This is a genomic window from Pseudomonas sp. AC136 (assembly GCF_979258585.1).
This window is the reverse complement of sequence record NZ_OZ409865.1, coordinates 1,370,179-1,485,521: the sequence shown is the minus strand read 5'-3', so window position 1 is coordinate 1,485,521 and position 115,343 is coordinate 1,370,179. Positions and strand designations below refer to the sequence as shown.

At 61.9% G+C, this 115,343-nt stretch carries 95 protein-coding genes (2 of these 95 only partly in view); 55 read left to right on the top strand and 40 right to left on the bottom strand.

The genetic code is table 11. The features are described from left to right. From ACZZZU_RS06620 to ACZZZU_RS06605, 4 genes are all read left to right on the top strand, one after another. Positions 1–324, top strand: the 3' end of a protein-coding gene (locus ACZZZU_RS06620; protein ID WP_463550137.1) for a TonB-dependent receptor. Its footprint begins 1,713 nt before the window's first position; 324 of the gene's 2,037 nt are visible here — the last part of the coding sequence; its start codon lies off the left edge, out of view; it ends in the stop codon at positions 322–324. Between the two features lie 237 nt (positions 325–561). Beyond that, complete coding sequence (locus tag ACZZZU_RS06615) at positions 562–1,251, top strand: B3/B4 domain-containing protein (RefSeq protein WP_463550136.1); 690 nt, start codon at positions 562–564, stop codon at positions 1,249–1,251. A 76-nt stretch (positions 1,252–1,327) separates the two neighbouring features. Continuing rightward, on the top strand, positions 1,328–1,978 hold the full coding sequence (locus ACZZZU_RS06610) for a LysE family translocator (RefSeq protein WP_463550135.1): 651 nt from the start codon (positions 1,328–1,330) through the stop codon (positions 1,976–1,978). Beyond that, the gene (locus ACZZZU_RS06605; protein WP_463550134.1) at positions 1,975–2,406 is read left to right on the top strand and encodes a GNAT family N-acetyltransferase; all 432 of its coding nucleotides are present in this window, start codon (positions 1,975–1,977) and stop codon (positions 2,404–2,406) included. The genes ACZZZU_RS06610 and ACZZZU_RS06605 overlap by 4 nt, the downstream gene beginning before the upstream one ends. A 1-nt stretch (position 2,407) precedes the next feature. Here the strand turns inward: ACZZZU_RS06605 and ACZZZU_RS06600 are convergent, their stop codons facing one another. Next, positions 2,408–2,581, bottom strand: a complete 174-nt coding sequence (locus tag ACZZZU_RS06600) for a DUF2986 domain-containing protein (protein ID WP_463383340.1) — start codon at positions 2,579–2,581, stop codon at positions 2,408–2,410. Between the two features lie 117 nt (positions 2,582–2,698). Between ACZZZU_RS06600 and ACZZZU_RS06595 the strand changes: the two genes are divergently transcribed. Then, a complete protein-coding gene (locus ACZZZU_RS06595) occupies positions 2,699–3,130 on the top strand; it encodes a hypothetical protein (RefSeq protein WP_463550133.1) in 432 nt (143 codons plus the stop codon). A gap of 29 nt (positions 3,131–3,159) precedes the next feature. Here ACZZZU_RS06595 and ACZZZU_RS06590 read toward each other — a convergent pair whose 3' ends face one another. Next, a complete protein-coding gene (locus ACZZZU_RS06590) occupies positions 3,160–4,062 on the bottom strand; it encodes a LysR family transcriptional regulator (RefSeq protein ID WP_463550132.1) in 903 nt (300 codons plus the stop codon). Positions 4,063–4,190: 128 nt separating this feature from the next. Between ACZZZU_RS06590 and ACZZZU_RS06585 the strand changes: the two genes are divergently transcribed. Both ACZZZU_RS06585 and ACZZZU_RS06580 read left to right on the top strand, forming a co-directional pair. Further along, the gene (locus ACZZZU_RS06585; RefSeq protein ID WP_463550131.1) at positions 4,191–5,075 is read left to right on the top strand and encodes a pirin family protein; all 885 of its coding nucleotides are present in this window, start codon (positions 4,191–4,193) and stop codon (positions 5,073–5,075) included. Between the two features lie 50 nt (positions 5,076–5,125). Next, positions 5,126–5,770 carry an NADPH-dependent F420 reductase gene (locus tag ACZZZU_RS06580; protein WP_463550130.1) on the top strand — a complete coding sequence of 215 codons (645 nt, stop codon included), beginning with the start codon at positions 5,126–5,128 and terminating at the stop codon, positions 5,768–5,770. A 58-nt stretch (positions 5,771–5,828) separates the two neighbouring features. On the opposite strand, the gene ACZZZU_RS06575 is transcribed toward ACZZZU_RS06580, so the two are convergent. The 3 genes from ACZZZU_RS06575 to ACZZZU_RS06565 all read right to left on the bottom strand — a co-directional run bounded on the left by ACZZZU_RS06575 (position 5,829) and on the right by ACZZZU_RS06565 (position 8,230). Further along, the gene (locus ACZZZU_RS06575) at positions 5,829–5,984 is read right to left on the bottom strand and encodes a hypothetical protein (protein WP_463550129.1); all 156 of its coding nucleotides are present in this window, start codon (positions 5,982–5,984) and stop codon (positions 5,829–5,831) included. A gap of 205 nt (positions 5,985–6,189) precedes the next feature. Continuing rightward, complete coding sequence (locus ACZZZU_RS06570; protein ID WP_463383335.1) at positions 6,190–7,191, bottom strand: TerC family protein; 1,002 nt, start codon at positions 7,189–7,191, stop codon at positions 6,190–6,192. A gap of 184 nt (positions 7,192–7,375) precedes the next feature. Beyond that, a complete protein-coding gene (locus ACZZZU_RS06565) occupies positions 7,376–8,230 on the bottom strand; it encodes an aldo/keto reductase family oxidoreductase (protein ID WP_463550128.1) in 855 nt (284 codons plus the stop codon). Positions 8,231–8,331: 101 nt separating this feature from the next. Here ACZZZU_RS06565 and ACZZZU_RS06560 point away from each other — a divergent pair, with 101 nt between their 5' ends. Beyond that, positions 8,332–9,231, top strand: coding sequence for a LysR family transcriptional regulator (locus ACZZZU_RS06560; protein ID WP_463550127.1), 900 nt, complete (start codon positions 8,332–8,334; stop codon positions 9,229–9,231). Positions 9,232–9,246: 15 nt separating this feature from the next. Here the strand turns inward: ACZZZU_RS06560 and ACZZZU_RS06555 are convergent, their stop codons facing one another. From ACZZZU_RS06555 to ACZZZU_RS06535, 5 genes are all read right to left on the bottom strand, one after another. After that, complete coding sequence (locus ACZZZU_RS06555) at positions 9,247–11,349, bottom strand: efflux RND transporter periplasmic adaptor subunit (protein ID WP_463550126.1); 2,103 nt, start codon at positions 11,347–11,349, stop codon at positions 9,247–9,249. A gap of 10 nt (positions 11,350–11,359) precedes the next feature. Then, positions 11,360–12,691: an efflux RND transporter periplasmic adaptor subunit gene (locus tag ACZZZU_RS06550; protein ID WP_463550125.1), complete on the bottom strand. Its 1,332-nt coding sequence runs from the start codon at positions 12,689–12,691 to the stop codon at positions 11,360–11,362. Then, positions 12,688–18,063, bottom strand: coding sequence for an Ig-like domain-containing protein (locus ACZZZU_RS06545; protein ID WP_463550124.1), 5,376 nt, complete (start codon positions 18,061–18,063; stop codon positions 12,688–12,690). The genes ACZZZU_RS06550 and ACZZZU_RS06545 overlap by 4 nt, the downstream gene beginning before the upstream one ends. 70 nt (positions 18,064–18,133) lie before the next feature. Further along, positions 18,134–18,880 (bottom strand): efflux RND transporter periplasmic adaptor subunit, encoded by a 747-nt coding sequence (locus ACZZZU_RS06540; RefSeq protein ID WP_463383329.1) that lies wholly within the window; start codon positions 18,878–18,880, stop codon positions 18,134–18,136. Then, entirely contained in the window at positions 18,877–20,388 is a 1,512-nt protein-coding gene (locus ACZZZU_RS06535; RefSeq protein ID WP_463383328.1) for a TolC family protein, read from the bottom strand. The genes ACZZZU_RS06540 and ACZZZU_RS06535 overlap by 4 nt, the downstream gene beginning before the upstream one ends. A gap of 282 nt (positions 20,389–20,670) precedes the next feature. Between ACZZZU_RS06535 and ACZZZU_RS06530 the strand changes: the two genes are divergently transcribed. Further along, positions 20,671–20,958, top strand: a complete 288-nt coding sequence (locus ACZZZU_RS06530) for a Rho-binding antiterminator (RefSeq protein ID WP_463383327.1) — start codon at positions 20,671–20,673, stop codon at positions 20,956–20,958. Between the two features lie 43 nt (positions 20,959–21,001). Here ACZZZU_RS06530 and ACZZZU_RS06525 read toward each other — a convergent pair whose 3' ends face one another. Beyond that, positions 21,002–21,442, bottom strand: coding sequence for a hotdog fold domain-containing protein (locus ACZZZU_RS06525; RefSeq protein WP_463383326.1), 441 nt, complete (start codon positions 21,440–21,442; stop codon positions 21,002–21,004). Between the two features lie 148 nt (positions 21,443–21,590). On the opposite strand from ACZZZU_RS06525, the gene ACZZZU_RS06520 reads away from it, so the two are divergent. The 5 genes from ACZZZU_RS06520 (at position 21,591) to ACZZZU_RS06500 (ending at position 27,030) form a co-directional block, all read left to right on the top strand. Next, positions 21,591–22,208 (top strand): TetR/AcrR family transcriptional regulator, encoded by a 618-nt coding sequence (locus ACZZZU_RS06520; protein WP_463550123.1) that lies wholly within the window; start codon positions 21,591–21,593, stop codon positions 22,206–22,208. Positions 22,209–22,379: 171 nt separating this feature from the next. Further along, positions 22,380–23,240, top strand: a complete 861-nt coding sequence (locus ACZZZU_RS06515) for an AraC family transcriptional regulator (RefSeq protein ID WP_463552113.1) — start codon at positions 22,380–22,382, stop codon at positions 23,238–23,240. Positions 23,241–23,399: 159 nt separating this feature from the next. Next, positions 23,400–23,858, top strand: coding sequence for a (2Fe-2S)-binding protein (locus ACZZZU_RS06510; RefSeq protein ID WP_463550122.1), 459 nt, complete (start codon positions 23,400–23,402; stop codon positions 23,856–23,858). A 14-nt stretch (positions 23,859–23,872) separates the two neighbouring features. Then, a complete protein-coding gene (locus ACZZZU_RS06505; protein WP_463550121.1) occupies positions 23,873–26,062 on the top strand; it encodes a xanthine dehydrogenase family protein molybdopterin-binding subunit in 2,190 nt (729 codons plus the stop codon). Positions 26,063–26,064: 2 nt separating this feature from the next. Continuing rightward, positions 26,065–27,030: an XdhC family protein gene (locus tag ACZZZU_RS06500; RefSeq protein WP_463550120.1), complete on the top strand. Its 966-nt coding sequence runs from the start codon at positions 26,065–26,067 to the stop codon at positions 27,028–27,030. Positions 27,031–27,392: 362 nt separating this feature from the next. Here ACZZZU_RS06500 and ACZZZU_RS06495 read toward each other — a convergent pair whose 3' ends face one another. Then, positions 27,393–28,298, bottom strand: a complete 906-nt coding sequence (locus ACZZZU_RS06495; RefSeq protein WP_463550119.1) for a LysR family transcriptional regulator — start codon at positions 28,296–28,298, stop codon at positions 27,393–27,395. Between the two features lie 259 nt (positions 28,299–28,557). Here ACZZZU_RS06495 and ACZZZU_RS06490 point away from each other — a divergent pair, with 259 nt between their 5' ends. From ACZZZU_RS06490 to ACZZZU_RS06480, 3 genes are all read left to right on the top strand, one after another. Next, positions 28,558–29,586 carry an alpha/beta hydrolase gene (locus ACZZZU_RS06490; protein WP_463550118.1) on the top strand — a complete coding sequence of 343 codons (1,029 nt, stop codon included), beginning with the start codon at positions 28,558–28,560 and terminating at the stop codon, positions 29,584–29,586. Then, a complete protein-coding gene (locus ACZZZU_RS06485) occupies positions 29,586–30,800 on the top strand; it encodes an MFS transporter (RefSeq protein WP_463550117.1) in 1,215 nt (404 codons plus the stop codon). Before ACZZZU_RS06490 ends, ACZZZU_RS06485 begins: the two co-directional genes overlap by 1 nt. Positions 30,801–30,911: 111 nt before the next feature. Next, positions 30,912–32,879: an alkyl/aryl-sulfatase gene (locus tag ACZZZU_RS06480; protein ID WP_463550116.1), complete on the top strand. Its 1,968-nt coding sequence runs from the start codon at positions 30,912–30,914 to the stop codon at positions 32,877–32,879. Positions 32,880–32,972: 93 nt separating this feature from the next. On the opposite strand, the gene ACZZZU_RS06475 is transcribed toward ACZZZU_RS06480, so the two are convergent. The 4 genes from ACZZZU_RS06475 to ACZZZU_RS06460 are packed head-to-tail and all read right to left on the bottom strand — an operon-like array spanning position 32,973 to position 36,944. Then, on the bottom strand, positions 32,973–33,281 hold the full coding sequence (locus ACZZZU_RS06475; protein ID WP_463550115.1) for a DUF202 domain-containing protein: 309 nt from the start codon (positions 33,279–33,281) through the stop codon (positions 32,973–32,975). After that, positions 33,274–33,657, bottom strand: coding sequence for a YidH family protein (locus ACZZZU_RS06470; RefSeq protein WP_463550114.1), 384 nt, complete (start codon positions 33,655–33,657; stop codon positions 33,274–33,276). Before ACZZZU_RS06470 ends, ACZZZU_RS06475 begins: the two co-directional genes overlap by 8 nt. Positions 33,658–33,716: 59 nt before the next feature. Beyond that, the gene (locus ACZZZU_RS06465) at positions 33,717–35,084 is read right to left on the bottom strand and encodes a DUF1329 domain-containing protein (RefSeq protein WP_463550113.1); all 1,368 of its coding nucleotides are present in this window, start codon (positions 35,082–35,084) and stop codon (positions 33,717–33,719) included. 9 nt (positions 35,085–35,093) lie between these two features. Further along, on the bottom strand, positions 35,094–36,944 hold the full coding sequence (locus ACZZZU_RS06460) for a DUF1302 domain-containing protein (protein WP_463550112.1): 1,851 nt from the start codon (positions 36,942–36,944) through the stop codon (positions 35,094–35,096). Positions 36,945–37,273: 329 nt separating this feature from the next. Here ACZZZU_RS06460 and ACZZZU_RS06455 point away from each other — a divergent pair, with 329 nt between their 5' ends. Further along, positions 37,274–38,245: a LysR family transcriptional regulator gene (locus tag ACZZZU_RS06455; RefSeq protein WP_463550111.1), complete on the top strand. Its 972-nt coding sequence runs from the start codon at positions 37,274–37,276 to the stop codon at positions 38,243–38,245. On the opposite strand, the gene ACZZZU_RS06450 is transcribed toward ACZZZU_RS06455, so the two are convergent. The 4 genes from ACZZZU_RS06450 to ACZZZU_RS06435 form a co-directional block, all read right to left on the bottom strand. Further along, positions 38,209–39,507, bottom strand: coding sequence for an MFS transporter (locus tag ACZZZU_RS06450; RefSeq protein ID WP_463550110.1), 1,299 nt, complete (start codon positions 39,505–39,507; stop codon positions 38,209–38,211). The two genes, ACZZZU_RS06455 and ACZZZU_RS06450, sit on opposite strands and share 37 nt — an antisense overlap. Positions 39,508–39,586: 79 nt before the next feature. Then, positions 39,587–40,750: an acyl-CoA dehydrogenase family protein gene (locus tag ACZZZU_RS06445; RefSeq protein WP_122493675.1), complete on the bottom strand. Its 1,164-nt coding sequence runs from the start codon at positions 40,748–40,750 to the stop codon at positions 39,587–39,589. A 10-nt stretch (positions 40,751–40,760) separates the two neighbouring features. Next, positions 40,761–42,299, bottom strand: coding sequence for an AMP-binding protein (locus tag ACZZZU_RS06440; RefSeq protein WP_463550109.1), 1,539 nt, complete (start codon positions 42,297–42,299; stop codon positions 40,761–40,763). A gap of 464 nt (positions 42,300–42,763) precedes the next feature. Beyond that, positions 42,764–45,319, bottom strand: a complete 2,556-nt coding sequence (locus tag ACZZZU_RS06435) for a bifunctional diguanylate cyclase/phosphodiesterase (protein ID WP_463550108.1) — start codon at positions 45,317–45,319, stop codon at positions 42,764–42,766. Between the two features lie 231 nt (positions 45,320–45,550). Here ACZZZU_RS06435 and ACZZZU_RS06430 point away from each other — a divergent pair, with 231 nt between their 5' ends. Both ACZZZU_RS06430 and ACZZZU_RS06425 read left to right on the top strand, forming a co-directional pair. Continuing rightward, positions 45,551–45,913, top strand: a complete 363-nt coding sequence (locus tag ACZZZU_RS06430) for a DUF5064 family protein (protein WP_463539515.1) — start codon at positions 45,551–45,553, stop codon at positions 45,911–45,913. Positions 45,914–45,920: 7 nt separating this feature from the next. Beyond that, complete coding sequence (locus tag ACZZZU_RS06425) at positions 45,921–46,886, top strand: alpha/beta hydrolase fold domain-containing protein (RefSeq protein ID WP_463550107.1); 966 nt, start codon at positions 45,921–45,923, stop codon at positions 46,884–46,886. A 53-nt stretch (positions 46,887–46,939) separates the two neighbouring features. On the opposite strand, the gene ACZZZU_RS06420 is transcribed toward ACZZZU_RS06425, so the two are convergent. Further along, the gene (locus ACZZZU_RS06420; RefSeq protein WP_463550106.1) at positions 46,940–47,389 is read right to left on the bottom strand and encodes a winged helix-turn-helix transcriptional regulator; all 450 of its coding nucleotides are present in this window, start codon (positions 47,387–47,389) and stop codon (positions 46,940–46,942) included. A 94-nt stretch (positions 47,390–47,483) separates the two neighbouring features. Here ACZZZU_RS06420 and ACZZZU_RS06415 point away from each other — a divergent pair, with 94 nt between their 5' ends. Further along, positions 47,484–48,686 carry an MFS transporter gene (locus ACZZZU_RS06415; RefSeq protein WP_463550105.1) on the top strand — a complete coding sequence of 401 codons (1,203 nt, stop codon included), beginning with the start codon at positions 47,484–47,486 and terminating at the stop codon, positions 48,684–48,686. 206 nt (positions 48,687–48,892) lie between these two features. Here the strand turns inward: ACZZZU_RS06415 and ACZZZU_RS06410 are convergent, their stop codons facing one another. The 3 genes from ACZZZU_RS06410 to ACZZZU_RS06400 form a co-directional block, all read right to left on the bottom strand. After that, positions 48,893–49,525 carry a TetR/AcrR family transcriptional regulator gene (locus ACZZZU_RS06410; RefSeq protein ID WP_463550104.1) on the bottom strand — a complete coding sequence of 211 codons (633 nt, stop codon included), beginning with the start codon at positions 49,523–49,525 and terminating at the stop codon, positions 48,893–48,895. Positions 49,526–49,621: 96 nt separating this feature from the next. Next, positions 49,622–52,720 (bottom strand): efflux RND transporter permease subunit, encoded by a 3,099-nt coding sequence (locus ACZZZU_RS06405; RefSeq protein WP_463550103.1) that lies wholly within the window; start codon positions 52,718–52,720, stop codon positions 49,622–49,624. After that, entirely contained in the window at positions 52,717–53,811 is a 1,095-nt protein-coding gene (locus ACZZZU_RS06400; protein ID WP_463550102.1) for an efflux RND transporter periplasmic adaptor subunit, read from the bottom strand. Before ACZZZU_RS06400 ends, ACZZZU_RS06405 begins: the two co-directional genes overlap by 4 nt. Before the next feature lie 192 nt (positions 53,812–54,003). On the opposite strand from ACZZZU_RS06400, the gene ACZZZU_RS06395 reads away from it, so the two are divergent. Both ACZZZU_RS06395 and fabF read left to right on the top strand, forming a co-directional pair. Further along, positions 54,004–55,488 (top strand): efflux transporter outer membrane subunit, encoded by a 1,485-nt coding sequence (locus ACZZZU_RS06395; RefSeq protein WP_463550101.1) that lies wholly within the window; start codon positions 54,004–54,006, stop codon positions 55,486–55,488. An 847-nt stretch (positions 55,489–56,335) separates the two neighbouring features. Next, entirely contained in the window at positions 56,336–57,610 is a 1,275-nt protein-coding gene (fabF, locus tag ACZZZU_RS06390) for a beta-ketoacyl-ACP synthase II (RefSeq protein ID WP_463550100.1), read from the top strand. 21 nt (positions 57,611–57,631) lie between these two features. Here the strand turns inward: fabF and ACZZZU_RS06385 are convergent, their stop codons facing one another. Beyond that, positions 57,632–58,273, bottom strand: coding sequence for an HD domain-containing protein (locus tag ACZZZU_RS06385; protein ID WP_463550099.1), 642 nt, complete (start codon positions 58,271–58,273; stop codon positions 57,632–57,634). Positions 58,274–58,388: 115 nt separating this feature from the next. On the opposite strand from ACZZZU_RS06385, the gene ACZZZU_RS06380 reads away from it, so the two are divergent. From ACZZZU_RS06380 to ACZZZU_RS06365, 4 genes are all read left to right on the top strand, one after another. Next, positions 58,389–59,357, top strand: coding sequence for a GlxA family transcriptional regulator (locus ACZZZU_RS06380; protein ID WP_463550098.1), 969 nt, complete (start codon positions 58,389–58,391; stop codon positions 59,355–59,357). 63 nt (positions 59,358–59,420) lie between these two features. Next, positions 59,421–60,614 carry a GAF domain-containing sensor histidine kinase gene (locus ACZZZU_RS06375; RefSeq protein ID WP_463550097.1) on the top strand — a complete coding sequence of 398 codons (1,194 nt, stop codon included), beginning with the start codon at positions 59,421–59,423 and terminating at the stop codon, positions 60,612–60,614. A 113-nt stretch (positions 60,615–60,727) separates the two neighbouring features. Continuing rightward, positions 60,728–61,444 (top strand): SOS response-associated peptidase, encoded by a 717-nt coding sequence (locus tag ACZZZU_RS06370; protein ID WP_463550096.1) that lies wholly within the window; start codon positions 60,728–60,730, stop codon positions 61,442–61,444. A gap of 141 nt (positions 61,445–61,585) precedes the next feature. Further along, a complete protein-coding gene (locus ACZZZU_RS06365) occupies positions 61,586–65,029 on the top strand; it encodes a PAS domain S-box protein (RefSeq protein ID WP_463550095.1) in 3,444 nt (1,147 codons plus the stop codon). A 256-nt stretch (positions 65,030–65,285) separates the two neighbouring features. Here the strand turns inward: ACZZZU_RS06365 and ACZZZU_RS06360 are convergent, their stop codons facing one another. Beyond that, the gene (locus ACZZZU_RS06360; protein WP_463550094.1) at positions 65,286–65,546 is read right to left on the bottom strand and encodes a DUF3077 domain-containing protein; all 261 of its coding nucleotides are present in this window, start codon (positions 65,544–65,546) and stop codon (positions 65,286–65,288) included. Positions 65,547–65,903: 357 nt separating this feature from the next. Then, positions 65,904–66,527, bottom strand: coding sequence for a cell wall hydrolase (locus ACZZZU_RS06355; RefSeq protein WP_463550093.1), 624 nt, complete (start codon positions 66,525–66,527; stop codon positions 65,904–65,906). Positions 66,528–66,810: 283 nt separating this feature from the next. Between ACZZZU_RS06355 and ACZZZU_RS06350 the strand changes: the two genes are divergently transcribed. Beyond that, on the top strand, positions 66,811–67,344 hold the full coding sequence (locus ACZZZU_RS06350) for an AAA family ATPase (RefSeq protein ID WP_463550092.1): 534 nt from the start codon (positions 66,811–66,813) through the stop codon (positions 67,342–67,344). A 153-nt stretch (positions 67,345–67,497) separates the two neighbouring features. Next, positions 67,498–68,007 carry a hypothetical protein gene (locus tag ACZZZU_RS06345; protein ID WP_463550091.1) on the top strand — a complete coding sequence of 170 codons (510 nt, stop codon included), beginning with the start codon at positions 67,498–67,500 and terminating at the stop codon, positions 68,005–68,007. Positions 68,008–68,047: 40 nt separating this feature from the next. Here the strand turns inward: ACZZZU_RS06345 and ACZZZU_RS06340 are convergent, their stop codons facing one another. The 5 genes from ACZZZU_RS06340 to ACZZZU_RS06320 all read right to left on the bottom strand — a co-directional run bounded on the left by ACZZZU_RS06340 (position 68,048) and on the right by ACZZZU_RS06320 (position 73,439). After that, positions 68,048–68,263 carry a hypothetical protein gene (locus ACZZZU_RS06340; RefSeq protein WP_463550090.1) on the bottom strand — a complete coding sequence of 72 codons (216 nt, stop codon included), beginning with the start codon at positions 68,261–68,263 and terminating at the stop codon, positions 68,048–68,050. Positions 68,264–69,160: 897 nt separating this feature from the next. Continuing rightward, on the bottom strand, positions 69,161–69,976 hold the full coding sequence (locus ACZZZU_RS06335) for an IS3 family transposase (protein ID WP_463552112.1): 816 nt from the start codon (positions 69,974–69,976) through the stop codon (positions 69,161–69,163). Positions 69,977–70,015: 39 nt separating this feature from the next. Further along, the gene (locus ACZZZU_RS06330) at positions 70,016–71,185 is read right to left on the bottom strand and encodes an integrase core domain-containing protein (protein WP_463549367.1); all 1,170 of its coding nucleotides are present in this window, start codon (positions 71,183–71,185) and stop codon (positions 70,016–70,018) included. 482 nt (positions 71,186–71,667) lie between these two features. Next, the gene (locus ACZZZU_RS06325; RefSeq protein WP_463550089.1) at positions 71,668–72,696 is read right to left on the bottom strand and encodes a sensor histidine kinase; all 1,029 of its coding nucleotides are present in this window, start codon (positions 72,694–72,696) and stop codon (positions 71,668–71,670) included. After that, positions 72,696–73,439 (bottom strand): response regulator, encoded by a 744-nt coding sequence (locus ACZZZU_RS06320; protein WP_463550088.1) that lies wholly within the window; start codon positions 73,437–73,439, stop codon positions 72,696–72,698. Before ACZZZU_RS06320 ends, ACZZZU_RS06325 begins: the two co-directional genes overlap by 1 nt. A gap of 365 nt (positions 73,440–73,804) precedes the next feature. Between ACZZZU_RS06320 and kdpF the strand changes: the two genes are divergently transcribed. The 15 genes from kdpF (at position 73,805) to ACZZZU_RS06245 (ending at position 95,281) form a co-directional block, all read left to right on the top strand. Continuing rightward, positions 73,805–73,894 carry a K(+)-transporting ATPase subunit F gene (gene kdpF / locus ACZZZU_RS06315; protein WP_108097287.1) on the top strand — a complete coding sequence of 30 codons (90 nt, stop codon included), beginning with the start codon at positions 73,805–73,807 and terminating at the stop codon, positions 73,892–73,894. Positions 73,895–73,904: 10 nt separating this feature from the next. After that, complete coding sequence (gene kdpA / locus ACZZZU_RS06310; RefSeq protein WP_463550087.1) at positions 73,905–75,602, top strand: potassium-transporting ATPase subunit KdpA; 1,698 nt, start codon at positions 73,905–73,907, stop codon at positions 75,600–75,602. Positions 75,603–75,614: 12 nt separating this feature from the next. Further along, the gene (gene kdpB / locus ACZZZU_RS06305; RefSeq protein ID WP_463550086.1) at positions 75,615–77,660 is read left to right on the top strand and encodes a potassium-transporting ATPase subunit KdpB; all 2,046 of its coding nucleotides are present in this window, start codon (positions 75,615–75,617) and stop codon (positions 77,658–77,660) included. A gap of 23 nt (positions 77,661–77,683) precedes the next feature. Then, positions 77,684–78,235: a potassium-transporting ATPase subunit KdpC gene (gene kdpC, locus ACZZZU_RS06300; protein WP_463550085.1), complete on the top strand. Its 552-nt coding sequence runs from the start codon at positions 77,684–77,686 to the stop codon at positions 78,233–78,235. A gap of 444 nt (positions 78,236–78,679) precedes the next feature. After that, a complete protein-coding gene (locus ACZZZU_RS06295) occupies positions 78,680–81,325 on the top strand; it encodes a DUF4118 domain-containing protein (RefSeq protein ID WP_463550084.1) in 2,646 nt (881 codons plus the stop codon). Beyond that, the gene (locus tag ACZZZU_RS06290; protein WP_463382310.1) at positions 81,322–82,017 is read left to right on the top strand and encodes a response regulator; all 696 of its coding nucleotides are present in this window, start codon (positions 81,322–81,324) and stop codon (positions 82,015–82,017) included. Before ACZZZU_RS06295 ends, ACZZZU_RS06290 begins: the two co-directional genes overlap by 4 nt. A gap of 93 nt (positions 82,018–82,110) precedes the next feature. Beyond that, on the top strand, positions 82,111–83,928 hold the full coding sequence (locus ACZZZU_RS06285; protein ID WP_463550083.1) for a monovalent cation:proton antiporter-2 (CPA2) family protein: 1,818 nt from the start codon (positions 82,111–82,113) through the stop codon (positions 83,926–83,928). A 632-nt stretch (positions 83,929–84,560) separates the two neighbouring features. Continuing rightward, entirely contained in the window at positions 84,561–85,928 is a 1,368-nt protein-coding gene (locus ACZZZU_RS06280) for a glutamine synthetase family protein (protein WP_463550082.1), read from the top strand. 130 nt (positions 85,929–86,058) lie between these two features. Continuing rightward, positions 86,059–87,348 (top strand): NAD(P)/FAD-dependent oxidoreductase, encoded by a 1,290-nt coding sequence (locus tag ACZZZU_RS06275; protein WP_463550081.1) that lies wholly within the window; start codon positions 86,059–86,061, stop codon positions 87,346–87,348. A 152-nt stretch (positions 87,349–87,500) separates the two neighbouring features. After that, a complete protein-coding gene (locus ACZZZU_RS06270; RefSeq protein WP_463550080.1) occupies positions 87,501–87,935 on the top strand; it encodes an ESPR domain-containing protein in 435 nt (144 codons plus the stop codon). Further along, on the top strand, positions 87,916–90,477 hold the full coding sequence (locus ACZZZU_RS06265) for an SET domain-containing protein (RefSeq protein WP_463550079.1): 2,562 nt from the start codon (positions 87,916–87,918) through the stop codon (positions 90,475–90,477). The genes ACZZZU_RS06270 and ACZZZU_RS06265 overlap by 20 nt, the downstream gene beginning before the upstream one ends. Before the next feature lie 159 nt (positions 90,478–90,636). Then, positions 90,637–91,554, top strand: coding sequence for an AAA family ATPase (locus ACZZZU_RS06260; protein WP_463550078.1), 918 nt, complete (start codon positions 90,637–90,639; stop codon positions 91,552–91,554). Next, entirely contained in the window at positions 91,551–92,510 is a 960-nt protein-coding gene (locus tag ACZZZU_RS06255) for a DUF58 domain-containing protein (RefSeq protein WP_463552111.1), read from the top strand. Before ACZZZU_RS06260 ends, ACZZZU_RS06255 begins: the two co-directional genes overlap by 4 nt. Next, entirely contained in the window at positions 92,507–94,501 is a 1,995-nt protein-coding gene (locus ACZZZU_RS06250; RefSeq protein ID WP_463382315.1) for a transglutaminase TgpA family protein, read from the top strand. The genes ACZZZU_RS06255 and ACZZZU_RS06250 overlap by 4 nt, the downstream gene beginning before the upstream one ends. A 12-nt stretch (positions 94,502–94,513) precedes the next feature. Beyond that, positions 94,514–95,281 carry a CHAD domain-containing protein gene (locus ACZZZU_RS06245; RefSeq protein WP_463550077.1) on the top strand — a complete coding sequence of 256 codons (768 nt, stop codon included), beginning with the start codon at positions 94,514–94,516 and terminating at the stop codon, positions 95,279–95,281. A gap of 223 nt (positions 95,282–95,504) precedes the next feature. Here the strand turns inward: ACZZZU_RS06245 and ACZZZU_RS06240 are convergent, their stop codons facing one another. Further along, positions 95,505–97,070: a methyl-accepting chemotaxis protein gene (locus ACZZZU_RS06240; RefSeq protein WP_463550076.1), complete on the bottom strand. Its 1,566-nt coding sequence runs from the start codon at positions 97,068–97,070 to the stop codon at positions 95,505–95,507. A gap of 180 nt (positions 97,071–97,250) precedes the next feature. Beyond that, positions 97,251–99,992, bottom strand: a complete 2,742-nt coding sequence (gene acnA, locus ACZZZU_RS06235) for an aconitate hydratase AcnA (RefSeq protein ID WP_463550075.1) — start codon at positions 99,990–99,992, stop codon at positions 97,251–97,253. Positions 99,993–100,193: 201 nt separating this feature from the next. Between acnA and rlmM the strand changes: the two genes are divergently transcribed. Together rlmM and tusA are read left to right on the top strand one after the other, a co-directional pair. Continuing rightward, a complete protein-coding gene (gene rlmM / locus ACZZZU_RS06230) occupies positions 100,194–101,249 on the top strand; it encodes a 23S rRNA (cytidine(2498)-2'-O)-methyltransferase RlmM (protein ID WP_463550074.1) in 1,056 nt (351 codons plus the stop codon). A 22-nt stretch (positions 101,250–101,271) separates the two neighbouring features. Beyond that, positions 101,272–101,529: a sulfurtransferase TusA gene (gene tusA / locus ACZZZU_RS06225; RefSeq protein ID WP_122451156.1), complete on the top strand. Its 258-nt coding sequence runs from the start codon at positions 101,272–101,274 to the stop codon at positions 101,527–101,529. Between the two features lie 104 nt (positions 101,530–101,633). On the opposite strand, the gene ACZZZU_RS06220 is transcribed toward tusA, so the two are convergent. Next, positions 101,634–103,031 (bottom strand): MATE family efflux transporter, encoded by a 1,398-nt coding sequence (locus tag ACZZZU_RS06220; protein ID WP_463550073.1) that lies wholly within the window; start codon positions 103,029–103,031, stop codon positions 101,634–101,636. A 226-nt stretch (positions 103,032–103,257) separates the two neighbouring features. Here ACZZZU_RS06220 and pdxB point away from each other — a divergent pair, with 226 nt between their 5' ends. After that, positions 103,258–104,388, top strand: coding sequence for a 4-phosphoerythronate dehydrogenase PdxB (gene pdxB, locus ACZZZU_RS06215; RefSeq protein WP_463550072.1), 1,131 nt, complete (start codon positions 103,258–103,260; stop codon positions 104,386–104,388). Positions 104,389–104,481: 93 nt separating this feature from the next. Here pdxB and ACZZZU_RS06210 read toward each other — a convergent pair whose 3' ends face one another. Beyond that, positions 104,482–104,661, bottom strand: coding sequence for a PA1571 family protein (locus tag ACZZZU_RS06210; RefSeq protein ID WP_463382321.1), 180 nt, complete (start codon positions 104,659–104,661; stop codon positions 104,482–104,484). A 156-nt stretch (positions 104,662–104,817) separates the two neighbouring features. Between ACZZZU_RS06210 and ACZZZU_RS06205 the strand changes: the two genes are divergently transcribed. Continuing rightward, positions 104,818–105,939 (top strand): ATP-NAD kinase family protein, encoded by a 1,122-nt coding sequence (locus ACZZZU_RS06205; RefSeq protein ID WP_463550071.1) that lies wholly within the window; start codon positions 104,818–104,820, stop codon positions 105,937–105,939. Positions 105,940–106,735: 796 nt separating this feature from the next. Beyond that, positions 106,736–108,529: an ABC transporter transmembrane domain-containing protein gene (locus ACZZZU_RS06200; protein WP_463550070.1), complete on the top strand. Its 1,794-nt coding sequence runs from the start codon at positions 106,736–106,738 to the stop codon at positions 108,527–108,529. On the opposite strand, the gene rhtA is transcribed toward ACZZZU_RS06200, so the two are convergent. The 3 genes from rhtA to ACZZZU_RS06185 form a co-directional block, all read right to left on the bottom strand. Beyond that, positions 108,513–109,412 carry a threonine/homoserine exporter RhtA gene (gene rhtA, locus ACZZZU_RS06195; protein WP_463382324.1) on the bottom strand — a complete coding sequence of 300 codons (900 nt, stop codon included), beginning with the start codon at positions 109,410–109,412 and terminating at the stop codon, positions 108,513–108,515. The two genes, ACZZZU_RS06200 and rhtA, sit on opposite strands and share 17 nt — an antisense overlap. 159 nt (positions 109,413–109,571) lie before the next feature. Further along, complete coding sequence (gene ppnP / locus ACZZZU_RS06190; RefSeq protein ID WP_122451165.1) at positions 109,572–109,853, bottom strand: pyrimidine/purine nucleoside phosphorylase; 282 nt, start codon at positions 109,851–109,853, stop codon at positions 109,572–109,574. Between the two features lie 89 nt (positions 109,854–109,942). Next, positions 109,943–110,488, bottom strand: a complete 546-nt coding sequence (locus tag ACZZZU_RS06185) for a 3'-5' exonuclease (protein ID WP_463550069.1) — start codon at positions 110,486–110,488, stop codon at positions 109,943–109,945. 165 nt (positions 110,489–110,653) lie between these two features. Between ACZZZU_RS06185 and ACZZZU_RS06180 the strand changes: the two genes are divergently transcribed. From ACZZZU_RS06180 to ACZZZU_RS06170, 3 genes are all read left to right on the top strand, one after another. Then, positions 110,654–111,517 carry an NAD(P)-dependent oxidoreductase gene (locus tag ACZZZU_RS06180; protein ID WP_463550068.1) on the top strand — a complete coding sequence of 288 codons (864 nt, stop codon included), beginning with the start codon at positions 110,654–110,656 and terminating at the stop codon, positions 111,515–111,517. Positions 111,518–111,625: 108 nt separating this feature from the next. Continuing rightward, positions 111,626–111,901 (top strand): YkgJ family cysteine cluster protein, encoded by a 276-nt coding sequence (locus ACZZZU_RS06175; protein WP_463550067.1) that lies wholly within the window; start codon positions 111,626–111,628, stop codon positions 111,899–111,901. Positions 111,902–111,949: 48 nt separating this feature from the next. Then, complete coding sequence (locus tag ACZZZU_RS06170; protein WP_463550066.1) at positions 111,950–112,558, top strand: START domain-containing protein; 609 nt, start codon at positions 111,950–111,952, stop codon at positions 112,556–112,558. A gap of 143 nt (positions 112,559–112,701) precedes the next feature. On the opposite strand, the gene gltA is transcribed toward ACZZZU_RS06170, so the two are convergent. Next, positions 112,702–113,991 carry a citrate synthase gene (gltA, locus tag ACZZZU_RS06165; protein WP_463382328.1) on the bottom strand — a complete coding sequence of 430 codons (1,290 nt, stop codon included), beginning with the start codon at positions 113,989–113,991 and terminating at the stop codon, positions 112,702–112,704. A 349-nt stretch (positions 113,992–114,340) separates the two neighbouring features. Between gltA and sdhC the strand changes: the two genes are divergently transcribed. The 3 genes in view from sdhC to sdhA are tightly spaced (at most 3 nt apart) and all read left to right on the top strand, a layout consistent with a single transcriptional unit that may run on beyond the window. Further along, positions 114,341–114,727, top strand: a complete 387-nt coding sequence (gene sdhC / locus ACZZZU_RS06160) for a succinate dehydrogenase, cytochrome b556 subunit (protein ID WP_206000775.1) — start codon at positions 114,341–114,343, stop codon at positions 114,725–114,727. Continuing rightward, positions 114,721–115,089 (top strand): succinate dehydrogenase, hydrophobic membrane anchor protein, encoded by a 369-nt coding sequence (gene sdhD, locus ACZZZU_RS06155; protein ID WP_122451172.1) that lies wholly within the window; start codon positions 114,721–114,723, stop codon positions 115,087–115,089. The genes sdhC and sdhD overlap by 7 nt, the downstream gene beginning before the upstream one ends. A gap of 3 nt (positions 115,090–115,092) precedes the next feature. Next, a protein-coding gene (gene sdhA, locus ACZZZU_RS06150) for a succinate dehydrogenase flavoprotein subunit (RefSeq protein ID WP_122497108.1) crosses the window boundary here: on the top strand, positions 115,093–115,343 show its 5' end (the start). It continues 1,522 nt past the right edge of the window; the window shows 251 of its 1,773 coding nt (coding positions 1–251); the start codon lies at positions 115,093–115,095; the stop codon falls past the right edge of the window.

Here is a 115,343-nt window from a genome sequence, read left to right as displayed (position 1 = left end):
GACCACGTGCCCCATCACCTGTATGCCTTGGGTTCCACCTACCAGGCCAGCGAAGCGTTGCAGTTGTCGGCGTGGGTCAACGGGCAAAGCGACTACTACCTGGAACGCACCAACAGCACCGGCAAGTACGGCGACTTTGCCTTGCTCAACGTCGGCGCGAGCTACCGGATAAGCGCCGACGTGAGCGTGGATCTGCAAGTGAAAAACCTCACGGATCGCTACAGCGAATACGTGTGGTACGACGCCACCGCCAGCGTGCAGCAGTCGTTACACGCGCCCGCCGATGGCCGTGCGGTGTATGCGGGGCTGACGGTAGATTTCTAACGGGCGAGCCGGTAGCTGATAAGCAAAACTAATACGCCATCAGGTCTAATCATTAGACCTGATGGCCTTCAACAGCGAGGATTCAGCGGGCTGACCGACACTGGTCTTACATTTGCTGAGGAAAACGCCGTTGAAACACCGACTCCACGCCTTGATTCGCACGCTCCGTACCCTCGACGCTGCATGGGGCTGTTACGCCATGCGCAACCTCAAACGTCGCTGAGTCGGGGAGTTCCCATGTCATTGGTTTTGCCTGTTCTCGACGCCGAAATCGCCACCCTCGCGCCGGGCTTCTGCGCCCTGAGCATCAGCGTTGAAGCCGCTCCCATCACCCAGCCGCAGGTGGCCGCCGACGCCATGCGCAACGCCTGCGCTGCTGTAGCGGCCGGCGGCCCTGCGTGGGCTGACGCGCACCTCGCGGCATGGGCTGAAACGTTTCGCTTGTTCGGCGCCAAACCGCAGCGCACGCCGTGTTCGGCCGAAGCGCTGCGCAAGCGCGTGCTGCGCGACGGTGCGTTGCCGAGCATTGATCCGGTGGTGGATCTGTACAACGCCATCAGCCTGCAATTCGCCGTGCCGGTCGGTGGCGAAAACCTGGCCGCCTATGTGGGGCCGCCGCGTTTGACCGTGGCCGATGGCACCGAGCTGTTTGACACCTTCAAAGACGGCGCACCCGCCAACGAGGCGCCGGACAAGGGCGAAGTGATCTGGCGCGACGACATTGGCGTCACGTGCCGGCGCTGGAACTGGCGCCAAGGTGTGCGTACCCGCCTGGATTGCACTGCCACGCGCATGTGGTTTGTGCTTGAAGCGCTGCCGTCGATGCCGCGCGAAGCGCTGCAAGCGGCCGGCGATGCGTTGGTCGACGGGCTCGAAAAAATGATGCCCGGCGCTCGGGTAGACACACAGATGGTCGAGTTTTACTGAGGCATCTGTGTCTGGCAGGGCCCGTGGCCAACGTGATAATTCTTCGGCCTGCTCATTCGCTTGATAGGCGCGGCCCATGGCTTTCGACTTCCACCACCTGCTGCTGGTGCTCACCGTGTACACCCTCGGCGCCGCCAGCCCCGGCCCGAGCAACATGCGCATCATGGGCGTGGCCATGCACCGAGGGCGGCGCCCGGCGCTGATGCTGGCGGCGGGCATTATCAGCGGCTCGTTTTTCTGGGGCGTGATGGCGGCGTCCGGGGTGTCGGCGTTGCTGGCCAGCTACGCGCAAGCCATCGGTGTGCTGAAGATCATCGGCGGCGCGTACTTGTTATTCCTCGCCATTAAAGCCGGGCGCTCGGCGCTCACTTCGCAAGCGCAGCATGAACAAGCGCTGGCCGCCGCTCCGCCTGTTTGCGGCGCGACCTTGTACAGGCAAGGCTTGCTGATGCACCTCACCAACCCGAAAGCGATTCTGAGCTGGATCGCCACCATGACCCTCGGCCTGGGGCCGGGCGCCACATTCTCTACGGTGGCCGTCACCTTGGGCGCGTGCGCGGTGCTGAGCGTGAGTATTTTCGGCGGGTATGCGCTGATCTTCTCGACCGAGCCCATGGTGCGTGCCTACCGCCACGCGCGGCGCTGGATTGAAGGTGCGCTGGCATTGGTATTTGCGGCGGCGGGCATAAAACTGCTGTTAACCGGCGGCGTGGAGGGCAGGCCATGAAACCGATCACACTGGAAATTTCCAACGCACCAAGCGCCGAAACACAGCAGTTGATCCTCGATGGGCTGCGAGCCTTCAACCAAGGTGAAGTCGGTGCATCCGGCCATCAGCCGTTGGCCGTTCTGCTCCGCGCTGGCGACGCGGGTGGCGAGGTGCTTGGCGGCTTGAGCGGCTACACGGCGTGGGGCTGGTTGTTTATCGAAAAGCTCTGGGTGCCGGAAATGCTTCGCGGCCAAGGGTTCGGCGGCAAGCTGCTGGAAGCGGCAGAGCGGGAGGCGCTGATACGGGATTGCCATGGCGCGTGGCTGGACACCTTTAACCCCGAGGCGTTGGCGCTGTATCAGCGGCAGGGGTACGCCGTGTTCGGCGAATTGCCGGAATTTCCTAAAGGCCGGTCACGGTTTTTCCTGAAGAAATCCCTCGGCTGACTCAGGCCTCGTTCTGCGCTTCGCTGCTTTGCTCCGGAGCGCTTTGCGCCTCGGCCGCGAGCTTGAGGCGGTCGGCTTTGCAAACGTATTTAGGCTTACTTTTCGGCGCGAGTTTAGCGCTGGCCTTTTTCGCGTGGGCTTTGAGCAGCTGATTGATTTTTTTGCGGCGGTTCATGGTTGGGGTCTGCAGGGGGTGGGTTTGCGTTTGGCATTATCGGGAGCGCGGTTGGGGAGGGCTAGTGGTGTTTGTCCGGGATTTGGCATGCGGGGGTTTCAGGTTATGGTGTTCGGCATGCAAGCCTGGATCCCGAATTGTCGGACCACCGCTTACGCGAGGATGACGGAGGTTTTTGTTCAGTCCACCGTCATTCCCGAAGGCCACGGAGATTTGACTAAGCCCACCGTCATCCTCGCGCACGCGGGGATCCAGAGTTTTTCAGGTAACGGTGTTCGTCGGGCAATTCTGGATCCCCGCGTGCGCGGGAATGACGGCGGTTTTTATCGAAACACCCGTCATTCCCGCGAAGGCGGGCATCCAAGAGTCTTTCAGGTAACGGCGCTCGTCGGGCAATTCTGGATTCCCGCGTGCGCGGGAATGACGGTGGTTTTTATCGAGACACCCGTCATTCCCGCGAAGGCGGGGATCCAGAGTCTTTCAGGTTACGGTGTTCGTCATGCAAGCCTGGATCCCGAATTGTCGGACCACCGCCCTTCGCGAGGATGACGGAAGTCTCAACCGTGACTCACCTTCATCTACCCCTGCCGCCCCATCTCCTCCAACAAATGCCCCACCGCATGCTCCACAAAAGCCGTCACCGCCGCCGGTATCTGCCGGCGACTGGGGTACACCACGTACATATCAATATCCCGCTGCCGATAGTCCGGCAGCACTTCCACCAACGTCCCCGCCGTGAGGCTGGCAAACGCAATCGGCTGCGGCAGAAAGCAAATCCCCATTCCGGCCGCCGCCGCTTTCAGTTGTGCCTGTGCCGTGTTGGCGCACACGCGGCCCGTCACTTCGCACTGCGCCTCGCCCTGCGGCCCGGTGAAACGCCAGGTGGTCGAGCCGCTGGGTGTCGCCGGGAAAATGCACTGGTGCTCGCTCAGTTTCTCGATGGCGGCGGGCGTTCCGTGGGTTTTTAGATAGTCCGGACTGGCCACCAACACCCGGCTGCTGACCAGTATTTTGCGCGCGACCAGGCTGGAATCCGGCAGGGCGCCTGCGCGGAAGGCCACGTCGATGCGTTCGGCGATTAGGTCGACATGGTTGTCGCTGAGCATGAATTCCAACTGAATTTTCGGGTGCTGCTCAAGAAAGCGCGCCACGAACTCCATTTGGAATACGTCGAAGAAATCCGCCTGGGCGGTCACCCGAACGCGGCCTGCTGGCTCGTCGCTGCCGTCGACAAAGCGGCGGCTTACGTCCAGCAATTCGCCCACCTGGCTGGCGCTCTGCTCGAACAACGCGCGGCCGGCATCGGTGAGCGCCAGCTTGCGCGTGGTGCGGTGGAGCAGGCGCACGCCCAGGGTTTCTTCCAGTTGTTTTACGCGCCGGCTCAAAGTGTTCGAGGGCACGCCCATGCGCCGGGCGGCAGCGGCAAAGCTGCCGGCTTCGACAATCTGAACAAACAGGGCCAGGTCGTTCAGATCCAGCATCGGCATTGCTCCATAAGTGGACGAGTGAAAGGCAATTGTAGCCGCTAATCAAAGTAATGCCGACGCCCTATGATCACTCCCACATTCACCGCTGCCCCGTTCAACGGCAGCTTCCATCAGGAGTCGTCATGTCTATTTCAGCGCTTCGTACGGCCATTGGTAGCCGCACCGTCAGTCATCGCACTAGCGGCCATAAACATGGCGCCATCGTGCGGTTGATGAGCCCGAGCGATTTCGGCGAGCTAATCAAGCCGTTTGTGTTTCTCGACCTGTTCGAAGGCGACCGCACGTTCCTTGGCCAAATGCCGATGCACCCGCACTCGGGCATTGCCACCGTAACGGTGATCACTGAGGGCAATTTGCACTTTGATGACCCGCAAGCCGGCAGCGGCGAAATCGCCTATGGCGGCGTGGAGTGGATGCGCGCCGGTGGCGGCGTGTGGCACGGCAAGGAAATGAGCGCCGGCACCTCGCAGCGTGTCCAGGGTTTCCAACTGTGGCTGGCCTTGCCGCCAGAGCTTGAGAATGCCGAGGTCGACAGCCAATACATTGAAGCGGCCGAAATGCCCCACGCTGGGCCGGCGCGAGTGATCGTCGGTGAGCACGGCGGCGTTCGCAGCCCGGTGCGAGCGCCCGAGGGCGTGAATTATTTGCTGGTGACGCTGGGTAAAGGCGAGACCTGGGAATACACGCCGCCGACGGGCCACACCTCGTTGTGGGTGAGCGTGAGCCGTGGCCACCTGAGCGCACCGGAATTTATCGAAGCCGGCGAGTTGGCGGTGTTCGAAAAAGGCAGCCAGGCCGTGCGCCTGACGGGTGGAAAAGACGGCGCCGTGTTCGTGCTCGGCTCGGCCAAGCCCCATCCCCACGACCTGCACCTGGGTTACTACTCGGTGCACACCAGCGCCGAAGCGTTGCAGGCAGGCGAAGCAAAAATCGCTGAAATCGGACGTCGGCTGCGCGAGCAGAACAGCGTGAAACGCGCGTCCGGCTCGGTGCCCATTTTCAAATAACACAACACTCGCAAACGGCCCCTCGGCCCTCGAATTTTCTGGAGAGCATCATGAGTATCGGCATCATCGGTTCAGGCGCCCTGGGCGCAAGCGTTGCACGTGCACTGGCGAAAAAAGGCATCGCCGCCACCATTTCTAACAGCCGTGGCCCGGCATCGTTGGCCGCCTTGGTGGCTGAGTTGGGCCCAAGCATTAAAGCCGGCACGGTGGCAGAAGCGGCCAGCGCTGACATTGTGTTCGCCGCCATTCGCTGGACCGACGCCGAGGCCGTGATGAGCGCGTTGCCGGCGTGGAACAACCGCATCGTCATCGACGGCACCAACCCGGTAGCGTTTCTGGATCCCGCCAGCGACGACGCCAACGACCCCAGCAATCCGCTGGCCGCGTATGGCATCAAAGCCATTGATCTAGGCGGCAAAGATTCCAGCGCGGTGTTCAGCACCTACGTAAACGGCGCCCGCGTGGTGAAGGCGTTCAACCATTTGGATGTGAATGTGTTGGCTGAGCCGGAAGTGGCCGGTGGTAAGCGCGTGCTGTTGTATTCCGGTGATGACGCCGCCGCGAAAACCGAGGTGCGCGCGCTGATCGAAGCCATGGGATTTCACCCGGTAGACCTGGGCTCGCTGGCCGTGGGTGGCCCGTTGGCGGCGCTGCCGTTTGGTGCCTTTGCGGCGCAGAACCTGATCAAGATTTGAAGCCGTTTGCTTGAACGAAGGCCCGCCACCATTGGCGGGCGTTTGGCGTTTTCAGCGATCAGGTTTCCACGCCGCTGTCGCGCTCGCGTTCGTTTTCCGCCGCTTCATCCTCGCGTTGCGGCTGCTCGTTTTCCGCTGATTTGTCGGTCGGTTTGCCAAGCAATTCGTTGGTGGATTTCTGCGCGCTGTCGATCTGCTCGTTCAGCGCATTCACCGTGTCGCTCACCGTTTCACGGGCAATCTCTTTTGCGGCTTCGCCGGCTTTCTGGGTGAATTTTTATGCCGAGTCTTCGGCCATTTCACAGCCGCTCAGGGTTAAGCCAAGCGCGGCGCAGAGGGCGAAAAGGGTCAGGCGTGGTGTGTTCATGTGTGTCTCCAGCGGGGGAGTGCGCCCCGGTTTTAGCGGGGCGCGCAATGGATCAGGAATGTTCGGTGTTGGTGTCGGCCGGCGGGTCGTTGCGGGTTTTCCACAACGACAACAGCACGCCGCCGAACAACAGGCCGAGGGTTACGCTCAGGGAAATAACCGGCGGGGTTTTACCGATGATGCCCACCAGGAAAATCTTGCAGCCGATAAACACCAGCACTAACGCCAGGGCGTATTTCAGGTAGGCGAAGCGGTGGATCATCGCGGCCAGGGCGAAGTACAAAGCGCGCAGGCCAAGGATCGCGAAAATGTTCGAGGTGTAGACAATGAACGGGTCCTGGGTGATGGCGAAAATGGCCGGCACGCTGTCGACGGCGAACACCAGGTCTGCACATTCGATTAGCACCAACGCCAGGAACAACGGTGTGGCCCAGAGCACGCCACGGCCTTCGGCGTTCGGCTGGCGCACGAAGAAATGGCCTTCGTGCAAACGGTCGGTGACGCGCATATGGCGGCGAAGAAATTTCACCATCGGGTTTTGCGACAGGTCCGGGTGATCGTCTACCTTGCTGAACAACATGCGCACGCCGGTCAGCAGCAGGAACGCGCCGAACACGTAGAGAATCCAGCTGAACTCGGCGATCAGCGCGGCGCCCAGGCCAATCATCAGGGCGCGCAGCACAATCACACCGAGAATGCCCCAGAACAGCACCTCATGCTGGTACTTACGGGGAATGGCCAGGAAGCTGAAGATCATCGCCATGAGAAAAACGTTGTCCATCGACAACGACTTTTCAATCAGAAAGCCGGTGTAGAAATCCATCCCGGCGTCGCCGCCTTTCATCTGCCAAACCCACAGGCCAAAGAGCAAACCGGCGGTGATGTAACCGGCAGACAACAGCAGACTTTCCTTCACGCCAATTTCGCGATGCTCACGGTGAAGCACCCCGAGGTCGAAGACCAGCAGGCTGATGACGATGGTGATGAAGACGAGCCACAACCAGGTGGCGGTGCCGAGGAACTCGGCCATGAAGAACGGTTCTAGGGTGCTCATAAGCCCCTCCTATGTCAGAGTTGTACAAACTGCAACTCCGACATGGCAGCTTGAGAAAGCTGTCAGAGGGGCCCGGCGTCGCCGCGACAATTTAACAGGCGATGCAACCGGCTCAAGTGCCTAGTCGTTGCAAAGTATCTCTGCCGGGCGGGGCTTTAGTGGCTATGAGCGGTTGCGGCGGGCGTCAGACCAACCCGTCCAGCGCGGCGATCACCTCGGCCGGCAGCACAAGTTCGGCGGCGCTGAGGTTTTCCTGCAAGTGCTTGACCGACGAGGTGCCCGGAATCAGCAACAGGTTCGGCGAGCGTTGCAGCAGCCACGCCAACGCCACCCGCATTGGCGATGCGCCCAAGCTGGCGGCCACGCTGGACAAAGTGTCGGACTGCAACGGCGTAAACCCACCCAGCGGGAAAAACGGCACATAGGCGATGCCCTGTTGCGCCAGGTCGGCAATCAACTGTTCATCGTGGCGATGGCAAAGGTTGTAGTGATTTTGCACACACACCACCGGCGCAATGGCCTGCGCCTGTCGCACCTGCACGGCCGACACATTGCTCAGGCCCAAATGGCGAATCAGCCCTTGCTGTTGCAGTTCGGCGAGCGTGCTGAAGCCTTCTTCGATAGACGCCTCGTCCGGTGCATGCATGTTGCCCCAGGCGCGGTAATTCACCACGTCCAGCACCTCAACGCCCAGGTTGCGCAGGTTGTCGTGCACCGCGCTTTTCAGCTCGGCCGGGCTGTGCGCCGGGTTCCATGAGGCGTCAGCGCCACGTACTGCGCCAACTTTGGTGACGATCACAAGCTCGTCGCCATAAGGCGCTAAGGCTTCGCGAATGAGTTCGTTGGTCACGTGCGGGCCGTAGAAGTCCGAGGTGTCGATATGGTTCACCCCGGCGGCGACGGCAGCGCGCAGCACGGCGAGGGCGGCGGCGCGGTCTTTCGGCGGGCCGAACACCTGCGGACCAGCCAATTGCATGGCGCCGTAGCCCATGCGGTTAACGCGGCGGTCGCCGAGTAGAAAAGTGCTGGCGTTGCTCATGGGTACGGCCTCGTTTCGGTGGGGGAGGCGGCCACTATAGGCATTGACCATTGTGCTGATAATGCGCTGCAATCGGCACGGGTTGTGCGGAGTGGCGAACAATGCAAACAGACATGCAAGACCTGCTGGCCTTTGTCACCGTGGTCAACGCGGGCGGCTTTCGCGAAGGCGCGCGGTTAAGCGGCAAATCGGCTTCCAACCTCAGCGAAGCCGTGCGCCGAGTGGAAGCGGACCTCGGCGTGCGCCTGCTCAACCGCACCACCCGCAGCGTGGTGCCCACCGAAGCGGGCACGCGCTTGATGGAGCGCATCGTGCCGGCGCTGAGCGAAGTGGAGTCGGCGCTGGACGTAGTCAACGACTTCCGCGACCGGCCCTCCGGCACGCTGAAACTCAACGTGCCGCTTAGCGCCGCGCGGCTGGTGCTGCCCGCGATCATCACGCCGTTTCTGCAAGCGCACCCGGACATCCGCCTGGAAATCATCGCCGAAGAAAGCTTCGTCGACGTGCTGGCTGCCGGTTGCGATGCCGGCATTCGCTACGACGATCGCCTCGAGCAAGACATGATCGCCGTGCCCATCGGCCCGCGCATTCAACGTTTCGCCACGGCCGCGTCACCCGCTTACCTGGCCGCCCACGGCACGCCCAAACATCCGCGCGACCTGCTGCAACACGCCTGCATACGCGGCAAATTCCCCAGCGGCGCCATGCCGTTGTGGGACTACGAGCGCAAGGGCGTAATCATCAGCGTGGACCCCAGCGGCCCATTGATCGTGCGCATCGGCGGCGCCGTCGACCTGGCTGTGCAAACGGCTGTCGATGGCTTGGGCGTGATTTACCTGTTCGAAGACTGGCTGCGCCCGCATTTTGAAAGCGGCGCGCTGGTGCCGGTGCTGAAACCCTGGTGGCAATCGTTCTCCGGCCCGTTTCTGTATTACCCGGGTCGGCGTTATTTGCCTTCGCCGTTGCGGGCGTTTATTGACTTTGTCAAAAGCACCGCCTGAGCCGGGCCGCCGTAGTCAGAACCCGGCTTCGCGCCAGGCCACCGCACCGGCTGTACGCAAGAAGCGCGAAATCGGCGATTCCCAATTCCCCGCAATCGCCACGCGGCCGCGTACCAGCAGGCTGGTGGCGGGAACGGCGGTATCGAGGGCGAGCACCACGCGGTACACGGCGTGCTCGGGATACAGAATGCCGGCTTTTTCGCGCACCAGAATATGCCCGCCAGAGGTGGTCGACAGCGCCGCTTCGCCGAGCGTGCGGCTGGCGTTGTGGTCGATGCTGGCGACGTGCGCTTTTACGTTTGGCCCGCCCATACCGTCGGCAATAAACAGCGCGCGATCGCCAATCTGCAAGCGGCGGATTTCGTCTTCGTCGACATAGGTCACCACCTGCCAGGGGCCGTCGCCGATCAGTTCGCCTAGCGGTTCCTGGATTTTCAGCCAGTCGCCCTGGCGCAGGTCCGGGTCAATGTCCACGAAGCGGCCAGGGTAAGGCGCGACGGGTTGATAGCGTTGCAAGTCGGCGCCCACCGTGGCCTGCTCGGCGTTGGCATGGGCCAGTTGGTCTTGCAACAGCAACCAGTCTTTGCGGGTTTTGTTGTCAAACGCCGCTGCGCCGGATTGCCAGCTCAAGGCGTCTTGCCGGGCGCCGGCTTCCTTGGCGCGCAGTTGCAGTTCAGGCGAGGCCAGGCTGAGCAGCGGTTGTTCAGCCGCCACGGCTTGGCCGTTGGCGACGGGAATTTCACTGACCACCGCGTTGGCGGGCGCGTACAAGCCCATGTGCTGTTGCGGTTGCAGCAGGCCGCTGGTGAGTACGCGATTGGGCCAGGGAATAAATACCAAGCCAATCAGCAACAGCATCAGCAATGCCGATAACCGCACCCGCCCGTGCTGTCGAATCGTCGGCCAGCGGCTGCGCCATTCCTTGATTTCACGCCACAGCGGCATGGCGATAAACCAGCTGATTTCGACGATAAACAAGAAGATGCCCACGGCCTTGATAAAGAAGTGATAGACCAGCGCGGCGATGCCGAGAAACAGCACCAGGCGGTAAATCCACACTGCCCAGGCAAAGATCACGAGTCCCTTGTGCCGACGCGGCGAAAAATATTCCGGCGGCGGTTCTTGAACGTTGAACAGGCGTTCGCGCAAATCCCAGCGCGCCAGGGCAAACGCGCGGCTGTGCAGGTTGGGGATGCCGAGGTAGTCGGACAGCAGAAAGTAACCGTCGAAGCGCATAAACGGGCTGCCGTTGATAATCAGCGTCGACACCCATGTGGTGGTCGAGAGCAGAAACGCGATCTGCTTGGGTCCACCTTCGGGCAACCAGGCCCACGCCAGCGTGGCCCAAGCGGCAATTGCCAGCTCGGTGAGAATGCCAGCGCCGGCTACGGCCAGTCGTTGCTCGCGGCGGGGCAGGCGCCACACATCATTGGTGTCGGTGTATGCCACCGGCCACATCACCAGAAACGCCAGGCCCATGGTCGGCACGCGGCAACCGTAGTGCTTGGCAGTGAACGCGTGGCCCAGCTCGTGACAGGTTTTGGCGAAGAACAGCGCCGCGCCATAGGCGGCCATGCCTTGCCAGGTGAGCGTGTCCATAAGGGTGGCGACGAAACGCTCGCTTTCGCGGTACGCCGACATGCCACCGATTACAGCGGCCAGCAGCGTTAACCACCAGAACACCGGCGTGAAGGCAAACCCCACGCAAGGCTTGGCGCGGCGAAGAAAACGGTCGGGGCGCACCAGCGGAATACGGAAGAACAGGTAGTTGTGCAGCAACCATTCACTCCAACTGCCGCGCTGTTTGGCCAGGCTGGCGGCGAAGGCGGGCGCCGCGCCGAGAGAAGGCTGCAGCAGGTGCTGATCGCGCAGGAACGTTTGCAGCTCGTCGAAGGCGGGCAGATCAAGCTCCAGCGTGGTGTCGCGATTGACCTGTTCGACGATGGCGCCAGGCTGGCCCAGGTGCCAGCGGCTGAGCATTTCAAAGTTGGGCCAGTCGATCTGGAAAAACAGGTTGCGGGCCGGGTCGTGTAGCGTCCAGCTCGGTTGCCCATCGCTCAGCCGTGGGCCGGGTTCGATGGTCAGTTCGTCGCGCAGAATGGGGAGTGTTGCGGCCATGCCCTGCGCCTCAGATCGCCAGAAACTGGCGCACGGCAGCCAGTGGCCGACGCAGCACCCAGTAGGCCAGCGGCACCTGGTCGCCGTAGAGCTTTACCGTGCCTTTCAAGCCGATGCGTTGATCCGACGGGGTCACCAGCGTGGCGCGCACGCGGTAGGCGAAACTGCCGTCTGGGCGTGCCGTGGCACGGTGGCTCATGTAGCGAATGGTGCCCTCAAGCGAGGTGAGCGGCGAGGCGGCCAGGTACAACTGTAAAGGCGCCCGGTCGGCCAACGGAATGGCGTCGCCGATGGGAATCCAGGCTTCGATTTCCACTTCATTGGCGGCGGCCACTTGCAGTATTTTCTCGCCGGTTTGCACCGGGCGGCCGATCCATTCGCTGGGGTCGTCGAGCAGTACGATGCCGGCGCTCGGGGCGAGCACGCGGGAGCGTTCGGACTGGCCCTGAAGGAACGTGGCTTGCGCTTCTTTCTCAGCGATCTTGCCCAGCAGCGTGGAAATCTGCGCGCGCGCTTGCGGGTCATTGAGCATCATCTGGCTGGCCTGCCGGTACTCGGCGCGTGCGGTGGTCAGCGCTTCGCGTGCCACTGCCAGGCGGCTATCCAGCGGCGCCTGATCGAAGGTGAACAGTACTTCGCCGGGGTTGACGCTCTGGTTCGGGCGTACGCTGAAATCGGCGATCACGCCGTCCAGCGGTGCGCGAATAGTGGCCGGGTTGGCCGGCACCAGTTCGCCTTGGGCCAGCACCGTGAGCCGCACCGGAAAACACAGCACCCCAAGCAGGATGCCCACGCCGATGGCATAACGGCGCCAACGCAAGCCGCTGCCTGTACGTTTGGCCCACGGCGTCCAGCGCGCCGGACGTTGCAAGGCCAGCCACGCGTGTTGCCAGATGTCGCGCCATTCGCTGAGTAACGGATTCAGCTCCGGCGCCAGGGGGTGCTCGGCGCCTAGCAGCACGCCACCGTCTACGGCGGGCAGCGGCAACCAGGTGGCATAAGCGGGCAGCCATTCGGCCCATTCGGCGCTGATCTCGGCGGGTAGCGCGCTGATGTCGATGGCCAGCGGCGCGTCGCTGGTGTGTGTGCTCGAAAGATGCCGGCCGAGCCGTTGTAGCCACTGTGCATACGGTACGTTGCCGTCCACCGACACCACACCCGACAGCGCGCGCACGCCGCCATCGCTCAGCCATAACGCGGCCTGGCGGTAAGCGAGCAGGGCGCGGGTGTCGTTTACCAGCACAAAGCCCAGCTCGGCGGTAGTGGCTGCCGCGCGCGCCCGTTGCCCCAGTTCGATCAATGTCAGTAGCGGGTTGGCGGGCGCGGTTACCGCTTCATTCATGTGCGCCGACCATCCGCTGCGGCGGCGAGCCCGGCGAGGCGGTTGGCGCCGTGGCTGCGAGCGTCACGCAGTTGCTGGGTAAGGCTGCTGCGGCCGGCCAACTCTGCGGCTGCCGGCACCGCGGTCTGTGCCTGATCCGGCCGCGCAATAACGATGTCGAACTCCTGTATCGCCTCATGGCCCAGGCCGTCGCGGGCGATTACGCGCACGGTGAGTTTGCCGCTGAAATCAGCCGGCGCCTTGCCTTCAAAGCGACCATCACGGGAGTTGAATTTCAGCCAGCCTGGCAACGGACGACCATCGGCCATCTCGGCGGTCAAGCGTATGGTCTGGCCCGGCTGGCTTTGCATAAACGACTCGGCGTTTACCTGCAGGCTCACGCGATCTCCGCTTTGCACCACCAGATCGGTGAGCGGCGCACGGCTGCCCACACCGTCTCGGCCGCCCATGAACACCAGGCCGGCGCCTGGGCTCATCAGCTCAGCCATACCGCCGTCGATTTCGGCGCTCCCCGACAGCGCATCGCCAAACAGGCTGGGCGACTGCCATGGGTTGCTGGCACCGGTGTCGAACGCCGGAGGCAAAGGGGCAACAGGTTCGCTGGCGCTCGGCGGCAGAAACGAGGGTGGTTGAACCATGGGCGGCAACGGCTCAGGGCGAACCGGTGGAGTTTGGAAGCCTTCGGTAGGCGCGGTCGGCACGGTCGGCGGCACCAGCGTGCCGACAATCAGCTCACCCGTGGTGGTGTCGCTGGCGCTGTTGCCGGCCAGGTCGATGACGGTGGCGGTCACGCTGTATTGTTGGTTCAACGTTAACGTCAGCGCTCCGCTTACCGGCACGGCCGTGGCTAAATCCAGGCTCCAGGCGCCTGCCACCGGCGTTACGTCGTACGTCGCGCCGCCTACAGTGATGGTCAGGGTTTCTCCGGCCGCCAAGCTGGCATTGCCGGTGAGCACCGGCGTCACGCTCGGCGTAGTCAGCGGGTCCACGGTCGGCACGGTGGCGGCGGTGTCGTAGATATACGACTGCGACAACACGGGGCCGTCGTTGCCGGCGATGTCGACCACTTTGACTTGCATGGTGTCGGAGCTGACCAGCGTTTGCCCGTTGAGCACCCAACTGCTGCTGCCGACGGTGGCGGACGCGGTGGCCCACGTCGCGCCGTTGTCCAGCGACACCAGCACGCTTTCGCCGGCCGCCAGGTTGGCCGACAACGTGCCGCTGATGTTCTGGCCTGAGTTGCGGGTAATGAAGTCACTTTGCGAGGTGCCGGAGTCGGCCGAAAAGTTCACGCTTGCGACGGAGGTGTTGGAGCCCGTGGTGTCCAGCACGTACGCTGCGGCGCTGGCGTTGCCGTTATTGCCCGCCGCATCGGTCACACGAAAACGCAGCGTGTCGCTGCCGGCTAGTGTTACGCCCGTCCAGGTCAGCGTAGTGCCCGACACCTTGCTGGAGATGTCGGCCCAGGTGGCGCCGTTATCCAGCGAGCCATAGACAATGTCACCCGCACCGGGCGCGTTGCTCAGGGTGGCGCTGATGGTTTGCGCGGCGACGTTGGTGATCAGGTCGCTGTCGCTGGCGCCGTTATCAGCCGAAAACGAGATACCGCTGAACGTAGTGGTTGGGTTGGTGGTATCGAGAACATAGGCCTGAGCGAGGGCGCCGCCGTTGTTGCCGGCGTCGTCCGAGACACGGACCATCAGGGTGCTGCTGCCCGTCAACGTCTGGCCCGCGAGCGACCAGTTTTTGCTGCCGACGCTTATAGTGGCCAGTGTCCAACTGCTGCCATTGTCGAGCGAGACATACACGTTCTCGCCAGCTGCCAGGTTGGAAGTCAACGTGCCACTGATGGTCTGCGCCGCTGTTTTGGTAATGAAGTCGGTGCCCGAAGTGCCGGTATCGGCGGAAAATTTCGCGGTATTGACGGTATTGGTCGGCGCCGTGGTGTCGATGATCAGGTCTTTATTTGCGCTCAGCGAGCCGGCCGTGCCGGGCGTATTCAGCACCACTGAGGCGTTCAGTTGGCTGCCCCCGGCATCTTTGATCGTCGCGCCATTTAGCGACAGGGCATTGGTGTTGGCGACGTCGAGGTCATCGCTGTTGTCTCCGGCGCCAACAATGTAAACGAAGGTCAATGTGCTGCTGCCCGACCCGCCGGTATACGAAGCCGTGCCGCCGCTGGTGAGCGCCAGCGTGGGTGCGCCACCGCTGGTGTCTACCGTCACCGCGCCGGAAAAATCGACCGTCAGGGTGATGCTCTGGCCAGCGCCATAGTTGCCATCTGCGGTGCTGGCGCTGACATTGGTTACGCTGGGTAGCGAGCCATCGACCAGCACCGCCGCTGTGCTGCCTACATTGTTGAGTGTGGTCGTGGCGTCGTTCCCGGCTGTATCGCGAATGCTGCCGCCGTTGCTTGAGAATGCGCCAGGTGCAATTCCGTTGGCATCGCTGTCGCCGTTGACCACGGTGTAGCGGAACACCAGCGCGCTGGTGCCGGAGCCTGAAACGTATGAGGCGTAGCGCGTGGTGCCGCCGACCACCAGCGAAATACGCGGGGTGCCGCCGGTGGTGTCGACAGTTACTGCTTCGTCAAAATTCACTGTGAAGTCCAGGGCCCCACCGGTGTAGTAGGTGCCATTGGCCGGCACTGCCACCGAGCCGACTACAGGCGCTGCGGTATCGATGGTGACGGTCAGCCCGGCCGAAGTCGTCGACCGGTTGCCAGCGCTGTCTTCAGCAACGGCGGTAAAGGTGTGGCCGCCGTTCGCCAATGCGCCTGTGGTGTAAGTCCAGTTGCCACCAGTGGCTATTGCAGTGCCAAGCAGGGTAGCGCCGTCGTAGATATCGACCCGGCTACCACTTTCGGCGGTGCCGGTAAGGGTCGGCGTATTGTCGGCCGTCACGCGGTCGCTGCCGGACGCGCCGCTATCGGATGCCGCCGCCAGAGCGGGCGCTGGTGGGGTGGCAGGGGCAGACGTATCGAGCACGTAGGCCTGAGCGCTCACCGGGCCATTGTTGCCGGCTTTATCCGTAACCCTCAGCTGCAGCGTGTTGCTGCCCGCCAGCGTTACACCGTTCCAGGTCAGCGTCGTGCCGCTCACTTTACTGGTGAGATCTACCCAGCTGTTGCCGTTATTCAGCGAACCGTACAGAACGTCGCCGGCGGCCAGTGGGTTCGACAATGTGGCAGAGATGGTCTGAGCGGAGTGAAAGGTAATGAAGTCGCTGGCGCTGGCGCCTGTATCTGCTGACAACGCCACACCGCTGAACGTGGTGGTGGGCAAGGTGGCGTCATAAACATAGACCTGAGATAGCACCGGGCCGAAGTTGCCGGCTGGGTCGCTGACCCTGATTTTTAACGTGCTGCTGGTGGTAAGCGTGCTGTTTATCGTCCATGTGCTTTGCCCGGCAACCGAAGTCGCAGCCGCCCATGTAACCCCATTGTCGATTGATACGTAGACCGTTTCACCGGCCTGCAGGTTGGCTGAAAGCGTGCCGCTGATGGTCTGCGCAGGGTCATTAGTGACGAAATCACCGCCCGACGTACCGGTGTCGTGGGAAAACGTCACGGTCGACACGCCGGTGGTCGGAGCAGTGGTGTCCAGCTTATACGCCTGAATGCTGGTGGCGCTGTCGTTACCCGCCAGATCGGTAACACGAAAACGCAGAGTCTGGTTGGTGTTATCGAGCGTGGCGCCCGTCCACGTCAGCGTAGCGCCGCTCACCTTGCTGGTGACGTCGGTCCAGGTGTTGCCGTTGTCGGTCGATGCCCACACGGTATCCGTGCCGGCTGGCGCTGCGCTGAGGGTGGCGGTAATGGTTTGGCTAGCGGTGTTGGTGATCAGGTCAGTGTTCGAGGAGCCCGTATCCGGGGAGAACGTGATGTTGCCAAACGAGGTGGTCGGCTGGGTGGTGTCGAGGGTGTAGGTGTGCGTGTAAGCCGTGCTGCTGGCGCCATTGCTGCCAGTGACCCGGGCCTGGAAAGTGTTCGAACCTGCCAACGTGGTGGAAGTGCTCCAGTTGCTGCTGCCCTGAGTGTACGAAGTGGCGTCGGCCCATGTGCTGCCGTTGTCGAACGATACTTGCACTTTCTCGCCCACTGCGAGGTTTGCCGAGAGTGTGCCGCTGATGGTCTGGCTAGCCACGCTGGTAACGAAGTCGGTATTGGTGGTGCCATTGGCAGCGGTGTCATTCGACAGCGCAGCCGTAATTACTGAAGCCACTGGCGGGGCCAGCTTCACATCATTGATGACGAAGTCCTGAAACGTCATGTAGTCCGTCGAGGTCAGTACAAGCTGTTTTATGTCGTTGAGCTGTGTCCCGAAGTTCACTGGCTCCAGCATGAAGTTGGTGTTAATGCCGGTCTTGGTGAAATTGGCGACGGTGCCGTCGTTGAATGTGGCTGTAACCTGGACCGAACCAACGCTGCCTTGGGCCAGGAACGAACTGACGTCGAACACATAGCCCGCACCGATGGTGATGGTAAGCGTGACTGAGTTGTGATCCGCAGCCAGCGGATAAATGCCCGCGCCGTCGTTGTAGTCATAGATCTCGCCACTGGCGAAGGTTATGTTCTGACCGCTGACGTTCTTGACGATGGTCGTCACCGGGGTGATGTCGTTCGCATCGGAGCCATAGGTGAACGAGACCGTTGCCAGCACACCGTCGTAATCCGTCAGCGCCAACTCCCGTGAATCGACATCACCGACATGGGCTTCCAGCGCCCAGTCGCCACCGAGTTTGGCGGCGCCGGTCAGGTCAGTCGATGCCGCCACATCCGCCCCGGTTGCTTGCGCCAGACCATTAAGCAGCGCGGCGCTGTCACCGGTGTCGCAGCCGTACAGCAGTAAATCGCCTTCACTGCCCAATGCCTGACCCAACTGCGCGAGTTCGGCTTTGGTGCTCGCATCGCTCAGCGACGCTTCGGTGATGTGCGCGGTGCCCAGGTTGAGCACACCTTCGGAGCCATGGGAAAGGATATGAATGGCGTCCAGCCCGTTCTGCGTCGAGGCCCATTGGGCAATCTGCGCCAGGCCGTCTTTGCTGCCGTCGAATTCGACAATGCCCACGCCATCGCGCACGCCCGCTTCCAGCGCTTTGTAGTTGGCGAGCGAGGTGTCGACCAGCACCACTTCCTTCTTGCCGTTGTCTTTGGCCGGCTCCGCCTCACGCACGGTGACGGCTGGCGGCGAGGCGGGTGCGGCGGTGGCGGCAGCGTCCGGGGTTTGCGCGGCGTGGGCCGCATCGGCCACGGCGGCGCCGTCGAACATAAAGCGTTGTTCCAGAGACAACAGCTGCGAGTTGCGCCGCAAGCGTGGACCGGCCGTTGCGTTCATGGCAGAACGAAGCAGGGACGCGATGGACTGGTTCATGGCTAACTCCTGAGACAGCTGTTCGGAACAACGCTGATCACGTAAAGGCGGCTCGGGCCGCTTTTGTTGTTTATTGCGACGGCGGGTTCATCACCACGTTGCCGCTCATGCCGGCCATCAACTCGTCAAAGCGGCCGTCGATCACCGCGCTGAGTTTGATCGACTGGGTTACCGCGTCCACCCTCGCGCCGATTCGCTGCACCTTGGCCGGGTAGGTTTTGCCGGTTTCATCGATGTTCACGTCAAACGTGGCGCCGGGCCGTAGCCACGCCAGCCAGCGCGAGGGCACGATGAATTCCAGTTCCAGGGTGCTGTCATCGAGAATTTCCAACAGCGCCTGGCCGGGCTGAACGAACTGTTGCTCGCGCACTTTCTGCTCGGCAATTCGACCGGGGAAGGGCGCGGTGATCTGGCATTTGCTGAGCAGCGTGCGGTTGGCTGCCACCTCGGCCTTGGCTTTCAGCGCCTCGGCTTTGGATACATTCAATTCGATGTTGCCTACCGAGTTGAGCTCCGCCAGTTTCTGGTTGCCTTTCCAGCCGGCGTCGGCGGCCATTTGCGCGGCCTCGGCCTTGTTCAACTGCGCTTGCTGGAGCAGGCAATCGAACTGCACCAGCGTTTGCCCTTGCTTGAACGACGCCCCTTCAGCCAACGGCAAACGGGTGATCTTCGCGCCGATTTCTGCCGAAAGCGTGGTGTAGCGCTGTGGCGTGAGCTGGGCGCGAATCTCGCGGTTGTCCAGAGGCGACTCAGCCGCATTCACGCTGCCGGCTGCGAGTAAGGCGACCAGCGTCAGCGCTGTGCAACCCGCTTTCATTGGGCAGCCTGCACCGGCGGCAGTTGGCCCTGGTTCCAGGTGTGCAGGGCGCTGCCGACCACATCGGTGAGCTGCGCCAGCGGCATGCTGTCGGAGCCTTCAACCACCGGCTCTAGACCCAATGTAGCTTGCAAGCGCGACGCCGCGGCCTGGCTGTTGGACAGCGCCTGGTAACGACGCAGCTGCGACAGCACCGCCGCGCTTTGCTGCGAGACGCGGTCCAGCGGGGTGAGCTTCGAGGCCTCAGCCTGGTTGCTGATTTGCGTAGACATGCGCTCGTCTACCGAGGCAATGGCGTCCGCGCGCGCCAGTTGGCGAGTGGCGTTGGCGTATTGCAGGCGGGCGATATGCAGTTTGGTCAGCACCACCATTTGTGTGGCCATGCGGCGCTGATCGGCCAGGGCGACGCCGGCATCGGCCAGACGCATTTGCGCCGGTGCGGCCAGCAGACCCATCAGGTTGTACGAGATCTGCACGCCTGCGTCGGTCCAGTGGCGGTTGATCAGGTAGTCGTCATCGCTGGTGCGGTAGCTGTAGTTGAACGACACGCCGGGGAACAGTTTGAGCAGGGTGCGGCGCGTTTCTTCCTGCGCGATGCGGCCGTTATAAATACCTTCGCGCAGGTCCGGGTTGCGCAGCAGGGCATATTGTTCCAGCTGGTCCACCGGTTGGTTGAGCCAGGCGCCGTTGTTGTCGTTAGCCGGCTCGACCACGGTGAAATCGGCGACCAGCGGCAGGTTGGTCAGCGCCGCCAGTTCGATGCGCGCGGTCGACAGTTCTTGCTGAATCATCTCCAGCAGGCGCAGGTTTTCCAGCAGCTGACGCTGGTAGCGCAGCGGTTCGAGCGGCGAACGGATTTTCTCGTTTTCGGCGGCTTGGGCGTCTTTAAGTGCTAACTCGGAATCGGCAATGGTGGTACGCAAAACCGGCAGCAGCTTCTGCGCTGCCACCACGCGCCAGTAAGCGCCGCGCACCTCTTCCATCAAGTTATGCAGCGCCTTGCGGCGACGCTCGCCAGCGATAAACGCGCGGTCGGCGTTCTGTTTGGCGGCGTAATAGCTCTGGCCGAAGTCCAGCAGGCTCCACGAGATACCGACGTCGGTGGTGATCGCTTCGCGGCTGGAGGAAATGTACGGGTTAGCCAGGGACGGTTCGCCGGTCACCGAATCTTCGCTGCGCGAGATCAATTCTTTATCACGGCCACGGTAGCCGGCGGAGGCGATGAGCTTGGGCAGCATGTCGAACTGGCCGACTTCAAACGTGCCTTGCGCCACCGCTTGTTCCATCGCGTGGTAGCGCTGCTCGGCGTTGTACTTGATGGCCCGCGCCACGGCGCCTTCGAGGGTGAGCGGGCCGATGAGCGGCTCAACGTCGCGCACCAGGGCAGCCTTGTCGGCGGCGACGGTGCTGCGCACTTCGTCTTCGGTCAACGCGGCGGTGCCGAAATTCAGCGTGGAGCACCCCGCCAACATCAGCAGCCCCCCAACAAAGACAAAGCGTGTAGACATGCGCAACGTTGTTGCTGGGAAGGACAGGGGCATTGAGGGCTCTCTTATTCGAAGTCACAAAGCGACCTGTCAACGAACTTCCGTGGTCGCACAGCGGTTCGCGAGTGTAAGCGCAGCAATATTTCGATGAATAGAGGGGAACTTTAATAATTGCGTTGGCTCTAAGCGCGCTTTTTCCGGCGGCGCGATAGATTTGGAGGCCAGCACCGGTCGGCACCGCGTGCGAACCCATCACCACAATGGGCATCAACTGTTGAACATACCCACAGACAGGAGACCAGCATGAGCCAGTACCAGCCAATGAATTGCGACCTGTATGACTACCTCGAAATCGCCTGCATGCACGCTTATCCGTTGCGGATTGAGCTGGTCGATGGCGGCGAACTTCAGGCCACTGCGCTAGATACGCGCACCGCGCCAAGCAAGGAAGAGTTCCTGCGGGTGCGTGACGAGCAGGGCGAGCGGGAGATTCGTCTGGATCAGCTACTCGCCATAACGCCACTTAACGAAGGTGCGCAGTTTGGCCGGGTGGAATTGTCCGGCCAGGCGTGCGAAGCGCCGAAGTCGTAACGCAAATAGAAAAGCCGCCCACATGAGGCGGCTTTTTTACGGGTTAACCGAGCTTCACGTTCATGGTGATGCGCGCCGTAAAAACCTTCACGCCGCCTTCGTCGAAGATCTCCACCGGCACTACTTTGTCGCCGCCGGTTTGCCAGTCAATGGCGCTGCCGTCGGCGATGGCGCGTACCGAAGTTTTGGCTTTGGCCAGGTATTCGACGGTCATGCCTTTGGGAATCCAGCGCGCACCGGCTGGAATCGACACTTCAGTCATCATGCCGCCCGCCAGTTCGGCTGCGTTGCACAGGGCGATGGCGTGAACGGAGGCGAGGTGGTTGGTGATTTCCTTGCGAAACGGCACGTTGACTTCGCCACGGCCGGGTTCAAGCACGGAAATTTCCGGGGTGATGGTGCTGAAGTACGGCGCCATTTGGCAGGCCATGGAACTGAACGCCGAGGCGCCAACGCTTTGGTACATGCTGAGTGTTTGACTCATGGACGGTGACCTTTAACGAGTGAAGAAAGCGAAAATAAACACAGAAATAGAATTCTGTTCTAGAACGATATTCTGGTAATTCGACGCTGTCAATCACTCGTCGGGTCGGTGCGTTTGTCTTACCATCGCGCTTTTTCCGGACGCGACCATGGAACCTGTTGATCTGCTAGAGCGTTGCTACCCAGGGCGTCGCGCCGAGACCAAGCGGCAAATCCTGCGCACGGCGTTGGCGCTGTTCAACTCCCAGGGTATTGAAGCCACCACCATCGACACCGTGCGCGCCGAAAGCCAAAGCAGCGTCGGTTCGATCTATCACCATTTCGGTAACAAGGAAGGGCTGGTGGCGGCGCTGTACCTCGCTGCCCTCGACGATCAGGCGCGGCTGAGAGATGCGTATCTGGCTGGTATCACCTCCACACAGGCGTGGGTGCATGCGCTGGTGCACAGTTATTTGGATTGGGTAGTGAGCGAGCCGGACTGGGCGCGCTTTCAATACCAGGCCCGCCACAGCGTGGCGCAGGGCGCTTTCAGTGAACAGCTCAAGGAGGCCAACCTGGCCAGAAGCGCGCAATTGCGCGACTGGTTCAGCGACGCCGCGCACCGCGAAGAATTGCTCGATCTGCCGCGCGAGCTGATTCCCTCGCTCATCATCGGCCCGGCCGAAAACTACTGCCGCGCCTGGCTTTCGGCGCGGGTCAAACAAAGTCCCGACGCCTATCGCCAGCCATTGGCCGAGGCGGCGTGGCGGGCAGTGGGAAGGCTGTAGCGCGGCAGTAAGGCCGGCCCAGGCGACTCTCGTCAAATTGGGCAAGAAACGAAACAAATCAGGCAAGAAGCCGCCAACCGCTGTGCGCATACTTCCGCGATCCATTCGTAGGAGTCGCCTGTGAAACATGCCGTCAAAACCCCTGCAGGTGAGAACCCCAACGTTGCCGTACTGGCGGACGCCGTGGCCCGGCTGTTGCGTGCCGATGACGATCTGGTAACGGCCTATCCCGCCCTCAGCCTGTTCCGCCGCCGCTCGGTTACCGAGCCCATGCATTGCCTGTACGGCCTGGGCATTGGCTTGGCATTGCAGGGCGCCAAGCGCGTGATGGTCGGCGACGAGGTGCTGCATTACCGGCCGGGCGAATCGATTGTCACCAGCGTCGACCTGCCGGTTCTGGCCCATGTCACCGAAGCCAGTGCGGCCAAGCCGTACCTCGGGTTGATGCTGACGTTCGACCGCGCGCTGGTGATGCAAGTGGCGGAAACCCTGAACCTGGCCCCGCGCATGAAAGACGAGCGCTTCCGGCCCATTACCGTGCAAGCTCTGGATAGCGACGTGGTAGATGCCCTGATCCGCCTGGTGGCCTTGCTCGACAACCCGGAGCTGTTGGCCCCGCTGGCGCCGCTGATTCAAAGCGAAATCATCGTGCGCTTGCTTAGCGGTGTTCACGGCCCGCAGCTGCTGCACATCGTGGCGGCAGGCTCGCCCAAACAGCACATCGCTAAAACCGTGGCCTGGCTGAAGAAAAACTTCCGCGAAACCCTGCGCGTCGACGACATGGCGCAGAGCGCGCACATGAGTCCTTCCACCTTTCGCCAGCACTTTCGCGCGGTCACCGGCATGAGCCCGCTGCAGTACCAAAAGCAGCTGCGCCTGCAGGAAGCGCGGCAATTGATGCTGAGCCAGAACGTGGACGCCAACAGCGCCGGGGCCATGGTCGGCTACGAAAGCTCGTCGCAATTCAGCCGCGAATACAGCCGCCTGTTCGGCGCGCCACCGCAGCGCGACATCCGTCGCATACGCCTATAACGCGGGGCTTGCAGCCCAACGGTTGTGTCTGGAAATTTCGTTGAATCAGGCAATTGCGCGCGTGGATCAGGCAAGTGATCCGCGTGCCCAGCCGCGCATACTGGCCGCCAGCTATTCCCTCGACCATGCCGCACCGCGTTCTTCGCGCCGGAGGATTTCATGCTCACGCTCACCGTCAATAACCAAGAAATGCGTGTCGACGTCGCCCCCGATACGCCGCTGCTGTGGGTTCTGCGCGACACCTTGCAGCTCACCGGTACCAAGTTCGGCTGCGGCATGGCGATGTGCGGCGCGTGCACCGTGCACCTCGACGGGCAGGCCATTCGTTCCTGCGTAACACCGGTGTCGGCGGCGGTGGGCAAGCCGGTGCAAACCATCGAACACATCGGCGACAACGGCACGGGCAAGGCGGTGCAACAAGCCTGGCAACAGTTGGATGTGGTGCAGTGCGGTTACTGCCAGTCGGGCCAGATCATGAGCGCCGTGGCGTTGCTGGAGAAAAACCGCGCGCCCACCGATGCCGATATCGATCAGGCCATGGCCGGCAACGTATGCCGCTGCGCCACCTACGTGCGCATCCGCGCTGCCATTCACCAAGCCGCCAAGACGCTGGCGTAAGCGAGGGATCAGCCATGAGCCATTCGATAGAAAACCAGAGCCGTCGCCGCTTCCTGCAAGGCTCTGCTGCCGGGCTGACCCTGGCGGTGTATTTTCCCTGGGCGATGAAACCGCAGATCGCCCTCGCAGAAGGCCAGGCCGCCGCGCCGGCATTCGAGCCCAATGCGTTTGTGCGAATCGGCGAGGACAACAGCGTCACCGTGTACGCCAAGCACCTGGAAATGGGGCAGGGCGCCTACACCGGTCTGGCGACCATCGTGGCTGAAGAACTGGACGCCGCGTGGTCGCAGGTGCGGGTCGAAAGTGCCGCCGCCGATGCCAGTCGCTACAGCAACTTGCAGTGGGGCTCGCAAGGCACCGGCGGCAGCAGCGCCATCGCCAACTCGTGGGAGCAACTGCGCAACGCCGGCGCCTCGGCGCGCGCCATGCTGGTGGCAGCCGCTGCCCAGCGCTGGCAGGTGCCGGCGAGTGCCATCACGGTTGCCGATGGGGTGGTCAGCCACGCCGCCAGCGGCAAAACGGCCACCTTTGGCGAGTTGGCCAACGCTGCCGCCGAACAGCCAGTGCCGGCGCAGGTGCAGCTCAAAGACCCGAAAGACTTCAAGCTGATCGGCCAAGCGATACCGCGCAAAGACTCCGCCGCCAAGGTCAACGGCACCGCGCAGTACACCCAGGACATTCACCTGCCCGACATGCTCACCGCCGTGGTTGCCCACCCGCCGCGCTTTGGCGCCACGGTGAAATCCTTCGACGCCAAACCGGCGTTGGCGGTGCCCGGCGTGGTCGACGTGGTGCAGATTCCCAGCGGCGTCGCCGTGCTCGCGCGCGATACCTGGAGCGCCAAGCGCGGGCGCGACGCGCTGGTGGTGCAGTGGGATGAGACGGCCGCGTTCAAATCCAGTTCGGCCGAGCTGGAGGCGCGCTTCAAAAAGCTCGCCGAAAAACCCGGCGCCGTGGCCCTCAAGAAAGGCGATGCCGACACCGCCATGACCCAATCCAAGCAAGTGCTGGAGGCCGCGTACGACTTCCCGTACCTGGCCCACGCCGCCATGGAACCGATGAACTGCGTGATTCGCGTAGGCAAGGACGTGTGCGAAGCCTGGTTTGGCGCGCAGATGCAAACCTATAACCAGCAAGTGCTGGCTGAGCTGTTCGGGCTAAAGGTCGAGCAAGTCAAAATCAACACCCTGTACGCCGGCGGCAGCTTTGGCCGACGCGCCAGCAAGAATGCCGATTACATTCTGGAAACCGCCCATATCGTCAAAGCCATCAACGCCCGCGCCCCGGTGAAAATGGTGTGGCTGCGCGAAGACGACATGCAGGCTGGCCTCTATCGCCCCATGTTTCACCACACCCTGCGTGCCGGTCTGGACGACAAGGGCAAATTGCTGGCGTGGCAGCATCGTCTGGTCGGCCAATCGGTGCTCGCCGGTTCTCCCTTCGGCGCCGGCATGAAAGACGGCATCGACCCCACCTCCGTCGAGGGCGCGTCCAATCTGCCGTACAGCATCGACGCCATGCTGGTTGATCTGCACACCCCCGACGACATCCCCGTACCGGTGCAGTGGTGGCGCGCAGTGGGCTCCACGCACACGGCGTTTTCCACCGAAACCTTCCTCGACGAATTGGCCCAGGCCTCGGCGCAAGACCCCGTCGCCTGGCGCCTGGGCATGCTCGACAAACACCCGCGCCATGCCGGCGTGCTGAAACTGGCCGCCGAGAAAGCCGGTTGGGACAAACCGCTGCCGCCCGGCAAAGACGGCGAGCGCCGTGGTCGTGGCGTCGCGGTGCACGAAGCCTTTGGCTCGTTTGTCGCCGAGGTGGCGGAAGTGACCGTGCAAAGCAACGGCCGCTTCAAAGTCGACCGCGTGGTGTGCGCCGTGGACTGCGGCATTGTCGTCAACCCGGACGTGGTCCGCGCCCAAGTGGACGGCTGCGTGGGCTACGGCTTGTCGGCGGCACTGAGCGAAGCCGTGACCTTTACCGACGGCAAAGCCGAGCAGAGCAACTTCCACAACTACACGCCGCTGCGCATCAACGACATGCCCGTCGTTGAAGTGCACATCGTGCCTTCGGCCGCCGCGCCCACCGGCATTGGCGAGCCTCCGTTGCCGCCACTGGCACCGGCCGTGGCCAACGCGCTGGCGGCGGCGACCGGCAAGCGCATCCGGCGTCTGCCGATTGGCAACCAGTTGGTCGGTTGACCATGCAGCACCTCGACGTGCATGTCGCCGAGCAGGCGCTGGCCTGGGCTAGCGCTGGCGAAACGGTGTGGCTGTGCACCGTGCTCAGCACCTTCGGCTCATCGCCCCGGGAACCCGGCTCCATGCTGGCCGCGCGTGCCGATGGCCAGCACGTGGGCTCGCTGTCGGGCGGCTGTGTAGAGGAAGATTTTCTCGAACGTCTGCAAGCCGGCGCGTTCGAGCGTGACGTCAGCACCGTGCGCTACGGCGACCCGGATGGCCCACAAGGCGCGCGAATCGCCTTGCCCTGCGGCGGCATTCTCAACGTGCTGGTGGAACGTCTGGCGCCAACCATTGCTACCCGCGAGCAACTGGAAACGCTGCTGGACACGCTGCTCGGCCAGCGCCACGTGATCCGCCAGATCGACGTGCGCAGCGGCGCGGCAACGGTGCTCGCTGATGACGGATTGGGCAAGCGGGTGACCGAGCTGCCCGACCAGCATCAAGTCCACATTCGCATTGGCCCGGCTGCCCGGCTGATCATTGCCGGCATCTCACCGGTCTCGGTGGCCTGCGCCGAATTTGCCCGCACGCTGGGCTTTGAAGTGATCGTCTGCGACCCGCGCGAAGAGGCGCAGGCCGGCTTCACGGTGCCGGGCATTGAGGTGCGTAAGGAACTGCCGTCATCGTTCATCGCCGCCGGCGGTTGCCACGGCGCCACCGCCATCGTCGCACTCACCCACGACCCACGCATCGACGACCTGGCCATGATCGAAGCGGTGCGTACCTCAGCGTTTTACATCGGCGTGATGGGCTCGCTGCAAACCTCACAAAAACGCGCTGAGCGCTTGCGTCGTTCTGGTGGTTTGAGCGACGCCGACATCGCCCGGCTACACATGCCGATTGGCTTGGACCTGGGCAGCAAAACACCAGCCGAAATCGCCCTGGCCGTGATGGCCGATATTGTTCGAGTACGGCGCGGTAGATGAATTGATTTTGTAGGAGCGACTTCAGCCGCGAGTTTTTGCTCTATCGCTCGTGATCTACCCTGCACCCGTTCACAAAACGTTCAGCCGACGCGGTAATGAATGAGAATTCAAAAACTGAGCCAGACGAGAAACTCTGGATCCCGAGTCGTCGGACCGCCGCCTGCGCGGGGATGACGGAGGACTTTTCAACCACCACCGTCATCCTCGCGAACGCGGCGGTCCGACGTCTCGGGATCCAGTATTTCAAGCCGTACACGGTAGATCGGCGAACGTATTCATTACGCGGGGTAGGTCAAAAGCGGACGATCAAAATCTCGCGGCTGAAGCCGCTCCCACAGGGGGGAGGCGGCTGCCCGCGCGGGCTATTTCCGTTTCGGCCGCTCAACCCGCAATGCATCCAGAATCAACGAAAACGCCGGCGAAGGCTGGCGGCGTGACGGGTAGTACAAGTGATACCCCGAGAACGGCGGACACCAGTCTTCCAACACACGGCGCAGTAAGCCCTGGCTCAGGTAAGGCTCGAATTCTTCCTCTGGCAAATACGCAATGCCCATGCCGCCAAGCACCGCGTCGGCCACGTGGGTGGTGGTGTTGAACACCAGTTGGCCGTCGACCCGCACTTTTACCGGCTGCCCACGGCGCTCGAATTCCCAGGCATCGACGCCGCCATAGGTGGGAAAGCGAATGTTGATGCAGCGGTGATTGGCCAGGTCGCGCGGGGTTTTTGGGATCGGGTTGTCGGCGAAGTATTCAGGCGACGCCACCGCCGCCATGCGTACGTCCGGGCCGATGGCGACGGCGATCATGTCTTGCGCCACCGTTTCGCTGAAGCGCACGCCGGCGTCGAAGCGGTCGGCGACGATGTCGCGAAAGCCGTAGTTCACGTCCAGCTCCAGTTTGATATCCGGGTACTCACGCAGCACGGGCATCAGCTTGGGCAGCAGGGTGGTTTTGATGATGTGGTCGCCGCAGGAGATACGCACGGTGCCTGCCGGTTTGTCGCGCAGTTCGGTGAGGGCATCCAGCTCGGCTTCGATTTCGTCGAAACGATGGCCGATGGCTTCCAGCAACCGTTCGCCCGCCGCCGTGAGCGAAACGCTGCGGGTGGTGCGGGTCAGCAAGCGGATTTGCAACCGCGCCTCCAACGCCGACACCACCTGACTGATCGCCGGCTGCGTGACGCCTAAATGCGCCGCCGCCCGGGTAAAACTGCCCTCACGCGCCACCGTCACGAAGGCCAGCAGATCGTTGAAATTGTGTTTAGTCATCGCCGTACGCGCCCTGTGTTCCGCAACGAGATCGCGGGTGTTGCCCAATCTGTAGGAGCGACTTCAGTCGCGATCCCTGGCAACGAAATTCTCGCCCATTAGTGGCTCCGTTATTCATCAGCTCAGCTTATAGCCCAAGTAAGCATTCATCAGCTAATCATTAGCTGCCTGCGCCGTCACAATGGCCACCTCGTAGAACCGACGCCTACAGCCGGCGCCGCAATGCGTGCTTGCCCATTCCTTTCAACAGGTGCGTCCGATGAATCGATTCAGCGTTCTGCTCTGCCTTTTGCTCAGCTCGTTTACCGCCATGGGAGCCGACATGTCCAACGGTGCCAATAACTTCTACACCAGCGAAAACGTCACGGTGCAGAAGGTGCAGTTCAACAACCAATACCAGATGCGCGTTGCCGGCAATCTGTTTATGCCCAAGGGCATCAAGCCTGGCAGCAAGAATCCGGCGATCATCGTCGGCCACCCGATGGGCGCGGTGAAGGAGCAGAGCGCCAACCTCTACGCCACGAAAATGGCCGAGCAGGGTTTCGTCACCTTGTCGTTGGATTTGTCCTTCTGGGGCGAAAGCGAAGGGCAGCCACGTAATGCGGTGTCGCCCGATATTTACGCCGAAGACTTCAGCGCTGCCGTGGATTTTCTCGGCACCCACGCCCTGGTGGATAAAGAGCGCATCGGCGTGATCGGCATTTGTGGCAGCGGCAGCTTTGTGATCAGCGCGGCGAAAATCGACCCGCGTATGAAAGCCATCGCCACGGTCAGCATGTACGACATGGGCGCCGCCAACCGGAACGGCCTCAACCACGGCTTCAGCCTGGAACAGCGCAAACGCGCCATCGCCCAGGCGGCCGAGCATCGCTATGTGGAATTCACCGGCGGCGACAAGGCCTACACCAGCGGCACCGTGCACAAGCTCGACGCCAATTCCACCGCGATCGAACGCGAGTTCTACGACTTCTACCGCACCCCGCGCGGCGCATTCACGCCGGCGGGCCAGCCGGCCGAATTGACCACGCATCCGACGCTGACCAGCAACGTCAAGTTCATGAACTTCTACCCGTTCAACGACATCGAGACCATTTCGCCACGCCCCATGTTGTTTATCACTGGCGCCAACGCGCACTCCCGCGAGTTCAGCGAAGCGGCGTACAAGCTGGCCGGCGAACCCAAGCAATTGGTGGTCATTCCTAACGCCGGGCATGTGGATCTGTACGACCGCGTCGAGCTGATTCCTTTCGCCACCCTCACTGACTTTTTCCGAGCGAACCTCAAGTAATGACTGTTGCCGACAACCCCGCCACCCATCCCCCTGCGCACGGCTGGAGTGCCGTGCTGGCAATGTCGGTGGCCGCCTTCGCCTTGGTGGCCTCCGAGTTTTTGCCGGTGAGCTTGCTCACGCCCATCGCCACGGATTTGCACATCAGCGAAGGCCAGGCGGGGCAGGCGATCGCGGTGTCCGGCGCGTTTGCGGTGATCACCAGCTTGAGCATCGCCAAGCTGGCGCGGCAGATGGACCGCCGCGTGTTGCTGCTGTGGCTGACGCTGCTGATGGTGGTCTCCGGCACCTTGGTGGCGGTGGCGCCGAGTTACCCGATATTTATGCTCGGGCGCGCATTGATTGGCGTCGCCATTGGCGGCTTCTGGTCGATGTCGGCCGCCACCGTGATTCGCCTGGTAGCGCCGGCCAACGTGCCGCGCGCCCTGGCGATTCTTAACGGCGGCAACGCGCTGGCTTCAGTGGTGGCAGCGCCGGTGGGCAGTTACCTCGGCGCGATCATCGGCTGGCGCGGCGCGTTCTTCGCCGTGGTGCCACTCGCTGCCATTACATTCGTGTGGCAGTGGCTGACGCTGCCGCGTTTGCTGCCCCTGGCAGGCGCCAATGCGCGTGGGCTGCTGACGGTGCTGAAACGGCGGGAAGTGCTGTCTGGGCTGTTGGCGGTGAGCCTGTTTTTTATGGGCCAGTTCACCTTGTTCACCTACCTGCGGCCGTTTCTGGAAAGCGTCACCCACGTCGGCCCGTCGGGGTTGTCGCTGATGCTGCTGGTGCTAGGTGTGTGCGGGTTTATCGGCACGGCGCTGATAGGGTTGCTGCTCAACCGCACGCTGTTCCCGACGCTGGTGATCATTCCGCTGCTGATGGCGGTGATTGCCCTGGTGCTCACCGGGTATGGCGACTTGCAACTGCTCACCGCCGGCTTGCTGGCGCTGTGGGGGTTGGTCGCCACCTCGGCGCCGGTGGCCTGGTGGACCTGGTTGGCCAGAACCCTGCCCGACGACGCCGAAGCGGGCGGCGGCCTGATGGTCGCCATCGTGCAGTTGGCCATTACCTTTGGCGCCACGGTCGGTGGTGTGGTGTTTGACGCTCAAGGCTATCAAGCCACCTTCGGCCTGAGCGCCGGCATGTTGGTGGTGGCGGCGGTGCTGGCCGTCTGGGCCGCGGCCTGCACGCGCAACAGCCGTTTACGGGCGATGGATCAGCCGGCGGTCTAGGCCCATTGCAAGCTGTTATAGCGGCCATGCGCCTCTGATATTGGCGTGGGCGCCGTGGGCTCCCTAGAGTCGGGCGGCGACCCATTCCAACAAGATCAGAAGAGTCTAGCCATGCCTCGTTTCCGCCTGAGCGCCCTTGCTGTGGCGCTGGTGTTTTCGTCTGCCACGTTTGCCGATACACCGCTCGAATCGAAACCCGCTTCGCCCGCCACCCGCGCCCTCAATCAGGCGTGGCTACAGCGTTTACCGTTCGCCGATACGGCCGACTTCGACGACGCCCGTCGCGGCCTGGTCGCACCGTTCACCGGCGTAATCAACAACGAAGCCGGGCAGCCGGTGTGGAACCGCGCCGCCTATAACTTTATCGACAACGCCGCCGCGCCAGACAGCGTGAACCCGAGCCTGTGGCGTATCGCGCAGTTGAATAACCTCGCCGGTCTGTTTCAGGTGAGCGAACGCATCTACCAGGTTCGAGGCTTGGATTTGTCCAACATGACGCTGATCGAAGGCGACAGCGGCGTGATTGTCATCGACCCGTTGATCAGCGCCGAAACCGCCCGCGCCGGGCTGGATCTGTATTTCCAGCACCGCCCGCGCAAACCCGTGGTCGCAGTGATTTACAGCCATGCCCATGTCGACCATTTCGGCGGCGTGCGTGGAGTGATCGACGAGGCCGACGTGAAGGCAGGCAAGGTGCGCGTGATAGCGCCGGACGGCTTCTACGAACATGCCATCAGCGAGAACGTACTGGCCGGTCCGGCCATGATGCGTCGCGCGCAATATATGTACGGCGCGCTGCTGCCGCGCAGCGCCCGGGGGCAGGTGGACGCAGGCCTTGGCAAAGGCACGCCGAGCAACGCGCGGGTGACCTTGATCGCGCCCAGCGAAGTGGTCAGCAAGCCGTTGGAAACCCGCACGGTCGACGGCGTGGAAATCGAATTCCAGCTCACCCCCGGCACCGAAGCGCCGGCGGAAATGAACCTGTACTTCCCGCAATTCAAAGCGCTGTGCATGGCCGAAAACGCCACCCACACCCAACACAACATCCTCACGCTGCGCGGTGCCCAGGTGCGCGATGCGAAAGTGTGGGCGCAGTACCTCGACGACGCGCTGGTGCGCTACGGCAATAAAACCGACGTGCTGTTCGCTCAACACCACTGGCCGACCTGGGGCGCGCAAGGCATCGGCAGTTACCTGGCCGATCAGCGCGACATGTACGCGTTCCTCGACAGCCAGACCCTGCGGCTGATCAACCAGGGCTTGGGCCCGGTTGAAATCGCCGCGCAGCTCACCTCGCTGCCGCCGCGTCTGGCCAACAAATGGTACAGCCGCGATTACTACGGTTCCCTCAGCCACAACGTGCGCGCCGTGTACCAGCGCTACATGGGCTTTTACGACGGCAACCCGGCCACCCTCGATCCCTTGCCGCCGCAAGCGGCTGGCGTGCTCTATGTGCAAGCCATGGGTGGCGCCCAAGCGGTGCTGAATCTCGCCCGTCAATCGGTCGAAAGCGGCGACTACCGCTGGGCCGCGCAAGTGCTCAACCACTTGGTATTCGCCGAGCCGGACAACCAACAGGCCCGTGCCCTGCAAGCCGACGTACTGGAACAACTCGGCTACCAGAGCGAGAACGCCACCTGGCGCAACGTGTACCTCAGCGGCGCTTACGAACTGCGCAACGGCGTGGCCACCAGCAAACCGCGCAGCACCGCGCCGGACATGGTTCGCGCACTCACCCCGAGTTTGTTCTTCGACTACCTGGCCGTGCGCATCGACGCCCTGAAAGCCGCCGACGAAGACCTCACTATTAACTGGCACTTCACCGACCTCAACGAGGATTACGCCCTGACCCTGCGCAACGGCGTGCTCACCCACCGCAACGGCAGCCGCCACGAACACGCCGACATCAACGTCAGCATGAGCAAGGAACTGCTTGATCGCATCGCCTTAAAGGAAACCGGGTTTCTAAAAGAATCGATGATTGGCGGCATCGACATTGAGGGTGGGAAACTCAAATTACTGAAACTGCTCGGCGGCCTGGATGAGGCGAATTCACAGTTTAATTTGGTGACACCGTAAGCAAAAAGCATCGCGGCTGAAGCGGAGTGCCGCCCAGCCGCTCCTACAAGGGTTCACATACCCCCTGTAGGAGCGGCTTTAGCCGCGATGCTTTTAATCAGTAGACGCCGGACTAAACGCAGCAAAGCCCAAAAAAACCGCCATTACCGCCACCGCCAACCCCGTCCCCAACACCATCCAAACCCGCGCTTCACCCAGCTCACGTTGCATCATCGCCACGCTATGCCGGTACCGCCGGCCTTCGCTAACGGCCAACCACGCCGCCGTGCCCAGCGCGAGCCCCAGCACCCAGACCTGATGCCCACGCAGCGCCAGACACGCCACCACCAGCAGCGACAATTGCGTCCGCCGCCACGCCAGCGCGGTGCGTTCGGCTTGCAGGCCGAGGTCGGTTTCAGTCATGGCCGCGCAGCCAGAACAAAGCCAACAACAGCAGCGCCGCCAGCCCGCAGCTCAGGGCCAGTAGCGGCACCAGCCCGGCCAATGGCAACGGGCGGCCGTGGCGTAATGCGCGTTCCACGGCCAGCCAACGTAAGCACGCGCCGCCGCATACCAGCATGCTCAGGGCCAGCAGGCTCAGGGTCATGGCCAAGCGCAGCAGCGGTTCGAAGGCGTGGGTGGCAAAGGTTTCGACGGCGATGCCGCCGCCCAGCAGGGCCAACGCCGTGCGGATCCAGGCGAGAAAGGTGCGTTCGTTGGCGAGGGTAAAACGCGGGTCGGGCTCGGTGCCGCCGAGTAGGGTATGCGCCAAGGGTTTGCGTGGGGCAGGTGGGTTCATGGCAGACCTGAATAAAAAAACGCCGCCGGGCTCTCACACCCGACGACGTGGGGAAGGGATCAGCGCAGGCCTTTGCTACGCAGTGCGCCCGGCGAGTAATCCGAGGCGCTGGCTTTGTAGGTGAAGTCGAACGGCTGGCGCTGTTCGTTGGTCAGGCCCGAGGCCAGGTAGCGGCCGTTGTTGAGGTCGTAGGTGATTTCCATGGCGTTCACCGCCGCCTGGCCGACGCCGTGGTAGTAGCTGTGCGCTTCGCCCACGCGCCAGAGTTCGCCACGGTTGTCGTAGTGGTCGGCTTCGAGAATCGCCCAGGTGTCTTCGTCGATGAAGTAGTGACGCTTGCTGTAGATGTGGCGCATGCCGGGTTTCAGCGTGCCGATCACTTCCCACACGCGGTGCAGCTCGTAGCGGGTGGCGTCGGGGTTGATGTGGCCGGGCGTCAGCAGGTTTTCGTACTTCAGGTCTGGAGAGGCCAGGCGGTAGCTGTTGTAGGGCACATAGAGGTTTTTCTTGCCCACCAGTTTCCAGTCGTAGCGATCCGGTGCGCCGTTGAACATGTCGCGGCTGTCGGCGGTGCGCATGCCGGCAGTGGTGGGGCCGGCGGTGTCGTATGCCACGCTCGGGGCGCGACGAACTCGGCGCTGGCCGGCGTTATAGACCCACGACAAGCGCGGCTCAGTCACTTGGTCGAGGGTCTCGTGCACCAACACCACCTCGCCGACCATGCGCGAGGGCGCGGTTATCTTGTGGCTGTAGTAGTAAAGAATATTGCCCGCTTCGTCCGGCTTGAGGCCGCTGACGGCCTCGCGACGGCTGAAGTATTGCAGCGTGGTCATGAGGGTGTAGGCGCCGTCTTTTTGCGGGGCGGCGCTGTCGGTGGTCAGGCTAAAGCTGGGGTTGCGGTTGCGCGTCAGGTGGTTCCACAACACCTCCAGGCCGGTTTTGGGCATGGGGAAAGCGACCACGCCGGCAAAGCCTTGCACGCCGTTGCCGTCGTTGATCAGCTTGGCTTCGGTGGCGTTGCGCGCAGCGGCGGCGCTGGCTTGATCGTCCACGGCCACGGAGCGGTGGCTGGGGTAAACCGGCAGGCGAAAGGTGTCGGGGAAGTGTTGCAACAGGGCGATTTGCCCCGGGCTGAGTTGGTCTTTGTATTGGCTGTAGTTGCGCGCATCGATGGTGAACAGCGGCTTCTCGTTGGCATACGGATCGGCCGGCGTGCCGTTGCTGGTCAGCGCCGGCTTGGTGCTTTTCAGGCCGCCGTCCCAGGCCGGAATCTTGCCGTCCGCACTGGCGGCGCGCTCAGCGCCGATGGGGGTCAAGTCGCTTTTCAGGTGCGCCGCTTCGTCCGCCGTGACGGCAGCATGGGCCGCGCTCGCCAATAGGCTGGTGAGTAACAGGCCGCGTTGAATCAGGCAGTAAACAGGTTTCATGGGAACTCCTTAGAAATTCACGCCGACGCTGATGGACACATAGTCGCGGTCGCCGCGGGTGCCGTAGTCGCCGTCGATAAAGTCGGTGTAAGCCAGGCTCGCGTTGTAGGTGTTGTTCAGCGAGGCATCGAGGCCGACGCTGATGGCCTTGGAGCCTTCGCTAAAGGCCGAGCCTTCGCCGGGGCCGTTGCCGTCTACGTCGTGTTGCCAGGACAGGTTCGGGCGCAGGTCCACGCCGGCAATCGCGTTCGGGTAGCTGAGGTTGGTGCGCAGGCGGTAGCCCCACGAGAACGGCGTCAGGAAGCCTTTGTCGTTGCAATGTTCCGGCGTGCGCGAGTTGTTCAGGCATACGCTGTTGTTCGCCAATACGCCGCTGCCAAAGGTGCCGCTGCGGCCGTAACGCGGCCCGTATTTGCCTTCCAACCCACCGACATAGGTGGCGCCCACTTCGCCAACGACCACCATCTGATCAGCCCCCAGCACTTGGCTGAACGAGTGCGTGGCGGTGACTTGCGCCTGGCTGACTTCCTTGCGGCGGTAGCCGTTGAACAGCGCGCTGTTGGCCGGCGGGCGTGTGCCGTCTGCTACCAGCGGCGAGCGCGAGGCGTTGTTGAGCAGCGACTGGATGATGTCGGTACCGTTGAGCTGAATCGGCATGTTTGGCCGGTAGCTGATCTCGCCTTGCAGCGCGGTGCCGGTGTCCAGATTGGTGGAGAAGCTCAGGCCGTACAGGCGAATGTCTTCCGGGTATTGCGCCAGGTATTGCGAGGTGCCCATGCGCAACGCGCCTGCCAGGGTTTGCCCGGCGCCGGCCAGAAACGCATTGCAGTTGCCCAGCGGTATGCCGGCGTTGCTGCACAGGCGGCCGGCAAACGCGGTGTTGGTGGCGTATGGGCTGCTGATGGTGCCCATGTACGGCAGGCGGCTGTGGTAGTTGGCGATGTACGCGCCGAACTCGGTGTCCAGCTCGGCAGCAAACCAGCGCAGCGACATGCCCCACTGGCCGCTGTTGCGCGCGTCGTCGTCTTTGGCGCGGGGAATGCGGATGCCTTCATCTGTCAGGTTGACGCCAAACGGAGTCAGCCCGCGCACCGCCGTGGCGTTACCGGTCAGCACGTTGCCTACGTCCAGGCCGTCGCAGCCGTCGGCGAGAAAGTCGTTGCTGGAAAAGAAGGTGCCGCAGTTGTCGAGCTGGGTCTGTTCCCAGTCCAACTGGTAGAAGAAATCGCTCGACAGCGACTCGGTGAGGTTCTGCGACACGTAGAACATATTCACCGGCACCAGGCCTTCTTTCACTTCCGAGCCAGGGCGGCGCAGGGCCGACAGGTTGAACGGGTTGACCACGTTGAGCCCGCCCTGAATAAACGTGCTCTCACCCCAGTTCACCACCTGCTTGCCGAGGCGTGCCGAGCCCGGTTGATCGGCGAGGGTGTAGTTGTAATAGGCGAAGGCATCGAGCAGTTCGGCGCCGGCCGATTTCGCTGACTGTTTGCGGTTGTTGTCTTCCACGTTTTTGAAGCGCTGGTCTTCGTCGCGCAGCACGTAGTCGTACCAATAGCTGCCGCGCAAAAACACGCCCATGTCGCCATGGCGCAGTTCCAGATCGTGGTTGCCTTTGAACAAGCCGGAGAAGGCATCGCCAGAGGCAAAGTTGCGGCGGCCATCGTCGCCGGTGGCGCTTTGCAGTTGTTTGGGGTCGGGGTTAGCGGTGGAAATGCTGGTGCCAATGGACAACGAAGAGTCCAACTGGCCTTCAACTTCGCCGAGTTGGAAATCCACCGCCATGGCATTGCCGAATAGGCAACTTAGTGGCAATAACAAACAGGCTGGCGTGATAACGCCGTATCGCTTGAATTTCATCACTCTCTATCCTCTTGTTGTTGTCGAGTGAGTTAAAAGTTCAGGCGCAAAGGCAATAAGAGTTGAATCAGCAGGCACTGCCAGGCCTCGCCGTAGGCGGCGGGGTACGGGGGTTCGGCGCGGTTGAAAGGCGGACGAAAGTTATGCCTTGTTTTCAGGCTTATTGTTCTGCGCGGTGAGGTTTGCGTTATAAAGCGGTGTTTTAAAACTCCAGGTTTAACGTGTGCTCGTTGGTGTTTCATCGATACTATGGGCGCACGAAAAGCCCCACAAATAGTGTCTTCGCATACTTGCCATACCGCTTTGGCATAGCTTGAGAGAAGGGTGTTATGACCTTAAAACAGCTTCGCTACCTGATCGCCATCGCCGAGGCTGGCAGCTTTTCCTCGGCCGCTCGCCGGGCCTATATCGCCCAGCCAGCGTTGAGCCGGCAGATCGGCTTGCTGGAGAGCGAACTGGAGCTGCAATTGCTTGAACGCCAGCACGACGGCGTGGTGCTCACCGACGCCGGGCGCCGGCTTTATGAAGTGGCGCGCTCGGTGGTGCAGAAGCTCGATTCGGTAAAGGACGAACTCAGCTCCACGCGAGGCGATCCGAAAGGCCAGGTGGCCATCTCCATTCCCGCCACGGCCTCGACCTTGCTGCTGCCGGAAATCATTTCCCGCGCGGCGGAGAAATTCCCCAACATCATTCTCACCGTATGGGACGGCCTGACTCGCGAAGGCGGCCAGGCGATTGAGTTGGGCAAAGTGGATTTCGGCGTGGTGCCCAATGCGGAAGAGCTGGAGCACGTCACCGCCGAGCCGATTTTCACTGAAGACTTGTATTGGGTCGGGCGGGGTCCAGGGCTGGAAAGTGACGAGCCCATTACCCTCGCCGAAGCGGGCGCCACCCGCTTGGTAATGGCGCCACGGGCCTTGCATTTGCGCCGCCGAATCGAGCAGGCAGCGATGGAGGCGGGGGTGAACTTGAATGTGGCCTATGAGCAGCAGTCGGCGCCGGGTATTGGCAGTCTGGTGCGCACTGGCCTGGCGGCGACCATCAGCAATTGGCCGCCGCTGGAAGAGCTGTTCAAGCCGACGTCGGCGCGGCTGATTGTCGAGCCGCGCATCACCCGCACGGTGTCGATTGCCCACTCCATTCACAAGCCGCTGTCGTTTGCCGCCTCGTGCATGCACGACCTAGTGCGCACCATTTTGCTCGACGCAGTGCGCGACGGCCGGTGGCGCGGCAGCTTGATCGAGCGCAGCGTGGACGACTTCACTCAGGCGATGGAGCCGGCGGGCAGCCCGTCGTCCTGAGCCAGGCGCTGCTGCGAGCGCTGCGGGTTCATGGTCAGCAAACCGATCACCCCGGCCACCAGCGCCACGGCGCCGCACACCAGAAAGCCCAGCGCGTAACCTTCCGGGTGATTGGCGCCTGCGCCGTGCACCAACAAACCGGTGACTACCGGCGCCGACAACCCGGCCAGCGAGGCCACGCCATTGCCGATGGCCAGGATGCCGCCGCGTTGGCTGCTGGGGGTGAACTCGGCGAGCATTGCCGGGCCGACCGAGTACATCACCAAGGCGAAACCGCCGCTCAAGGTCAGGGTGATGATGCGCGTGGTTACGGACAGTTCATGCATCATCAAACTGGCCGAAAACAGCCCGCTGACAATCAGGCACAGCGACACAAACGTGCCGCGCGCCACCCGCGATTGCACGCCACGGCGCATCAGGCGCTGCGACAACCACGCCATAAACAGGCTCAGCGGCGTGGTGACCACCACGAACAGCACAAACATTTTGCCGGTCTTCAGCGGGTCGATACCCAGGCCTATTTGCAGGTAGCTCGGCACCCAGGTGAGCGTCAGCGCCAGCGACCAGTTGGCGGCGAAATGGCAGGCGTAGTTGCCCAGAACGGTGGGGTCGGTGAGCAAGCGGCGATAGGGCACGCGATGGCTGTCGGGCTTGAGCTGGGTGGCGCGCAGGGTGTCGAGCGTGCCTTCGCGGCCGAGCAGCAACCACAGTGCGCACCACACCAGGCCGATGGCCGCCAACACCGCGAAGTTGGCGCGCCAGCCGTAATTCAGGCTGATCCAGGGAATCATCGCGCCAGCCACCAACAGCCCCAGCGCTCCGCCCGAATGCAGCAACGCCACCGGCAGATTGCGGCGGTTATCGGGAAACCATTTGTACAGCGCGTGGGTGGCGACCGGCGAGGCCGGGCCTTCGCCGATGCCGAGCAACACGCGGCAGGCGACGATCATCCACAGCGAACTGACCAGCAGCATCGGCAGCTGAATCAGCGCCCAGAACAAACCCATGCCCAGCAGCAGGGTGCGGGTGGGCCGACGGTTGGCAAGAAAGCCGCCGACCACCGCCGATACGGCAAACAGCCAATGCAGCGCGCCGCCAATCAGGCCGAACTCGGTGGGGGTCAGTTGCAGTTCTTCGGTCATCGGCACGGCGACCAGGCCGATCACCACTTTGTCGAGGAAGTTGACCAGCATCATCAGCGCCAGCAGCACGGCGATGGTCCAGGCCGTGGCGGGGCGGTAGGCGGGAGTAGGGAGCGTCATGGCGCGATCTCATTGTTGTTATTCGGAAGGTGAAACGGCCCCGTCGTTCCTCCCTGGTGCGACGGGGCGAGGCGGGCGTTTAGCCCGGCAACAAGATGCCTTTGGCGATGGTGTTGCGCTGGATTTCGCTGGTGCCGGTGAGCACGCGCATCATGCGCGTGGCGCGGAATAACCACTCCACCGGATGCCCTTGAATCAGCCCGGCACCGCCATGAATTTGCACCGCCTTGTCGGCAATGCGAAACGCGGTTTCCGAGGCGAACAATTTGCACATCGGCGCCTGCACCTTGATGTCGCCGCCGGCATCGTTATTGGCGGCCGTGGCGTACATCATGCTGCGGGCGGCATAGAGCTCGGTGGCCATGTCGGCGAGCATATGGTTGATGCTCTGGAACATGGCAATCGGCTGGCCAAACTGCTTGCGGGTGCGGGCGTAATCCAGCGACAGGTTCAGCGCCAGGCCGGCCATGCCGAGCATGGTCGGGCAGTGCAGCAGTCGGTTCAGGGTAATGCGCCCCATCGCCAGTTTGAAGCCTTCGCCTTCCTCGCCAATGCGGTTGGCCGCCGGCACGCGCACCTTGTTCAGGCTGATATTGCCGTGGGCACCGCCGCCCGACATCACCGAATAATCACTGTCCACTTGCACGCCTTCAGCATGCAAATCGACGAAGAATGCCGAGATGCCTTTCGGCCCACGGCCCGGCTCGGTTACGGCCAACAGCACCGCCAAATCGGCGTAGGTGGCGCCGGAGATATAACGCTTGGCGCCGCTCAATACGTAGTCATCACCGTCACGCACGGCCGAGGTGGTAATAGCGGTGGCATCGGAACCGGCTTCGGCTTCGGTGAGGGCAAAGCACACGGCTTTTTCGGCGCGGCAGATCGGGCGCAAGAACGCCTCGACCTGATGTTCATTCGCCACCTTGAACAAATGCCCCACGCGCGGTGGGCCGGACAGCTCGCCAAGAATATGCGGCGCCAGCGGGCAGCCGGTGAGCACAGCTGCTTCCTTCACCGCGCACAGCTCGGCAACGGTCAGCCCGGCGCCGCCGAGTTCCTGCGGCAGCATGGCGTTGTAGAAGCCCAACTCGCAGGAGCGCTGCCACACCTGGCGCAGCAGCGGCTTAGCCACCGGCTCGCCCCAAACGATGCCTTCGCGCTTTACCAAGGCATCCAGTTCATCGCGCACAAAGGCCTGAATGCCGGCAATCAGGTCGCTGGCTTTTTCGCTTACGTTAATCATGGTCGTCCCCTTAAATGCGGCGTTCGCTGTTCTGCCAATACGCTTCGCGAATCAGGCGGCGCACGACTTTCCCGTTGGGGTTCTTGGGCAACTCCTGAACGAAGTCCACCGCGCGCGGCTTCTTGAAACCGGCCAGCGATTGCCCGCAGTGTTCGATGATGGCTTCGGCGCTGAGGCTCTGGCCTGGCTTGAGCACCACCACCGCACGAACCGCCTCGCCCCATTGTTCGTCCGGCACGCCGACCACGGCGGCTTCGAACACTTCGGGCAGGCTGTAGAGCACTTGTTCGACTTCGGTGGGGTAGATATTGAAGCCGCCGGAAATGATCATTTCCTTTTTGCGGTCGACGATAAACACGTAGCCGCGCTCATCCACCGTGGCCAGGTCGCCGGTCAGGTAGTAGCCATCGCGCATGACTTCGGCAGTTAGCTCGGGCGACTGCCAGTAGCCCTGCATGATGTCGGGGCCCTTGACCACTATTTCGCCGATGTCACCGGGGCGCACGTCTTCAAAGGCGTCGTTGACTATCCGCAGATCGGTCTCGAAATAGCAGCGCCCGCAGGAGGCAAGCAGGCGTGGATCATCGAGGTGGTCCTGCTCGGTCAGCACGGTGACCAGCGAGCAGGTTTCCCCGGCGCCGTAGCCTTGCACCAGAATCGGCCCGAACACCTCGATGGCCCGTTGCACCAACGCCGGTGCCATGGGCGCCGCGCCGTACATGACCACGCGCAGGCTGGACAAATCGTACTGCTCCACACCCGACACATTGACCAAGCGGTTGATCATCGCCGGCACCAAAAACAGCCGGGTCACGCGCTCGCGCTGGATGGTCTCGAGCAACAAACGGTCGTCGTATTTTTCCAGCAGCAAATTGCAGGCGCCGACTGCCAGCAGCGGCATGACCTGCATGCCGCTGGCGTGGGTGATGGGGCCGACGTGGGCCATGACGTCGGTCGGTGCCGCGCGCCGCGATGGGCTGGCGATGCTCTTGCGGATCAGCGCCTTGCGGTTGCCAAACGACAACATCGCCGCCTTCAGCACACCGGAGCTGCCCGAGGTGTAATGCAGCACGGCCAGCGCGTCGTCCGCCGGGTCGGCGTGCACGGGCGCTTCGCTGCCGCCGGCGAGCACGGCGCTGTAGCTGATATCGCCGCTTTCGTCGTTCAGCGAAATGATCCACTGCAACCGCGCCACCTCGCCACGACGCGCCTTGAGCGCAGCGGCGAAACGGCTATCGGCGACTACCGCCTGGCTGTGGGAGTCGTTGAGCACCTGGATGATTTCATCCAGCGAAAGGCGCGCGTTGATCGGCACCTTGACCATGGCGCGCTTGTAGAGCGCGATTTCCGCCTCCACCAGCTCCACCCGATTGGGCGCCAGGATGGCGACATGCGCGCCTTCGGCCAGGCCGAGCGCCGACAGGCCGGAAGCCAGGCGATTGGTGCGACGCTCGAGTTCGACGAAGGTCAGGCGTTGCTGGCTGTCGATCAGCGCCATGTGATCAGGCCAATACAACGCGCTGCGGCTGACGATTTTTCCTAAGTTCACTGTTGTTGTTCTCACCGGCAGGAAATGTGCGCCGATGCTACTGAGGCGCGGCGGATCTCAACCAATACAACAGTACGATGCAGGCCATAACGTTTCGGAATGGCCGTGTTTTTCTCAACCTGTGGGAGCGACTTCAGTCGCGATTCCTGGAAACGACGGTCGCGAATTCCGTCTGCAGGGATCGCGACTAAAGTCGCTCCTACAAAGGCAGTACGCTGCGCGGTCCGGTGTGATTTCGTCTCGCCTGGCTCTAGCCCAGAAGCCCGCTATACCGCGTGTTTCTGTGGGAGCGACTTTAGTCGCGATTCCTGGAAACATCTGGGCCCGAGTAACGGCTGGCCCTCACCCCTAGCCCCTCTCCCGTAAACGGGAGAGGGGAACGGATCGGCGTACACGGTCAGCTCCCTCTCCCGTTTACGGGAGAGGGTTGGGGTGAGGGGCTGTTGAATTTGAAGGGGCGAGGTTTAGTGGAACAACAGCGCAGTAATGGCATCCGCTTCCAACGGCCGGCTGAGGAAATACCCCTGACCTTCGTCGCAGCCCACGGCGTTGAGCATGGCCAAATGCTCGGCCGTTTCGATGCCCTCGGCGGTGACGGTCAGCGACAGCGCGTGCCCCAGGCCAACGATGGCGAGGATGATGGCTCTGTCTTCTTCGCTGCCTTCGATGCAGTTGAGAAAGCTGCGGTCGATTTTCAGGCCGTCCAAGGGGAAGGTGCGCAGGTAGCTGAGGGACGAATAGCCGGTGCCGAAGTCGTCCATGGCCAGGCGCACGCCCAGCTGTTTGAGGGTGTCCATCATTTCCAGGGCGCCGGCAGCATCTTCGATCATCACGCTTTCGGTGATTTCCAATTCGACGCGCCCCGGGCTGATGGCCGATTCACGCAGGGCGCTTTCGATGCGCTCGACCAGGTCGCCGCTTTTGAATTCGATGGGCGACAAGTTGATGGAGATAAACACGCTTTCCGGCCAGGTGGCGGCCTGGCGGCACGCGGTGCTGATGACCCAGTTGCTCAGCGCGATGATCAAACCGGTTTGCTCGGCAATCGGAATAAAAATGTCGGGCGGTATCAGCCTGCGCTCTGGGTGCTGCCAGCGCACCAAGGCTTCGACGCCGACCAGGCGGCCATCGGCGATGCAGTAGCGCGGTTGGTAGTGCAGGCGCAATTCGTTGTGCTGGATGGCGAAGCGCAGGTCGGTTTCCAGACGGCGCCGTTCGATGATCTTCGCGTTCATTTCCCCGGAATAAAACCGCCAGGTACTGCGGCCACCGGCTTTGGCTTCATACAACGCGATGTCGGCATAGCGCAGCAGTTCGCTGGCTTCCATCGCGTCGTTGGGCGCCATGGCAATGCCGATGCTGGCGCTGACGAAGGTTTGCTGACCTTCAACGTCGATGGGCTGTTCGATGGAGTCGAGCAAGCGTTGGCACAGGGTTTCGACATGGCTTTGGGTGGTCAGGTCGGTGAGGATCAGCACGAACTCATCGCCGCCAAAGCGGGCCACCAGATCGTCCTGGCGCACGCATTCGGTGAGCCGCGCCGACACCACGTTGAGCACCACATCGCCGGCCGCATGGCCGAGCAGGTCATTCACCGGCTTGAAGCGGTCGAGGTCGAGGCTGAGCATGACCAAGGGTTTTTCACGGGTTGGCACGGCCTTGAGTTTGCCGTCGAGAAACTTCTGCAAGCGGGTGCGGTTGGGCAGGCCGGTGAGGGCGTCGTGCTGGGATAAAAATTCGATCTGTCGCCGCGCTTCCACTTCGCCTGTGACGTCGGTGGCGGTGCCGCGAAAGCCAGCGCTGGTCATGGCGCGGGCCGACACGCGGGTGATGCGTTGCTGGCCTTGGGTGCCGACATAGCGACAGTGGATGCTGGTGTCGGTGCGCCGGTGGCCGCTGCTCAGCCACTGCGACAGGGTGCCGTGTTCGGTGGTCAACAGGGCGTCGATGTGGCTGCCCAGCCACGTGCCGCGCGACAGCCCCGTGACCGCTTCAAAGCGTTCGGACAGGTAGGTGAAGTGGCCGCTTTGGTCGATTTCCCAGATCCAGTCAGAGCTGATTTCAACGATGTCGCGAAACCGCGCTTCGCTTACGGCCAGGGCGCTCTCGCTGCTTAGCAACGAGTGATAGCTTGCGTCCAGCGCCTTGGCCCCCGCCGTGGTGCGGCGCAGCAGAACCCAGGCCATCAGGCACACCAGCAGCGCCACGCCGCCGAGCAGCGGCAGGCCCAGGCCGAGCAGGCGCTTGCCTGGCTGCTCGGGTTGCCAGTGCAGGTACCCGGCGACGCCGTTTTCACCCAGCGGCAAAATCGAGCGTTCGTTCAGATCGTTCGGGGTCGCCAGGCGCAAGGCGTCTACACCGAATTCGCGGCCGATGGTGGCTAGGCGGGCGTTGTCGAGAATGTCGACGAAGATCAGCACCGAGTTCTGTCGTTCGTCTGGTTTTACCGTCGGGTCGGTGCCGGGCGTAATGGCGGCAGCGGCCACCAAGGCCGGTGCGCCATCAAGGTTGATAAACCGGGTGGTCGGCGATTCGTCTTCGGCGCCGGCACGGGCCTCGGCGACGATGGGCGCCAGCGACTCCTTGAGCCAGTCGTCGGCCGGCACCTGTTGCAGTTGACCCCGGACGACCGCGTACACCGTGCGGTCGGTGTCATCGACCACGAACAGCGCCTGAAAGCCGAAGTCGTCGTACAGCGAGGGACCGATGTTCTGCCGCACGTAGGCCCAATCGGTGTCTACCGTAACGTGCAGGTGTTTGTAGGCATCGCCCCAGAAGGCATAGTCCTTGACCACCGAACGCAGGGATTTTTCAAACGAATGCACGGCCTTCTCGGTGTAGAAAGCGCCTTCGGTTTCCTCCGTGCGGTCCATGTCGCGGGCCAGGTAGACCAGCAGATAACCGGCAAGCAGGAACACGCTGACCAGCAAGCCGATAAATTTGAACAGTGAAATACGCGTGAGGGCCACGCTGGTGCGGTTAAGGGGAGCGACAGGCTGCGGCGGTCTGGCTTGGGTCATAGGCTAGGTACAACTCTTGATTCGATTTTTCTAATGCACCTTCAGTTTATGCAACCGTCATAAGAGCGCTAGGGGCTGAATGTTGAAACATCACCCGGGCTTGCGCTGAGGGGCTTGACGTGGCGCTTTGCGCTTTACAAATCAGGGAAAAAAACTAGCGTACACACCCTGTGGGCCCACCCATATTCCGCCGTTGCCGGCGCTGGCTACCGTTATTCAGGAGAGAAAAACATGGCTACGTTTACCCCCGGTCACCTGCACATCGAGCGCCACGCGCTGACGCCCAACGATGTGAGTTACAACATATGTATCGACTACGAAGTTTCTTCCGATGAGCAAAAAGGCAAGGGCATGCTCTTCACCTTGCACGGCACCATTCAGGGCAAAGACGTGCGCGAGAGCTTCTTTCTGCCACGGGAAGAGGCGTACAACTTCGCCAGCAACGTGACGAAAATTGCCGAGAAATACGGCATTCCGAAAAGCCAGAGCAGCATTGGCTCCATTCACAAACACTACGACGCCATGTTCGAAGACGTACGCGCGCAACTGGCGATGAAACCAGGCGAGCCGATAAACCCCGAGCATTTTGAGTGAGTAACCGATGGCGTTAACCGAACAGCGCTGGCCAGCGGATGCACACGAGCTGGCAGACATTCAGCGCTTCAACTCCAAATTGAAATGGATGCCGCGCTTTCGCATCCGCAACCGCATTGCCCCCACGCTGCTGCAAGCGCTGTTGCGGGTCGGCCAGGTCGGCGGCGGGGCGAAATTGGCGCGTCATGGGCTGAGCGTGCATACGCGTTACGTCACCACGCCGGAAGGTCGGGTGCCGTTGCGTATTGTGCAGCCCAGAGGGCCGGTCAAAGGCGTGGTGCTGGATTTTCACGGCGGCGGTTGGGTGATCGGCAACGCGCAAATGAATGATCACTTGAACAGCGCCATGGTGCGCGACTGCGGTGTCGCCGTGGTGTCGGTGGATTACCGGCTGGCCACCAACACGCCCATTCAGGGTTTGCTGGCCGACTGTTTGGCAGCCGCGCGCTGGCTGCTGAGCGACCAGACGGCGCTGTTCAAAGGTTTGCCGGTGATTGTGGTGGGCGAGTCGGCCGGCGGGCATCTGGCGGCGGCCACGTTGCTGGCGCTTAAAACCTCGCCAGAGTTACTCCAGCGGGTGAAGGGCGCGGTGCTCTATTACGGCGTCTACGACCTGACCGGAACCTCCAGCGTTCGCAACGCCGGCCCCGACACCCTGGTGCTCGACGGCCCCGGCATGGTCGATGCGCTGCGCCTGCTGACGCCTGGACTTACCGACGAACAACGGCAGAAACCGCCGCTGTCGCCGCTGTACGGCGACCTGAACGGCCTGCCGCCAGCGCTGATGTTTGCCGGCGAGCTCGACCCGCTGCGCGACGACACCTTTGAAATGGCCAGACGCTGGGGCGAGGTGGCCGACGTGGAAGCCAATCTGCTGCCAGAAGGGCCCCACGGCGTGGTTCAGTTTCCGACGGTGATGGGCAAGCGCGTCACGGCCTATGCCAGAAACTGGATCAATCAAAGGGTGGCCTAGCGCGCATCGCTTTGTAGGAGCCAGCAAGCTGGCCCCTACGAAAAGCGTCGGCCTTAATCGGTCACTTTGACCACTTCGGTATCGCTCGGCGCAACGGGCGCGCCGTTCAATGTCGTCGGTATCAGCGGTGCCAGCGTCTGGCCGCTGGCTTTGTCGATCAACTGCGAATGCACTTCGCCCGCGCCAAACAAATGCGCTTCCCCCCATTGGCGTAACGCCACCACCACGGCGAACAACTGTTCGCCCCGTTCCGTCAGCACGTATTCCTGATACGCACTGCCCTCGGCGACTGGGCGGGTGGTCAGCACCTCGGCCTGTACCAGCAGGCGCAAACGGTCGGCCAGAATATTTTTCGCCACGCCCAGGCTGCGCTGGAAATCGCTGAAGCGGTGCTTACCGTCGAAGGCATCGCGCACGATGAGCAGGCACCAGCGATCACCCATTACCTCGACCGCGCGGGCAACGGGGCAGTGTTCGAGGGGTTGGCTTGCGTCTGTCGGCATGGGAGTTAGTCGTCGTAGAGGGGCATGTGGTTGCACTTTAAAACCAGAACGCCTAGCCTTCAAATGGTTTTAATTTGAAACCAGGTGAGGCGTTATGACGTCAGCAGGATCTCAGGCGTTGCCGTTGGCCGACGCCAGCGCGAGCCGCACGCCCCGCGCGATGGTGGCGTTGTTCGCCACGGCAAGCGGGCTTAGCGTGGCCAATGTGTATTTCGCCCAGCCGTTACTGGACGCGCTCGCTGCAGATTTCGCTATCAGCCACGCCAGCGTCGGCGGGGTGATTACCGCCACGCAAATCGGCTGTGCGTTAGCGCTGTTGTTGCTGGTGCCGCTGGGTGATCACGTAGACCGGCGCCGACTAATGCTCGTGCAGCTAGTCGCCTTGGTGCTGGCCTTGGTTGCGGTCGCCGTGGTCGAAAGCACGGCGCTGTTGCTCGGCGCCATGTTGGTCATTGGCCTGTTGGGCACGGCCATGACCCAAGGGTTGATAGCGCTGGCAGCCAGCACTGCCAGCGACCATGAGCAGGGTCGGGTGGTGGGGGCGGCGCAGGGTGGCGTGTTTGTCGGCCTGTTGCTGGCGCGGGTGTATGCCGGGGCGGTCAGTGACCTGGCCGGGTGGCGTTGGGTGTACGGGCTGGCGGCGATTTTTATGCTCACGCTCGCCGTCTCACTCTGGCGCTGTCTACCGCAGCCGACACGGGTACCGGTGACGCTGGGTTATCGGCAATTGCTCGGCTCGATGTTCACCCTGCTGCGCCATGACCGCGTGCTGCAAACGCGCGGCATGTTGGCGTTTTTCATGTTCGCGGCGTTGAACGTTTTCTGGAGTGCCTTGGTGCTGCCGCTGAGCGCGCCGCCCTATGGGTTTTCCCACACGGCCGTTGGCGCGTTCGGCCTGGTGGGCGTGATCGGCGCGCTGGCGGCGTTTCGCGCCGGCGCCTGGGCGGACAGAGGGTTCGCCGAGCGCAGCACCTTTGCCGCCTTGCTGGCGCTGCTGCTGGCGTGGTGGCCGTTGTCGATGCTGGATACGTCGCTCTGGGCGTTGATGCTCGGCATCGTGCTGCTCGACCTCGGCGGCCAGATTCTGCACGTAACCAATCAAAGCCTGATCTTGCGTAACCATCCGCAGGCGCCCGGCCGGCTGATCGGTGTGTACATGCTGTTTTATGCCGTGGGCAGTGGCGCGGGGGCCTTGGCTACCACATGGGTGTATGCGAGCGCTGGGTGGCAGGGTGTGTGCGGGTTGGGGGCGGGGATCAGTGCGGTGGCGATGGGGTTTTGGGTCGTGACGCGTTGATGAGGTGGGATCTTCGTTGCGGCCGGCCCTCACCCCCAGCCCCTCTCCCGCAAGCGGGCGAGGGGAGACCAGCGGCGCTCGGCTTACTTGGGTCGAAATGCGATCGGCTCCTTCTCCCGCTTGCGGGCGAGGGGAGACCTGCCGCGATCGGCTCCCTCTCCCGCTTGCGGGAGAGGGCTGGGGTGAGGGCCGCAGTTAACCGGCGCTTAGGGCGCCAGGCTGCGCAACATCAGATTGGTCGCCGCGTTGACGCCTTTCTCCAGGTCTTCCCAAGAACGTTGGTTAAGGCAATGGGCGTTGGTGTACGGCAAAATCATTTCGGCCAGGCCGTCGGTGACTTCATCCAGCGGCGTTTTCTTTTCGAATTCGCCGGCTTTGCGGCCATCGTCAGCCAGGCGTTCGAGAATCGCGTAGAGCTGCGCCTGGTGGCCGGCGGCGGTGCACCAGTCGCCATTAATGGCTTCGACCACCACTTCATTCACGCGGCGCTCGACCACCAGCAAGTCGTAGCTGAATTTCAGTGCGCTTTTCATAAACAGACGCAGGCGCCGGGTGGCGGATAAATCCTGATCGGCAATGGCGCGTAATTTGTCGCCCATTTTCTCCAGCGTGTGCGCGCAGATGGCTTCGCCGATGGCTTGTTTGGACTCGAAGAAACGGTAGATGTACGCCGTGGAAATGCCCATGGCTTTACCAATGTCGGCCACCGAGGTTTTGCGGTAGCCGAACTCGCGAAACAAGCCTTCCGCCACGGCGATGATCTGCGCGCGGCGATCATGCTCCGCCGGGCCGCGTTGGCCGGAGGTGGGAAGGGCGCTGGAGTCGAGTTCGCTGTGCATAGGCCTGGTAACTGAATAAGGGAGCCGGTGGCAGGTGGGCGATTCTAGCGCAAACCGGCCAGCGGGCGCCGCGTCGGCAACGCCCGCTTAATGCGCTCAGCTGGCGGCGGGTTGCGCTGCCGACGCTGCTGGTGCGTGGGCCGGCGGCGGTTTGATCTTGAACCAGATCGCATACAGCGCCGGCAGGAACAGCAGCGTCAGCACCGTGCCGATGGCCGTGCCGCCAATCAACGTGTAGGCCATCGAGCCCCAAAACACCGAGAACGTCAGCGGAATAAACGCCAGCACCGCAGCCAGCGCCGTCAGCACTACCGGTCGCGCGCGTTGCACCGTGGCCTCGACGGCGGCGTGGTACGGGTCGAGCCCTTCTGCCTGATTGGTGTGAATCTGACCAATCAGAATCAGCGTGTTGCGCATCAGAATGCCCGACAGGCCAATCAACCCAAGAATCGCGTTAAAGCCAAACGGCTGGTTGAACAGCAGCAGCACCGGCACCGTGCCCACCAGGCCCAGGGGCGCGGTGAGCACCACCATGGTCATGGCGGCAAAACTGCGCACCTGAATCATGATCACCACCAGGGTGAACAGCAGCATGATTGGGAAAATCGGTGCCAGCGCCTTGTTGGCCTTGAGTGATTCTTCGACGTTGCCGCCCATTTGAATCTGATAGCCCAGGGGCAGGGTGTCGATCACCGGCTTCAGTTCGGCCAGCACCTGCATCGACACCTGCGGCGGCTGCATCTGCTCGTTGATGTCGCCGCGCACGGTGATGGTCGGCATGCGGTTGCGGCGTTTCAGAACCGGGTCTTCGGCGCACACTTCAACATGGCCGATCTGGCGGATCGGCACGCGCTGGCCGGTGCGGCTGGTCAGCGTCATGTCTTCCATACGCGAGGGGTCCAGGCGTTCTTCATCGCCGGTGCGCGCCATCACGTCCACGGTGCGAATGTCTTCACGCACTTGCGTCACGGTGGTGCCGGTCAGCAGAAACTGGAGCTGTTGCGAAGCCTCGGCGGAGGTCAGGCCCATGACCTGCAAACGGTCTTGGTCGAGCACGAAATGCAGGGTCGGTTGTTTCTCCGACCAGTCGGTATTCACCTGGCGCATGTTCGGGTTGTGGCGCATCACCTCGGCCACCTGCTGGGCGATGCCGCGCAGCTTCTCGGCGTCTGGGCCCATGACGCGAAACTCCACCGGGAAGCGTGTGTACGGACCGAACACCAGTTGCGTGACGCGCACCCGCGCTTCGGGCGCCAGCTGGTTTTCCACCGCCACGCGCATGCGCTGTTTCAGGGTGTCGCGGGCCGTCTGGTCGTCGGTCAGCACAATGATTTTGGCGAACGAGGGGTCGGGCAGCTCTGGGTTGTACGAGAGGAAAAACCGCGGCGCGCCCTGACCGATATAACTGGTGACGATCTTCGCCTCCGGCTGGGCCTTGAGCCACGCTTCGACCTTTTTCGTCGCCTCGCTGGTGGTGTTGATCGAGGTGCCTTCGGGCAGTTGCACTTCAATCAATAACTCGGGGCGGTCGGAGCTTGGAAAAAACTGTTGCTTCACCGCGCCCATGCCCACCACCGCGAGCACGAACAGCCCGAGCACGCTGCCTGCCACCAGGAATTTGTGCTTGATGGCGCCGCTCACCAGCCGGCGCAGGCGCTGGAAGTTCGGCGTGGAATAAATGGCCGCGTGGCCGCCCTCGATTTTCTTGATGTCCGGCAAAAGCTTGACGCCCAGGTAGGGGGTGAAAAACACCGCCACCACCCACGAGATGATCAGTGCAAAACCAACAATCCAGAAAATATTGCCGGCATATTCGCCCGCCGTGGAGCGGGCAAAACCTACCGGCATCAGGCCGATCACGGTCACCAGCGTGCCTGCCAGCATCGGCGCTGCCGTGTGGCTCCAGGCGTAAGACGCCGCCGCCACCCGCGAATAGCCTTCCTCCAGTTTCACCACCATGATTTCGATGGCGATGATGGCGTCGTCCACTAAAAGGCCGAGGCCTAGAATCAATGCGCCCAGGGTGATGCGGTCGAACACCCGGTCGGTGGCCAGCATCACGATCAACACGGCGGCGAGCGTCAGCGGCACAGCGGCCGCCACCACAATGCCGACCCGCCAGCCGAGGCTGAGCAGGCTGACGATCATCACCACCGCCAGCGCGACGACGAACTTGATCATGAATTCATCGACCGACTCGGTGATGTTCACCGCCTGGTCCGTCACCTTGGTAAAGCTGATGCCCTGCGCCAGGTTGGCCGAAATTTTCTGCTCCTCGGCTTGCAGCGATTTGCCCAGGTCGAGGCCGTTCCAGCCTTCTTTCATCACCACACTCAGCACCAGGGCGTCTTCGTCGTTGTGGCGGATTAAAAACGTGGCCGGGTCTTCGTAACCGCGCTTCACCTCGGCCACGTCGCTGAGCTTGAGCGTGCGGCCTTGGGAGGCGGCGATAGGCGTGTTGCGGATTTTCTCCAGGTCATCGAAGGCGCCGTCCAGGCGCACAAATACTTGCGGGCCTTTGGTTTCGATGGAGCCGGCCGGCGTGATCGCGTTCTGGTTGTGCAACTGATCGAAAATCGCCTGGGGGTTCACGCCCAGGGTGGTCAGGCGGGCATAGGAGAACTCGACGAAAATTCGCTCTGGCCGCTCGCCGAGAATGTCGACTTTCTTCACCCCCGGCACTTGCAGCACCTGCTGGCGAATGTCCTCGGCCTGGCGCGCCAAAAAGCGCTGCGGCAGGCCATGGGCTTTCAGCGCATACAGGGCAAACGACACGTCGGAATACTCGTCGTTCACAAACGGCCCGAGCACGCCTTGCGGCAGCTTGCGCGTTTCATCGAAGAGCTTTTTGCGCGCCTGATAAAACTGAGCGGGCACCGCAGCGGGCGGCGTGGTGTCGAGCAAGGTCAGGGTCATCAGCGCCAGGCCGGGGCGGGTGATGGTTTCCACGCGGTCGTACCATTTGAGTTCTTGCAGGCGCTTTTCCAGCGGCTCGGCCACCAGGTTTTGCATGTCTTGCGCGGTGGCGCCGGGCCACACTGCGGTGACGGTCATCACCTTGACGGTGAAGGCCGGGTCTTCGGCGCGGCCCAGTTTCATAAAGGCAATCAGGCCGGCGAGGGTGACGGCAATAATCAGGAACAGCGTGACCGAGCGCTCGCGTACCGCCAGCGCGGAAAGGTTGAAACCACTCATGGCGTCACCGCCAGCGCGTTACCCAGGCGCACTTTCTGGTTGGCATGCAGCAAGTGCGTGCCCAGTGCCACCACAGTTTCGCCGGCTTTCAGTTCGCCGCTGATGCGCGCGGTTTCAAGCCCCAGCCCGATCACGCTAACGGTGCGTGCCTGCAACGTCAGCGCCACAGGGTCGACCACCCACACGCTGTACGCGCCGCCGTCATTGCGCAGGGCGCTGAGGGGCACAGTCAGTGCCGCTGAAGTGTTCGCCGGGTCGCCGCGCAAGGTGATTTTGATGGTGGCGCCCAGCGGTGCGTTGTTCAGCGTGTCGTCCAATACGTAACGGGCAGCGAAGGTGCGGGTGACGGGGTTGGCCGCTTCCGACAGCTCGCGCAGCGTGGCGCTGGCCGGCTGGCCCTGGCTGCCATACAGCTGCGCATCGGCGCGAGATTGCAGGGCAGGGCGCAGGGTTTCCGGCAACTCGATGGCGGCCTCGCGGGCGCCGTCTTTGGCCAGTTGCACCACGGTTTGTCCGGCGATCACGACTTGCCCGGGCTCAGCTGCGGTATCGACCACCAAGCCGTCGACGTCAGCTTTTAGCTCGGCATAGAGGCTGGCATTGGCGGCGACATCGGCCTGCGCTTGCGCGGCGTCGACCTGCGCCTTGGCACTGTTCAGCGCGGCCACCGACTGGTCGTAACTCATCGCCGAAATCGCCCCCGCCGTCACCAGCGTGCGCAACCGCGCTTCATCCGCTTGCGCCTGCACAAAGCGCGCTTTGGCGGCGGCCACCGCGCCTTTCTGGTTGGTGATGGCAAGGTTGAGATCAACCGGGTCGATCTTCATCAGCGTCTGCCCCTTGCGCACCCGCTGGCCCACATCCACCAGGCGCTGAACCACCTTGCCCGACACGCGAAACCCCAAATCGCTTTGCACCCGCGCAGCCACCACACCGGTAAAGGTTTGGCTGCGCGAGGTGTCGGGCCGCACCAGCGCCGTGCTCACCAACGGGTCGGCCACACGCGGGTCGCTTTGTAGCGGCTGGCCGCAGCCAGATAACACCAGCGCGCTGGCAGCGAGGGAGAGGAGGGCAGCGGGACGTATCGACATGACGAGCTCCGGAAAATTCAGGCTCGCATTATTCGTGGTTGTTTACGGTATTGTAAATGCGTAACTCGATTGCTTTTCGTTGATGTCAAAGATCAGCTATTTTGATGGGGTATGCATTGGCATAACCATTTTTGCAGGTTACTGTTTTGCAAGTTAGTAAACAAAAAGCCGAACGTGACCACAGGAATCACCATGCCGCCCTTTGCCTTGCGCCCCCTCTGGATGGCGCGTCTGTTGCCCGTTTTTTTGCTAGCCGGTTGTGCCGTGGGGCCCGATTACCAGGCGCCGTCAGCGCCGGCGCCGGCGCCGTTTCGCAACCAGGCCCTGCTCGACCAACGCTCCGCGGCCGGCCAGGCGGCGGATATGACGCAGTGGTGGACTGGCTTCGCCGACGACGGGCTGGTGACCTTGGTCAATCAGGTGCTGGCGCAAAACCTCGACCTCGCGCAAGCCGTGGCTCGCGTCTCGCAAGCCAGCGCCCTGAACCTGTCGGCCCGTTCCGCCCTGTTGCCCTCCGGTGACCTCAACGCACAAGCCAGCCGCGCCCATCAATCCCTCGAAGACCCCATGGGCCGGCTCGCCAGCTCGGCGCCCGGCTATGACCGCAACGCCAGCCTGTATCAAGTGGGCATTGGCGCCAGCTGGGAAGTCGACGTGTTTGGCGGCCTGCGCCGACAGCTGGAAGCTGCCGATGCCGAACAGCAAGCCAGCGTGGCGCAAGCGGCGGCGGTGCGTTTGATGGTCACCTCGTCGGCCGCACGCGGCTACATCCAACTGCGCGCCCTGCAAGCGCGGCAGGCCGTCGTGGAAAACCGCGTTCGCACGCAAAGCGAGCTGGTCAAACTCATGCAACTGCAATACGCCAAAGGCGTAATCGCCAACCTGCAACTCAAACAGGCCGAAGGCGTGCTGGCCACGGTATCGGCGCAAGTGCCGCCGCTGCGCAGCGCCATTGAAAGCACCCTTAACTCGCTGGAAGTATTGAGCGGCGTCGCGCCCGGCAGTTTGCACAGCACGCTTGCCGTCGCTACTGCCATTCCGACCGCACCCGGCATCGACACGGCGGGCGGGCAAACCCAGATGCTGCGCCGTCGCCCCGACGTGATCGCCGCCGAACGCACCCTGGCCGCCTCCAGCGCCCGCATTGGCGCCGCCATTGCCGACTACTACCCCTCGTTCTCCCTGGGCGCCTTGCTTGGCTCGGCCACCACCGTCAGCGGCAACCTGCTCTCCAGCGACGCCAACCTGGCCCAAGGCGTGCTCGGCTTGCGCTGGCGCCTATTCGACTTTGGCCGCGTGCGCGCGGAAGTCGACTACGCCAAAGGCCGCGACGCCGAGGCGCTGGCCGCCTACCAACAGACCCTGCTGCAAGCCACCGCCGACGTCGAAACCGCCATGACCCAACTGGTGCAAAGCGAACAACAAACCGCACTGCTCGAAGGCGGCGTACGCGCCCTGGCCGACGCCCGCAGCGCCGCGTATACCGCCTACCAACAAGGCAGCGTCAGCTTCCTCGAAGCCCTCGACGCCGACGACCGCCTGCAACAAGCCCAGGAACAGCACCTGCTCGCGCGAGCGGCGGCAGCCAGTGCGGCGGTGGACTGCTTCAAGGCTTTGGGGGGTGGATGGAATGCACCGGGGGAAGTGGCAGTTAGTGATCAAAAGCATCGCGGCTAAAGCCGCTCCCACAGTATCTATATCGTCTCTGTAGGAGCGGCTTCAGCCGCGATGCTTGTGACCCTGATCTGGCTTTTGATTTACCGCTTGTGATCTACCCGCCCCATTCATCGCAGGCCGAATGGAGTCGACGTGTAGGGGGTTGAGCGGCCGGGAGCCGAGAAAGGCGTGTCGGGCCAAGGATGGCCTTTATCGCGGGGACGCATAGTCCGGCCCCCGGAGCGGCGATGGAATGAGAAAAGTCGGAGCGCAGCGGAGACCCAAGGTAGGGGCGAGCGTTTTTGCTTACTTTTTCATGGTCCGGCATACCGGCGACTGGAAAAAGTGAGTCGCGCGTAAGGCGCGAAACAAAACGTTCAGCGCACGCGGTAATGAATACCTGCGCGCTTCATATCGGTGTACGGCTGGAGATTCTGGATCCCGAATCGTCGGACCGCCGCCTGCGCGGGGATGACGGAGGGGGTGGTTGAAATGCGCGTAAGGCGCGAAACAAAACGTTCAGCGCACGCGGTAATGAATACGTTAGGCCAGCTCGGGCGTACGACTGGAAATTCTGAATCCCGAATCGTCGGACCGCCGCGTTCGCGAGGATGACGGGGGGTTTGGTTGAAATGCACGTAAGGCGGAAACAGATCGTTCAGCACGCGCGGTAATGAATACCTGCGCACTTCAGTCGGTGTACGACTGGAAATTCTGGATCCCGAATCGTCGGACCGCCGCCTGCGCGGGAATGACGGTGGAGAGGTTAGTAGCTGCGTACAACCGAACATCCCGCTAGCCGACGTGCAGCGACCACTGCGTACACGTCGGCGGTTGCCCAAAAACGAAGAAAAAAAGGAACCCCGTTATGCCCCACACCCGCATCGTCATCACCGGCATGGGCCTCGTCTCGCCACTGGGCGTCGGCATTGAGCCCGTCTGGCAGCGCCTGCTAGCCGGCCGCTCCGGCATTCGCGCATTGCCGGCCGAAACGGTCGACGACATCACCTGCAAAATCGCCGGCACCGTGCCCACGCTCGAAGAAGACCCAGAAGCCGGCTTCGACCCCAACGTCTTTATCCCGGCCAAAGAACAGAAAAAGATGGACCGCTTCATCATGTTCGCCCTGGCCGCCGCCCAGCAGGCGTTGGCGCAAGCCGGCTGGCAGCCGAGCACTGACGCCCAGCGCGAGCGCACTGCGACCATCATTGCCACCGGCGTTGGTGGCTTCGGCGCCATTGCCGATGCGGTGCGCACCACCGACAGCAAAGGCCCACGGCGTTTGTCGCCGTTCACCATTCCCTCATTTCTCGCCAACCTAGCGGCCGGCCATGTGTCCATTCAGCACGGCCTGCGCGGCCCCATCGGTGCGCCAGTCACGGCCTGCGCTGCCAGCGTTCAGGCGATTGGTGATGCCGCGCGGTTGATCCGCAGCGGCGAGGCCGATATCGCGATCTGCGGCGGCGCCGAAGCGTCCATCGACCGCGTCAGCCTGGCCGGCTTTGCGGCGGCGCGGGCGATGTCCAGCGCGTACAACGACACGCCAGCCAAAGCCTCGCGCCCCTTCGATAAAGCCCGCGATGGTTTTGTCATGGGCGAGGGCGCAGGGCTGTTGGTGATTGAGTCGCTGGAACATGCCCAAGCGCGCGGCGCCACGGTGATTGCCGAGCTGGTGGGCTACGGCACCAGTGCCGATGCTTATCACCTGACCGCCGGCCCGGAAGACGGCAACGGCGCGCGCCGGGCGATGCAGCAGGCCATCGCCCAAGCGGGCATTACGCCAAGCCAGATTCAGCATTTGAATGCCCACGCCACATCGACACAGGTGGGCGACAAAGGGGAGTTGGCCGCCATCAAAGCGGTATTCGGGGAGGATTCGGGCGTGGCGGTGACGTCGACCAAGTCGGCCACCGGGCACTTGTTGGGTGCGGCCGGTGGCCTTGAAGCGATCTTCACCATCCTCGCCATCCGCGATCAGTTGGTGCCCGCCACGCTCAATTTCAGCGACCCGGACGACGCCGTCGGCGGGCTGCACATCGTGCATGGCGGCGCGCGGGAAATGCCCATTGAGTACGCGCTGTCGAACGGCTTCGGTTTTGGCGGCGTGAACGCCAGCGTGTTGTTCAAACGCTGGGTTGCGTGATGCCGACGATGCAGCCGACCCTCAGCTCGCCCACTGCGAGGTGCGGATTACCTCGCAGAAGTTGCCGGCGGTAAAGCGCGGGTCTTTGTCGGCCAGCACGTCGGCTTTGACGTTGCCGAACGTGCTGTCGGGCTTGTGTTTAATGCCGTCGTAGAACGCTTGAATGATGTCCTCCTTAAACTGCGCGCCGCGCGGGTGTAGGCGGGTGATCGCCTCGCGTTCTTCGGCACTGTAGTTGGGGTACGTCAGACCCAGCACATCCATTTCCACGCCAGCGGTTACCAGCGCAACCACTGGGTGCATGTGTTGGGGAATGCCCGGCGTGGTGTGCAGCGCGATGGATGTCCACACCGTGTCGATGTCGGGTTGGGCGATGCCGCGTTGCTGCAAAAAGTCGCGCGCCGCGTTGGCACCGTCCACTTCGAAGCGCTCGCAGGCGCTGCTGTGCTGATGGGTCAGGCCCATGTCGTGAAACATGCACCCGCAGTAGAGCAACTCGGGGTCGAATTTCAGGCCCGTGCGCTGACCGGCCAGCGCGGCGAAATAGAACACGCGGCTGGAATGGTGAAACAGCAAAGGTGAGGCGGTGTCGCGCACGCATTCGGTGATTTCCCGCGCCAGTTGGCTGTCGGGGAGGGTGATGCCGGCAATGTTCGGGTTCATGACACGCTCCAGAGAAGAGTAGGGGGGCGTTGTCAGTTTCATGATCGGCGGCTATGGCATCAAACGGCGTGTAGCGTCATATACTGCCATTTCGCGTGATACCGAGACGTGCACCATGCCTGCTTCGAAAAACACTAAAACCATCGCCATTCTTGCCTTGCCGGGTATGCAGTTGCTCGACGTTTCCGGCCCGCTGGATGTGTTCGCCCAGGCCAATCTGGAAGCCGGGCGCGAGGTGTATGCGCTTCGCGTAGTGGCGTGCGAGGCGGGGCCCATTAGCAGTTCATCCGGCGCGCGGCTCTTGCCCGACGCCGTGGTGGGCGAGCCGCTGGGTGAGCTCGATACCTTCATCGTGGCAGGCGCGCCGCATGCCGCGAGCCTGCATTACAAGCCCGAACTGCTCGCCTGGATTCAGCACAGCGCGCGGCAGGCACGGCGGTTCGGTTCGGTGTGCACGGGGGCGTTTGCGCTGGCCGCCGCCGGCTTGCTCGATGGCCGGCGCATTACCACGCACTGGGCGTCTGTCGACGTTATGCGCGCCCAGTACCCGCGCGTGACCGTTGAGGCGGATGCGCTGCATGTGCGTCACGGCAAGTTGCGCACTTCAGCCGGCGTGACAGCGGGCCTGGACCTGGCCTTGAGCCTGGTGGAGGAAGACCTGGGGCGTGACGTGGCCATGGGCGTGGCCGCGCAATTGGTGATGTTTTTCAAGCGGCCGGGCGGCCAGTTGCAGTTCAGCCGCCGAGGCGAGGCGGGGCCATCCGGGCGCTCGGCGTTGCAGGAAGTGCAGCGCTGGGTCGCCGCTCATCCGCAACTGGCGCACTCGGTCGAAAGCCTGGCGGCCCATGCCGGGCTCAGCCCGCGCCATTTTGCCCGGCTGTTTCACGCCGAAGTCGGCATTACGCCGGCCGCCTGGGTGGAAGCCACGCGCATAGCTGCAGCCCGCGCCCTGCTTGAAACTGCTGGCGATGCGCCAAAGCAGGTGGCGGCCAAATGTGGCTTCGCCAATGTGGATACCTTGCGCCGCGCCTTCGTCAAACACGTGGGTGTCACGCCAGCCGATTACCGTCGGCGCTACGGCTGAGCGGTGCTTCGAGCGCTCCGGTTGGCGTGATAATCTCGCGCCTCGCATCCCGAGGCTCAGCCAGTGATCAACCCCGAATACGCCGCCTCCGTCGAGGCCATCGCCCATATCGAAGCGGTGCCGCTGATCCTCAAAATGGTCAAAAACCTCACCGGTATGCGCTTCGCCGCCGTGGCGCGGGTGACGGAGAAATACTGGGTAGCCTGCGCCGTCGACGACTCGATTGAGTTCGGCTTGCAGCCTGGCGGCGAGCTGGTGCTGGACTCGACGATTTGCCACGAGATTCGCGGCCACCGCAACCCGGTGGTGTTTGGTCACGCCAGCGTCCACCCCGAATACGCCACCCATCACACCCCGCTGCTGTATGGCCTGGAAAGCTACATTTCCATTCCCATCATCACCGCCAATGGCGAGTTCTTCGGCACCTTGTGCGCGATTGATTCCGTGCCCGCCGATCTCGATGATCCCACCATCGTGCAAACGCTGACCCTATTCGCCCAGCTCATCGCCATGAACCTCGACACCCAGGGCCAGCTCAGCACCTCGCGCGCCGACCTGGCCGAAGCGCACAACACCAGCCGCCTGCGCGAACAATTTATTGCCGTGCTCGGCCATGACTTGCGCACGCCTTTGAGCGCCATTCGTATGAGCGCCGACCTGATGGACAGCAAGCCCACCGACGCGCGCTCATCGCGACTGATCGCCGCCATCCGCAACAGCTCGGTGCGCATGGGCCATCTGATTGAAAACGTGCTGGACTTCGCCAGAGGCCGGCTGGGCGATGGCATACCGGTGCACCGGACCGTCGTCGATGATCTTGACCACACCCTGCAACTCACCCTCGACGAAATTTGCGCCTCGTACCCCGACGCCACCCTTGTTCGCCACATGACCCTGCCGGCCGGCGTGTATTGCGACCCGCTGCGCCTGAGCCAACTGTTGTCGAACCTGGTCGGCAACGCCGTCACCCACGGCGACATCGAGGCGCCAATCACCATCAACGCTTATGCCGAGGGGCCGGAAGTTGTCCTGTGCGTCACCAATCAGGGCACACCGATTCCGCCCGAACTGATGCCGCTGCTGTTCAAACCCTTCACCCGCTCCGAAGGCGGCGCCCGCGGCGAAGGCTTGGGATTGGGCTTGTACATCGCCTCGGAAATTGCGAGCGGGCATAACGGCAGCTTGAGCGTGGTGTCGACGGCCGAGGAAGGCACGTGCTTTGTGGCGCGGTTCCCCGCGCAAGTTCGCTGGGCCTAAGGGTTCGCGGAACTCCGTTTTCTACACTCATGTGACGGTCGCTCCTGTCGCTTTTACGCACCCTTGGCGGGCTGGCCGGTCTGACCTTTATGGCAACCAGCAGGACCACTGACATGTGCGGCCGATACGCAAAAGAGCAAGACCTCAACCGCTGGCGTGACGTGCTGGCCATCATGCAGCCCATCGACGATCGCACTGACCCCGCAGCCAGTGCGCGTTACAACATCGCGCCCACACAGCGTGCGCCGATCATCTACAACACCGGTGATGGCCTGGCGCTGGAGAATGTTCGTTGGGGCTACGCGCCGCAGTGGGCGAAGGGGAAAATGCCGCGGGCGATCAATGCCCGGGTCGAAACAGTGGCCACCGGTAAATTCTTCCGTGGCATCTGGAAGCAGCGCGCATTGGCGCTGGCTGACGGCTGGTATGAATGGGTCAAACACCCGGACGACCCCAAGCTCAAGCAGCCGTACTTCATCAAGGCCCGGGACGCTTCACCGCTGTTCTTTGCCTCGCTGTGCCACGTGACGCAAGGCCTGGAGCAGGGCGAAGACGACGGCTTCACCATCGTCACCGGCGCCGCCGACGCAGGGCTGCTCGACATCCACGACCGCCGCCCCGTGGTGCTGCCGCCAGCCCTCGCTGCTGAATGGCTCAACGCCGAAACCGATCCGGTTCGAGCACTGATCATCGCGGCTGAGCACGGGCTGGGTGCCGAGGCTTTTACTTGGTATCCCGTGCCTAAGGCGGTCGGCAATCCGCTTAACGACGGGGCCGAGTTGATACAGCGCATCAATGACCCGGTGGTTACCGTGGCTGGACCGATTTAGCCGCGATGTTCAACGTGTGAAGACGCCCTGAACGCTTTTCTGCGAAACTGATTCCGGGTCCTGCCCGGCAGGGGAAGGGCGTGTTCTGCAGACGTTTGCAGTCTGTGGAAAGAATTCTATGGCGTTCCTTGGGAGATCGGTTTGCCTTCTGTTCCGGTAGATATAGACAGCGATGAGCGCTTGTCTCATGTGCTGCACGCCAGTGAGCGGCTGGTAATGGCCGGCACGGTAGACGAGGTGGTGCAGGTGCTGCGCGACACGGCGCGGGCCACGGTCGGCGCGCAAGGCATTACCGTGGTTATCGCCGACGATGGCTACTGTTCCTATGTGGCCGAAGATGCCATGTCTGAGCTGTGGCAAGGCCAGAGCTTTCCCGCTGACCACTGCATTTCAGGGTGGGCGATGCGTCACGGTGAGACGGTGATCATCCCTGACATCCGGCTGGACGCTCGCATCCCCCAAGAAGCCTACGCGCCCACCTTCGTTCGCAGTCTGGTGATGGTGCCGATCGGTAGGCCGGCGGCGGTCGCGGCGCTCGGTGCGTACTGGTCCGAGGTTCACACCCCGGACAACGCCACGATCCAGCGCCTGGAGAGTCTGGCGCGGCTGGCCACCATTGCCATTGAAAACGCGCGGCTCACCCAAGCACGCAACCGTGCAGCTGAACAAAGAGCTGCACAAAACCGCATTCTGGAAGTGGCGGTAGAAGAACACGCGCTCAACGTGGCGCTGGACGCCATGGTTCGCGAGGTTGAGGTGTTGTCGCCGTCCGGCTTTGTCGGCGCCATTGTGCTGTTCGACGAGGAGGGCGCGCGCGTGCAACATTGCGCCGCGCCTAGCTTGCCACCGGCGTGCACCGATCCCGCCGCCATGCTCGTGCGCCCTCACGCCGAATCTGCGAACACTCCGTTATGGTCTGGATTCCAGGCGTTGGCCGGCGAACACGGGCTGCACCTGTGTTGGTCGACCACCATTTGTTCGGCGCAGGGCGGTGTGCTCGGCACCTTCGTGCTGCTTCACCCGGAACCCCGCAAGCCGCTGCCGGCAGACACTGAAATCGTTGACTTCGTTGTGCAGACAATCGGCTTGGTCGTACACCGCGCCCGAGCCGAGGCCGCCATTCGGATCAGCGAGGCGCGCTACCGCCAAATTGTCGAAGGGGCTGAGGATTTCGCCATCATCACCTTCGACGCCCAGGGCACGGTCACCAGCTGGAACATCGGCGCGCAGCGGATCGTTGGATATGAGGGTCAGGAGGTGTTGGGCCGCGCGGGGGATCTGTTCTACACGGACACCGACCGGGCCGCCGGTGTGTTTTACGGCGAGCTTGAGCTTGCTCAGCATCAGGGGCGGGCGGTCAACGAACGCTGGCATGTGCGCAAAAATGGCACACGCTTCTGGGGTTCCGGGCTGATGATGCCGCTTGCGATGGATCATGGCGGTTTCGTGAAAATTTTCCGCGACCGCACCGTCGAGCACGAAGCGGACGCGGCCCTGCAAGAGAGCGCGGCGCGCTTGCGGTTTCTGGATGAACTCGACAACCAACTGTTCAACATTCGCCAAGCCGAAGACGCGATGCTCGCCGCGACCAGTTTGCTGGGGCGCAGGCTTAACGTCTCGCGATGTGCCTATGCCGATGTGGATGCCGACCAGGACCGCTTCTGGATTCGCAGCGACTACACAGCGCCAAACATCGACAGCTCGGTCGGTGCGTATAGCCTCGACCTCTTCGGCTCACGGGCGGCGGCGGATATGCGCACCGGCCGCACGCTGGTGGTTCATGACGTTACTGCCGAGTTGGCAGCCGAAGATGGGCGCGAGACGTTTCAAGCCATCGGCATCAACGCCATCATCTGCTGCCCACTGGTGAAAGACGGACGCCTGACGGCGATGATGGCGGTGCATCACAACCAGCCACGAGACTGGACACCGGCTGAAATTTCACTGATTCGTGAAGTGGTCGAGCGCTGCTGGGCGCATGTCGAACGGGTTGGTGCCGAGATGCGCCTGCGCGAGAGTGAAGAGCGCTTGCGCCTGGCCGTCGACCATGCCGAGGTGGGCTTCTGGGACGTGGATAACGTTCAGAACGCGCTCATCTGGCCGGCGCGCACCAAGGCGATATTTGGTATTTCACCGGACGTGCCCGTAACGATTGACGACTTTTACGACGGCCTGCACCCCGACGATCGACAAGCCACCATCGAGGCCTTCGCCGCCGCCGCGGACCCTGAGCTGCGCGCGCTGTATGACGTCGACTACCGCACCGTCGGCAGAGAGGATGGCGTTATTCGCTGGGTAGCGGCCAAGGGCCGGGGCGTGTTCGATGCCGCCGGGCGCTGCTTGCGAGTGACCGGAACGGCAGTCGACATCACCGCGCGCAAAGCGGCGGAAGAGCAACTGCGCGAGCTCAATGCCAACCTCGAAAGCAGAATCGCCCGGGCCGTTGCCGAGCGCGAAGAAGTGCAAGCGGCACTGCGTCAGAGCCAAAAAATGGAAGCCATGGGGCAGCTAACCGGTGGCGTTGCCCACGACTTCAATAACCTGCTCACCCCAATCGTTGGCACCCTCGACTTGCTGCAACGGAGGGGCGTAGGCGGCGAGCGCGAACAGCGGCTGATCAGTGGCGCCATGCAATCGGCCGACCGTGCCAAAACCCTGGTGCACCGGCTGCTGGCATTCGCCCGGCGTCAGCCACTGCAAGCGGTTCCGGTCGACGTGGTGAAATTGGTCAGCGGCATGGGCGAGCTGGTCGCCAGCACCAGCGGGCCGCAGATAAAAGTGGTGGTCGATGCGGCGGACAATCTTCCTGCCGCGATGGCCGACCCCAATCAACTCGAAATGGCGCTGCTAAACCTCTCCGTCAACGCGCGTGACGCCATGCCCGAGGGCGGCATTCTGCGCATATCCGCTCGCGTGGAGTGGGTGAGCGCAGGTCACAGCTCCGGTCTGGAACCGGGTGACTACCTTTGCCTGTGCGTGACAGACACGGGTGTAGGCATGGATGCGGCCACGCTGGCGCGTGCGGTTGAACCGTTCTTTTCCACCAAGGGCATCGGCAAAGGCACCGGCCTCGGGCTTTCGATGGTTCATGGCTTGGCATCGCAGCTGGACGGCGCGCTGACCATCCAGAGCTTGCCCGGATCAGGCACGACCGTAGAGCTTTGGCTGCCCCGCAGCTCCGCAGCGCCGGCCACCGTAGCCCCCGTTTACCTGGCACCAGAGCCGCTATCCACACGCGGTGTGGCGCTGCTGGTCGACGATGAGGAACTGGTTCGCACCAGTACCGCTTACATGCTCACCGAACTCGGCTACTGCGTGATTGAAGCCGCCTCAGGCGAGGAAGCGTTACGCCTGTTGGACACCGGGCAGCAATTCGATTTACTCGTCACCGACCACTTGATGCCCGGCATCAGCGGGACTGATCTAGCCCGACGCGTGAGCAACTCCAGACCCGGCACTGCAATCCTGCTTGTTTCTGGCTATGCCGAACTCGACCAACTAGACCCGAGCCTCGCGCGGCTGGCCAAGCCGTTCCGTAAGGCAGAGCTTGAAATCGCTTTGTCCGCGCTTGCTAGTGAGGCTTGAAATCGGTGGCCGGGGAGGGTGCACACGCGGCAACTTTCTATTGGCGTCGCGAGGTTTGGGACGGGAACAGAGTGGACGGGAGCTAATGGGGAATGGGAGTAGAGCCCGTGTTTGGGATGGCGGGCCGGTAGATGGGTAATACACAGCTCAAATGGAAATGAAGATGGGCGTTAGGGAAGATCTGGTGTTGTCAGGCAGATGGCTCGCACAAAAAAGGGGATCAACGATCCCCTTCGTGGCGACACGGTCTAAGCGCCTACGGCTTCACAACGCCCTCGCCGTGCGTGGCCGCGTTGACCAACGCTTTAGCCATTTCGCTAAGCGTCTGGATGATGCCCGACTCCAAATTTTTATAAACAAACGCATCCGCCGCGGCGACGGTTTGCACGTACAGCATCAAGTCGCCGGCGCGCTCCAGCGCATCTGAAACGGGCACGCCTGGGTTAACGGAAAACAGCGCGGCGCCGTCCATGTGGTCGAAGGGTTGGTAGGTGGTGACAGCGATTGGGTTGTTCATCCAGATAGAACTCCTATGCAGTTGAGGCGTAACTCCTTTCGCGACCAAGCAGAAGGGAGGCAGCTGTACGCAGGTTGGTCGACCGGGCATAGGAACCGGCACACCCGAAGGTGTCCCACGCACAGCTGCCATAAAGCAGGCAGAAAAAAACGCCTGACTCTTATAGCAGACGCTTGTGCGCCTAATGCAGCCCGGCGACCAAACCGGCTTCGCTGATTGTTCAGCGATGACGAACTGTAGCGGGCGGGGGTGGGGAAAATATGTCGGCTGCGGCGGGCAGGGGCGAAGGATGCAGGGCGCGAAATCGAGAAGATGCAAACAAAAGGGACAGTCCCCTTTGTTGCTCTACCCGCGCCGCTAACGTGCCGCCACGCTCTTGGGTTTGTAGAACTTGAAACTGCCAATCTCCTTGGTCTTGATATAGGTCTTGGACCAGTCCACCGAAGCGCTGCGGTCGTGGAAGAACAGCGCTCCATTGGTGCGGTCGGGCAGTTGCTGGTTGAGGGCTTTGCGGGCGATCTCCTTGGCGACGGCGTAGCGGCTTTCTTCCTCGACTTGATCGGGTCGACCGTCACACCACCAGGAAAACTGACAAGGGCTTTTTTCCGAGCCCTGCTTGACCACCGCGCAGACCGTATCGGGAAACTCCTTGCGACCGAGGCGGTTGAGCACCACATTCGCCACGGCCTCCATGTCCTCACTGGCACCGCCCTTGGCTTCCCAGTAAATCGTGCGCGACAGGCAGGTGATGGCGTCGTCCATGGGCGCCTTGCCAGCGGGGTCGACGGCCTGGACTTCGGCTTTGCTCAGGGGCGACGTCTGCGGGGCAGCGTTGAGGCTGTCCTTGTCGGCGGCTTTCTGCTCCAGTACTTCGGCTTTGTCTTCGGCGGCGGCTTTTACCGCTGGCTGGACTTCGGCGGCTTGGAGTTGGGCCACCCACAACACCAGGCTGATACCAATGATTTTTGAGAGGAGGTGCATGATCGGTTCTTCCTGTTAAACCGCATGGCAGTGAGAGCGCCGAGCACAGTCTGCGCACAAAGCAGACAGCCTAGTTCCGTTTTATTTCCCATACGATGTGCTGTACGCACCGCAGCGATCACCGTTCGGAAAAGGGGACAGATTTATTCAGTAGCTCTAATTACAGTCGTTTAATAAATCTGTCCCCTTTTGCCCTTTTGCCCTTTTGCCGTCCCCTTTTGCCGCTTTAACACGCTGCAGAACCCGTCATAATCGTTGGCCAATTTTGCGGCAGGAAAGCCCCATGCAACGGATTGTGATTGTGGGAAACGCCGGTAGCGGAAAATCCACGCTAGCCCGCGAGCTGGGCCGACGCCTTAGTCTGCCGGTGGTGCACCTCGATAAACTGTTCTGGCAACCCAACTGGGTCGAGCCCGATGCTGAACAATTTCGCCAGCGCGTTCGCGAGGCGGTGGCTCGTGATGCCTGGATATGTGAAGGCAACTACCCGCGGCGGACCTTCGACCTGCGCCTGCCGCGTGCCGATCTGGTGATCTGGCTCGACACGCCGCGCATCACCTGTCTGCGCCGCGTACTGATCCGCAGCGCGCTAAACCGCCCCCGCCCCGATATGCCGGCCGGCTGCCGGGAGAAAATCGACCGCGAATTTCTAACGTTTTTGCGCTACGTCTGGCATTTCGACGCAAGCTATCGGGCCGGAATCGAGGCGGCTCGGCTGGCGGTAAACCCGCAGGTGCCGGTTGTTCATTTGCGCGGCGTGCGGCAGGTGGCGGCATTTGTCCAGGCGGTGTCGTTGGGTAAGGCTTGGCGTGGTTAGTTCATTCGGCAGCAGGGCCGCAGTTAGTCCCCTGCCGAAAAAAAGAGGATGGCTTTGTAAATAACTCCAAATTAGAGCTGTTTAATAAATTGTCCGCTCTGTTCTAGTTTAATTAATGGCTGCGATATTATTTCAAATAAAAAAGGTGCTCGTTTGATAAGTAAATTTTTAGATTTTGATTCATCCTACTTCAAGGTTTTTGTGCTGGTTTGGGGGGGGATGATGACGGCTTTCTACGCCCAGCATTTTGTTTTTTTAGAATGGGAACAGCTAGCTGTGCCTTTGATGTTTTTTTGTCGCGGTAACCTCGGTGTCGATAGGTCGTACGCGCCATCAATGATTTGGGCTTTTTTAGTGCCAGTTATATTGGTTTTTATTTTTATCCGGTGGGGGAGATTTGAAACCAAGATTGAGAAGAGACATCCTAGTGGAGCCAATATGACTGCAGTGTTTTTTTTATGGGGGCTGCTTTGTTTGTTTTTTTGCTTTTTCCTTATCCCATGCGGTGTTTTTTCCAGCGACGGAATGGGAGGGGCGAAATTTGGTTATGTTGTTCTTGTTTTAAGCAGGAAGAGCTTTATATTTTTCTCCTTGCTTTATTCGATGTTGATGAGTCATTTTTATTATTGCAGTGTAAGTTTTATGAAGTCACAAGGGAGGTGAGAAGAAGAATAAGGGGGCGGATTTATTAAACAGCTCTAATTTAGAGTCGTTTAATAAATCTGTCCCCTTTTGTTGGCTCAGACGTAAAGTATCGGCCGGCAGGCAGGCGAGCGTCGCGCAGGCTCTCGAAGAACTGCGCATCACAACGAGAGAGTTCGGTGAGCAGTTGTTCGGGAGTAGTGATGGTCTGAGCCTGGACGACACCGGCAGCGGCGACGGCGAGTAAAGCAACGCCGGAAAAAACAGAGCGGAACATTTGAGATCATCCGTGAAATAGGAACGAAGGTTTTCGGCTTAGGAAGCGCGAACTTTAGGAGCACAAGTCTGCGGGGCATAACCCTTTTTTTGGCTGGAAGCACACATTATACCGAACGTCCGCTTCTGGCCCTAAGTGTGTAAAAACGTCCGAGCAGAATGGATACGCGCGCATCCGCTTAAAATCTGACATTTATCGACACCCTGGCAGATGCGTCAACAAAGGCGACAGATTTATTAAATAGCTCCAATTTAGAGTCGTTAATAAATCTGTCCCCTTTGCTTGGTACTTGGACGACTTGTTATAAGAATTCACTTCGCACGAAAATACCGTATAAGCTCACTTACTTTTGTGGATGCATAAAAAATTAAGACTGAACAAGCTATAGCAGCTGCAGTCGGGCCGATGGCGTTTATACCTACTACGATTTGTATATATATAGATATGAACAAGAAAAGGATTGTGTAGCTTATGGTGGTCTTATTGAATGCGGCGAGCAATAGCGGAACTATTGAAATGAGAGTTGAGTGAGCTGCAATGGTTAAAAGTATCTCCATAATCAGTCGAAGAGGAATTTCGAGAAATTTTGCTTGCGCAATAGCAATCAAGGGACCGTACAAAAGTATCTGCAACGTCCCAACGACAGCTGCACTGATTCCAATAAAGGGTAAGGTTGTTTTTTTCGTAATATTCATTGTACTTCTACTGGCTCCTATAATCCTTATTAAAAGCATCGTTATTGTATAGCATTCCTTGCTACCCGCTAAAACGGTACTGTCTTGGATCCTATCATGGCAAATGCGGAACCGAGCAGAAAACAAAGGGGACAGATTTATTAAACGACTCTAAATTAGAGCTATTAAATAAATCTGAACCACCCCCGATTTCTCGGACATTTTAATTAGGCACTTCATTCATCGCACTGAACTCCAGCGGTGTGCAGTATCCCAGGGCGCTGTGTATCCGCTGGCGGTTGTAAAAGACTTCGATGTAATCAAACACCTGAACGCGTGCCTGGTCACGGCTTGCGAAGTCTTCGTGGTGCGTCAGTTCTTGTTTCAACGAGCCGAAAAAGCTCTCCATAACGGCGTTGTCATACGGCATACCCTTGCGGCTGGTACTAACCACTAGCTGTTCGGTTTCAAGTTGCTGCCGGTATGCGTTGCTGGTGTATTGCACGCCTTGATCGCTGTGGTGAATCGTTTCTTGCGCTTGCCTGCGCCCTTGCAAGGCCATGTTTAAGGCTGCGCTGGCTAATTGTTGGTCCGCTCGCTCGCCCATTGCCCAGCCCGCGATTCGGCGGGTGTACAAATCCAGTATTGCCGCCAAATACAACCAGCCCTGACGAGTCGGTATGAAGGTTATGTCCGCTACCCAAACTCGATCACGACCGGGGCTGACAAATGGCCATTTCAATTTGTTTGGTGCAACTGCCTGACGTTGATAAGGCGCTCTTGCGTGCACATAACGCCGCCGACGGCGGCTCTGGATCTGGTTGATCTGACGTAACCGTTGCACGCGATTTCGCCCACACGTCTCTCCCTTTCTACGCAGCGCATGCCATATCCGCTCTGTTCCATAAGCCTCTCGACTTTGCGTATGCAGCAGCCGTATTTGGCTCAACAGTCGAACGTTTTCTAGGTTGCGGGCGCTTGGTTTACGTCCGGCCCAAGCGTAGTAACCACTGGTGGAAACCGAGAGCACTTGGCACATCTTGTACGAGACAACCACATGGGTAACAAAAGTGTTCAATCACATGGGTGACACTTTCAAGGATAGATACCCATCCTTCTGCTCCCTTTCGTCCAGCCTACCTATCACAACCGGGCCGAAATGAACGGCCCAAAGATCATCGCCAATTTGCTCCAGCCCAATTAGTTCGTGCCTTAAAAGATACCCCACATAAATGCGCATACCGTGGCGATTGATGATCCCGCTGCAGTCGGCCCGGTGCGGTTCGACATAGCCAGGATATGTCGGCTCCGGCAAGCGTTCCGGGTATGGCCGTGGCGAATTCTGGTAATGGGTTTTGGGCGTGCTCTGGTTTAGCGCTTCGTGCGGCCGCTGCTCATTGTAATTATGACGAAACAGGTCGAACTGCCTTTGCTGCTCCGCCATATGCGCAGAACAGGGGTGAGTGACGGCCCGTTTCAGCGTCCGATGCATACGTTCGTGGCGCCCATTCTGTTCGGGGCGGCCAGGTGCTATTCGTTCAGGAATGATGCCCAGCCGTAGCCACCAAATGGAGAGTTGGCTTAGACCTGTTTTGCCAGCGCTAGCGAAGGGGGTGCCGTTGTCTGTTCGCAGGCGCGAAGGTAATCCGTAGCAGCGAAACAAATCTTCGAAAGCCGACTTGGTCTCCTTTAGCCGTGTGCCGGACATGCCTTCGCAAGCCAGCAGAAAACGACTGGCGTGATCCATCACCGTCAACGGATAACACCACTTCCCGTCCTGAGTCAGGAACTGACCTTTGTAGTCGGCGCTCCAGAGTTCATTAGGTTCGTTGGTCGATTTAAGCGGCTTTGGATAGCTAGGTACCCGCTTACGAAGCCGGCGGGGCGTGACCAATCCCGCCTGTTTGAGGATGCTGTAGATCGTGGTCCGGGAAGGACTTTGCCCAGGATATCGCTGCTCCACGAGTGCCTGGATCTTCTTCGGCCCCAGTTCAACCGCAGATCGGCGCCTTAGATCAAGGATGTACTCGCGGATAACAAATGGCGTGCACACCTGTTCGCGACGCCGCCGACTTTGCTCAGCCAACCCCTCCATGCCGGCTAAGTTGTAGCGTTCCACCCACTTGTAGCCGGTCTTTCGACTGATGCCGAAGTGCTCGCACAACGCAGTGAAGCTGCTGACCTGCCTGAGGTAATCAGCAATGAACAACACTTTCTCGTCCATAGGTTTCAGTTCTCGCCACGGCATGAGGGCACCCTCCTGAGGGAGACCCCATTAGGTTAAAAACTGTTACCCATGTGGTTGAACTGATTTGTTACCTATGTGGGTGAGTCGTACCAGCTAGACCTTTTGGTTACTTTTGTGGCAATGACAAAAGTGACTCGCGCGTAAGGCGCGAAACAAAACGTTCAGCGCACGCGGTAATGAAAACCGCCGCACTTCACAGCGGTGTACGGCTGGAAACTCTGGATCCCCGCGTGCGCGAGGATGACGGGTGTTTGGTTGAGATGCGCGTAAGGCGCGAAACAAAACGTTCAGCGCACGCGGTAATGAATACCCCCGCCCGTGCCATATGCATACGGCTCAAGATTCTGGATTCCCGCGTGCGCGGGAATGACGGGGGGTTGGTTGAGATGCGTGTAAGGCTCCAAATTCTGGATCCCGAATTGTCGGACCACCGCCTGCGCGAGGATGACGGTGGGTTGGTTGAGATGCACGTAGGGCTTGAACTACGAGATTCCCCGCGGCAACCTCAACACACAGGTCAACCCGCCGCCCGGCGTCTCTTGCAACTCAATATCCCCCCCTTGCCGCTGCGCCGCCTCGCGCGCAATCGTCAACCCCAACCCCACGCCACCCGAATCCCGATTGCGCGACCCCTCCACCCGAAAAAACGGCTCAAACACACATTCCCGCTGCTCCGGCGCAATACCCGGCCCGTGGTCACACACATGCACTTCTACCGCCGTAGGCGAGTCGACCAACACCACCCGCGCGTGCCCCGCATAGCGCAGTGCGTTGTTGAGCAAATTGCTGATCGCCGAGCGCAACGCCAACGGCTGCACCCGCAACGGCGCGCAATGCCCGTCAAGGGTGACGTCGTCGCCTTGGTCCTGGGCGTTTTCGGCCAGCGACTCCACCAGCGCCTGCACGTCGAACCACTGCAACGCCTCGGTCGCGCGCTGTTCGTGCAGGTAGCGCAAGGTGGCGTCGAGCATGTCGATCATTTCTGAAAGGTCTTGCCCCATGCGTTCGCGCAGGTGGGCGTTGGGTACTTGTTCCAGGCGCAGTTTCAGGCGCGAGAGCGGGGTGCGCAGGTCGTGGGAGACCGCTGCCAACATGCGCCCGCGCTGTTTAACCTGCTCGCGGATACGCTCTTGCATGGTGTTGAACGTGCGCGCGGCGTTGCGTGCTTCCAGTGGGCCTTCTTCGGGCAGCGGCGGGGCGTCGAGGTTTTCGCTCAGGCGTTCGGCCGCTTCAGACAAGCGCTGAATCGGCCGGCTCAGCAGCCGCGCGCCAAACCAGGCGGCGACTACCAGCGTCAGCATTTGCGTAATCAAGGGCACCAACGGCCCATTCAACGGCCCTAAACCGGGGCGCTGCGGTGGGCCCTGGCCGGCGCGGTGTTCGGGCGGCGGGCCGGGTGGTTGCGGGCCGCCGTAGTAGCTGAACCAGGCGAATGCGAGCAAATGGGCGAGCACGATAGACAGCAGCAACATGCCAAACAGGCGCGCAAACAGGGTGTTGGCCGAGCGCATCAGCCAATCTCGCGGGCGTCGAACAGGTAACCCTCACCGCGCACGGTTTTGATCAGCCGCGGGCATTTCGGGTCGTCGCCCAGCTTCTGCCGCAGGCGCGAGACGAGCAGGTCGATGCTGCGGTCGAACGCTTCAATCGAGCGACCGCGCGCGGCGTCCAGCAGTTGCTCGCGGTTGAGCACCCGGCGCGGCCGTTCGAGAAATACCCAGAGCAGGCGGAATTCGGCGTTGGACAGCGGCACCACCAGCCCGTCGGGCGCGTGCAGTTGGCGCAACACGCCGTTGAGTTGCCAGTTGTCGAAACGGATGCTGTTGCGCTCATCGGTGCGCGGCGGCTCACGGTCGTCGCGCACACGGCGCAGGATGCTCTGGATGCGCGCCACCAGCTCGCGCGGTTCGAAGGGCTTGGCCATGTAATCGTCGGCGCCCAGTTCCAGGCCGATGATGCGGTCGGTGGGTTCGCAGCGGGCAGTGAGCATGAGGATGGGAATGTCGGAAGCACTGCGCAGTTCGCGGCACAGTTCCAGGCCGTCTTCGCCGGGCAGCATCAGGTCGAGAATCACCACGTCAAAGCGGCTCGCGGCCAGCGCTTTGCGCATGCCGGAACCATCGCCGACGGCCTCGCTGCTGATGTTGAAACGGGTCAGGTAACCGCTGAGCAGCTCGCGCAGCTCGACGTTGTCATCGACGATCAGCGCGCGCGTGGTACGTGAGCGGACGTCCCGTTCATTCAAGGCTTCCATCGGGCGTGAGCTCCGTAATTCGTGGGACGGGTGGCAAGCGGGCGCCATGCTGAGGGTGAGGCGTATCGACAACATGTCGGTACTGTATCCGGGCTGATACAAAGCGTAGCCGGGCAATACACAATCCGAAAACGTCTCCGATCAAGCTCCCTCGCCCCTCGGGGAGAGGGTTGGGGTGAGGGGGGCGGTTGCGTTTGCCTTGCGCTCACCCCCAGCCCCTCTCCCGCGGGCGGGAGAGGGGAGCAGAGCCGTTGCGTTTTTTACGGGTTCTTTACGCCCAAGCCCGCCTTCGCATCTCGTCCCTTTACGCCCCCCTGCGGACAATCCTCCCTAAGCGGCAGTCGCCGTATGACGGAGAAATATCCATGCATCTTCTGGACGGGTTGTCCCTGCTGTTGGCCAGCGGACTGTTCATTTACCTGCTGGTTGCGCTGTTGCGCGCCGGGCGTAGTTGAGGAGCCGGCAATGGACAGTCATGTCGTTTTACTACTGGTGGCGTTTTTCACCCTGGTGCTGTTGCCGGCGCCCTGGCTGGGGCGCTTTTTCTATCGGGTGATGGAGGGCGAACGGACCTGGCTTGCCCCGGCGTTGCAGCCGGTGGAGCGCTTCAGCTATCGCGTTGCGGGCGTTGATGCCCGGCAGGAGCAGGACTGGAAGGCTTACGCCTTGTCGCTGCTGGCCTTCAATCTGGCCGGCTTGCTGCTGTTGTTCGCCATCTTGCTGCTGCAAGGCGTGCTGCCCCTGAACCCGCAGCATATGCCGGGTCTGGAGTGGACGCTGGCGTTCAACACGGCGGTGAGCTTTGTCACCAACACCAACTGGCAGGCCTACAGCGGCGAAGCCAGCTTGAGTTATTTCAGTCAGATGGTCGGCCTTGGCGTGCAGAACTTTGTCAGCGCTGCCACCGGTCTGGCTGTGCTGGTGGCGCTATGCCGTGGCATCTCTCGTGGTTCCAGTCAGACGCTGGGCAACTTCTGGGTCGACCTTACCCGCGGCACGCTCTACGTCTTGCTGCCGCTGTGCATTGCGCTGGCCGTGTTTCTGGTCTGGCAGGGTGTGCCGCAAACCTTCAGCCATTACCTGGACGCCACCACCCTGCAAGGCGGCGAACAAAGCCTGCCGTTCGGCCCGGCTGCCAGCCAGATTGCGATCAAGCAACTGGGCACCAACGGCGGCGGCTTCTTTGGCGTGAACTCGGCGCACCCGTTCGAGAATCCGACGGTGTGGAGCAACTTGTTCGAGATGGCCTCCATTCTGCTGATTCCAGCCGCGCTGGTATTCACCTTCGGCCACTACGTCAAAGACCTGCGCCAGAGCCGCGCGATTCTCGCCTGCATGCTGATTCTGCTGGTGCTCGGCGTGGGCGTGACGCTGTACAGCGAGCTGCAACCGAACCCGGCACTGGCCGGCCTGAACATCGAGCACAGCGGCTCGCTGGAAGGCAAGGAAAGCCGCTTCGGCATCGGTGCGTCGGCGCTCTGGGCAGTGGCGACCACGGCGGCGTCCAGCGGCTCGGTGAATTCCATGCACGACAGCTTCAGCGCCTTGGGCGGCATGGTGCCGATGTTCAACATGATGGTCGGCGAGGTGATTTTCGGCGGCGTCGGTGCCGGCCTGTACGGCATGTTGCTGTTCGTGCTGATCGCCGTGTTCCTCTGCGGCCTGATGGTCGGCCGCACGCCGGAATACCTCGGCAAGAAACTCGAAGCCCGTGAAGTGCGCCTGCTGGTGCTGACCTTGCTGGTCATGCCGCTGGGCGTGCTGGTGCTGGGCGCGCTGACTGCCGTGCTGCCGTTTGCCAACGCCTCGGTGAGCAACCCCGGCGCCCATGGCCTGAGCCAGATTCTTTACAACTACACCTCGGGCACCGCCAACAACGGCTCGGCCTTTGGCGGCTTCAGCGCGAACACGCAATTCCACAACCTGATGCTCAGCCTGGCCATGTTGCTTGGCCGCTTCGGCTACATCCTGCCGGTGTTGGCGATTGCCGGCAGCCTGGCGGCCAAGCGCCGGGTGCCGGTGGGGCAGAACAGCTTCCCGACCCACGGCCCGCTGTTTGTCAGCCTGTTGATCATCACCATTTTGCTGGTGGGTGGTTTGACCTTCCTGCCGGTATTGGCCCTGGGGCCGGTGGCCGAACACCTCAGCCTGCTCGGTCATTAATTAGGAATCGCCATGAACGCCAAGACTCAACCCTTGCAAGTACCGAGCGCGCCGGCCACGCCGCGCAAGCAGTGGCAGGCGGCGATGGTGCAAGCCTTCGTCAAACTCGACCCGCGCCAACTGGTGCGCTCGCCGGTGATGCTGGTCGTGGAACTGACCGCCATTTTCACCACCGTGTTGTGCGCCTTGCCGGGCCAGCCGGTGCCGACTTTTATTGCCGTGCAAATCGCCGTATGGCTGTGGTTCACGGTGCTCTTCGCCAACTTCGCTGAAGCCCTCGCCGAGGGTCGCGGCAAGGCCCGCGCCGACAGTTTGCGTGCCGGCACCCAAGGTCTTTCCGCACGCCGCCGCTTGCAAAACGGCAGCTTCGAAACCGTGCCCGCTGCCTCGCTGCGCAAAGGCGAAGTAGTGCGGGTGGAAGCCGGCGAGCTGATTCCCGGCGATGGCGAGGTCATCGAAGGCATTGCGGCCGTGAACGAGGCGGCGATTACCGGCGAATCGGCGCCGGTGATCCGTGAATCCGGCGGCGACCGCTCGGCCGTCACCGGCAACACCCGCGTGGTCTCCGACTGGCTGCTGGTGCGCATCAGCGTCAACCCTGGCGAGTCCACGCTGGACCGCATGATCGCCCTGGTGGAAGGCGCCAAACGGCAGAAAACCCCTAACGAAGTGGCGCTGGATATCTTGCTGATCGGCCTCACGCTGATCTTCCTGCTGGTGGTCGTCACCTTGCAGCCGTTCGCCATTTACTCCGGTGGCGCCTTGCCGCTGGTGTTTCTGGTGGCGCTGCTGGTGACGCTGATTCCCACCACCATCGGCGGACTGTTGTCGGCCATCGGCATTGCCGGTATGGATCGTCTGGTGCGTTTGAACGTGATCGCTAAATCGGGTCGTGCCGTGGAAGCAGCGGGCGACGTGCATGTGCTGCTGCTGGATAAAACCGGCACCATTACTTTCGGCAACCGCCGTTGTAGCGCGCTGTACGCCGCGCCCGGCATTACCGGAAAAGCCCTGGCTGAAGGCGCACTGTTGGCCTCGCTGGCCGACGACACGCCGGAAGGCAAATCCATTGTCGAATACCTGCGCGGTCTGCACCCGATGAACGAGCCGGTGCGCGAGGCGGTGCATGCCGTGCCGTTCAGCGCCGAAACACGCTTGTCGGGGGTCGACTTCGAAGGGCATATCTACCGCAAAGGCGCAGTCGATGCGTTGCTGGCCTTTATCGGCATGCCACGCAGCGAGATGCCAGCGGTGCTTTCCCGAGAAATCGACAAAATCGCCCAGAGCGGCGGCACGCCCTTGCTGGTGTGTGCCGACGGCAAATTGCTCGGCGCCATCCATTTGAAGGACGTGGTGAAACCCGGCATTCGCGAGCGCTTTGCCGAGCTGCGTCAGCTGGGCATTCGCACCGTGATGGTGACCGGCGACAACCCACTGACCGCCGCCGCCATCGCCGCCGAAGCGGGCGTGGACGACGTGATTGCCGAAGCCACCCCCGAGAAAAAGCTGGCGCGCATTCGTGCCGAGCAGGCCGACGGCAAGATGGTCGCCATGTGCGGCGACGGCGCCAACGACGCCCCGGCGCTGGCCCAGGCCGACGTCGGTATGGCCATGAACGACGGCACCCAAGCCGCCCGCGAAGCCGCCAACCTGGTGGACCTCGACTCCGACCCGACCAAGCTGCTCGACGTGGTGCAGGTGGGCAAGGAACTGCTGGTGACCCGTGGCGCGCTGACCACCTTTTCCATCGCCAACGACGTGGCCAAGTACTTCGCCATTTTGCCGGCACTGTTCACCAGCATTTACCCGCAACTGGGCGTGCTTAACGTGATGCACCTGCAGAGCCCGCAGAGCGCGATTTTGTCGGCCATCGTCTTCAACGCCTTGATCATCATCGCCCTGGTGCCGCTGGCTCTGCGCGGAGTGCGGGTGGAAGCCGTGGACGCTGCCAGCCTGCTGCGCCGCAACCTGCTGATTTACGGGGTTGGCGGGCTGGTGGCGCCATTTGTGGGCATCAAGTTGATCGACCTGTTACTGACCAGTATTGGCCTGGCGTGAAGCCAGGTTTTTGGAGAAACGAAATGAACAGCTATGTGCGTCCTGCGGTAAGTCTGATTGCCTTGATGACCGTACTCACCGGCGTGGCTTATCCGCTGGCAGTCACCGGCGTGGCCCAACTGGCCTTCGCCGACCAGGCCAACGGCAGCCTGATTCACGACAGCCAAGGCCGCCTGCGCGGCTCCAGCCTGATCGCCCAGCCATTTGACGGCGCCCAGTGGTTCCAATCGCGCCCTTCGGCCGGTAGCTTTGCCACCGTTTCCAGCGGCGCCAGCAACCTGGCCCCGAGCAACCCGGCGTTGCGTGAACGGATAGCCGGCGACAGCGAAAAACTCGCCGTGGCCGGGCAGGGCGCGGTGCCCATGGCGCTGGTCACCACCTCCGCCAGCGGCCTGGACCCGGACCTGCCGGTGGCGGCGGCGCAGTACCAGATCGCGCGGATTGCGGCGGCGAGGAATATCGATGGCAAGGCGCTGGAGCGGTTGATTGAACAGAACGTTAGCCGGCCGCTGATTGGGCCGGCGGTGGTGAATGTGTTGGCGTTGAATAGGGCGCTGGCTGGGGAGGGGGAATAGACGTAGGGTGCGCGGGGGTGAGGGAGGTTTTTCTTCCTTTCACCGTCATCCCCGCGCAGGCGGTGGTCCGACAATTCGGGATCCAGGCTTTCGGATGGAACGGTGTCAGTCGCAACATTCTGGATTCCCGCCTTCGCGGGAATGACGAAGGTTTCTCTACTTTCACCGTCATCCTCGCGAAGGCGGCGGTCCGACGATTCGGGATCCGGAATTTTGGATAGATCGGTGTCAGTCGCAACATTCTGGATCCCCGCGCAGGCGGGGATCCAGAGTTTTGGAAGGATCGGTGTAAGTCGCAACACTCTGGATTCCGAATCGTCGGACCGCCGTCTGCGCGGGGAATGACGGAGGTCTTTCATACATACACCGTCATCCCCGCACGCGCAAAAGAGTGAAAAAAGATTGTTCTTCAAATAACCGCAACATCCCACCCAACGGAGCCCCATGAGCAACAGCGAACGCGCCGACGCCCTCCTGGCAGCGGTCAACAGCGCCAACGGCCGAGGCCGCCTGAAGGTATTTCTCGGTGCCGCCCCCGGCGTCGGCAAAACCTACGCCATGCTCCAGGCCGCCCAGGCCCAGTTGCGTCAGGGCGTGGACCTGCGTGCCGGCGTGGTGGAAACCCATTCCCGCGCAGAAACCGAAGCCCTGCTGGTGGGCCTGCCGCAACAGCCGTTAAAACGCCTCGATTACCGCGGCATGCAGCTCACCGAACTGGACCTCGACGGCCTGCTGGCGAAACCGCCAAAACTGGTGCTGGTCGACGAACTCGCCCACACCAATGCCCCCGGCAGCCGCCACGCCAAGCGCTGGCAGGATGTGCAAGACCTGCTCGCCGCCGGCATCGACGTGTACACCACCGTCAACGTGCAGCACATCGAGAGCCTGAACGATCAGGTGCAGTCCATTACCGGCGTGCACGTACGCGAAACCGTGCCCGACTGGGTGCTGCAAGAAGCCTACGAATTGCTGTTGATCGACCTGCCGCCGCGCGAGCTGTTGGAGCGTCTGCGCGATGGCAAGGTGTATGTGCCTGAACAGGCGCGTGCCGCCATTGATGCGTTTTTCAGCCAGACCAACCTCACCGCACTGCGTGAGTTGGCGATGCAAACCGCCGCCGCGCGGGTGGATGCCGACCTTAATCAGGGCTATCGCCAACTGGGCCAGGAAGCGCCAACCGTGCGTGGTCGGTTGCTGGTGGGCATTGATGCCGACGCCCAGGCCGAGCGCCTGGTGCGCCATGCCTGCCGGGTGGCCGAGCGTCGGCATTTGCCCTGGAGCCTGGTGCATGTCGACACCGGCGCCGCCCGTGACGAACAGGCCCGTGCGCGGTTGCAAGCCGCGCAGCAATTGGCCGAGCGCCTGGGCGGCGAAGTGGTGAGTCTGCGTGCCGGCGAGGTGGCCAAAACCTTGATTCAACATGCCGCCGAGCGCCGCGCCAGTCTGATTCTGGTGGGCCGCAGCCGTCAGCGCTGGCTCGGTGCCGGCGTCGCGCAGCGCTTGTTGCGCCATGGCGACGGCCTGGAAATCAGCGTGCTCGATAGCGACGCCGTGCCACGCACGCGTACGCAGCGGGCGCGTCATCCGTTGCAACGTGGCGATTACGTATTGGCCGTGGTTGCCACCGCCGTGGCTACGTTGGTGGCCTGGGCGGTGGCGCAGGTGTTGCCGCTGCCGAATATTTCTTTGGTGCTGCTGGCCGCCGTGCTGCTGGTGGCCGTGCGCACCAGTTCCGGCCCGGCCTTGCTGAGCGCGGTGCTGTCATTCCTGGCTTACGACTTCCTGTTTATTCCGCCGCATTTCTCGTTGGCCATTCACCGCCACGAAGATGTGCTGACGCTGCTGTTCTTCCTGCTCATGGCGGCACTCACCGGCAACCTCGCCGCGCGTCAGCGTCGGCAATTGCGGGCGCTGCGTGAAACCCAGAGTGAAACGGCGGCGCTGCTCGACCTGTCGCGCAAGCTCACCGCCGCCACCGACCGCCAGGCCGTAGTGCTGGCGGCGAGTCAGCAGTTGGCGAGTTGGACCGATGTGGATGTGTGCCTGCTCGGGCGCAGCGACGAGGGCATGTGGAAAGTGGAGGGCGGTGTGTCGCGCCTGCTCAGCGATGCCGAGCGCATGGCCGCCGAATGGGCCTGGCAGCATGATCAGGCCGCCGGCCTGGGCACCGACACCTTGCCGAGCGGGCGATGGTGGTGGTGGCCGTTGTCGGGCGAAGACGGGCCGCTGCTGTTGCTCGGCGTCAGCCCCAAAGACCAGCAGCCGCTGGCCATGGAGCGTCGGCGTTTGCTCAGCGCGCTTGGCCAGCCGCTGGGCCAGGCCTTGGCCCGCGCGCAACTGGCGCAAGACCTGGAGGCCGCGCGCCTGCACGGCGAAACCGAACAGCTGCGCAGCGCCTTGCTGGCCTCGGTGTCTCACGACCTGCGCACGCCGCTCACGGCCATGCGCGGGGCCATCGACAGTTTGCTGACCCTGGACGGCCAGTTGCCCCACAGCGATCGCATCGAGCTGCTGGAAAGCACCCGCGATGAAGCCGAACGCCTGGACCGCTACATTCAAAACCTGCTGGACATGACGCGCCTCGGCCACGGCAGCCTTAAGCTGGCGCGTGACTGGGTAGCGCCGGTGGATATCGTCGCCAGCGCCCTGCAACGCCTGCGCCCGCTGCTGGCGCCGTTGCAAGTGGAAACGGAAGTGCCGGCCGAACTGCCACTGCTGTGGGTGCACGCGGCGCTGATTGAACAGGCGCTGATCAACGTGCTGGAAAACGCCGCACGCTTTTCGCCGGCCCACGGTCGCTTGCGCGTGGCGGTGAGCAGCGATGCCAGCGAGCTGCGCATCAGCGTCAGCGATCAGGGGCCGGGTATTCCCGAGGCCGAGCGGGCGAAGATTTTCGACATGTTCTACACCGCCGCCCGAGGCGACCGGGGCGGGCAGGGCACCGGTTTGGGCCTGGCCATTTGCCAAGGCATGCTCGGCGCCCATGGCGGCCGCGTGACGGTCGGCGACGGTCTGGATGGGCGCGGCGCCAGCTTGACCCTACACTTGCCGCTGCACCCGCAACCGTCTGCCGATAACGACCTCCTATGACCAGCAACCCCAGCACCATTCTGCTTATCGACGACGAGCCGCAGATTCGCAAATTCCTGCGCATCAGCCTCGCCGCGCAGGGCTACAAAGTGATCGAAGCCGCCACCGGCACCGAAGGCCTGGCACAGGCGGCATTGGCCAAGCCGGATTTGTTGGTGCTCGACCTCGGCCTGCCGGACATGGACGGCCAGCAGGTGCTCAGCGAGGTGCGCGAGTGGTCGCAGGTGCCGGTGCTGGTGCTGTCGGTGCGCGCCGGCGAGGGCGAAAAGGTCAAGGCGCTGGATAGTGGCGCCAACGACTACGTGACCAAACCGTTCGGCATTCAGGAATTTCTTGCCCGTGTGCGCGCCTTGTTGCGCCACGCTCAAGCCGGCGACGCCCCGCAAGCCTCGGTCAGCGTCGGCCCGTTGACCGTCGACTTCGCCTACCGTCGCGTCACCCTGGACGGCCAGGACATCAACCTGACGCGCAAGGAATATGCGGTGCTGGCGCAACTGGCGCAGCACATCGGTCGCGTGGTCACCCAGCAGCAACTGCTCAAAGACATCTGGGGTCCGACCCACACTGAAGACACTCACTACCTGCGCGTGGTCGTTGGCCATTTGCGCCAAAAACTCGCCGACGACCCGGCCAACCCGCGCTTTATCAGCACCGAAGCGGGCGTTGGCTATCGCCTCAACACCTCGTCCTGACGCAAGCGGCCATTAGTCGCCGTGCACCTGCGGTGTTTTTTGCCGATAATCCCTGCCCCGGCCAATGGCCGATCAGCAAATGGGAGCAAAGGCGTGGAGCACGGCGATAGTTTTCTGCAGTCAGGGGTGGTGTTCCTCCTGGCCGCAGTGTTGGTGGTGCCATTGGCCAAGCGCCTGCAATTGGGCTCGGTGTTGGGCTACCTGCTTGCCGGTGTGCTGATCGGCCCGTCGGTATTGGGGCTGATTGGCCAGCCGCAAAGCGTTGCGCAAATTTCCGAACTCGGGGTGGTGTTGCTGCTGTTTATCATCGGCCTCGAACTGTCGCCACGTCGGCTGTGGGTGATGCGCAAATCGGTGTTTGGTGTCGGCATGGCGCAAGTGGTGTGCAGCGCTTTGTTAATCGGCGGCATCGCCTATGCATTTTTCGATCAAGCCTGGAACAGCGCGGTAATTCTCGGCTTGGGCCTGGCCTTGTCCTCCACCGCGTTCGGGCTGCAAATCCTTGCCGAGCGCAAGGAACTGAACAAACCCCACGGTCGCCTGGCATTCGCCATTCTGCTGTTTCAAGACATCGCCGCCATTCCACTGATTGCCCTGATTCCAATGCTTGGCAATGCCCATGGCACGTCGTCTGGCGATGAAATCAGCCAGCTCGCGAAAATCATCATCAGCATCGCCATCGTCGTGGTCGGCGGCCGCTACCTGCTGCGCCCAGTGTTCCGCGTAGTGGCAAAAACCGGCCTGCGCGAAGTGTCCACCGCCACGGCGCTGCTGGTGGTTCTGGGCACCGCCTGGCTGATGGAGCTGGCGGGTATTTCCATGGCGCTCGGCGCCTTTCTCGCCGGCCTGCTGCTGGCTGACTCCGAATACCGCCACGAACTGGAAGCGCAGATCGAACCGTTCAAAGGCTTGCTGCTCGGCCTGTTCTTTATGAGCGTGGGCATGACCGCCGACTTCGCCCTGATGATGCGCGAACCCTGGGTGGTGCTGGGCTTCACCGCGATTCTGATTTGCGCCAAGTTGCCGCTGCTGTTCGCCCTTGGCCGCTGGCTGGGCGAGCTGGACCGGCGCGCCGCGCTGTCGTTGGCCGTGGTGTTGGCGGCGGGCGGCGAGTTCGCCTTTGTGGTGTTCAACATGGCGCACCAGAACGGCCTGTTCAGCGACCGCTTGCTGGGGCTAGTGGTGCTGTCGATCACGCTGTCGATGGCTATAACGCCGCTGTTGCTGCTGGCCATCGCCGCGCTGTGCAAACCGCAGCCGGTACCCGAACGCGAAGCGCCGGAGGAATACAGCCAGTTCGACGCCGACGCCCCGCGCGTGGTCATCGCCGGCATGGGCCGCATGGGCCAGATCATCGCCCGCGTACTGCGCGCCCAGCGCGTTAGATTCGTGGCGCTGGACACCTCGGTGGAAAGCGTCGAATACCAGCGCAGCCTCGGCAGTATGTCGATCTTCTATGGCGACCCGCTGCGCCCGGAAATTCTGCATGCCGCCCATGTCGACAAGGCTGAGCTGTTTATCGTCGCCACCGACGACCCGGAAACCAACATCGAAACCGCGCGCCTGGTGCGCAAGTTGTACCCACACCTGAAAGTCATCGCCCGCGCCCGCAACCGCCAGCATGTGCACCATTTGGTCGACCTGGAAGCCACCGCCGTGCGCGAAACCTTTCACTCCAGCCTGGAAATGGGCCGCTTGATTTTGCTGCAACTGGGGCTGACCAACGAACAAGCCGAAGCCCGCATCCGCCGCTTCCAACGCCACGACGAAGAGGTGCTGCGCCAACAGCACTTGGTTTACAACGACGCGGCGAAAGTGAACCAGACAGCGCGCGAGGCGCGGGCGGAACTGGAGAATCTGTTTGAGGCGGATTTGGTGGAAGAGCGGGCGGTGCGGGGGGATTTGTCGTAAGGGCCGGTGCAGTTCGGAATGCAGAACTTCGGAAGAATTGCATTTCCCTGACAGATACTGGATCCCCGCGTTCGCGAGGATGACGGAGGTTTTGAGGGCTGGCTCAGTTGGCCTGACGAATCGCAGCAGTACGAACCCCCCCAACAAAACACCCGTCATTCCCGCGAAGGTGGTGGTCCGACAATTCGGAATCCAGAATTTAGGATTAGTCGCATTTCCTTGGCTCACTCGAGATCCCGAATTGTCGGACCACCGCCTACGCGGGAGTGACGGAGGCCTTGGTAGGAGACTCGACAACGGCCCCAATGTTTACCCCACCCAAAACTAAACATACTCAGATTTGAATTTAACCCCCCATCCCCCTTATGTGACTCTCCAAGCATCTGTTTACAGAGCCTTTCTTTTGAGCACTTCGCTTCCCATCGAACTGGCATTCTGGGCCTTGTGGCACTGCCGCCATGCCCGTCCGCCAGACGCCGCTTCTCTCTGATCGGGCCTTAGCCCGCTACGTGCCCCGCGCACGTTTCCTGTATCGCCAGCGCCCAGCCGAACGCCAACAGAAGTGGCGGTTTGCCCGCGCCTGGCTGATTGCCCAACGCCGTGGCGCTGGGTGCTAATCAAGAGAATGCCCCATGAGTTTTGCCGATCCGCAAGAAGCCCAAACGTTTCTGCAACAGAACCCCGATATCGAGATGTTCGAGCTGTTCATCATCGACAACAACGGCGTGCCGCGCGGCAAGTTGTTGCACCGCGACGAGTTGATGGCCGTGTACGAAACCGGCCGGCCGCTGCCCAGCACCATTCTGGGCCTGAGTATTAATGGCGATGACGTGGAAAACTCCGGGCTGGTCTGGGACGTGGGCGATATCGATTGCCGCGCCTACCCGGTGGCCGGCAGCCTGACGCGCTTGCCATGGCGCCTGATGCCGACCGCCGCCGTGCAGGTGAGCATGCACAGCGAGCAGGGCATGCCGGCAGCAGTGGCCGACCCGCGCCGCTTGCTGGAGAAAGTGATCAACGAGCTGCAAGCCGACGGCTATTACCCGGTCATGGCGGCCGAGTTGGAGTTCTACCTGCTCGACCAGAAACGCGACGCCCAGGGCCGTCCGCAGCCCGCGCTGGATGCCGATGGTGGTCGGCCTTACAGCACGCAGGTGTACGGCTTGCGTGAGCTGGAGCAGATCGAACCGTTCCTCGCCGACCTGTACGCCGCCTGCAAAGCGCAAGGCATTCCGGCGCGAACGGCGATATCCGAATACGCCCCAGGCCAGGTGGAAATCACCCTGGAACACCGCACCGACGCCCTGCAAGCCATGGACGAAGCGGTGCGCTACAAACGGCTGGTCAAAGGCGTGGCGCACAAACACGGCATGACCGCCTGCTTTATGGCCAAACCCTTCGACCATATCGCCGGCACTGGCATGCATATGCACGTCAGCATTGCTGATAAGCACGGCAACAACCTGTTCGCCAGCGAAGCCCCGGATGGCACGCCGCTGCTGAAACAGGCGGTGGCCGGCATGCTGTCGACGTTGCTCGACTCGCTGCTGTTTTTCTGCCCGAACGCCAACTCCTATCGCCGTTTCCAGGCCAACAGCTACGCGCCGCTGGCGCCGACCTGGGGCGTGGATAACCGCACCGTCAGCCTGCGTGTGCCAGGCGGTCCAGCCAATAGCCGACACATCGAACACCGTATTTGCGGCGCCGACGCCAACCCGTATCTGGCAGCGGCGGCGATTCTGGCCGGCATCCATCGAGGCATTCGCGAACAGCTCGACCCTGGCGCGCCCGTTGAAGGCAACGGCTACGCCCAAGCCACCGACGTGCTGCCCACCGACTGGCTGACCACCCTGCGCGCCCTGGAGAAATCCGCTTGGGCGCGAGACGCGCTGGGCGAAGACTTCTTGCGCGTTTACCTGGCCGTAAAGAACGCCGAATACCGCCAATTCATGGGCGAAGTGGGCGAGCAAGACAGGCGCTGGTACCTGCAACAGGCCTGACTTATTTTTACCATCGAGCCGACGCCGAACCCGTAGCAGCCAGCTCTCTGGCGAAGCACTTCAATCCACTGCTTCGTCAGCGAGCTGGCCCTACAGGAACGCGCAACGGCCGAGCGATCTGGATGACGTTATGACTTCGCAACGCAGCAATTCCTACTACACCGCCACGCTCAACGAAGAAACCAATTACCCGCGCCTGGAAGGCGAAGTGCGCGTGGACGTGGCCATTATCGGCGGCGGTTTCACCGGCGTTTCCACAGCGCTGGAGCTGGCCGAGCGCGGCCTGAAAGTGGCGATTATCGAAGCGAAAAAAATCGGCTGGGGCGCCACCGGGCGCAACGGCGGGCAAGTGACCGGCAGCCTGTCGGGCGATGAAGCGATGCGCAAACAGATGCGCGCCAAGCTCGGCGATGACGTCGATGACTTCATCTGGAACCTGCGCTGGCGCGGCCACGAAATCATCAAAAAGCGCGTCGAGAAGTACAACATCCAGTGCGACCTCAAACACGGCCACTTGCACGCCGCCTACAAACCCAGCCACATGGACGGCTTGCGCGCTAACTACGACGAAGCCGTGCGCCGGGGCATGGGCGATGATGTGCGGATGGTCAGCGCCGCCGAGATGCCCAGCCTGCTGGAAACCAACATCTACCACGGCGCGTTGCACAACCGCCGCAACATGCACGTGCACTCGCTGAACCTGTGCCTGGGAGAGGTGCGAGCGGCTGAAAGTCTTGGCGCCGTGGTGTTCGAAAACTCCCCTGTGGTCGACATCATTCACGGCGAGGTGCCCGTGGTGGTCACCGAGCACGGCCGCGTCGTCGCCAACTCGGTAATCCTCGCTGGCAACGCCTACCACAAGCTGGAAAAACGCAAGCTGGCCGGCATGATCTTCCCGGCCTCCGGCGGCATCGTCGTCACCGAACCGCTGGGCGAAGAGGTGGCCGCCAAGCTCAACCCGCAAGACCTGGCGGTTTACGACTGCCGCTTCGTGCTCGACTACTACCGAATGACCGCCGACAAACGCCTGCTCTTCGGCGGCGGCGCCAACTACTCGGGCCGAGACTCGCGCGACATCGCCGGTGAATTGCGCCCGGCCATCGAGCACACTTTCCCGCGTTTGAAAGGGGTGAAAATCGACTTCCAGTGGAGCGGCATGATGGGCATCGTCATCAACCGCATTCCGCAGCTCGGCAAGCTGTCGAAAAACGTCTGGTATGCGCAGGGTTACTCGGGGCACGGCGTGGCGACGACGCACATCGTCGGCGAAATCATGGCCAACGCGGTGACCGGTTCCCTGGAAAAATTCGACACCTTTGCCGGCGTCAGTCATATCCGCCTGCCGTTTGGCGATTGGGTGGGCAATCAAATGCTGGCGGTCGGCATGTGGTACTACCAGATGCTTGAACGGTTACGGTAATACCGCTCGGGCGCAGCGGCTTCCTACACGCAATTGATGATGTGGTTGCCACTTAAGGGCGTTCGGGCTGCGCTTCTTCCGAGTGGTCCTGCTGGAGCGTGGTGGAGTGGTTCTTAGGATGGGCCGGTACCTACTAAAAAAAGGGATCGGCCATGAACAAGCACTGCTTTCGCCTTATCTTCAGCAAGACGCTGGGCTTTTTAATTCCTGTCGCCGAAATCGCCACCGCCCAGCGCAAAGCTGGGCGGCAACCAGCCAAACTCCGACGTCCAACCTTGATGCTGTCCTTGCTCCTCGCCGGCGCTCCCGGCTGGGTCGCCGCCGAGATTGTGCTGGATCGAAATGTTGCCGGAACCAGCATGACGAGCGCTGTCAATGGGGTGCCGGTGATCGAGATCGCGAAACGAAACAGCAATCGCAGCCTCGCTTTCAAAACTTCGCAAGATTGCACCTCGGCCATCTGCGGAGTCTGTGCATCAGGGCGATACCGCACAGGCAACCACGACCTTCGCGACTGTATCGTCAGAGAGAATTGTCGGGCCGAGAGGAACAACAGATGCACTGCCCGTGGCGGAGCAATCATATAAAACATTACCGGTCGATAAGCACTTCAAACAAAAAACATGGAGCGAAGAAATTAGAAACTATGGCCAGGCGGTACAGGCAACCACGACCTTCGCAACTGTATCGTCAGAGAGAACTGTCGGGCCGAGAGGAACGACAGATGCACTGCCCATGGCGGAGCAATCATATAGAACATTACCGGTCGATCCGCACTTTAAACAAAAAACATGGAGCGAAGAAATTAGAAACTATGGCCAGGCGGTTGGCCCGATATTGCACTTAAGCACGTTTATGGATCTGTTGAAGAGTTCGCCGGATTCAAATTTTAAATCAGTGGCTGGCACGCAAGGTAATAACACTGCACTGATAAACGACCATATGAAACAACGAAAGAGCCTGCCTGAAAAATCCTCGTTTGTATCAGGCATGGAAACGTCAACGCGCATTGTGGAAGTCGGTAACTCAGAAAACCAGGCGCTCGGCCCAACTTCCCTTCAATTACGTGAGGCGAAGGTCAAGGAAAACCGTAAGGCTTTCGATAAGTGGGTGTTGCAAGCGCCAGATGTATTTGACACTGGCAGTTTGGCTAAAGAGTTGGCTGCAAGTAATCTGGCTAATGGACCGGCATTGGCAATGATCTATCAAGGGACCTTGACGACTGCACTAGCGGGCAAAGGCGCCTATTTAGCGGCGCAGCAATTTTTTTACTTGGCGGATGATGATCCTCTGTTAAAGAATATTACTGAATATGCGAAGTTGAAGGGTCAGCCAACGTCGTCCGTGACTAGGTGGATTAGCGCGGCGAAAAAATGGAAAATTGGTACGCTCGAAGCGCATCAAAAAATAGCGCAACAAATCGTTGATAGGCGGCCCGAGTTACTGCCGGGTTTTGCCGTTGCCACACATATTCCCCAGGTTGATTCATCCCATGACGGCAACTGGCCAATCAGAACAAAACTGCGTGCGGTTTTTGATAAAGCGCTGGAGCAGTCGCCTGACGTTTTTAATTATGAAGCGGTGCTGCAACGCGCCATGCAGGGCGATCTTAGTTTGAAAACTCACTTCGCTAACTTTTATAGACCCGTCAAAAACGCGTTGGATGGAACCGGAATGTATTTCGAGGCGATGCGATATCGCAGCTTATCGTTTGAAGAGAATGCAGCGCAGTCCCTGGTCAGTTACTGTCGCGAAAAATGCCTGCCCCGACCTTCTTTGAGCAGATGGATCACCTCTTCAGGTGAGTGGAAGCAAGGCTCCCTCGCGGCTCACGATAAAGTGATGACGCAGCTAGCAGCACGGCGGCCGGACCTATTACCGTTATCTGACGGTTACCTTCGAACGCTTGAGGGTGCGAGGGATGGCGCTGCTCACGTCAACGCGCAGGCAAATAGTAGTAGTGACAATGCGCAAGCTGCAGCACACCAAGGTGTTGGGTCGCTTGCGGCTGAGACGGCGCCTCTTCCTTCGCCAACACGTTCTCCAGGGCCGCTCTTGGATGCGAACCCGGTGCGAGCTGAAAAGCCAATACCTATTAACGATTCAACTGCTGATGGATTTGTTGACGTCCACGCGCCTCCGGTAATTAGCCTTGACCCTGCTAGTGATGACAGTAACAGCAACCTGATTATTGATAGTGCTGCGCCGTCAATTGCTGCTTCTCCTGTACAAAGCCCCGAAATAATCGGGATGGACGCGTCGGAAGACTTTTTCAAACAGTGGGTAAAGCCCGAACCAGCAACTTCGCCGGGTCCAACCCTGGAGGATACTTCCACGCCGCTGGTCACGGATGCGCCGGTCAAAGAGGAAGTACCCGTCCTGCGCCACCAAATCGACAATGCTGTGCCCATATTGCAGAGCGAAAAGGGCGACGATATTTTGCTGGCTGCCTTGCAGCCTTCACAAAAAAGCAAGCAGAGCAGCAGCCTGCAGGAATTGCTTGATCGCATGAAGTTAACATTTGGCGGCTACACAAAAAGCGTAATAGAGGAACAAGCTAAGCTGGCCGGCGAAGGCAATGTTCGTGTAAGTAAAAAGCGCATAAAAGATGACCTGGGGGAAAAAGCCCGTTGGTTGGCGACCATTTCTGGTGAAGAGCGGGCACGCTATATGGAAAGTTGGATGGGAGTTGAAGAGGTTCCAGGAATTGGACGAGGCGTAAAAGCAGCTCGCGATATTCCGCGCTTTACTGTATTGGCCCCCTACGCCGGTAAGTTGCTGACCGGTGATGCCATTAAGGCAGAGTGGGCGAAGTTAGGCATGAACTTCACCAGCTATACGTTCGGTACAAAGAGCGGAAATAGCCTAATCAGCGCGTTTGGTGATGGCGTTGGCAATGTGTCTAGCTTAGTGAATAAAGGTGACGATCCTACGCGGAACAATTTGACGGTCATGTTGCTGGGAAGCAAGTTGGTTTATCTGTTGGCTGAACGCCCGATTTCGGCGGGTGAGCCCTTGTTGTATGACTATGGCGAAGCCTATGACTACAGGGGCTGGCCGCAACATCCGATCCTTGTGGAAGAGTCCGAACCCTCGGATGAAAGCGGCACCGAGTCGGGAGTGGAATAGCGCGTATGCCGGCCCGCGGGGCAAACCCGCGGATCGGCACGTAGCCGAATGGGCATGAGCGCACAGTGCGCGAGCAAATACGTCAGGAAAGTTTGCAGCACCTTTGCCATCGCGCCACACCCCGGTAGCATCCGGGGTTCGTGGATAACGGGGTGACGCATGCATACCAAACTCGACGCCTGCCTGGATGCAGTCAATCAAATCCTCCTCGGCAAGGAGTCTCAGGTTCGCCTGGCCCTGACCTGCTTATTGGCGCGGGGCCATTTGCTCATCGAAGATTTGCCCGGCATGGGCAAAACCACCCTCAGTCACGCCCTGGCCAATGTGCTGGGCTTGAACTTTCAGCGCATTCAGTTCACTTCCGACTTGCTCCCCGGCGACATTCTCGGCACCTCTGTCTTTGATAAAGACAGCGGCCTTTTTGTGTTCCATCCGGGGCCGATTTTTGCCGAGTTGGTGCTGGCCGATGAGATCAACCGCGCCACGCCGAAAAGTCAGAGCGCGCTGTTGGAGGCGATGGAGGAAGGGCAGGTGACCATCGAAGGTGCGACCCGGCCACTGCCGGAGCCGTTCTTTGTGATTGCCACGCAAAACCCGGTCAGCCAGGGCGGCACGTTTGCGTTGCCCGAGTCGCAACTGGACCGGTTTCTGATGCGCTTGTCGTTGGGCTATCCGGCCAAGGCGGCGGAAAAGGCCCTGCTGCTCGGCGAAGCGCGGCGCGAGATGTTGCCGCGTTTGGATGCGGTGCTCAGTCATCAACAACTCGCCGAGCTGCAAGCCGAAGTGCCCAAGGTGCGCGCCAGCGATGCGCTGGTGGACTACGTGCTGCGCTTGGTTGAAGCCACGCGCACTCAGCCGCAATTTGCCTGGGGGTTGTCGCCACGGGCGAGCCTGGCGCTGTTGGCGGCGGCGCGCGCCTGGGCGTTCTTGGCGCAGCGCGATTATGTGATTCCCGAGGATGTGCAAGCAGTGTTGCCCTCCGTGGTGGGCCACCGTTTGCGTGAGCGTGCCGACCCGGCCGGGCACGGCGGCGGCGCGTTGGTGCAGTGGTTGCTGCGCGAAGTGCCCGCGCTCTGATGGCGATGCTCAAGCAGCGTTGGCAGCGCTGGTTACACCGGCGTATTCCACCGGCCAACAGCGTGCTGCTGACGCAACGGCGGATTTTTATCATCCCCACGCGCATCGGCGCCGCGTTTGGCTTGGCGCTGTTTTTGATGTTGATGGCCGGGGTCAATTATCAGAACAGCCCGGCGTATGGCCTGACCTTTCTGCTCGCGGCGGTGTTCGTGATCGCCATTCTTCATACCTACCGAAACCTCGCTGGCCTGACCCTGCACGCGGCTGGGGGCCGTCCGGTGTTCGTCGGCGAGCAAGCCACGTTCCGGGTGCGCCTGAGCAGCAACGGCCGCCTGCACCAGTCCATCGCCCTGGGGTGGCCACCGCAGGAGCTGCAGCGTTTCGACGTGGCGGCCAATGGCATCGCGGAAAGTGAGATCACCGTGCCGGCCATCCGCCGGGGCTGGCTACGACCTGGCCGGTTACGGGTGGAAAGTCGCTTTCCGCTGGGCATATTGGTGGCGTGGAGCCAAGTGGACCTGGACCAGGCGCTGTTGGTGTATCCGCGTCCGTTACCCGGCGAATTGCCGCTGGTGGCGGGTATCAAAGACGACGATGACGACGACGGCGGCCGCGCCGTTGGCCAGGGTGCGGATGATTTCCAAGGCCTGAAGGCCTATCAGCCGGGCGACTCGAAACGGCGTCTGCACTGGAAGGCCTATTCCCGTGGCCAAGGCTTGCTGGTGAAGGATTTTGCCGGCCTGACCGGGCGCGACCTATGGCTGGATTTCGACGAATTACAAGGCGACAGTGAAATGCGCCTGTCGCTGCTGTGCCACTGGGTGCTGGCGTTGTCAGAGCGTCAGCAGCCCTTTGCCTTGCGCTTGCCCGGTTCGGTGCATGGCCCGGACATCGGCGAAACCCACCGCGAAGCGTGCCTGCGCGCCCTGGCGCTATACGGGGAGGGCGGGCGATGAGCGCCACGCAAGCGATTCCGCGCATTAGCCTGTTGTGGCTGCTGGTGGCGCAGGTGCTGGTCATCGTTCCGCACCTGGAACACTTGCCGTCGTGGATCATTGCCCTGTGGCTGGTGTGCGCCGGTTGGCGCGTGCAGATTTACCGCATGCGTGCGCAGTTTCCGGCGACGTGGCTGAAGTCTGGACTCACGGTTGGAATTGTCGGCGGCGTGTTTTTATCGCGGGGCAGCCTGATTGGCCTGGACGCTGGCGTGGTGTTGCTGATCGCCGCGTTTATTTTGAAGCTGGTGGAAATGCGCACCCGACGCGATGCGTTGGTGCTGATCCTGTTGGGCTTCTTTGCTGTGGTCACGGTGTACCTGTTTGACGACCGGATGACCACCGTGGCCTTCACCTTGCTGCCGGTGGCAGGCTTGCTGGCCGCGCTGATTGCCTTGCAACAGAGTCCGCTACAACTAAGCCCGTGGCCGCCGCTGCGCCTGGCCGGCGGCTTGCTGCTGCAGGCCGTGCCGCTGATGCTGCTGCTGTTTCTGTTTTTCCCTCGCTTCGGGCCGCTGTGGTCGCTGCCCATGCCCGATCAGCGCGCCATTACCGGGCTGTCGGACAGCATGGCGCCGAACGATATCGCTGAGCTGAGCCGTTCTGATGCGTTGGCCTTTCGCGCCAGTTTCGAAGGCGCACCACCGCCGCGTAGTCAGCAGTATTGGCGGGCACTCACGCTGGATAAATTCGAGGGCCGGCGTTGGTCGCAGTCTTCGGAAGTACGTTGGGCTCCCGCACCGCCGTGGACGCGAGTAGGCGAACCGCTGCGTTATCGCATCGTCATGGAAGCGAGTGGCAAGCCCTGGCTGTTCGGGCTCGACCTGGCCACCACTGAGCTTGAGCGCACGCGGCTAATGAGTGACTACCGCTTGGAGCGCGGCCGGCCGGTCGACAAAACCCTGGTCTACACCGTGACCTCCTGGCCACAAGCGCTGCGTGAACCGCAGGCCAGCAAACCGGCGTTACGCCGTGCCTTGCAACTGCCGGCCGACGGCAACCCGCGCACCCGCGAATGGGCGCAGCAGCTCAAGGCGCAGTTCCCGGACGAGCAGGCGCGGGTGCAAGCGGTACTGAGCCATTTCAACCGCGAGCCGTACTTCTACACGCTGCGGCCGCCGGAAGTGGGTGAAAACAGCATCGATGATTTCCTCTTCACCACGCGGCGCGGCTTTTGCGAGCACTACGCCGGCGCCACGGCATTTGTGTTGCGTGCGGCGGGTATTGCGGCGCGGGTGGTGACGGGGTATCAGGGCGGCGAGTTGAACCCGTCGGGCAACTACATTCAGGTGCGTCAGTTCGATGCCCATGCCTGGGTTGAGTATTGGCGCGAGGGCGTGGGCTGGACCGTGATCGATCCGACCTTTCAGGTGGCGCCGGAGCGTATCGAGCAAGGCCTGGAGCAGGCGCTGGCAAATGAACAAAGCTTTTTGGAGCGCACACCGTTGTCGCTGTTGCGCTACCGCCATATCAACTGGCTCAACCAACTGCGCCTGAATTGGGAAAACCTCAACTACGGCTGGGAACGCTGGGTGTTGGATTACCAGCAGGGCACGCAATTGGAAGTGTTGCAGCGCTGGTTTGGTCGCCTTGATTCGCGCGATTTCCTCTTGGGTTTGGTCGGCGGCGGCGCGTTGGTGTTGACGCTGATTGCCCTGTGGCTGTTCAAACCCTGGCGCCGTGAGCGCGATGTGCAGCAGCGCCTATATCAACGCTTCGAACGCCTGCTGGCCCGCCACGGTGTTCGGCGTTTGCCGGCCGAAGGTGCGCGCGCATTTGCCGAGCGCGCCGCGTTGGCATTGCCCGAACAGGGGCAGCCCATTCGCGCTTTTGCCGATGCTTTTGAGGCGCAGCGCTATGGCGGTAAGCCCGTCGCGCCCGAACAGTTGCAGCAGCACTTGCGAACTTTGCGCCGCGCATTGCCGATGCGCTGGTTGCAGCGTGATGACTAGATAAGGTTGCCCATGTCCGAATTTATCGATGCCCTGATCGCCCGGGTTGTGCAGTTGGAAGTCAATTTGCTCGCCAGCCGGGAGCGCCTGGCGGCCGCCACCGATGACGAAGCCCTGCACGACGTGCGCATCGCCGTACGCAAGCTGCGCAGCCTGTTGCGGCCGTTTCGCAAGATCATTGAACACGACCCGTTGGTGACGGCCGCGGCGGCGGCGGGGCGCAGCAGCAGCCCGGTGCGCGACAGCGAAGTGCTGCTGGCCGAGTTGCGCCGTCATCCGGGCATGGCGGCGGTTGTCGCCCGCCGCGAGCGCGAATTGCCGGCGCAGTACCAGCAACTGCTGCGCAGCTCCGAGGCGATGCGCTTGCAGCACGCGCTGGACCTATGGCCCTCATTCTTTCGCCGCACCTTGCATGACGCGGCGCCGGAGAATTTGAAAGGTTACATCACGCGCCAGCTACGCAAGGAAAGCGAGCGGCTGAGCGCGGCGATGGCGGACCCGGCTCACGATAGGCATCGCCTGCGCATCTTGATCAAACGGGTTCGCTACTGCGCCGACACGTACCCCGACTTGGTCGAGGTTTCCGCCAAACAGGTGAAAGCCTTGAAGCGTGCGCAGAATGCCCTAGGCGCGTGGCATGACCGACTGCAATGGCTGGCGCGGGCGGAGCAGGAGGCGGAGTTGGCGCCGTTGGTGGGGGTTTGGCGGGCGGAGCTGGCTGAGGCTGAAGGGCGTTCGGATGGGGCGTTGGATGGGTTGGGGAAGGTGTTTGGGGGGTAGGTTTCACGACGGCGCGGGGTTTTCGTTTGTTCGCCTTGCTTCGTACCGCGCCTGGCTTCAGATACTGGATTCCCGCGTGCGCGGGAATGACGGGTGTATGGTTTTCGTGAGGGTGAACAGGTACCGCTCAACCACCACCGTCATTCCCGCGAAAGCGGGAATCCAGTATTTGAAGCCTAACGCGCTATGAAGCAAGGCGAGAGTCCCAAAAAAGACCCCAACCCTACCGATTAAACCGCTCCACCAACGCCGACTGCCGCTGCGCCGTCACCGTCAATTCCCGGCTCAACTGCGCCGTGTTCTGCGCTTCCCCGGACGTCTGGTCCGCCAACTGGGCAATGGTGGTGATGTTTTGGTTGATCTCATCCGCCACCGCGCTTTGCTCTTCAGCCGCCGCGGCAATCTGGTCCGCCATGTCGGCAATGTTGGCCACCGCTTCGCTGATGCCGACCAATGCCTGGTCGGCTTTAAGCACACGTTCCACGCCTTCGTCGGCCTGCTTGCGGCCAATTTCCATGGTCAGCACGGCTTCTTCAGCGGTGCGTTGCAGCTTGGCGATCAGTTGGTGAATTTGTCCGGTTGATTCGGCGGTGCGTTGCGCCAGCGAGCGGACTTCGTCGGCGACCACGGCGAAACCACGGCCCATTTCGCCAGCACGCGCGGCCTCGATAGCGGCGTTGAGGGCGAGCAGGTTGGTTTGGTCGGCGATGCCTTTGATCACATCAACCACGCCGCCGATTTCGTTGCTGTCCTGCGCAAGGCGGGTGACGGTTTCGCCGGTTTCGCCTACAGAAACGGACAAACGCTGAATGGCTTCGCGGGTTTCGCCGGCGATGCTGCGGCCTTCGCCGGTCAGGCGGTTGGCTTCCTGGGTGGCGATGGCGGTGCGTGCCACGTTGCTGGCCACTTCCAGGGTGGTGGCGGCCATTTCGTTGACGGCGGTGGCCACCTGTTCGGTTTCCACGCGCTGGCGTTCCAGCCCTTTGGAGCTGTTTTGCGCCAAGGTGTCGGCCTGGCGCGCTTGTTCGGTCAGGTGCTCGGCGCTGTCTTGCAGGCGGGTGAGGCAGGTTTTCAGGCGCGCTTCCTGGCTGAGCATGGCCAGTTCCAACTGCGCCTGCGGGCCGCGGCTGTCGGTGTACATGGTGGCGATCAGCGGGTCGGAGTTGCTTTGTTCGGCGAGTTTGAGCAGGCGGCGCAGGCCGCGTTGCTGCCAGTTCAGGCCCAGCAAGCCCAGCGGTACGGAAAGCGCCGCTGCGGCGAGGAAGCCCCAGTGGAAATCAAGCCAGGCGCCCATCACGAAGCCGATCTGGCTGATCAGAATGAACGGCACCCAGTTCTGCAGAACGGGCAGCCACACGTTGCTCGCCGGCACCGCGGCGCTGCCACTGTTGATGCGCTTGTACAGCGCCTCGGCGCGACGGATTTGTTCGGCGGTGGGCTTGACGCGTACCGACTCAAAACCGATGACCTGGCTGTTTTCCAGCACCGGCGTGACGTAGGCGTTCACCCAATAATGGTCGCCGCTGGCACAACGGTTTTTGACAATGCCCATCCACGGACGACCGGATTTCAGCGTGGTCCACATATGCGCAAACACCGCCGGCGGCACGTCGGGATGACGGACCATGTTGTGCGGTGAACCCACCAATTGCTCACGGGAATAGCCGCTGATTTCCACGAACGCGTCGTTGGCGTAAGTGATTTCGCCTTTAAGGTCGGTGGTGGAGATCAGACGCTGCTGAGCGGGGAAAGTACGTTCACGTTGAGTGACGGGCTGATTGTTGCGCATGGGGCGAATATCCGTAATGTCCGTGCCGTTCTGATCGGCCGCTGTCGGGCAAAGTTGAGAAGAATTTTCCTACAACCCTTTCCGATGCAGTTTAACCAGATTTGAACTGGCGCACAGTTTTCACGGGGCCCAACGGCGCTGCGCCCCCTGCGCAACGCCGCCGGCTAGAGCCTGCCGGGGTCAGGCAGCGATCAATTGCCGCAGCACGTAATGGAGAATGCCGCCGGCGCGGAAGTACTCCACTTCGTTCAGCGTATCGATGCGGCACAGCACCTCGAATTGCTCCTGTTTGCCGTCCGCGCGGGTGAGGGTGATGGGCAGGCGCATCGAGGTTTTCAGCTCGACGTTATCGAGCCCGCCGATGCTCAGGGTTTCCTTGCCGGTGAGGCCAAGGGCCTTGCGGTCCTGCCCTTCGAGGAACTGCAACGGCAGCACGCCCATGCCCACCAAATTGGAGCGGTGGATACGCTCGAAGCTTTCCGCCAGCACCGCTTTTACGCCCAGCAGGTTGGTGCCTTTGGCGGCCCAGTCGCGGGACGAACCGGTGCCGTATTCCTTACCGGCCACCACCACCAACGGCGTGCCTTCTTCCTGGTAACGCATGGCCGCGTCGTAGATCGCCAGCTTCTCGCCGCTGGGCACGTGGAGGGTGTTGCCGCCTTCTTCGCCGCCGAGCATTTCGTTGCGGATGCGGATGTTGGCAAAGGTGCCGCGCATCATCACTTCGTGGTTGCCGCGCCGCGAGCCGTAGGAGTTGAAGTCTTGCGGCTCTACGCCTTTGTCGCGCAGGTAACGGCCGGCCGGGCTGCTGGCTTTGATATTGCCGGCGGGGGAGATGTGGTCGGTGGTTACCGAGTCGCCAAGCAGGGCGAGGATGCGCGCGTTGTCGACGTTGCCGATTTTCGGTGGCGCCTGGTCGATGGCTTCGAAGAACGGCGGATGCTGGATGTAGGTGGAGTCGTTCTGCCAGGCGTAGGTGTCCGCGTCTGGCACCTGAATGGCCTGCCACTTTTCATCGCCGGCAAACACTTCGGCGTATTCCTTGTGAAACATGGCGGTGTCGACTTTCTGAATGGCCTCGGCGATTTCCGCCTGGCTTGGCCAGATGTCGCGCAGGTAAACGGGCTGGCCATCTTTGCCGGTGCCGAGTGGGTCTTCGCTGAGGTTGGTGCGCACCGTGCCGGCCAGGGCATAGGCGACCACCAACGGCGGCGAGGCCAGCCAGTTGGTTTTCACCAGCGGGTGCACGCGGCCTTCGAAGTTGCGGTTGCCGGACAGCACTGAAGCAACGGTGAGGTCCGCTTGTTGAATCGCTTTTTCGATGGGCTCGGGCAGCGGGCCGGAGTTGCCGATGCAGGTGGTGCAGCCGTAGCCGACCAGGTCGAAGCCAAGGGCGTCGAGGTACTCGGTCAGCCCCGCCGCCGCGTAGTAATCGGTGACCACTTTCGAGCCGGGCGCCAATGAACTCTTCACCCACGGCTTGCGTTGCAGGCCTTTCTCCACGGCTTTTTTCGCCAGCAGACCGGCCGCCATCATCACGCTGGGGTTGGAGGTGTTGGTGCACGAGGTGATCGCCGCAATCACCACGGCGCCGTGTTTCAAGCGGTGGGTTTCGCCGTTGAATTCATAGGCCACATCGCCAGCGTTAGCGCCGTCGTTGATTGCGGTGCCGCCACCGCCTTCGCTGAGCAAGCGGCCTTCTTCGGTGCTGGCTGGTTTCATTTGCAGGCCGAGGAAGTCGTCGAAGGCTTTGCTCACAGCGGGCAGGGCGACGCGGTCTTGCGGGCGTTTGGGGCCGGCGAGGCTGGCTTCGACGGTGCCCATGTCCAGCGCCAGGGTGTCGGTGAATACCGGCTCGTGGCCCGGCTCACGCCACAGGCCCTGGGCTTTGCTGTAGGCCTCGACCAGCGCCACGGTGGCGTCCGGCCTGCCGGACAACCGCAGGTAGCCAAGGGTGATGTCGTCCACCGGGAAGAAGCCGCAGGTGGCGCCGTATTCGGGCGCCATGTTGGCGATGGTGGCGCGGTCGGCCAGGGGCAGGGTGGCGAGACCGTCGCCATAGAACTCGACGAATTTCCCCACCACGCCTTTTTTACGCAGCATTTGCGTGACGGTGAGCACCAGGTCGGTGGCGGTGATGCCTTCTTTCAACTGACCGCTGAGCTTGAAGCCGATCACTTCGGGAATCAGCATCGACACCGGCTGGCCGAGCATCGCCGCTTCCGCCTCGATGCCGCCCACGCCCCAGCCCAAGACGCCGAGGCCGTTGATCATGGTGGTGTGTGAGTCAGTGCCGACCAGAGTGTCGGGGAAGGCGAAGGTGTGGCCGTCTTCTTCTTTGGTCCACACCGTGCGGCCGAGGTATTCCAGGTTCACTTGGTGGCAGATGCCGGTGCCCGGCGGCACTACGCTGAAGTTATCGAAGGCGTTCTGGCCCCAGCGCAGGAAAGCGTAGCGCTCGCCGTTACGCTGCATTTCGATTTCCACGTTTTGCTCGAAGGCGCTGGGGTCGGCGAATTTGTCGACCATGACCGAGTGGTCGATCACCAGGTCGACCGGGGACAGCGGATTGATTTTCTGCGGGTCGCCACCGGCCTTGGCCATGGCCGCGCGCATGGCGGCGAGGTCGACCACGGCGGGCACGCCGGTGAAGTCTTGCATCAACACGCGGGCGGGGCGGTATTGAATTTCGCGGTCGGAGCTGCGGCTTTTCAGCCAGTCGGCCAGGGCTTGCACATCGCTGCGGGTGACGGTTTTGTCGTCTTCCCAACGCAGCAGGTTTTCTAGCAGCACTTTCAGCGACATGGGCAGTTTGTCGATATTGCCCAAGGCTTTCGCGGCTTCCGGGAGGCTGAAGTAGTCATAGGTTTTGTCGCCAACCTGCAAACGCTGGCGGCTATTGAAACTGTTCAGGGACGGCATGCTCATCTCCAAAATAGGGCTACACGGTAGGGGCCCGGTGCGCAGTTGACCTGCGTCGTAGTCGGTTGCGGCGCACACATACAGCTCTAGCCTAGCTGGCGCAGCGGCTTTCGCTTGGTGCCCAGGGACCTTTCAACTGACTGCCCTTGAGCGCTTGCGGTTCCAACTCGGCTATCATGCGCGCCCTGAGGAGAACGCCTGATGACCACTTTGTTGCTGCACTGCCGCCCCGGTTTCGAAAGCGAGGTGTGCTCGGAAATAAGCGACCACGCCGCGCGTCTAGAGGTGGCCGGGTACGCCAAGGCCAAGGCCAGCAGCGCGTACGCCGAGTTCATTTGCACCGAAGCGGACGGCCCCGAGCGGCTGATGCGCGGCCAGCGCTTTGCCCAGCTGATTTTCCCTCGGCAATGGGCGCGCGGCGACTTTATCGACCTGCCCGAAACCGACCGCATCAGCGTGCTGCTCGCCCATCTGCAAGCCTTGCCCGTGTGCGGCAGCCTGTGGCTGGAAGTGCTCGACACCAATGACGGCAAAGAACTGTCGAACTTCTGCAAAAAATTCGAAGGGCCGCTGCGCAACGCGCTCAGCAAAGCCGGCCGGCTGGTGGAAGACCCGCGCAAACCGCGCTTGCTGCTGACCTTCAAGAGTGGCCGCGAAGTGTTTGTCGGCCTGGCCGAAACAAACAACTCGGCATTCTGGCCCGGCGGCGTGCCGCGCTTGAAGTTCCCCCGCGAGGCGCCAAGCCGTTCGACCCTCAAGCTGGAAGAAGCCTGGCACCAGTTCATTCCCCGTGAAGAATGGGACGAGCGCCTGAACGGCGACATGACCGGCGTTGACCTGGGCGCCTCGCCTGGCGGCTGGACCTATCAGTTGGTGCGCCGTGGCATGTTGGTCACCGCCATCGACAACGGCCCGATGGCCGAAAGCCTGATGGACACCGGTCTGGTGCAGCACCTGATGGTCGATGGCTTCACCTGGACGCCCAAGCAGCCGGTGGACTGGATGGTCTGCGACATCGTTGAAAAGCCCGCGCGCAATGCCGCCTTGCTGGAAACCTGGATTGGCGAAGGCCATTGCCGTGAAGCGGTGGTCAACCTGAAGTTGCCGATGAAACAGCGCTACGCCGAAGTGAAGCGTTTGCTCGAACGTATTGAAGAGGGCTTCAAAGCCCGTGGCGTAAAAGCCAGCATCAGCTGCAAACAGCTTTACCACGACCGCGAAGAAGTGACCTGCCACCTGCGCCGGCTAAGCAAATAGCCGCCCGTTTCTGGAGTTGTTTATGCCTGAATTCGATCCCGCCGCGCCCCTGGACGGCACCCTCGACGCCACCGGCCTGTTCTGCCCGGAGCCAGTGATGATGCTGCACAACAAAGTGCGCGACCTGCCGGCTGGCGGTCTGCTGAAAGTGATCGCCACCGACCCCTCCACCCGCCGCGACATTCCCAAGTTTTGCGTGTTTCTTGGGCATGAGCTGGTTCAGCAGGAAGAAGAGGCGGGCACTTACCTGTATTGGATTCGTAAGAAGGTTGAAGGCTGACGTAGGTTGGGTTGAGCCACCTGTGGGAGCGGCTTTAGCCGCGATGCTTTTGATCTTTAAAAGCATCGCGGCTAAAGCCGCTCCTACAGGTTCGCACCAGACCTTCAGGCCTTGGCGTTATGAATCCGTATCCGCTTCCTGGCGCTGCGCACCAGCCGAATGCTGAGCATCACGGCGGCGCAGGTCAGGCCCACGATCAATCCCTGCCATAACCCTTTCGGCCCGCTGGGTTCGCCGAACCAGTCGGTCAGGCCCAGCGCGTAGCCCACGGGCAAGCCGATGCCCCAGTAGGCGAACAAGGTCATGATCATGGTCGCGCGGGTGTCTTGGTAGCCGCGCAGGGCGCCCGCTGCGGTCACTTGCACCGCGTCGGAGAATTGGTACAGCGCGGCAAACACGATCAGCGCCGAGGCCACGCGGATCACGGCTGTGTCGCGGCTGTAGATGCCGGCGATTTCGGTGCGCAGTTGCAGCATCAACACGGCGGCCACGCAGGCAAACGCCAACGCCGTGAGAATTCCGACACCGGCCACAAAGCGCGCCTGGCGCGGATCGCCGGCCCCCAGGGAATGGCCGACGCGCACGGTCACGGCCATGCCCAGGGCATAAGGAATCATGAAGGTCAGCGAGCTGAAGTTGAGCGCCACTTGGTGGCCGGCGACTACATCGGCGCCCAGGCTGCCGATAAGCAAGGCGATAACGGCAAAGATGCTCGACTCGGCAAACACGGCGATGCCAATCGGCAGGCCGACGCTGAGCAGGCGCTGAATCACGTCCCAGCGCGGCCATTCGAAATGACTGAACAGCCCTGCCGTCTTGTACACCGGCGCCCAGCGCACCCAGCCGAGCATGGCGAAGAACATGCACCACATCGCCACCGCCGTGGCCCAGCCGCAGCCGGCACCGCCGAGCGCGGGCAGGCCGAAGTGACCGTATATGAAGATGTAATTGAGCGGCACGTTCAGCAGCAGGCCGAACAGCCCGATCATCATGCTCGGCCGCGTGCGCCCCAGGCCATCGCTGAAGCAGCGCAGCACGTAATACAGCGCCACCGAGGGAATGCCGCAGCCGATGCCGTACAGGTAAACCATGCTCGGGCCGATCAGTTCGGGGTCGACATTCATAAAGCGCAGCACCGGCTCGGCATTCCACAGCACGATGCCGGCCGCAATGCCGACCGCCGCGGCCAGCCACAAGGCCTGGCGCACCAGCGCGCCGATGTCGCGCTCCTGGCCGGCGCCAAAGCGTTGCGCCACCTTCGGCGTGGTGGCCAGCAAGATGCCGGTCATCAGCAAATAAACCGGCACCCAAATCGAATTGCCCAGGGCCACGGCGGCCAGGTCGCGGGGGCCGACGCGGCCGGCCATCACGGCGTCGACAAAGCCCATCGCCGAATGCGAAAGCTGGGCAATCATGATGGGCAGGGCGAGAACGAGCAGGGCGCGCAATTCGCGCAGGCAGCGGTTGAAACGGGATTCGCGGGCGATCACGAGGCAGTCCATTTTTATCACGTGCGCACTGTATCGGCAGTGGTGGCCGGGCACTCGCTCTGTCCGAGACATACGACTTGAAGCGCGAGCTGCGCCAGGTCAGAGCTTGCAAAGGAGCGGCGAGTTTACGCCTTGACGCGTCAGTCAGGAAAGAGCCCCACGCGAGCGCCATGCCATCTGAAGATCGCCCCTGAGCGCCTGACGGCCTAGAATGTCGGCCTGACTTTTGGAGCCTGTCATGCGAATTCTTGCCGACGAAAATATTCCCCTGCTGGACGAGTTTTTTGCCGAGTTCGGCGAGATCGAACGCATGCCCGGACGCGCCTTCGACCGCGACAGCGTGGCGCGCGCCGATGTGCTGTTGGTGCGCTCGGTCACCCAGGTGAACCGCGCGTTACTGGAAGGCAGCAAGGTGCGTTTTGTGGGCACCTGCACCATCGGCACCGACCACCTGGACCTCGACTACTTCGCTGAGCAGCACATCGGCTGGGCCAGCGCGCCGGGTTGCAACGCGCGCGGCGTGGTGGATTACGTGCTCGGCAGTTTGCTCAGCCTGGCCGAGGTGCGTGGCGTCGATCTGGCCCAGCGCACCTACGGCGTTGTTGGCGCCGGGCAGGTGGGCGGGCGGTTGGTCGGCGTGCTGCGCGGGCTCGGTTGGCAGGTGCTGGTGTGTGACCCGCCGCGTCAGGCGGCGGAGGGCGGCGATTATGTAAGCCTGGAAGAAATCATGCAGCGCTGCGATGTGATCAGCCTGCATACGCCGCTGATTGCCAGCACGCGTCACTTGCTCAACGCCGAGCGCCTGGCGCAGTTGCAACCTGGCGCCTGGCTCATCAACGCCAGCCGGGGCGCCGTGGTCGACAACGCCGCCCTGCGCGAGCTGCTGCAACAAAGGCACGACCTTGAAGCGGTGCTGGATGTATGGGAAGGCGAACCGCAGGTGGACCCGGATTTGGCCGAACTGTGCCTGATCGCCACACCGCACATCGCCGGCTACAGCCTGGACGGCAAATTGCGCGGCACGGCGCAGATTTACCAAGCGTTCTGCCAGCACTTCAACCTGCCGCCACGGGTGCAACTGGACGACCTGTTGCCGCCTTATTGGCTGACAGAGTTCGGCCTGGATGCGACGGCCTCTGTGCCAGTGGCGCTGGCCGCGTTATGCCGCGCCATTTACGACCCGCGTCGCGACGACGCCGACTTTCGCCGCAGCCTGACGGGCAACGCCGCCGAACGAAAAAGCGCCTTCGACGCCTTGCGCAAACACTACCCAGCGCGGCGTGAAATTGATGGCTTGCACGTGAAATTAAGCGGCGAAGCGCCAGAGCTGGCGCAGGTGGTGCGGGCGTTGGGTGGGACGTTGGTGTAAACGGAAATTGCGTTGGGGTAATCGAGGCTAAAGCCTCTCCCACAGGTCACGGTGGTCTGTAGGAGAGGCTTTAGCCTCGATGGCTTTCCCTGATTACTCTGGCTTAGGCTCGCCCAAGGCAATTTCTTCCATCTTCTCGCAGGCCTGTTGAACCATGCCTTCGGTAATAGGAATCTCCCGGCCTTGGGCGTCAATCACGGCGCCGCCGACAGGGTGTTGGGGTGGCACCGGGTGTACGCGGCGTTCGGCGGTATGCAGGGTGTGCAAGCTCATGGCTCGTCTCCTCATCTGGGTTGTGCCGACAATAGCGGGCCTTGATGAAAGCCCAATGACAAAGGCGCGCCACAGCAGCGCGCGGCCATTCCCGTTAAGCGGGGCGTAGTTTTGTGAAACGATGCGGGCCGAGTAGTTCCCGCGCATGGGGTGCGTATGTCGGTTTTTCACCTGGGTTTAATCATTAATCCCCTGGCCGGGCTGGGCGGTCCGGCGGCGCTGAAGGGCAGCGACGGTATGGCGGCGGAGGCGATTGCCCGTGGCGCTCAACCCCGCGCTGCTGAGCGCACGCGGGTGGCGCTGGAGCTGTTGTTGCCGTTGCAAGAACGCCTGGAGTTTCTAACGTTTCCCGGCGCCATGGGCGGCGATTTGCTCGCGCAGATGGGCTTCAAACATCGCTTGCTCGGCCAGCTTGGTGCGCCTGACACGAGCGCCGCCGATACCCGCGCAGCCGTTCAGGTATTACAAGCAGAAGGTGTGGGGCTGCTGCTATTTGCCGGCGGCGACGGCACCGCGCGTGATGTCTGCGAGGTGGCGGACGAAGGCCAGGCGGTGTTGGGTATTCCGGCGGGGGTGAAGATTCAGTCCGGCGTTTACGCCGTCAGCCCGCGCGCGGCTGGCGAGCTTACGCGGCGTTTGGTCGAAGGTGGGCTGGTTCGCTTGAGCAGTGCCGAGGTACGCGATATCGATGAAAGCGCTTTGCGCGAAGGGCGCGTCACGGCCCGTTGGTATGGCGAATTGAGCGTGCCGCAAGAAGGCGGCTTCGTGCAGCAGGTGAAGCAGGGCGGGGTGGAATCGGAAGAACTGGTGCTCAGCGAAATCGCCGCCTGGCTGGAAGACACCTGGGAACCTGACGTGCGCTACGTCTTCGGCCCCGGCTCGACGCTGCACGGCCTGGCTCAGAATCTTCGGCTGGACACCACGTTGCTGGGCGTGGACGTGATCGAAAACGGCCAGGTGCTGGCCCGTGACGTGACCGAGGCGCAGCTGTTCGAGTTGGTCGATGGTCAGCCGGCGCGGGTGTTGGTGACGGCGATTGGCGGCCAGGGCCATATTCTTGGGCGCGGCAACCAGCAGATCAGCCCACGGGTGCTGCGCGCGGTTGGGTTGGACAACCTGCGGGTAGTGGCGACCAAGCGCAAGCTGGCCACGCTTGAAGGCCGCCCGTTGCTAGTGGACAGCGGCGATGCGGCGTTGGATGACAGCTTTCCCGACGTGGCTAAGGTGTGGGCGGGGTACAAAGAGGAACTGGTGTATCCGCTTTCGGTGGGTGGATGAAAATTAGCTCCCCTCGCCCGCTCGCGGGAGAGGGGCTGGGAGTAAGGGTCGGGCGACGTCCGTGTTCGGCTTGAGATTCCCCCTCACCCCAACCCTCTCCCCGAGGAGAGGGGGCCGAACGGCGTGATGCCGGAAGCGGAGCTGCGATTTAACTCCCCTCGCCCGCTTGCGGGAGAGGGGCTGGGGGTAAGGGTCGGGCGACGTCCGTGTTCGGCTTGAGATTCCCCCTCACCCCAACCCTCTCCCCGAGGAGAGGGGGCCGAACGGCGTGATGCGGGAAGCGGAGCTGCGATTTAACTCCGCTCGCCCGCTTGCGGGAGAGGGGCTGGGGGTAAGGGTCGGGCGACGTCCGTGTTCGGCTTGAGATTCCCCCTCACCCCAACCCTCTCCCCGAGGAGAGGGGGCCGAACGGCGTGATGCCGGAAGCGGAGCTGCGATTTAACTCCCCTCGCCCGCTTGCGGGAGAGGGGCTGGGGGTGAGGGTCGGGTGCGACGTCGGTGTTCGGCCGGAGATTTCCCCTCACCCCAACCCTCTCCCCGAGGAGAGGGGGCCGAACGGCGTGATGCCGGAAGCGGAGCTGCGATTTAACTCCCCTCGCCCGCTTGCGGGAGCGGGGCTGGGGGTGAGGGTCGGGTGCGACGTCGGTGTTCGGCCGGAGATTTCCCCTCACCCCAACCCTCTCCCTCAGGGAGAGGGGGCAAAAAGCGGGCACTGCCGATTTTTTCGCTCCCCGCTTGAGTCCCACCGCCACCGTCCCCATCTACCGCTAGCCCCTTCCTCTCTGCGAGCCGCCGCATGATCTCCATTTTGTCTTCCCGCCAGCGCAAGGCGCTGCGCATGACGCGTGAGTTTGTTGCGCCGTACCGCTGGCACGTAATCGGCGCGCTGGTGGCGCTGATGTTCACGGCCGGTATCACGCTGTTTATGGGCCAGGGCGTGAAGCTGTTGGTGGACCAGGGTTTCGCCACCCAGTCGCCGCATATGCTTAACCAGTCCATCGCGCTGTTTATGGTGCTCGTCGTTGCACTGGCGGTGGGTACGTTTTCGCGGTTTTACCTGGTGTCGTGGATTGGCGAGCGCTTTGTCGCGGATATCCGCAAGAAGGTGTTCAACCATCTGATCACGCTGCATCCCGGCTTTTATGAGACCAACCGCAGTTCGGAAATCCAGTCGCGGCTGACGGCCGATACCACGTTGTTGCAGTCGGTGATCGGCTCGTCGCTGTCGTTGGCGTTGCGCAATGCGTTGATGCTGGTGGGCGGCGTGGTGCTGCTGTTTGTCACCAACCCCAAGTTGTCGCTGATCGTGATCGCCGCCTTGCCGCTGGTGATCGCGCCGATTCTGATTTTCGGCCGCCGCGTGCGCAGCCTTTCGCGCCAAAGCCAGGACCGCATTGCCGATGTCGGCAGCTACGTCGGCGAAAGTCTGGGCCAAATCAAAACCGTGCAGGCTTACAACCATCAGGAGCAGGACAAACGTCGCTTCGGCGGCACGGTGGAGGACGCCTTTGAAACCGCGCGCAAGCGAATTTCCCAACGCGCTTGGCTGATCAGTGTGGTGATTCTGCTGGTGCTGGGCGCCGTGGGCGTGATGCTCTGGGTTGGCGGCATGGATGTGATCGCCGGGCGCATCAGCGGCGGTGAGCTGGCGGCGTTTGTGTTTTATAGCCTGATCGTTGGCACCGCGTTTGGCACCTTGAGCGAGGTGCTGGGGGAGTTGCAACGGGCGGCGGGGGCGGCGGAGCGAATTGCCGAACTGCTGCAGGCGCGCAGTGAGATCAAGGCGCCGACGAGCGATTTGTTGGTATTGCCTGAGCGCGTCAGTGGTCGCATCGAGCTGGATGCCGTTCGCTTCGCCTATCCCACGCGCCGTGATCGCTTTGCGGTGGATGGCATCAGTTTGCAGGTGGAACCGGGCGAGACGCTGGCGTTGGTGGGGCCGTCCGGCGCTGGCAAGTCGACGCTGTTCGATCTGCTGCTGCGCTTTTTCGACCCGCAGGAAGGGCAGATTCGGGTGGAGGGGCTGCCCATCGCGCAGCTCGACCCTGTCGACCTGCGGCGCTGCTTCGCGTTGGTATCGCAAAACCCGGCGCTGTTTTTTGGCAGCGTGGAAGACAACATCCGTTATGGCCGCGCTTCGGCGACTCAGGCTGAGGTGGAGGCGGCGGCCCGTGCCGCGCATGCTCACGAATTCATTATGGCGATGCCTGAGGGTTATAAAACCCATTTGGGTGATGGTGGACTCGGCCTATCGGGCGGCCAACGCCAACGTCTGGCGATTGCCCGGGCGTTGTTGGTGGATGCGCCGATTCTGTTGCTGGATGAAGCCACCAGCGCCCTGGACGCCGAGAGCGAGCACCTGATTCAACAGGCCTTGCCGACCTTGATGGCCGGACGTACCACGCTGGTCATTGCCCACCGGTTAGCCACCGTGAAAAGCGCTGACCGTATTGCCGTGATCGACAAGGGGCAGTTGGTGGCGCTGGGCAGTCATGCGCAATTGGTGGCGAGTAATCCGCTGTATCGCCGCCTGGCTGAGTTGCAGTTCAACACCAGCAGCGACGAGACGCCGTTTACTCAGCCAGCTTGATGTCGCGCGGCGGACTCTTCGCCGGCTGCGGTTTCACGGTCAGCGCCACGCCGATAGCGGCGACGATGATCGAGCCAATGGCCACCCATTGGCTGCTGCTGAGTTTCTCTTGCAGGAAAATCAGCCCGGACATCGCGGCAATCGCCGGTTCCATGCTCATCAGCGTGCTGAAGGTGCGCGCCGGCAGGCGGGTCAGGGCGAACATTTCCAGGCTGTAGGGCAGGGCGGTCGACAGAATGGCCACGCCAATCGCCACCGGCAGCAGGGTGAAATGAAACATCGCGCTGCCGGCGGCAAATACTCCGATCGGAAACACGATGACGGCCGCGACCACCGTGCCCAGCGCTACGGTTTGGCTGCCGTGTTCGGCACCGGCGCGTTGGCCGAACAAAATGTACAGCGCCCAGCATACGCCAGCGCCCAAGGCCAACGCGGCGCCCAGCGGGTCGAGTTCGGCGTTGGCCGGGTTCACTGGCAGCAGCAAGGCCAGGCCGATTACGGCCAGGGCGATCCAGACAAAGTCGATAAAACGCCGCGACGACAGCATGGCCAGCACCAACGGCCCGGTGAACTCCAGCGCCACGGCAATGCCCAGCGGCACGGTTTTCAGCGACATATAAAACAGCAGGTTCATCACCCCGAGCGAAGCGCCGTAGCCGAGCAGCGACAACACGCCAGCGCGGTTGAACGGCGCACGCCATGGGCGCATTACCAGGCACAGAATGATTGCTCCCAGGCTTAGGCGCAGTGCTGAAACGCCTTCGGCGCCAACGACTGGGAAAATGCCCTTGGCCAACGCCGCGCCGCCCTGAATGGAACTCATGGCGATGATCAGCAAAAGAATGGGGATGGCAATCGAGACGGCGGGTTTGGACCCAGGCATGGGGAATTCCGGTTGGAGCGTGGCAGTGAGCAAAATGAGCGCTGGAGCTGATCGCGGCTGAAGCCGCTCCTACACAAAAGCGTGGGAGCGGCTTCAGCCGCGATGCTGTTGGGCGGTTTTTACCGCTCCGGAGTTTTTATCCGCGGGACGGGGTAGAGCTTAGCGGTACTCGCACAAGTACGCGGTGTCGACGGCCACTTTCAGCTGGAATTTGCTGTTGGCTGGAACGGTGAAGTTGCTGCCGGCTTCGAAGGTTTCCCAGGCGTCGGTGCCGGGCAGTTTCACGGTCAGGGCGCCGGCGACAACGTGCATGACTTCCAGTTGGCTGGTGCCGAATTCGTATTCGCCAGCGGCCATGACGCCGATGGTGGCCGGGCCTTGTTCCATGCCGAAGGCGATGGATTTAACGGTACCGTCGAAGTATTCGTTGACCTTGAACATGACATTTCCTTTAAAGGACGAAAAAAGGTCGGCCAGTATGCCCAAGGCGCTGGGCCCCGTCACCTGCGCGGGCCGCGCTACGGCGGCGTTTACGAGGCGGGCAGGACCAAGGGCAAAAGCCGCGCGGTGTTGCGCGCATCTTCCAGCGCGCGGTGCTGCTGGCCTTGAAAACTCAGGCCGGCCAATTGCAGCGCAGTGTTCAAACTCACCGGTTTTTGCAGTTGGCGGGCTTTGGCGAAGCGCTGTTTGAGGTTCAGGTGCGGCACGCTGGCGAGCAGGCTGGTGAGCTGGTGCTGCTGCCAATCCTGTTCCAGCTGTTTACGGTCGTAGTCGCCCCAACTGGCCCAACCCACCAGGCGCGGTTGATGGGCACCGAGCCAGCGCTCGAACAGCGGCCACACCGTTACAAGCGGCGCCGCAGCGTCGACATTCGCCTGCGTGATGTGGGTGAGTTGCTTGCAGAAACTGGTGAGGTGAGGGCGCCGCAGCGGGCGGACGAAGCGCTGAAAATGGTCAACCTCCCGGCCTTCGGCGTTCACCAAACTGGCGCCTATTTCGATGATTTCCATGTCTGTAACCGGCCAGCCACCCTCTTCAGTCGTGGCTTCCAGGTCGATCACCAACCAATATCCCATCGTTCTCTCCATCCGTTGGGCAAGCAGTATGGAAGGCCTTTCGACGCCTCGCAAACCCCATTCCAGGCGCCTGCGTGGCGTATGACCGACGAAGTCGGGGATTTTCTCCCGACCAAATCGTCAGGGCGCTCTACGCTTGTGGTAACCCTAGAAAGGAGAGATGTGATGGCGACTGTGGCGTTTATCGGGCTCGGCACCATGGGCTTTCATATGGCTGGGCACCTGGCCTGCGAAGGGCATCAGGTGACCGTGTACAACCGCACCCAGGCCAAAGCGGATGTGTGGTGCGAAGAATTTGCAGGCGAAAGCGCCGGCTCCCCGCGCGAAGCGGCCGAGGGCGCGGAATTCGTGATGACCTGTGTGGGCAACGACGAGCAATTGCGCGCCGTGTTGCTGGGCGAAAGCGGGGCGTTTGCCGGCATGGCGGCCGGTAGCGTGCTGGTGGATCACACCACGGCCTCGGCCGATATCGCGAAAGAAATGGCGACGCTGGCGGCCGAGCGCGAGGTGGGGTTTCTGGATGCGCCGGTGTCGGGCGGCCAGTCGGGCGCGGAGGGCGGCATGTTGACCGTGATGGTCGGCGGCGACACCGCGTTGTTTGAGCGCGCGGCGCCGGTGATCGAGAGTTATGCCAAACGGGTCAAGCGCATGGGGCCGGTCGGCAGCGGCCAGCTGACCAAGATGGTCAACCAGATTTGTGTGGGCGGCTTGCTGCAAGCCTTGGCCGAGGCGCTGCAATTTGCCCGTCGCGCCGGGTTGGACGTGCCCAGCGCCATGGACATCATCAGCCATGGCGCGGCGCAGTCGTGGCAGTTGGAGCATCGCTATCAAACGATGCTGGAGGGCAAGTTCGACAACGGTTTTGCCGTGGATTGGATGCGCAAAGACTTCGCCATGGTCTTTGCGGAAGCCAAGCGTAACGGTGCACAGCTGCCGGTGACGGAGCTGGTGGACCGGTTTTACGCCGAGGTGCAAGGGCAGGGCGGGGGACGCTGGGACACCTCCAGTTTGATTACACGTCTGAAGTAGCTCGCGGTGGCTTTGCGGTGGCCGGGCGCGCGAGTAGAATCGCCGCCCGTCGCCGGCGCGCCTGGTTACAGCGCGCACGGTTGGTTTGTTCACGAGGTATGAGTCGTCATGAATTGCCGCCCCGGTTGCGGTGCCTGCTGCATCGCCCCCTCCATCAGCTCGCCGATACCTGGTTTGCCTAACGGCAAGCGGGCCGGCGAACGTTGTTTGCATCTGTCGGTCGATAATTTGTGCGCGCTGTTCGGTTCGCCGCAGCGCCCGCCCGTGTGCTCGGCGTTCAGCGCCGATGTTGAGGTATGTGGCAGCAGCCGCGAAGAGGCGATCCGTTTGCTGGGTTGGCTGGAACAGGCCACCAGCCTCGGCGCCGAAGCGGCTATCCAATAAAGCCCGGGGGCCTCTGGCACCTCGCGCATCATCAGTAAGGAGTTCGTGATGGGTTTGCTAAGTCGAGTGGCTGGCGTGTGTGCCGTGAGTCTGCTGGCGTCTACAGCGGCGCATGCCGAGGATTGGAAGCTGGCCAAGGATGAAGACGGCATCAAAGTCTTTCTGAGCGAAGTACCCGGCTCGCAATACAAAGCCTACCGGGGCGTGACCACCATCAAGAGCGACATCGCTACCCTGCACGCGCTGCAGGAAGACGTCAGCGGTTCGTGCAAGTGGATTTTCCAATGCAGCGAGCAAAAGCTGATCAAAACCGAAGGGGCGCAAAGCTGGACCTACAGCCGCTTCAGCCCACCGTGGCCGGTAACCCCACGGGATTCGATCATCCACGTGACCACCACCGAAGAACCCGACGGCACCGTGCTGCGCAAGCTCGAAGGCTTGCCCACTTATCAGCCGGAAGAGAAGGGCTATGTGCGGGTGACCAAGGTGGACGGCTTTTGGAAGATGACGCCCAAGGGCACAGGCGATGTGGAAGTGACGTATCAGGTGACCACCGAACCGGGCGGCAGCGTGCCGTCGTGGTTGGCTAACAGCTTTGTGGTCGATGCGCCGTTCAAAACCCTTCAAGGCATGAAGGAACGGGCGGAGAAGAAGTAAGCCGCGCGCTTTCCTATTGTGGGAGCGGCTTTAGCCGCGATGCTCTTGGTGCATAAAAGCATCGCGGCTAAAGCCGCTCCTACAGGTTCGACGAAGCAATAAAAAACCCCGCATTGCGGGGTTTTTTATTGCTCGCGTAACGCTTATTTGCGGTCTTTCAGCGCAGTAATGTCGCGCTGCTCATAGCCGGTATAAAGCTGGCGCGGACGGCCAATTTTGTACGGGCTGGAGAGCATTTCTTTCCAGTGCGAGATCCAGCCGACAGTCCGCGCCAGGGCGAAGATTACGGTGAACATGCTGGTCGGAATGCCGATCGCTTTGAGGATGATGCCCGAGTAGAAGTCGACGTTCGGGTACAGGTTGCGTTCCTTGAAGTACGGATCGGTGAGTGCGATCTCTTCCAGGCGCATAGCCAGTTCCAGCTGCGGGTCGTTTTTGATGCCGAGTTCTTTCAGCACTTCGTCGCAGGTCTGCTTCATTACGGTGGCGCGTGGGTCACGGTTTTTGTAAACGCGGTGACCGAAGCCCATCAACTTGAACGGATCGTTCTTGTCTTTGGCCTTGGCAATGAAGGTGTCGATATTATCGACGCTGCCAATCTCGTCCAGCATGGTCAGCACGGCTTCGTTGGCGCCACCGTGGGCAGGGCCCCAGAGCGCAGCGATACCGGCAGCGATACAGGCGAACGGGTTAGCACCCGAAGAGCCGGCCAGGCGTACGGTGGAGGTGGAAGCGTTTTGTTCGTGGTCGGCGTGGAGGATGAAGATCCGGTCCATTGCCTTGGCCAACACCGGGCTGATCGGTTTGATCTCGCAGGGGGTGTTGAACATCATGTGCAGGAAGTTTTCCGCGTAGGTCAGGTCGTTGCGCGGATACATCATCGGCTGACCCATGGAATACTTGTAAACCATGGCCGCCAGGGTCGGCATTTTCGCCACGAGGCGAATGGCCGAAATCTCGCGGTGCTGCGGATTATTGATGTCCAGCGAGTCGTGGTAGAAGGCCGAGAGGGCCCCTACTACACCGCACATGATGGCCATCGGGTGAGCGTCGCGACGGAAGCCGTTGAAGAAGCTTTTCAGCTGCTCGTGAACCATGGTGTGGTTCTTTACGGTGCTGACGAACTTGGCTTTCTGCTCTTCGGTTGGCAGTTCGCCATTGAGCAGCAGGTAGCAGGTTTCGAGGTAGTCGGACTGCTCGGCCAATTGTTCGATCGGGTAGCCGCGGTGCAACAGGATGCCTTTGTCACCGTCGATATAGGTGATCTTCGACTCGCACGAGGCGGTCGACATAAAGCCAGGATCAAAAGTGAAATGGCCCGTGGCGGTCAGGCCCCTTACATCTACAACATCGGGACCAACGGTGCCGGATAAAACGGGCAGCTCGACGGGGGCTGCGCCCTCGATGATCAACTGCGCTTTTTTGTCAGCCATGTGTGGCCTCCTATTTATGCTTGAAATCACCAGACTGCCCCCCACGCAGGGCCCGCCACACTATAGAGAGATAAATCCTAAAGTCAATTTACCGCAAGCCATGCGCCAGAAGGCTTGCAGCGGTGTTTGGCGTTGTTTTTCGCGCTATTTACGCCTTTTGCCAAGTAAGCGCAATGAGCGGTTTGGGGTAGGCCTTTTCGTTGTCATTAGTAACCTAACTGTCTATACTCCCCCACCGACCGCCAGGGGCCTTGGAGCCTTTATTCTGGAGGTTGTCACTCCCTGGGTAGTGGGTTCTGACCAGTGCACTTCCCGACAACTTTGCCCTGATTGTTAGGGGCCCTTCAGTGTGAAAAAAGCCGTGAATAGCCAAAGACCTGTAAACCTAGACTTAAGGACGATCAAACTCCCAGTCACTGCTTACACGTCCATCTTGCACCGGATCTCCGGTGTCATCCTTTTCGTGGGCCTCGCTGTGCTGCTGTACGCACTCGACAAGTCCCTCGAGTCCGAGGATGGCTTCAAGCAGGTGGCCGCGTTTCTGGCCAGCCCTCTGGCCAAGTTTGTGATTTGGGGCCTGCTCTCCGCTCTGCTGTATCACTTGGTGGCAGGTATTCGCCATCTGATTATGGATGTGGGCGTTGGTGAGACGCTGGAAGGCGGCAAACTGGGCTCGCAAATCGTACTCGTCGTTTCGGCGGTAGTGATTGTGCTGGCGGGAGTATGGATATGGTAACTAACGTCACGAACTTCTCACGCTCCGGGCTATATGACTGGATGGCCCAGCGCGTGTCTGCGGTTGTACTCGCGGCTTATTTCCTTTTCCTGATCGGATACCTCGTGGTTCACCCAGGCCTGGACTACACCGTCTGGCATGGTCTGTTCTCACAGAACTGGATGCGCATTTTCAGCCTGTTGGCGCTCGTTGCTCTGGGCGTTCACGCCTGGGTCGGCATGTGGACGATTTCCACCGACTACCTGACGCAAATGGCGTTGGGCAAGTGGGCGACCGGTGTGCGTTTTCTGTTCCAGGCAGCGTGTGGCATCGCCATGTTCGCTTACTTCGTCTGGGGCGTGCAGATTCTTTGGGGTATCTGATTCATGGCTAACATTAATACGCTTTCCTTCGATGCCATCATTATTGGTGGTGGCGGTGCCGGGATGCGCGCCGCACTGCAGCTGGCCCAAGGTGGCCACAAGACTGCAGTAGTCACCAAGGTGTTCCCGACCCGTTCGCACACGGTGTCGGCACAAGGCGGTATCACCTGCGCCATCGCGTCGGCCGACCCGAACGATGATTGGCGCTGGCACATGTACGATACCGTCAAAGGCTCCGACTACATCGGTGACCA

Excerpts from the sequence above, each read along its gene's own strand:
- ACZZZU_RS06615 (WP_463550136.1), top strand. The coding sequence starts at position 562 with ATGTCATTGGTTTTGCCTGTTCTCGACGCCGAAATCGCCACCCTCGCG.
- ACZZZU_RS06610 (WP_463550135.1), top strand. The coding sequence starts at position 1,328 with ATGGCTTTCGACTTCCACCACCTGCTGCTGGTGCTCACCGTGTACACC.
- ACZZZU_RS06605 (WP_463550134.1), top strand. The coding sequence starts at position 1,975 with ATGAAACCGATCACACTGGAAATTTCCAACGCACCAAGCGCCGAAACA.
- ACZZZU_RS06600 (WP_463383340.1), bottom strand. The coding sequence starts at position 2,581 with ATGAACCGCCGCAAAAAAATCAATCAGCTGCTCAAAGCCCACGCGAAA.
- ACZZZU_RS06595 (WP_463550133.1), top strand. The coding sequence starts at position 2,699 with ATGCAAGCCTGGATCCCGAATTGTCGGACCACCGCTTACGCGAGGATG.
- ACZZZU_RS06590 (WP_463550132.1), bottom strand. The coding sequence starts at position 4,062 with ATGCTGGATCTGAACGACCTGGCCCTGTTTGTTCAGATTGTCGAAGCC.
- ACZZZU_RS06585 (WP_463550131.1), top strand. The coding sequence starts at position 4,191 with ATGTCTATTTCAGCGCTTCGTACGGCCATTGGTAGCCGCACCGTCAGT.
- ACZZZU_RS06580 (WP_463550130.1), top strand. The coding sequence starts at position 5,126 with ATGAGTATCGGCATCATCGGTTCAGGCGCCCTGGGCGCAAGCGTTGCA.
- ACZZZU_RS06570 (WP_463383335.1), bottom strand. The coding sequence starts at position 7,191 with ATGAGCACCCTAGAACCGTTCTTCATGGCCGAGTTCCTCGGCACCGCC.
- ACZZZU_RS06565 (WP_463550128.1), bottom strand. The coding sequence starts at position 8,230 with ATGAGCAACGCCAGCACTTTTCTACTCGGCGACCGCCGCGTTAACCGC.
- ACZZZU_RS06560 (WP_463550127.1), top strand. The coding sequence starts at position 8,332 with ATGCAAACAGACATGCAAGACCTGCTGGCCTTTGTCACCGTGGTCAAC.
- ACZZZU_RS06555 (WP_463550126.1), bottom strand. The coding sequence starts at position 11,349 with ATGGCCGCAACACTCCCCATTCTGCGCGACGAACTGACCATCGAACCC.
- ACZZZU_RS06550 (WP_463550125.1), bottom strand. The coding sequence starts at position 12,691 with ATGAATGAAGCGGTAACCGCGCCCGCCAACCCGCTACTGACATTGATC.
- ACZZZU_RS06545 (WP_463550124.1), bottom strand. The coding sequence starts at position 18,063 with ATGAACCAGTCCATCGCGTCCCTGCTTCGTTCTGCCATGAACGCAACG.
- ACZZZU_RS06540 (WP_463383329.1), bottom strand. The coding sequence starts at position 18,880 with ATGAAAGCGGGTTGCACAGCGCTGACGCTGGTCGCCTTACTCGCAGCC.
- ACZZZU_RS06535 (WP_463383328.1), bottom strand. The coding sequence starts at position 20,388 with ATGTCTACACGCTTTGTCTTTGTTGGGGGGCTGCTGATGTTGGCGGGG.
- ACZZZU_RS06530 (WP_463383327.1), top strand. The coding sequence starts at position 20,671 with ATGAGCCAGTACCAGCCAATGAATTGCGACCTGTATGACTACCTCGAA.
- ACZZZU_RS06525 (WP_463383326.1), bottom strand. The coding sequence starts at position 21,442 with ATGAGTCAAACACTCAGCATGTACCAAAGCGTTGGCGCCTCGGCGTTC.
- ACZZZU_RS06520 (WP_463550123.1), top strand. The coding sequence starts at position 21,591 with ATGGAACCTGTTGATCTGCTAGAGCGTTGCTACCCAGGGCGTCGCGCC.
- ACZZZU_RS06510 (WP_463550122.1), top strand. The coding sequence starts at position 23,400 with ATGCTCACGCTCACCGTCAATAACCAAGAAATGCGTGTCGACGTCGCC.
- ACZZZU_RS06505 (WP_463550121.1), top strand. The coding sequence starts at position 23,873 with ATGAGCCATTCGATAGAAAACCAGAGCCGTCGCCGCTTCCTGCAAGGC.
- ACZZZU_RS06500 (WP_463550120.1), top strand. The coding sequence starts at position 26,065 with ATGCAGCACCTCGACGTGCATGTCGCCGAGCAGGCGCTGGCCTGGGCT.
- ACZZZU_RS06495 (WP_463550119.1), bottom strand. The coding sequence starts at position 28,298 with ATGACTAAACACAATTTCAACGATCTGCTGGCCTTCGTGACGGTGGCG.
- ACZZZU_RS06490 (WP_463550118.1), top strand. The coding sequence starts at position 28,558 with ATGAATCGATTCAGCGTTCTGCTCTGCCTTTTGCTCAGCTCGTTTACC.
- ACZZZU_RS06485 (WP_463550117.1), top strand. The coding sequence starts at position 29,586 with ATGACTGTTGCCGACAACCCCGCCACCCATCCCCCTGCGCACGGCTGG.
- ACZZZU_RS06480 (WP_463550116.1), top strand. The coding sequence starts at position 30,912 with ATGCCTCGTTTCCGCCTGAGCGCCCTTGCTGTGGCGCTGGTGTTTTCG.
- ACZZZU_RS06475 (WP_463550115.1), bottom strand. The coding sequence starts at position 33,281 with ATGACTGAAACCGACCTCGGCCTGCAAGCCGAACGCACCGCGCTGGCG.
- ACZZZU_RS06470 (WP_463550114.1), bottom strand. The coding sequence starts at position 33,657 with ATGAACCCACCTGCCCCACGCAAACCCTTGGCGCATACCCTACTCGGC.
- ACZZZU_RS06465 (WP_463550113.1), bottom strand. The coding sequence starts at position 35,084 with ATGAAACCTGTTTACTGCCTGATTCAACGCGGCCTGTTACTCACCAGC.
- ACZZZU_RS06460 (WP_463550112.1), bottom strand. The coding sequence starts at position 36,944 with ATGAAATTCAAGCGATACGGCGTTATCACGCCAGCCTGTTTGTTATTG.
- ACZZZU_RS06455 (WP_463550111.1), top strand. The coding sequence starts at position 37,274 with ATGACCTTAAAACAGCTTCGCTACCTGATCGCCATCGCCGAGGCTGGC.
- ACZZZU_RS06450 (WP_463550110.1), bottom strand. The coding sequence starts at position 39,507 with ATGACGCTCCCTACTCCCGCCTACCGCCCCGCCACGGCCTGGACCATC.
- ACZZZU_RS06445 (WP_122493675.1), bottom strand. The coding sequence starts at position 40,750 with ATGATTAACGTAAGCGAAAAAGCCAGCGACCTGATTGCCGGCATTCAG.
- ACZZZU_RS06435 (WP_463550108.1), bottom strand. The coding sequence starts at position 45,319 with ATGACCCAAGCCAGACCGCCGCAGCCTGTCGCTCCCCTTAACCGCACC.
- ACZZZU_RS06430 (WP_463539515.1), top strand. The coding sequence starts at position 45,551 with ATGGCTACGTTTACCCCCGGTCACCTGCACATCGAGCGCCACGCGCTG.
- ACZZZU_RS06425 (WP_463550107.1), top strand. The coding sequence starts at position 45,921 with ATGGCGTTAACCGAACAGCGCTGGCCAGCGGATGCACACGAGCTGGCA.
- ACZZZU_RS06420 (WP_463550106.1), bottom strand. The coding sequence starts at position 47,389 with ATGCCGACAGACGCAAGCCAACCCCTCGAACACTGCCCCGTTGCCCGC.
- ACZZZU_RS06415 (WP_463550105.1), top strand. The coding sequence starts at position 47,484 with ATGACGTCAGCAGGATCTCAGGCGTTGCCGTTGGCCGACGCCAGCGCG.
- ACZZZU_RS06410 (WP_463550104.1), bottom strand. The coding sequence starts at position 49,525 with ATGCACAGCGAACTCGACTCCAGCGCCCTTCCCACCTCCGGCCAACGC.
- ACZZZU_RS06405 (WP_463550103.1), bottom strand. The coding sequence starts at position 52,720 with ATGAGTGGTTTCAACCTTTCCGCGCTGGCGGTACGCGAGCGCTCGGTC.
- ACZZZU_RS06400 (WP_463550102.1), bottom strand. The coding sequence starts at position 53,811 with ATGTCGATACGTCCCGCTGCCCTCCTCTCCCTCGCTGCCAGCGCGCTG.
- ACZZZU_RS06395 (WP_463550101.1), top strand. The coding sequence starts at position 54,004 with ATGCCGCCCTTTGCCTTGCGCCCCCTCTGGATGGCGCGTCTGTTGCCC.
- fabF (WP_463550100.1), top strand. The coding sequence starts at position 56,336 with ATGCCCCACACCCGCATCGTCATCACCGGCATGGGCCTCGTCTCGCCA.
- ACZZZU_RS06385 (WP_463550099.1), bottom strand. The coding sequence starts at position 58,273 with ATGAACCCGAACATTGCCGGCATCACCCTCCCCGACAGCCAACTGGCG.
- ACZZZU_RS06380 (WP_463550098.1), top strand. The coding sequence starts at position 58,389 with ATGCCTGCTTCGAAAAACACTAAAACCATCGCCATTCTTGCCTTGCCG.
- ACZZZU_RS06370 (WP_463550096.1), top strand. The coding sequence starts at position 60,728 with ATGTGCGGCCGATACGCAAAAGAGCAAGACCTCAACCGCTGGCGTGAC.
- ACZZZU_RS06360 (WP_463550094.1), bottom strand. The coding sequence starts at position 65,546 with ATGAACAACCCAATCGCTGTCACCACCTACCAACCCTTCGACCACATG.
- ACZZZU_RS06355 (WP_463550093.1), bottom strand. The coding sequence starts at position 66,527 with ATGCACCTCCTCTCAAAAATCATTGGTATCAGCCTGGTGTTGTGGGTG.
- ACZZZU_RS06350 (WP_463550092.1), top strand. The coding sequence starts at position 66,811 with ATGCAACGGATTGTGATTGTGGGAAACGCCGGTAGCGGAAAATCCACG.
- ACZZZU_RS06340 (WP_463550090.1), bottom strand. The coding sequence starts at position 68,263 with ATGTTCCGCTCTGTTTTTTCCGGCGTTGCTTTACTCGCCGTCGCCGCT.
- ACZZZU_RS06335 (WP_463552112.1), bottom strand. The coding sequence starts at position 69,976 with ATGTGCCAAGTGCTCTCGGTTTCCACCAGTGGTTACTACGCTTGGGCC.
- ACZZZU_RS06330 (WP_463549367.1), bottom strand. The coding sequence starts at position 71,185 with ATGCCGTGGCGAGAACTGAAACCTATGGACGAGAAAGTGTTGTTCATT.
- ACZZZU_RS06325 (WP_463550089.1), bottom strand. The coding sequence starts at position 72,696 with ATGCGCTCGGCCAACACCCTGTTTGCGCGCCTGTTTGGCATGTTGCTG.
- ACZZZU_RS06320 (WP_463550088.1), bottom strand. The coding sequence starts at position 73,439 with ATGGAAGCCTTGAATGAACGGGACGTCCGCTCACGTACCACGCGCGCG.
- kdpF (WP_108097287.1), top strand. The coding sequence starts at position 73,805 with ATGCATCTTCTGGACGGGTTGTCCCTGCTGTTGGCCAGCGGACTGTTC.
- kdpA (WP_463550087.1), top strand. The coding sequence starts at position 73,905 with ATGGACAGTCATGTCGTTTTACTACTGGTGGCGTTTTTCACCCTGGTG.
- kdpB (WP_463550086.1), top strand. The coding sequence starts at position 75,615 with ATGAACGCCAAGACTCAACCCTTGCAAGTACCGAGCGCGCCGGCCACG.
- kdpC (WP_463550085.1), top strand. The coding sequence starts at position 77,684 with ATGAACAGCTATGTGCGTCCTGCGGTAAGTCTGATTGCCTTGATGACC.
- ACZZZU_RS06295 (WP_463550084.1), top strand. The coding sequence starts at position 78,680 with ATGAGCAACAGCGAACGCGCCGACGCCCTCCTGGCAGCGGTCAACAGC.
- ACZZZU_RS06290 (WP_463382310.1), top strand. The coding sequence starts at position 81,322 with ATGACCAGCAACCCCAGCACCATTCTGCTTATCGACGACGAGCCGCAG.
- ACZZZU_RS06280 (WP_463550082.1), top strand. The coding sequence starts at position 84,561 with ATGAGTTTTGCCGATCCGCAAGAAGCCCAAACGTTTCTGCAACAGAAC.
- ACZZZU_RS06275 (WP_463550081.1), top strand. The coding sequence starts at position 86,059 with ATGACTTCGCAACGCAGCAATTCCTACTACACCGCCACGCTCAACGAA.
- ACZZZU_RS06270 (WP_463550080.1), top strand. The coding sequence starts at position 87,501 with ATGAACAAGCACTGCTTTCGCCTTATCTTCAGCAAGACGCTGGGCTTT.
- ACZZZU_RS06260 (WP_463550078.1), top strand. The coding sequence starts at position 90,637 with ATGCATACCAAACTCGACGCCTGCCTGGATGCAGTCAATCAAATCCTC.
- ACZZZU_RS06250 (WP_463382315.1), top strand. The coding sequence starts at position 92,507 with ATGAGCGCCACGCAAGCGATTCCGCGCATTAGCCTGTTGTGGCTGCTG.
- ACZZZU_RS06245 (WP_463550077.1), top strand. The coding sequence starts at position 94,514 with ATGTCCGAATTTATCGATGCCCTGATCGCCCGGGTTGTGCAGTTGGAA.
- ACZZZU_RS06240 (WP_463550076.1), bottom strand. The coding sequence starts at position 97,070 with ATGCGCAACAATCAGCCCGTCACTCAACGTGAACGTACTTTCCCCGCT.
- acnA (WP_463550075.1), bottom strand. The coding sequence starts at position 99,992 with ATGCCGTCCCTGAACAGTTTCAATAGCCGCCAGCGTTTGCAGGTTGGC.
- rlmM (WP_463550074.1), top strand. The coding sequence starts at position 100,194 with ATGACCACTTTGTTGCTGCACTGCCGCCCCGGTTTCGAAAGCGAGGTG.
- tusA (WP_122451156.1), top strand. The coding sequence starts at position 101,272 with ATGCCTGAATTCGATCCCGCCGCGCCCCTGGACGGCACCCTCGACGCC.
- ACZZZU_RS06220 (WP_463550073.1), bottom strand. The coding sequence starts at position 103,031 with ATGGACTGCCTCGTGATCGCCCGCGAATCCCGTTTCAACCGCTGCCTG.
- pdxB (WP_463550072.1), top strand. The coding sequence starts at position 103,258 with ATGCGAATTCTTGCCGACGAAAATATTCCCCTGCTGGACGAGTTTTTT.
- ACZZZU_RS06210 (WP_463382321.1), bottom strand. The coding sequence starts at position 104,661 with ATGAGCTTGCACACCCTGCATACCGCCGAACGCCGCGTACACCCGGTG.
- ACZZZU_RS06205 (WP_463550071.1), top strand. The coding sequence starts at position 104,818 with ATGTCGGTTTTTCACCTGGGTTTAATCATTAATCCCCTGGCCGGGCTG.
- ACZZZU_RS06200 (WP_463550070.1), top strand. The coding sequence starts at position 106,736 with ATGATCTCCATTTTGTCTTCCCGCCAGCGCAAGGCGCTGCGCATGACG.
- rhtA (WP_463382324.1), bottom strand. The coding sequence starts at position 109,412 with ATGCCTGGGTCCAAACCCGCCGTCTCGATTGCCATCCCCATTCTTTTG.
- ppnP (WP_122451165.1), bottom strand. The coding sequence starts at position 109,853 with ATGTTCAAGGTCAACGAATACTTCGACGGTACCGTTAAATCCATCGCC.
- ACZZZU_RS06185 (WP_463550069.1), bottom strand. The coding sequence starts at position 110,488 with ATGGGATATTGGTTGGTGATCGACCTGGAAGCCACGACTGAAGAGGGT.
- ACZZZU_RS06180 (WP_463550068.1), top strand. The coding sequence starts at position 110,654 with ATGGCGACTGTGGCGTTTATCGGGCTCGGCACCATGGGCTTTCATATG.
- ACZZZU_RS06175 (WP_463550067.1), top strand. The coding sequence starts at position 111,626 with ATGAATTGCCGCCCCGGTTGCGGTGCCTGCTGCATCGCCCCCTCCATC.
- ACZZZU_RS06170 (WP_463550066.1), top strand. The coding sequence starts at position 111,950 with ATGGGTTTGCTAAGTCGAGTGGCTGGCGTGTGTGCCGTGAGTCTGCTG.
- gltA (WP_463382328.1), bottom strand. The coding sequence starts at position 113,991 with ATGGCTGACAAAAAAGCGCAGTTGATCATCGAGGGCGCAGCCCCCGTC.
- sdhD (WP_122451172.1), top strand. The coding sequence starts at position 114,721 with ATGGTAACTAACGTCACGAACTTCTCACGCTCCGGGCTATATGACTGG.